The organism is Streptomyces sp. CA-288835 (genome assembly GCF_050936385.1).
GTDB lineage: Bacteria > Actinomycetota > Actinomycetes > Streptomycetales > Streptomycetaceae > Streptomyces.
In genome coordinates this window covers 8,020,030-8,131,632 of record NZ_JBNJMW010000001.1, presented here as the reverse complement: position 1 = coordinate 8,131,632, position 111,603 = coordinate 8,020,030, and the positions used below count along the sequence as shown (strand labels likewise).

The following is a 111,603-nucleotide window of genomic DNA, read 5'->3' as shown; positions in this document are numbered from 1 at the left end:
GGCGGCTCATCGAGTCGGGCGCGCCCTCAGGACTGCCCTTCATTCCACCGGGAGCGCCCGTATGAGCACAGTGCTGTTGTTGTCGACCGCCGATACGGATCTGCTGGCGGCCCGTGCCGCTTCCGGCGCCTCGTACCGGATCGGCAATCCGACCCGGGTGGATGTGGCGGAGGAGTTGCCCGCGCTCGTCGAGGGCGCGGACATCGCCGTCGTACGCCTGCTGGGTGGCAAACGCGCCTGGGAGGACGGGCTCGCGGCGTTGAAGGCATCCGGGATCCCGACGGTCCTGCTCGGCGGAGAAGCCGTCCCCGACGCGGAGTTGATGGCCGAGTCGTCGGTACCGGCCGGTGTTGTGGCGGAGGCGCTGCGGTACCTCGTCGAAGGCGGCCCCGGAAACCTCGCCGAGCTGGCGCGCTTCCTCTCCGACACCGTGCTGCTCACGGGCGAGGGCTTCGAGGAGCCCCGGAAGATGCCCGAGTACGGGGTCCATGGGGAACGTACGCGCGTGGAGGGCCGCCCCACGGTTGGCGTGCTCTTCTACCGGGCACACGAACTCTCCGGCAACACGGCCTTCGTGGACACCCTGTGCGACGCGATCGAGGCGCGGGGCGCCAACGCCCTTCCCGTGTACTGCGGTTCGCTGCGCGGCGCGGATGCCGGGCTGTACGAGATCCTCGGGCGTGCGGATGCCCTGGTCGCGACCGTGCTCGCGGCCGGCGGCACACACGCCTCGCAGGCGTCGGCGGGCGGGGACGAGGAGGCCTGGGACATCGGGGCGCTGGCCGACCTCAACATCCCTGTGCTGCAAGGGCTTTGCCTGACGTCTTCGAAGCAGGCGTGGGATGAGTCCGATGCCGCCCTCTCCCCCATGGACGCGGCGATGCAGGTCGCGATCCCGGAGTTCGACGGACGGATCGTCACGGTCCCGTTCTCGTTCAAGGAGCAGGGGCCGGACGACGTGCCGGTGTACGTTGCCGATCCCGAGCGGGCCGGGCGGGTGGCCGGAATCGCCGTACGGCACGCGCAGTTGAAGCACAAGCCGAATGCAGAGAAGCGGCTCGCGCTCGTCTTCACCGCCTACCCGACGAAGCACTCGCGGGTCGGGAACGCGGTGGGGCTGGACACGCCCGCCTCGGCGGTACGGGTTCTGGATGCCCTGCGGGAGGCCGGGTACGGGGTGAGCGGATACCCGTCGGGCGGCGACGAGTTGATCCACCGGCTCATCGAGGCGGGCGGTCACGACGTCGAGTGGTTGACGGAGGATCAGCTGGCCGCCGCGCCGGCGCGCGTACCTCTCGCCGACTACCAGGCCTGGTTCGACAAGCTCGACCCCGCGCTGCGGGAGGGGATGCTGGAGGCATGGGGCGAGCCGCCGGGGTCGTTGTACGTCGACGGGGACGACATCGTGCTGGCCTCCCTCCAGTTCGGGAACGTCGTGGTCATGATCCAGCCGCCCCGCGGCTTCGGCGAGAACCCGATCGCGATCTACCACGACCCGGACATGCCGCCGTCGCACCACTACATGGCCGCGTACCGCTGGCTGGAACTCTCCTTCGGCGCCGACGCGATCGTGCACATGGGCAAGCACGGCACCATGGAGTGGCTGCCGGGCAAGGGGCTTGGGCTGAGCGGGGGTTGCGCACCGGACGCGGTGCTCGGCGACCTTCCGCTGATCTACCCCTTCATCGTCAACGACCCCGGCGAGGGCACCCAGGCCAAGCGCCGCGGCCACGCCACGGTCGTCGACCACCTGGTCCCGCCGATGGCACGCGCGGACACGTACGGGGACCTGGCGAAACTGGAGCAACTCCTCGACGAGTACGCCCTGGTGTCCGACCTGGACCCGACGAAGGCGCCGGCGGTGCGCGCGCAGATCTGGACGCTGGTCAAGGCCGCCGAGTTGCACCACGACCTGCATGTGGACGATCAGCCGGACGACGACGCGTTCGACGAGTTCGTCATGCACATCGACGGCTATCTGTGCGAGATCAAGGACGTGCAGATCCGCGACGGGCTGCACATCCTGGGCGGCGGTCCGGAGGGCGAGGCGCGCGTCAATCTCGTACTGGCCGTGCTGCGGGCCTCACAGGTGTGGGGCGGCGCGGCGAACGCGCTGCCGGGCCTGCGCGCCTCGTTCGCCTCTCATTTCGGGCTGATCGAGAAGGAGTTGCTCGCGGAGCCGGGAGCGCCGTTGAAGGTGCCGGTCGAGCTGACGGACCTGGTCGAGGGACCGTCGCGTACGGCTTCGGACGCGGTCGACCTCTTGGAGATCCTTTGCCGCCGGGTCGCGGAGGGTATGGAGGAGCGCGGGTGGGACGTCGCGGCGGTTCCCGGGCTTGTGCGCGAGGTTGTCGCTAACGAACTCCCGGATGCTGTGGCGGTGTTGGAGTTCGCGTGTAGGGAGGTCGTGCCGCGTCTCGCCCGTACGACGGACGAGATCGATCACATCCTGCGGGCCCTGGACGGCGGTTACGTCCCGGCGGGACCGTCGGGTTCGCCGACGCGTGGGCTCGTGAATGTCCTGCCGACCGGCCGGAACTTCTATTCCGTCGATCCCAAGGCCATTCCATCCAGGTTGAGTTGGGAGGTCGGGCAGTCGCTCGCGGACTCGCTGGTGCAGAGGTATCTGGCCGACACCGGGGAGTACCCGAAGTCCGTCGGGCTGACGGTGTGGGGCACGTCCGCGATGCGTACACAGGGCGACGACATCGCCGAGATCCTGGCGCTGCTGGGGTGTCGGCCCGTGTGGGACGACGCGTCGCGGCGGGTGACGGGGTTCGAGGTGGTTCCGGTGGAGGAACTGGGGCGGCCGCGGATTGACGTCACGGTTCGTATCTCCGGGTTCTTCCGGGACGCGTTTCCGCATGTGGTGGGGCTGATTGACGATGCGGTTCGGGCGATTGCCGAACTGGACGAGCCTGCCGATCAGAACTACGTACGCGCCCACGCCGACGCGGACACCGCAGAGCACGGTGACCGGCGGCGCGCGACGGCCCGTATCTTCGGCTCGAAGCCGGGCGCGTACGGCGCCGGGCTGCTCCCGCTCATCGACGCCCGCAACTGGCGGTCGGATGCGGACTTGGCCGAGGTGTACGCCGTCTGGGGCGGCTATGCCTACGGTCGCGGGCTCGACGGGCGGGCGGCGCGCGGGGACATGGAGACGGCGTTCAAGCGGATCGCGGTGGCGGCGAAGAACGTCGACACCAGAGAACATGATCTTGTCGACGCGGACGACTATTTCCAGTACCACGGCGGGATGGTCGCGATGGTGCGGCATCTGACGGGGGCCAGTCCTGAGGCGTATGTGGGGGATTCGGCGACTCCGGATCAGGTGAAGACAAGGACTCTCGGCGAGGAGACCCACCGGGTTTTCCGGGCCCGGGTGGTCAATCCGCGCTGGATGGCGGCCATGCGCAGGCACGGCTACAAGGGAGCCTTCGAGATGGCGGCGACCGTCGACTACCTCTTCGGGTACGACGCGACGGCTGGCGTGGTCGACGACTGGATGTACGAGAAGTTGGCGAGTGAATACGTGTTCTCGCCGGACAACCAAGACTTCATGCGGAAGTCCAATCCCTGGGCGCTGAGGGGTATTACCGAGCGCCTGCTGGAGGCTGCGGACCGGGGCCTTTGGGCGGAGCCGGACCAGGAAACCCTGGACCGGCTCCGGCAGACCTACCTCGAGCTCGAGGGCGATCTGGAGGGAGACGAGTGATCTCCCTGGGAACCCCCGCGTCGGCGGGGACAACCTGGCGTTCCCGCAACGCCGTAGGCGTAATCCAGGACCACCCCCGCGTCGGCGGGGACCAGGCCTTCACCCTGACCGGCCAGCGACCGGACCGCGAGCCGCTTTCTCATGAGTCACCCGAAGGAGTGATCACCGCGTGAGCACGCCGTATCCCTTCTCTGCCCTGGTTGGGCAGAACGACCTGCGTTTGGCGCTGCTCCTCAACGCAGTCAGTCCAGCAGTGGGCGGAGTCCTGGTGCGCGGGGAAAAAGGAACCGCCAAGTCCACGGCCGTGCGTGCCCTTTCCGCGCTTATGCCCCAGGTGGCTGTCGTCGCCGGGTGCCGGTTCTCGTGCACGCCCACCGCTCCCGATCCGGCCTGCCCGGACGGGCCGCACGAGGCGGGTCCGGGTACGTCCCGTCCGGCCCGAATGGTCGAGCTGCCGGTCGGCGCGTCCGAGGACCGGCTCGTCGGTGCCCTCGACATTGAGCGGGCGCTCGCGGAGGGTGTGAAGGCTTTTGAGCCCGGGCTGCTCGCCGACGCGCATCGCGGGATTCTGTACGTCGACGAGGTGAATTTGCTGCACGACCACCTCGTCGACCTGCTGCTGGACGCGGCCGCGATGGGTGCCTCGTACGTCGAACGCGAGGGTGTCTCCGTACGACATGCCGCGCGGTTCCTGCTCGTCGGAACCATGAACCCTGAGGAGGGTGAGCTCAGGCCTCAGCTTCTCGATCGTTTTGGGCTGACCGTGGAGGTCGCCGCCTCGCGTGAGCCGGAACAGCGGGTGGAGGTCGTACGGCGGCGGCTCGCCTACGACGACGATCCGGAGGGTTTCGCCGCGCGGTGGGCCGAGGAGGAGGCCTCCGTGCGAGCTCGGATCGTGGCGGCGCGTGAGCTGTTGCCGTCCGTACGGCTCGGCGACGGGGCGTTGCGGCAGATCGCGGCTACGTGCAGCGCTTTCGAAGTGGACGGGATGCGCGCCGACATCGTGATGGCCCGGACGGCGACCGCGCTGGCCGCGTGGGCAGGCCGCACCGACGTACTCGCGGAGGACGTCCGGCAGGCCGCACTGCTCGCCTTGCCTCACCGTCGGCGCCGGTCGCCCTTCGACGCGCCCGGACTCGACGAAGACAAGCTCGACGAAACCCTGGAGGAGTTCGGCGGCGAGGGCGACGGCGGCGACGAGGATCCGGATCCGGACGGGCCCGGCGGTGGCGGGCAGCCGCCGCAGGACGGGCCGGACGGGAATGACTCGCCTGCCGGTGATGTTCCGGCGCAGAGCGAGCCCTCGGAGGGCGAGGGGGAGGCGTCTGCCGCTCCCGGTGGCGGTGAGCAGTCTCCCGTACGAGCTGCCGAGCCTTTTCGTACCAAGATGCTGAGCGTGCCCGGGCTCGGCGAGGGTGCTGCCGGGCGGCGGTCCCGGGCGCGGACCGAGCACGGGCGGACCACCGGGGCCCGGCGGCCCCAAGGGGCGCTGACCAAGCTGCACTTGGCGGCGACCGTGCAGGCCGCGGCCCCGCACCAGCGGGCGCGCGGGCGGTCGGGGCCCGGGCTCGTCGTACGGCGCGACGATCTGCGGCAGGCGACCCGGGAGGGCCGCGAGGGGAACCTCGTTCTGTTCGTCGTCGACGCCTCCGGCTCCATGGCCGCCCAGCAGCGCATGAGCGCCGTGAAGGGGGCGGTGCTGTCGCTGCTGCTCGACGCGTATCAGCGGCGGGACAAGGTGGGGCTGGTGACCTTCCGAGGGAAGGACGCCGAGGTCGCGTTGCCGCCGACTTCGTCGGTGGACGCGGCGGCGGCTCGGCTGGAGTCGTTGCCGACGGGTGGGCGGACGCCGTTGGCCGCGGGGTTGTTGAGGGCCCATGAGGTGCTTCGGGTGGAACGGCTCAGGGATCCCGCGCGGCGTCCGCTCGTCGTCGTGGTGACGGACGGGCGGGCCACGGGTGGGCCGGATCCAGTGGCGCTGGCCGGGCGCGCGGCGCGGCTGTTCGCGGCGGATGGGGTCGCGTCCGTGGTCGTGGACTGCGAGTCGGGGCCGGTACGGCTCGGTCTTGCCGGGCAGCTCGCCGGTGAACTCGGCGCTACCGCAGTGACCTTGGACGAGCTGCGCGCCGACTCGATCGCCGGGCTCGTCAGGGATGTTCAGGGCAGTAGGGGCAACGGCAGGAGGGCCGCGTAATGCCGCAGGGGCAACCGAGTGTCGTACCGGATGACGGGTTGACGACTCGTCAGCGGAGGAATCGTCCGCTCGTCGTCGTGCATACGGGGATCGGCAAGGGCAAGTCCACCGCCGCGTTCGGGCTCGCGTTGCGGGCCTGGAATCAGGGGTGGCCGATCGGGGTGTTCCAGTTCGTGAAGTCGGCGAAGTGGAAGGTCGGCGAGGAGAACGCGCTCAGGGTCCTCGGTGCCTCTGGCGAGGGCGGGTCCGTCGACTGGCACAAGATGGGTGAGGGCTGGTCCTGGGTGCAGCGCGACTCCCAGATGGACAACGAGGAGAAGGCCCGCGAGGGGTGGGAGCAGGTCAAGCGGGACCTGGCCGCCGAAACGTACAAGCTGTATGTCCTCGATGAGTTCGCGTACCTCATGCACTGGGGGTGGGTCGATGTCGACGAGGTCATCGCCGTGCTTCGGGATCGGCCGGGGACGCAGCATGTCGTGATCACCGGGCGGAACGCGCCCGAGAAGCTCGTCGACTTCGCCGATCTCGTCACCGACATGTCCAAGGTCAAGCATCCGATGGACGCCGGTCAGAAGGGCCAGAGGGGCATCGAGTGGTGATGTCCGTTCCTCGGCTGGTCATTGCCGCGCCGTCTTCCGGCAGCGGCAAGACCACTGTTGCTACGGGGCTGATGGCGGCGTTCGCCTCGCGGGGGCTTGCCGTGTCTCCGCACAAGGTGGGGCCCGACTACATCGATCCCGGGTATCACGCGCTTGCCGCCGGGCGGGTGGGGCGGAATCTCGATGCGTATCTGTGTGGGGCGGAGTTGGTGGCTCCGTTGTTCGCGCACGGTGCGCGGGGGTGTGATGTCGCCGTTGTCGAGGGTGTGATGGGGCTGTACGACGGGGCCGCCGGGGAGGGGGAGTTGGCGTCCACCGCTCATGTGGCGAAGTTGTTGCGGGCGCCGGTGGTGTTGGTCGTGGATGCGTCTTCGCAGGCTCGGTCGGTGGCTGCGTTGGTGCATGGGTTTGCTTCCTGGGATCCCGAGGTGCGGGTTGCCGGGGTGATTCTCAACAAGGTCGGGTCCGAGCGGCATGAGGTGATGTTGCGGGAGGCGTTGGACGAGTCCGGGGTTCCTGTACTTGGCGTCTTGCGGCGGGCTGGGGACGTGGGGACTCCTTCTCGGCACCTTGGTCTTGTGCCTGTTGCCGAGCGGCGGGCGGAGGCTGTTGAGGCGGTTGGCGTCATGGCCTCTCGGGTGCGTGACGGGTGCGATCTGGACGCGCTGATTGCGCTGGCGCGGAGTGCGCCTGCGTTGTCGGGTGCGGCGTGGGATCCGGCTGAGGTGGTGGCCTGCGGCGCCATTTCCCCAACCCCGCCCCTTCCCGAAACTGAGGGCTCCGCCCCCAGGCCCCCGTATCGGCCTGAACGGCCTCGTCCTCAAACGCCGGACGGGCTGAGTGGTGCACCCCTTGTCGCCATCGCCGGCGGGCCCGCCTTCACCTTCTCCTACGCCGAGCATGCCGAGCTGCTTGCCGCCGCCGGAGCCGAAGTTGTCACCTTCGACCCGCTCCATGACGAGCAATTGCCGGATGAAACGGCGGGGTTGGTCATCGGAGGCGGGTTCCCGGAGGTGTATGCCTCCGAGTTGTCCGCCAACGAGCCCCTGCGCAAAGCCATCGCCGAACTCGCCTTCAGTGGCGCTCCCGTCGCCGCCGAGTGTGCCGGGCTCCTCTACCTCTCCCGTGAGCTCGACGGTCAGCCGATGTGCGGCGTGCTGGACGCGGCTGCCCGTATGGACGAGCGGTTGACGCTCGGGTATCGGGAGGCCGTGGCTGTGAGCGACAGCGTGCTCGCGGCGGCCGGGACGCGGATGCGTGGGCACGAGTTTCACCGGACCGTCGTCGAGCCGGGCGCGGGGGCGGCTCCCGCCTGGGGGCTCCATGCTCCTCAGCGGCGGGTCGAGGGTTTCGTACAACAAGGTGTGCACGCGAGTTACGTGCACACGCACTGGGCGTCCGCACCCGGCGTCGCCCGTCGGTTCGTGGAGAGGTGCCGGACGTCATGAGCAGCAGGCTGATCGGAGTCGGAGTGGGACCCGGGGACCCGGAGCTCGTGACGGTCAAGGGGGTCAATGCTCTCCGCGCGGCGGACGTGGTCGTCGTTCCCGTGATGGAGACGGGTGAGCGCGGGCGCGCCGAGGCCACCGTGCTGCACTACGTGCCCGAGGACAAGGTCGTACGGGTCGTGTTCGCGCTCAACGAGCGGTCGGACCGTGGGCGGCGGGAGGCCGCCTGGGATGCGGCCGGTGCGCGGGTGGCCGAGTTGCTACGCACCCACCCCTCGGTCGCCTTCGCGACCATCGGCGACCCGAACGTGTACTCCACGTTCACGTATCTCGCGCAGACCATCGAGGAGTTGGTCCCGGGCACGGTCGTGGAAACGGTGCCCGGCATCACCGCGATGCAGGATCTCGCGGCCCGCTCCGGTGCCGTACTGACCGAGGGCACCGAGCCGCTCACGCTGGTCCCCGTCACGGCCGGCGCCGCAGTGCTGAAGGACGCGCTGAGCGGCCCGGGAACGGTGGTGGCGTACAAGTTCGGCCGCCTGGCGGAGGAAGTGGCCGCAGCGCTACGGGAAACCGGGCGGCTCGATGACGCGGTATGGGGTTCGGCACTGGGCCTCCCCGAAGAGTCGATCAGCCCCGCGTCCGACCTGGACGGCACTCCTCTGCCCTACCTCTCCACCCTCATCGCCCCGTCCCAACGCCACGGCAAACGCGGCGGAAAGCTATGACCGGTCAGCCACTCCCAGCCCGCCCGGCGTCGAAGGACGAGCCCACAAGGCCGAAACCCACCGACGCACCCCAGGCACCTTCAGCCTGTCCGGCACTTGAGGACAAGGCCGCAGGGCCGGCTGACGCCCACTCACGCGCACATTCCCACCCGCCCCTGGCACAACCAGCCCGTCCGGCGTCTGGGGACGAGGCCGCAAGGCCGACTGACACCCACCCACCCGCACACACCCACGCACCCCAGCCACAACCAGCCCGTCCGGCGTTTGAGGACAAGGCCGTTCAGGCCGATCGGGGGTCTGGGGGCGGAGCCCCCAGTTTCGGGAAGGGGCGGGGCTGGGGAAAAGGCGCCGCAGGCCACCACCCCGCACCACATCCCCACCCGCACGAGAGGAACCCCATGCCCGACGCCCCCACCCCCAAGGTGACCTTCGTAGGCGCCGGGCCCGGCGCAGCCGACCTGCTCACCTTCCGCGCCGCGAAAGCGATCGCCGAGGCCGACATCGTCATCTGGGCAGCCAGCCTCGTGCAGGAGGAGGTCCTGGAGCACGCACACGAGGGCGCCGAGATCCTCGACTCGGCGACCATGTCCCTCGAGGACGTAGTCGCCGTGTACGAACGAGCCGCAGCGAACGGCCTCAAGGTGGCCCGCATCCACTCCGGCGACCCGGCGCTATGGGGCGGCACCCAGGAACAGCTCGACCGGTGCCAAAGCATCGGCATCGAAACCGAGATCATCCCCGGCGTCTCCGCCTTCTCAGCCGTCGCCGCCCTGGCTGGGCGCGAGCTGACCATCCCCGAGATCGCCCAGTCCGTGATCCTCACCCGCCTCGGCGGCGGCAAGACGCCCATGCCGCCGGGCGAGGAGGTACGCGAGTTCGCCCGCCACGGCACCACCATGGCGCTGTTCCTGTCAGCGGCTCGCAGCGGCCAACTCGTACGGGAACTCCTGGAGGGCGGCTACCCGACGACGACGCCGGTCGTGGTCGCGTACCAGGCGACCTGGCCCGAGGAACTGATCGTGAAGTGCACGATCGGCACGCTGGAGGAAACCGTCAAGGAGCACAAACTGTGGAAGCACACGCTGTTCCTGGTCGGCCCGGCCCTCGACGCGCACGGCACCCGCTCGCACCTCTACCACCCGGGCCACTTCCACGGCTTCCGCAAGGCGGACCCCGAGGCACGTAAGGCATTGCGTACCCGAGGTGCCACACCATGATCAGACCCGTGATCAGAGTCATCGGTACGGGAACGGGGGCGCCCCTTCCTCCGGACGCCGAGGCCGAGTTGGCCGCGGCGACACTCGTCGTGGGCGCCCGTCGCCACCTGGCGGCGGCCCGCCTCCCGGACACGGCGGAACCAATCGTCCTCGGTCCGCTGCCCCCCGCCCTCGACGCGATCGACCAGGCGATGGCGAAGCCGGCGGATCACCAGCGCATCGTCGTACTGGCCTCGGGAGACCCCGGCTTCTTCGGCATCGTACGAGCCCTGGCCGACCGCTTCGGCGCCGAAGCCCTGGACGTACGCCCCGCCGTCTCATCCATCGCCACAGCCTTCGCCCGACTGGGCCTGACCTGGGACGACGCAATCGTGGTGAGCGCCCACGGCCGCGACCCACACACCGCGGTGAACGTCTGCCGAGCCCACCCGAAGGTAGCGATACTGACCGGCCCGGGCGCCGGACCGGCAGAGCTGGGCACAGCCCTGCACTCACACTCGCCCTCAAGCGAACGCATCCTCATCGTGGCCTCGTCCCTAGGCGGCCCCGACGAGCACCTCGAACGAGTCACCCCCGCCGAAGCCGCCACCCGCAACTGGGGCCCCGCAGTCAACGTCGTCCTCTGCCTCGACGAGTCCCGCGCCACCTCCCCCGCACCCACCACCATCGCCGGACCGTCCCCCAGGCCCACCCAATGGGCCCTGGACGAGACCGAGTTCACGTACCGCGACTCGATGATCAGCAAGTTCGAGGTACGGGCCCTCGCCCTGGCCCGGCTCGGGCCGCGGCTCGGCGACCACGTCTGGGACATCGGCGCGGGCTCCGGCTCGGTCGCCGTGGAGTGCGCGCGGCTCGGGGCCGCTGTGACCGCCGTTGAGAAGAGCGCGGACGGAGTGGAGCGCGTACGCGCCAACGCCGCCGCGCACGGCGTAGACGTGGCCGTCGTGCAGGGCGTCGCCCCCGCCGTACTCTCCGAACTCCCCGCCCCCGACGCCGTGTTCATCGGCGGCGGCGGCCGTGAGCTGCCCGCGATCGTGACGGCCTGCGCACACCGCGCACCGCGGGCGATCGTGGTCGCCATGGCCGCGCTGGACCGGGTTCCGGCGGCGCGTGAGGCGCTGCTGGCCGCCGGGTTCACCTGTGACGGCCTGCTCCTGCAGTCGTCCCGGCTCGCGCCGCTGCCCGGGGACGTGACCCGGCTCGCGGCGACCAATCCCGTCTTTCTGCTGTGGGGCGTACGGCCCCCGGCGCGTACCGAGGGAGCTACTCAGTGATCGGCCTGATTTCGGCGACGGCGGCGGGTGCCCGGGCCCGTGAACGGGTGGCCGCGGCCTGGCCGGATCGCACGCGGGTGTACGAGGGTCCGGTGGGCGATGCCATACGGCGGGCCTTCGCGGAGTGCGAGCAGCTGGTCTGCTTCCTCGCGACGGGGGCCGTGGTCCGGCTCGTCGCGCCCCTGTTGGAGGACAAGGCGTCCGATCCCGGGATCGTGTGTGTCGACGAGGGCGCACGGTTCGCGGTGTCCCTCGTCGGCGGGCACGAGGGCGGCGCCAATGAACTCGCCCAAGCCGTGGGCGAGTTGCTCGGCGCGCAGCCCGTCGTGACCACGGCGACGGACGCGGTCGGTCTGCCCGGCCTCGACACGCTCGGCTTCCCGGTCGAGGGGGACGTCGCCGCGGTGACGCGGGCTCTGCTGGACGGCGAGCCCGTCGCCCTCGACCCGGAGGTGCCGTGGCCCCTGCCACCGCTTCCCCTGTCCCCCACGGGCCAGTACACGATCCGCGTCAGCGATCGCCTGGCCGAGCCCTCCGCACACGAAGTCGTCCTCCGACCTCCGTCCCTCGTCATCGGCGTCGGCGCTTCCAAGGGCGCGCCCGTGGACGAGGTGCTGGAGAACATCAAGGGCGCCCTGCGCGACGCCGGCCTCTCCGCGCAGTCCGTCGCCGAACTCGCCACCGTCGACGCCAAGGCCGACGAGCCCGGCCTCGTAGAGGCAGCCGCCCGCCTCGGCGTCCCCCTTCTCACCTACTCCGCCGAGGAGTTGGCGGCCGTAGCCGTCCCGAACCCGTCGGACGCCCCTCTCGCGGCCGTCGGTACGCCCTCCGTGGCCGAGGCCGCCGCCCTCGCACGGGGCGGCGAACTCCTCGTACCCAAGCGGAAGTCGACCGGACGGCCCGAAAAACCGGGACAGCCGCCACTTCCCGCGATGGCGACCTGTGCCGTCGTACGCCATCCGTCCCGCGGCCGACTCGCCGTCGTCGGCCTCGGCCCCGGCGCACGCGACCTCCTCACCCCCCGCGCCAAGGACGAACTGCGCCGCGCCTCCGTCCTCGTCGGCCTCGACCAGTACGTCGACCAGATCCGCGGCCTCCTCCGCCCCGGCACCCGCATCCTGGAATCCGGACTCGGCGCGGAGGAGGAACGAGCTCGAACCGCCGTGGCGGAAGCCCGACTTGGTCACGCCGTCGCGCTCATCGGCAGCGGGGACGCGGGCGTGTACGCGATGGCCTCGCCCGCGCTCGCGGAGGCGTCCGACGACATCGACGTGGTCGGAGTGCCGGGAGTGACCGCCGCGCTCGCGGCCGGAGCCATCCTGGGGGCGCCGCTCGGCCATGACCACGTGTCGATCAGCCTGTCCGACCTGCACACGCCGTGGGAGATCATCGAGCGTCGGGTACGGGCGGCCGCGGAGGCGGACATCGTGGTGACGTTCTACAACCCCCGTAGCCGGGGCCGCGATTGGCAGCTGCCCAAGGCGCTGGCACTCCTCGCCGCGCACCGGAAGCCGACGACGCCCGTCGGTGTCGTACGCAACGCCTCGCGCCCGGACGAGTCCAGCCGCCTCACCACACTCGCCGAACTCGACCCGGCCACCGTCGACATGATGACGGTCGTGACGGTCGGCAACACGGCGACCCGTGAGATCGCGGGCCGGATGGTCACGCCGCGCGGCTACCGCTGGCAGGAGGAACCCCAGTGAACCGAGTGGACCGAGAGGACAGAGTGAGCCGGGTGTTCCCGGAGCCCCGCGTCGTGCACCCCATCGAGGAGGAGTCCTTCCGGCGGCTGCGCGCCCGGCTCGACACCTCGCACTTCCCGCCGCTCACGCGCGCCGTGGTGGAGCGAGTGATCCACTCGGCGGCCGACCTCGCGTACGCGGACGATCTCGTCATGGACGAGGCCGCGCTGGAGAAGGCCCATGCCGCGCTGCACGACGGGGCGCCCGTCGTGGTGGACGTGGAGATGGTCGCGGCGGGCATCACCCGGCGCGAGACCGTGTGCCGGCTGAAGGACGCCAAGTCCGGGCCCGGACTGACCCGTTCGGCGCATGCGATCCGGCTCGCGTACGAGCAGGTCGGACCCGGTGCGCTCTGGGTGATCGGCTGCGCTCCGACCGCGCTGGAGGAGCTGCTGACGCTGGACGCCGCTCCGGCGCTCGTCATCGGTCTGCCCGTCGGCTTCGTCGGCGCGGCCGAGTCCAAGGCCGCGTTGCGCGAGAGCGGGCTGCCCGCCGTCAGCAACGTCTCCGAGAAGGGCGGTTCGGCGGTCGCCGCGGCGGCACTGAACGCCCTGCTGTATCACCCCGTACCCCCATCGCACCCCGTACACCCGACTCACCCTGCACCCCCCGTTTCCAAACACCCCGTATCCGAGGCCTCCGCGCCCCTGAAGGAGAAACCGTGACCACGTCCCAGCCGCCCGCCCTGCTCATCGCCGGACACGGCACCCGGGACGACGTGGGCGCCGAGGCCTTCCGTGACTTCGTGCGGGAGTTGGGCCGCCGCACCCCCGAACTCCCCGTCGCGGGCGGCTTCATCGAACTGTCCCCGCCGCCGCTCGGTGACGCCGTGACGGAGTTGGTCGAGCGAGGGGTACGCCGTTTCGCCGCCGTCCCGCTGATGCTCGTGTCCGCCGGGCACGCCAAGGGCGACATTCCGGCGGCGCTGGCCCGTGAGAAGGAACGGCACCCGGGGATCTCGTACACGTACGGGCGCCCGCTCGGCCCGCACCCCGCGCTGCTCACCGTGCTCGAGCGACGGCTCGACGAAGCGCTCGGGGCCACGGCGCGCACGCCCTTCGACCGGGCGGATGTGACCGTCCTCCTCGTCGGCCGTGGCTCGACCGACCCGGACGCCAACGCGGAGGTCCACAAAGCGGCGCGGCTGTTGTGGGAGGGACGCGGGTACGCGGGTGTGGAGACGGCGTTCGTGTCGCTGGCGGCCCCGGATGTGCCGTCAGGCCTCGATCGCTGCGTGCGGCTGGGCGCCCGCCGGATCGTCGTACTCCCCTACTTCCTGTTCACCGGCATCCTGCCGGACCGGGTGCGGCTGCAGACCGAGGGCTGGGCGGCGGCACACCCGGAGATCGAGGTACGGTCCGCCGAAGTCATCGGCCCGGAGCCGGAGTTGCTGGACCTGGTGATGGAACGCTACCGGGAAGCCGTGGCCGGCGACATCCGGATGAACTGCGACTCCTGCGTCTACCGCATCGCGCTGCCCGGCTTCGAGGACAAGGTGGGCATGCCGCAGCAGCCGCACTTCCACCCGGACGACGACGATCATCACCACGGTGATCACCACCACGGGAACCACGGGCACGCACACTCCCATGCGCACTGAGAGAACCGAGGGACCGGAGAACCGGGCGCACGACCTCCGTCACCACGGTGACGCCGAGGTACGAGACGACGGCTCGGCCCTCGTGGACCTCGCGGTGAACGTCCGCGCCGACACCCCACCGACGTGGCTGCGCGACCGTATCGCCGAGTCGCTGACCGGCTTGGCCGCCTACCCGGACGGCCGGGCCGCGCGTGCGGCGGTGGCCGCCCGGCACGGACTCCCTGTCGAGCACGTACTCCTCACGGCGGGCGCGGCGGAGGCCTTCGTGCTGCTCGCCCGCGCGCTGAAGGTACGCAAGCCGGTGGTGGTGCACCCCCAGTTCACCGAGCCGGAGGCGGCGCTGCGGGACGCCGGCCACACGGTGGACCGGGTCCTGCTGCGCCCGGAGGACGGCTTCCGCCTCGCCCCCTCGGCCGTCCCCGAGGACGCGGACCTGGTGGTGATCGGCAACCCGACCAATCCGACGTCCGTCCTCCACCCGGCGGCGTCGATCGTCGAACTCGCCCGCCCGGGACGGACGTTGGTGGTCGACGAGGCGTTCATGGACGCGGTGCCGGGTGAACGCGAGGCACTTGCCGGTCGGACGGAGGTCCCCGGCCTGGTGGTGCTGCGCAGCCTCACAAAGACGTGGGGGCTGGCAGGTCTCCGTATCGGCTACGTGCTCGCGTCCCCGGAGGTGATCTCCGCCCTGGAACGGGCGCAACCCCTCTGGCCGGTCTCCACGCCGGCCCTCGCCGCGGCCGAGGCCTGCATGTCCCCGCGCGCACTGACGGAGGCGGCCGAAGCGGCCCACCGCGTCACCGCCGACCGAGCCCATCTGGTCGCCGGACTCAAGGAGTTCGCCCCCGACGGCCTGTCCGTGACCGAGCCCGCCGAGGGCCCCTTCGTCCTCGTACGACTCCCCCGCGCGACGGCCGTACGCCACCACCTGCGCACCCTCGGCTACGCAGTGCGCCGCGGGGACACGTTCCCGGGTCTGGGCGAGGACTGGCTACGGCTGGCGGTCCGGGACCGGACGACGGTCAACGGCTTCCTGCAGGCGCTGGACCGGGCGATGACGCTGGCGGGCCACGGGGGCGAAAGCACCCGCTAACCAACCACCTTCCCGTTCAGCACAACCCTCCGCGGAGCGGCCAGCACCCGTACATCCGCCCGAGGATCCCCGTCGTACACCACGAGGTCCGCGGCCGCCCCCTCCTCCAGGCCGGGCCGCCCCAGCCACGCTCGCGCGCCCCACGTCGTGGCCGACAGCGCCTCGACCGGAGGGATCCCGGCGTTCACCAGTTCCGCCACCTCCCCGGCCACCAGCCCGTGCGCGAGTGAACCGCCGGCGTCGGTGCCGACGTACACCGGGATGCCCGCGTCGTATGCGGAGCGCACGGTGTCGTAGCGGCGCTCGTGGAGTCGTCGCATATGGGCGGACCAGCGCGGGTACTTGGACTCGGCGCCGGCGGCGAGGCTCGGGAACGTGGCGATGTTGACGAGGGTGGGGACGATGGCGACGCCGCGTTCAGCGAAGAGGGGGATGAGGTCCTCGGTCAGGCCCGTGGCGTGCTCGATGCAGTCGATGCCGGACTCGACCAGGTCCCGCAGGGAGTCCTTGGCGAAGCAGTGGGCGGTGACGCGCGCACCGAGGCGGTGGGCCTCGGCGATGGCCGCCTCGACCGCGCCGCGCGGCCAGCAGGCGCTCAGGTCGCCCGTTCCGCGGTCGATCCAGTCGCCCACCAGCTTGACCCAGCCGTCACCGCGCCGGGCCTCTTGGGCTACGTATGTGACGAGGTCGTCGGGTTCGATCTCCCATGCGTAGTTGCGGATGTAGCGGCGGGTGCGGGCGATGTGGCGGCCGGCCCGGATGATCTTCGGGAGGTCGTCGCGGTCGTCGATCCAGCGGGTGTCGGAGGGCGAACCGGCGTCCCGGATGAGGAGGGCGCCGGCGTCGCGGTCGGTCAGGGCCTGCTTCTCGGCGACGTCGGCCGGTACGGGGCCGTGGGTGTCGAGCCCGACATGGCAGTGCGCGTCGACGAGGCCGGGGAGGGCCCAGCCCTGGACGGTACGGACATCACGGGCGCCGACGGGACGCTCGTACGAGATCCTGCCGTCGATCACCCAGAGTTCGTCCCGGACGTCGTCGGGGCCGACGAGCACCCGCCCCTTCACGTGCAGCACCGCGCGATCGCTCATGGTGTGCACTGTAATAAACCGGACGCTAGTCTCCTTTACCCACCTGGTCGGAGGTCTCCTCTTCCACGTCCGCCATCGCGGGGTCGAGGAGCCGGGACAGGAAGTGCCTCGTCCGCTCGTGGGCCGGGTTGCCGATGACCTGCTCAGGGGTGCCGTCCTCGACGATCACGCCGTCGTCCATGAAGACGACCCTGTCGGCGACCTCGCGCGCGAAGGTCATCTCGTGGGTGACGACCATCATCGTCATGCCCTCGTTCGCGAGCATGCGCATCACGGCGAGCACGTCACCGACGAGTTCGGGGTCGAGCGCGGAGGTGGGCTCGTCGAAGAGCATCACCTCGGGGCCCATGGCGAGCGCGCGGGCGATCGCCACGCGCTGCTGCTGGCCGCCGGAGAGCGAGGAGGGGTACGCGTCGGCCTTCTCGGAGAGGCCGACGCGCCGCAGGTTGTCGGCGGCCACGCGCGCCGCCTCCGCCTTGTCTCGGCCGAGTACGCGGCGTTGCGGCAGGGCGAGGTTCTCGGTCACCGACAGGTGCGGGAAGAGGTTGAACTGCTGGAACACCATGCCGATCCGGCGGCGTACGGCGTCGATGTCCACGTCGGGGTGGGTGACTTCGGTGCCGCCGACGAAGACCTGGCCCTTGGTGGGCTCCTCCAGGAGGTTCACGCAGCGCAGCAGGGTGGACTTGCCGGAGCCGGACGGGCCGATGACGCACACGACCTCGCCGCGGCCGACCTCCAGGTCGATGCCGCGCAGCACCTCGTTGTCGCCGAACGACTTGTGCAGGTCGCGGACTTGGATCTCCGGAGTACCGCTCGTGGTGCTCACTTGGTGGCCTCCCCGGCCTTCGCCTCAAGACGGCGTACGACAAAACCGAGCGGGACCGTGACCAGCAGATAGCACAGGCCCGCGACCAGGATCGGCGTGGAGTTGGCGCTCTCGCTCGCCAAGTCCCGGCCGAACTTGGCGAGTTCACGCTCTTCGAGGGTGACGCCCAGGAACAGCACCAGCGAGGAGTCCTTGAAGAGGAGGACGAGTTCGTTGGTGAGCGGCGGGATCACGATGCGGAACGCCTGCGGGATGATGATCGAGACCATGGCGCGCGCATGCGAGAAGCCCAGCGAACGGGCCGCCTCCATCTGCCCCTTGGGCACGGCCTGGATGCCCGCGCGGATGGTCTCCGCCATGTACGCGGCGGCCACCAGGCCGAGCGCGAGGGCGACCTTCCCGTACGTACCGCCGGGGATCTCCGTGCCCGGGAAGGCCAGCGGTACGGCGACGCCCACGAAGATGAAGATCAGCAGGGCGGGCAGGCCGCGGAAGATCTCGATGTAGAGACCGGCGAGCCAGCGGTACGGTCCCACCGGCGAGAGCCGCATGAGGGCGATGACCATGCCGAGGGCGAGGCCGAACGCGAAGCCGGACAACGTGTAGAGCACGGTGTTGCGCAGAGCCAGCGTGATGATGTCCGGGAACAGTTCCTTCGCCAGGTCGGTCTGGGCGAACTGGTTCTGCAGCCCGTCCCAGTCGGCTGTGACACCGAGGGCGACCAGGGCGGCGACGAAGATCGCGTACTGGATGCCTCGTGAGACGGCACGCTTCTGGCGCCTGGTCAGGCCTTGCTTGCGTGGCTGGACCTGGGTGTCGACCTTGCTCATGAGGCGGCGGACGGGGAAGCGGAGGCGGCGCCCGCGGCGTTCTCGTCGTAGGGGCCGATCCACTTCTCGTACAGCTTCTTGTACGTGCCGTCGGCCTTCGCGTCCGCCAGCGCCTTGTTGATGGCCTTGACGAGCTCGGTGTTGCCCTTCTTCACCGAGAAGCCGTACTGCTCACCGGTGTTGAGGTTGTCGACGACCTCGAAGGCGTCGGCGTTCGCCTTGTCCTTGAGCCAGCCCTGGACAACCGGGTAGTCGATGATGACCGCCTGGACCTGGCCGGTGCGCAGGCCGTTGAGCACCGCGTCGGAGCTCTCGAAGGAGACCGGGTCGAAGCCCTTGCCCTTCGCGTACTCCTCGCCGGTCGTCTGCGCCTGGGCGCCGAGCTTCTTGCCCTTCAGTGCGTCGAAGGAGCTGATGCCGCTCTTCTTGTCGACGAGTACGGCCTGGGTGGCGTCGAAGTACGGGTCGGAGAAGTCGACGTTCTTCTTGCGCTCGTCGGTGATCGTCATGCCGGCCGCGGCGAGGTCGCATTCCCCGGAGTTGAGGAACGCACCGGTCTTGAAGTTCTCGAACGGCGTGTCCAGGATGTCCTGCTTCACGCCCAGGTCCTTGGCGACCAGGTCTATGAGCGCCACGTCGAAGCCCTGCACCTTGCCGTCGATCTCCGACTGGAAGGGCGGATACGGAAGGTGCGTGCAGGTCGTGAGCTGCCCCGCCTTCACGATCGAGACCCCCTTGACGGTCTCCCCACCCCCATCGCCCGAGGAACAGCCGGCCACGAGCACCAGCCCGGCCGTCGCGGTGGTGGCGGCCAGAATGCGGGCCCGGCGTCCGAGGACCGTGTTCACGGGGGTGACCTCCTGAAGGGATCTACTAGGGAACTTGACCTTCCGATTATAAGGAAGGCTTAGACCCCCTCAAACATTCCCATGGCAGGAGGCAGCTCCGACCTGTGAAGTTTCGGTGCCAACCGGACTTGCAGCGTCAGTCGCCCATGTCGAACCGGGGTTCCTCGGTCCGGGTGCGCTTGACCTCGTAGAAGCCCGGGACGGCGGCCATCAGCAGAAAGCCGTCCCACAGCTGCCCGGCCGTCTCCCCGCTGGGAGCGGGGGAGACGACGGGACCGAAGAAGCCGACCCGTTCGCCACGGGCCCCGGCGACCGACACCACCGGGGTGCCGACGTCGGCGCCGACCAGGGCGACGGCCTGCGCGTGCGAGGACCGAATCGCCTCGTCGTACACCGTGGACATGGCGACCTCGCCGATCTCCTCCGGCAGCCCGGCATCCGCCAGGGCCGCCTCGAGGTTCCCCCAGTCCCCCTGCAGATGGAAGCGGGTACCCAGCGCCGTGAACAGGTCACCGAGCGCCCGCTGCCCGAACCGCTCCTCCACCGCTGCGCACACCCGCACCGGTGCCCACATGTAGTCGCCCCACTCGCCCTCGGGGTTGTCATCCCGGTGCTCGTTGAGCACGGCCAGACTCATCACCCGCCAGCGGATGTCCACGGGCCGCACCTTGGTGACCTCGACCATCCACCTCGAGGTGATCCACGTGTACGGGCAGACGGGGTCGAACCAGAAGTCGACGGTCCGTCGTTCGGTCATCTGATCGGCTCCCCCACCTGGATACGCGCGAACACGAACTCACGTACTGCATCGCTGACTTGAGTACCTGTCAAGCACCCAATATGGGCTCCGCCCCAGTCCGGAACCGCAGCGGAGCCAGGCACGTCCTCCGCGGCATGATCCGAACCCATCGAACCGTCGAGGCCCTGGTGATCAGAACCGCCCTCCCCGCCGAAGCCGCGGACGTGGCCGAACTGCACAGGCGCGCCCGGGCCACCTACTACCCCGATGGCCTGCCGGACGACGGCACCGACTGGGCCGCCGTCTGGCACGCCGCCATCGAACGCCCTGACGGCCACGTGCTGTGCGCGGTACGAGCCACGCGCCTGGTGGGCATCGCCTCCTTCCGTACCGCCGAAGGCGCCCCGGCCGACTCGGTCAAGCTGTTCCAGTTCCACGTCGAACCCGGCCATTGGCGCTCCGGTATCGGCGCCGAACTGCACGCGGCCTGCGTCGAGCAGTGGCGGGCCGATGGCAAGCGGACCGCGACTCTCGATGTGCACGTCGACAACCAACGCGCTCAGGCCTTCTACGCCCACCAGGGCTGGGTCCCCGACCCCGAGCAGCCGGCCGGCGGAAGCGACCACCACCTGTCGCTGATCTATGCCGTGCGCGGGGAATGAACCCAGCCGGTTGAACGTTCACGGACCGAGCGGAGGGAGCCTTCGCGTAGCCGTGCGAGCTGGAGAGACGAAGATATGCGCGTCGAGATCTGGAGCGATATCGCCTGCCCCTGGTGCTATGTGGGCAAGGCCCGCTTCGAGAAGGCGCTCGGCGCCTTTCCGCACGGTGATGAGGTCGAGGTGGTGCACCGGTCTTTCGAGCTCGATCCGGGGCGGAGCAAGGGCGAGACGGAGTCCGTGTCGGCCATGCTGACCAAGAAGTACGGCATGAGCGAGGCCCAGGTCCGCGCGGGTGAGGAGAATCTGCGGGGGCTGGCCGCTGCCGAGGGGCTCGGGTATCGCGCCGAGGGCCGCGATCACGGCAGCACCTTCGATATGCACCGGCTGCTGCACTTCGCCAAGGAGCAGGGCCGGCAGGCCGAGCTGCTCCAGATTCTGTACCGGGCGAACTTCGTCGAGGAGCGTTCCCTCTACGTGGACGCCGACGCGTATCTGATCGAGCTGGCCGCCGAGGCCGGTCTCGACGCGGACGCCGCCCGTAAGGTGCTCGCCGACACGGATGCGTACGCCGATGAAGTCCGGGCCGATGAGCGTGCGGCCGCCGAGCTCGGCGCGAACGGCGTTCCCTTCTTCGTGCTCGACCGGAAGTTCGGCGTCTCCGGCGCCCAGCCCGTCGAGGTCTTCGGCAAGGCGCTGGAGCAGGCCTGGGGAAGCCGGTCACCGCTGAAGCTGATCGAGGAGAGCGACGGCGATGCGGACGCGTGCGGTCCCGATGGGTGTGCGGTGCCGCAGCACTGAGAGTTCGCCTATAAAAATCGCAGGTCAGGGGCGACGTATAAGCGTTCCTTAGCGGGATCACGCACAAATACGCAATGGACCAGAGAGTGCCGAAGGCTCACAGTTGTCCCATGGAGACCTTCGAGAGCCGCGTCCGTGCCGAGTTCGCCCCGAAGAACACCTTTCTGAACACCGCCAGCAACGGGCTGCTGCCCGCCCGTACCGTCACCGCCCTGCAAGAGGCCGTGGCGCTGCGGGCCGACGGCAGTCCGGTGGACTCGTTGTTCGCCGATGTGGAGGCCGCCCGGGCCTCCTTCGCCCGGCTGGCCGGCGTGCCGGTCGGGCGGGTGGCGGCCGGGTCCTCGGTCAGCGCCTACACCGGCCTGGTCGCGGCCTCGCTGCCCGCGGGCGCCGAAGTCCTCACCGCCGAGGACGACTTCGCCTCCGTCGTGAACCCCTTCCATGTCCGCACCGACCTCAAGGTGCGGGCCGTGCCCCTGGAGCGGATCGCCGAGTCCGTCCGGCCGGGCACCGCACTCGTCGCGGTCAGCGCCGCGCAGTCCGCCGACGGCCGGATCGCCGATCTGCCCGCACTGCGCGAGGCGGCCAGGGACCACGGGGCCCGGACGTACATCGACTTCTCCCAGGCGGCCGGCTGGCTGCCGATGGACGCCGGGGCGTACGACTATGTCTCCTCCGTCTGCTACAAGTGGCTGCTCGGCCCGCACGGCGCCGGCTTCCTCGTCGTGCCGGAGGACTTCGGCGAGCTCACGCCGATCCTGGCCGGCTGGGTCGCCGGGGAGCACCCGTGGGACAGCTGCTACGGCCCCGTGGCCGAACTCGCCCACTCCGCCCGGCGGTTCGACCTGCCCCCCGCTCTCTTCAGCTACGCCGGACTGCGCCCCTCCCTCGAGCTCATCGAGGAACTCGGCGTCGACGCCGTGCAGGCCCACGACCTCGCCCTCGCCGACCGCTACCGCGCGGGCCTCACCGCTCTCGGCCACGAGGCCCTGCCCGCGCCCGGCTCGGCGATCGTGTCCGTGCCCGGACTCGGCCACCGCCAGGCGGAGTTGGCCAAGGCGGGGATCTCGGTCTCCAACCGCGCGGGCAACCTGCGTGCCTCCTTCCACCTGTACAACACGTCCGCCGACGTCGACCGCCTGCTGGACGTCCTGTCTTCCTGAACCACTGGCGCGCGCCCGGCCGGGACGCTAGGAAGGGCACCAGGGGGTGGGGCCTTTGGAGACCACGGAGACGTCCGTCGAACGGGCCGCCGACGCGGAGTTGCAGCGGCGGCTGGTGTACGGCGACGAGTCCGCGCTGACCGAGGCGTACGCCGCGTACAGCGGGCTCGTCCGGGGGGTGGCGGTCCGGGTGACGCGCAGCCCGGCCGCCGCCGAGGATGTGGCGCAGGAGGTCTTCGCCCAGCTGTGGAGCAGGCCGTACGGGTTCGACGCGCGCCGTGGCTCGCTGCGTACCTGGCTGTCCGTGCTGGCGCACCGGCGAGCCGTGGACTGGGTGCGCAGCGAGGCCCGGCACCGCAAGGCCGCCGGTGCCGACGACTCGGCGCTGCAGGCGATCCCCGACACGGGGCCCGGGCCGGACGAGACGGTCGTCGACCGCGAGCGCTCGCTCCTGCTGCACTCGGCGCTCGCCGAACTCCCGCAGTCCCAGCGGGAGGTGGTGCACCTCGCCTTTTTCGCGGGCCGCACCTACCGCCAGGCCGCCGTCGAACTCGGCATTCCGGAAGGCACCGCCAAGACCCGGCTGCGCTCTGCGTTACGCAAGCTGGCCGAATCCATGGCCGAGCCACCGGATCCGGCCTTGGAAAGGGGCGGCGCATGATGGATGGATGCGCCCGGGAAGCAGGGCGGACAGCTGCGACGGGAGGTGCGCGGTGACCACTGATCATGACGGTGTACGTGAGTTGCTGGGTGCCTGGGCCTTCGGCGCGTTGCGGCCGGAGGAGGAGCGGGCGGTGCCGGCGCATCTCGCCGAATGCGAGAGCTGCGCGGCGGAGGCGGAGCGGCTGCGGGAGGCCGTACGGCTGCTGGACGGGCCGCGGGGAACGGCCATGAGCAACGGTTCGGGAGAGTCGGGCGGCGTACTCGCCCTCGCTCTGCGCGCCCGGCCCGCCGCGCCGAGGGTCGCCGCGCACGCGGCCCCGTACGCCGCGGCCGTCGCCGGACTCCAGGCGCTGGTGCGGGAGTTGGACGGCCGCTGGAGCACACCGGTCGTACACGACTGGGACGCGCACGCGACGCTCGCGCATCTCCTCGCCGCCGACGAGCCGCTGGCCCTGCGCCTGGGCCTCGACGCACGCGTGCCCGCCTCGACCGTCCCGGAGGGCGCGGGATGGGAGGAGGCCTGGAACGCGCGTACCGCCGAAGTGATCGCGTACGAGCGACAGCGCAGCCCCGAGGAGACAGTGACCGCGTGGGCCGCGCAGGCAGCCGCGCTGCTGGCCACGCCCGAGGCCCGGGCTCCCGAACGCGCCGCGCACGCCACAACGTTGATGGGGATCCGGCTGCCCGTCGCGGACCACTTCCTCGTGCGGGGCTTCGAGGCGTGGATCCACACGGACGACATCGGCCGCGCGCTCGGCCTCGCCGTACCGCCCCCGCCCGAGGAACACCTCTGGCAACTGGTACGCCTCGCCGTCCGCATCCTCGACCTGGCGCTGGGGACCACGGCTCCCCCGGTGCTGTTCTCGGTGACCGGAGGCGAGGACGCCCAGTGGGTGCTCGGCTCCGAGGACGAGCCGGTGCGGGCCGAACTCGTCCTGGAACCCGTCGACTTCTGCCTGCTCGTCGGCGGACGGTACGCACCCGAAGTGGTCCCGAGGGGCACGACGGGCGACGAGGACGCCGTACGGAACGTACTGGAGCGGGCCGCGGCGCTGTCCTGGCTGTAAACGGAGGAGGGCGGCACCCGACCAGGGTGCCGCCCATCATCCGTACATCACTTCAGACGTACGTCACTTGCCCGTACGTCAGTCGTTTCACTTCACCGGCGTGAAGTCCCGCGCCCCAATAAAGTCGGGCCGCGGCACCGGTGCCGCGAACGGCTGCACCGCCGCGTTCTCCACGCTGTTGAACACGATGAAGACGTTCGAGCGCGGGAACGGGGTGATGTTGTCCCCGGAGCCGTGCATGCAGTTGCAGTCGAACCAGGTCGCCGAGCCGGCCCGCCCGGTGAAGAGCTTGATGCCGTGGGCCTCCGCGAACTTGGTGAGCGCCTCGTCGGAGGGCGTGCCCGCGTCCTGCATCTGCAGCGACTTCTTGTAGTTGTCCTTCGGTGTCGCCCCCGCACAACCGAGGAACGTCTTGTGGGACCCCGGCATGATCATGAGGCCGCCGTTGGTGTCGTAGTTCTCGGTCAGCGCGATCGAGACGGACACGGTGCGCATGTTCGGCAGACCGTCCTCGGCGTGCCAGGTCTCGAAGTCCGAGTGCCAGTAGAAGCCGCTCGCTCCGAAGCCGGGCTTGACGTTGATCCGCGACTGGTGGACGTACACGTCTGAGCCGAGGATCTGCCGGGCGCGCCCGACGACGCGCTCATCGCGTACGAGGCGCGCGAAGATCTCGCTGATCTTGTGGACCTCGAAGACCGAACGGATCTCCTGTGACTTCGGCTCGACGATCGAGCGCTCGTCGGCGCGGATCGCCGGGTCGCTCACCAGGCGTTCCAACTCGCCCCGGTAGACGGACACTTCCTCGTCGCCGATGAGCTGCTCGATGGCGAGGAAGCCATCGCGCTCGTACGACTGGAGCTCGGCCGCCGCGATCGGTCCTGGCGTACCCGGCTCGCTCCACACCACGGGGTCCTGGCGGGGTACGGCCACCTCGGCGGCGCCGCGGGTCGGGTACAGGTCGGTGAGCGTGGTCATGGTTCTCAGACCTCCTCGGTCAGCAGGGGGTAGACACCGTTCTCGTCATGGTCCTCCCGTCCGGTCACCGGCGGATTGAAGACGCAGAGGCAGCGGAAGTCCTCCTTGATCTTCATCGTGTGCTTCTCGTGGCCGTCGAGGAGGTACATGGTGCCGGGGGTGATGGTGAACTTCTCCCCGGTCTCGTCGTTGGTGAGCTCGGCCTCGCCCTCCACGCAGACGACGGCCTCGATGTGGTTGGCGTACCACATCGACGTCTCCGTACCGGCGTACAGGATCGTCTCGTGCAGGGAGAAGCCGACCTTCTCCTTGGCGAGGACGATGCGTTTGCTCTCCCAGGTGCCCGACGCGGACTTGACGTGCCGGTCGGTGCCTTCGAGGTCCTTGAACGAGCGGACAATCACGGTGGTGCAGTGCCTCCTTCAGGCTGCGCGCGGTTGCGGTTACGCCGTTTCGCGTACGGCGCGGGCGAGGGTGCGCAGGCCCTCGTCCAGCTCGTCGGGCGTGATGGTGAGCGCCGGGAGGAGCTTGACGACCTCGCTCTCGGGGCCCGACGTCTCGATGAGCAGGCCGAGTTCGAAGGCCCGCTGGGCGATGCGGCCCGCGCGCTCCTTGTCGTGGAACTCGAGGCCCCAGACCAGGCCGCGGCCCCGGTATTCCTTGCTGGTCTCGGGGTGTTCCTCGCGGATCGCCTTCAGCACCTCGTCGATCTGCTCGCCGCGGGCCCTGGTCTGCTTCTCCATGGCCGGCCCGTCGGTCCAGTACGTCTCAAGGGCGGCGGCGGCCGTCACGAAAGCGGGGTTGTTGCCGCGGAACGTGCCGTTGTGCTCGCCCGGCTCCCAGATGTCCAGCTCGGGCTTGAACAGGGTGAGCGCCATGGGCAGTCCGTAGCCGCTGATGGACTTGGAGACGGTCACGATGTCCGGGGTGATGCCCGCCTCCTCGAAGGAGAAGAAGGCGCCGGTACGGCCGCAGCCCATCTGGATGTCGTCGACGATGAGCAGCATGTCCTGACGCTCGCACAGGTCCGCAAGGGCACGCAGCCACTCGGCACGCGCGACGTTGATGCCGCCCTCGCCCTGCACGGTCTCGACGATCACGGCGGCGGGCTGGTTCAGGCCGGAGCCCTGGTCCTCGAGGAGCCGCTCGAACCACAGGAAGTCCGGAATCTGGCCGTCGAAGTAGTTGTCGAACGGCATGGGCGTGCCGTGCACCAGCGGGATGCCCGCTCCGGCCCGCTTGAAGGCGTTTCCGGTCACGGCGAGCGAGCCGAGGGACATCCCGTGGAAGGCGTTCGTGAACGACACGATCGCTTCCCGGCCCTTCACTTTTCGCGCCAGCTTCAGCGCCGACTCGACGGCGTTGGTGCCCGTCGGGCCCGGGAACATGACCTTGTACGGCAGGTCGCGCGGGCGCAGCACGATGTTCTGGAACGACTCGAGGAAGGCGCGTTTGGCGGTCGTCGACATGTCGAGACCGTGGGTGACGCCGTCGCGCTCCAGGTAGTCGATGAGGGCGCGTTTGAGTACGGGGTTGTTGTGGCCGTAGTTGAGGGACCCGGCACCGGCGAAGAAGTCCAGGTACTCGTGGCCGTCCTCGTCGTACATGCGGCTGCCCTGCGCGCGGTCGAACACGGTGGGCCAGCCGCGGCAGTAGCTGCGCACCTCCGACTCGAGGGTCTGGAAGATGCTCAGGTCGGGCTGGGTGATGCTCACAGCGAATCTCCTCCTGGGAGATGAAGTCTTGGTGGGGGTACGGCCGGGTGGTCGGGTCCGGTCGTCTGGATCTGCTGGGTTTGCTGTTCTGCTGGGTCTGCCGGCCGAATCGGCCGTGGCCGCCGGTCGGTTCGCTCAGCCGGCCGGTCGCTCAGGCGGTCTGGCCGGATCTGTGCGCTCGGTCAGCCGGTGGGAAGCTCAGCGGTCCTATGCGGTACAGCACCTCGGGGTCGTGCGGGCCGTCCGGGAAGTGCGCCCCGTCGAAGAGCACTTCACGCGCGACCTCCGCTCCGTGACGTGCGGCGTAGGAGGTGAACAGTCGCTCGGAGGCCGTGTTTCCGGGGGTGATCGTGGTCTCGACGGTTTCGAGGCCGCGTTCGTGGGCTACTCGGGCCGTGAGTCCGTCCAGCAGAGCGGCGGCGAGCCCGCGCCCGCGGTACGCGGTGTCGACGGCCACCTGCCAGACGAGCAGGGTTTCCGGCTGGTCGGGCCGGACGTACCCGGTGATGAAGCCGACCGGCATCCCCTCCTTGTCGCGCGCCACCACCGACGTACCGGCGAAGTCACGGCACCACAGGAGGTAGCTGTACGAGGAGTTGAGGTCGAGGGTTCTGGAGTCCTTGGCGATGCGCCAGAGGGCGGCCCCGTCGGCCACCTCCGGACGGTCGATCCGCAGGCCCTCCGGCATTTCCAAGAATTCCGCTTGCAGGTCTGCTTGTGCGGCGGTCATGCGGATTGAATTTACCGAGAGAAAGCTGAAATTGCATCGCCGGATGGGGTTACGTCAACGCACTGAATATGTTATCGCGCGTGCGCGGGTGCCGCATGTCGAGGCGGCGAGAACAGCCCCTTTGTCCGTAAAATACGGGAGGAAACGGGCAGCTTGTGTGTTGCGTCACATATACGTAACGGACACGAGACCTGCCCGAATTACGAGGTTGGTGTTCGCGAAATCTTAGTGTTTAAGACCGAGGAAAGCGGGCAGAAGAATACGGGAAGCTGCGCTCGAACAGGTATCGAGTGGACCCGCGAAATAGCAGCGGAATGAATTCTTCGATTACGCACCGGTGACCCCGTCGATGCCCTCCCGGACAATGTCCGCGTGGCCGTTGTGCCGTGCGTACTCCTCGATCATGTGGATGAGGACCCAGCGCAAGCTGACCTCAAGCCCGGCCATCGGGCCGTCCGCGATCCGTCCGGTGTCCTCCAGCGAACGCCCCGCGCACAGCTCCTGCCCCCGGGCGACCTCCCGCCGCCAGTTCGCCAGCGCCTCGTCGAGCCCACGCTCCGGTACGAGGCCGTAGCCGCCGGACACGTCCCCGACCTTGTCCTCGTACACGGGTGGCACGTCGAGCCCGGCGAACACCCGCTGGAACCAGTTCCGTTCGACCTCGGCGAGATGCTGGACCAGCCCGAGCAGGGTCAGCTCGGACGGTTCGGCGGAGGCCAGCCGCACCTGACTGTCGTCCAGCCCGCGGCACTTGAGCTCCAGCGTGGCCCGGTGGAAGGCGAGCCAGCTCTCCAGCATGGGCCGCTCCGGCCCGGTCATCAGTGGGATGGGACGGCCGTCGGGCAGGGTCTGGATCTGGTGTGTGTCGGTGACCATGCTCGGCAGCATGGCACGAGGGCCCGGCGATGCGGGAGAGGCGAAATCCCGCCGTCAGGAATCAGCTGCCGTCCCTCAGATCCGCCGGCCAGTCCGGGAGGAACTCGATCCCGTCGTACGTGACCACGCACCCCTCCCCCAGCGGCGACTGCGTCATAAAGCCCACGAGCGCCGCACCGGAGGCCTTCTCGTCGGCCAGCGTGAACAGGCGCACGAAGGTCCAGCGCTTGCCGTCCTTGGAAGCGTGGAAAGCGAAGGCACGACCCGTACGGCTGATCCGCAGCCAGACCGAACTCCCCTCCACGGTCCAGGAGTTGGCGTCGTCGGAATGACCGCGGGTGACCACCGTGCACACGGTCGGCACATCCGGCGAGTTCTCCAGACAGAGCTTGGCCCACTCCCGCTCGGCCACATGCACGTACAGCACGCCCGCGTCAAAGGCCCCCGCAAACCCCACGGTGACACGAGCGATCAGCTGAAAGTCCCCCTCCGGCGCCCCGAGCAGCCGAGGCGCGTCGGCCGCGGGGTCCAGCGCCTCATCAGTGGGCGGCACAAACCGATCCTGCCGCGCCCCCGCCCATCCGGTGAGCACCCCGTCCTCGTACGACCAGTGCCCATCAGGACCGTAGGAGCGGAGCGGGAAAGGCAGTTCGGGTATTTCGAGATCCATGAGCAGAGTCTCCCAGCTCCCCCACCACGCCCTCAAAGAGACATGGCACTGTCAGACATATGACACAGGCAGCGCCCCGTCAGGGGCGCGGCACCGTCAGAACATGCGGCCACAACAGCGCCCCGTCAGGGGCGCGGGGAACTGCGCGACCAGCCACGACGGACCCGCGGTCCGCAATGAACCGCACCGCCTACGGCGCTACCCGCATCCCCCGCCCCCAGCGGAGCGCAACCGCGCCCAGCGGAGCGCTACCGCTCAAGCCGGCCGTTGAAGCGCCGAGGCAGCCCCAACGGGTTGTCATCCCGCAACTCGGCGGGCAGCAGCGCCTCCGGCGCGTTCTGATACGCAACCGGCCGCAGCCACCGCTCAATAGCCGTACCCCCCACAGACGTGGACGTCGACGTCGTCGCAGGGTACGGCCCCCCGTGATGCTGAGCCGGAGCCACAGCAACCCCGGTGGGCCAGCCATTGACGAGCACACGCCCCGCAAGCGGCGTCAGCTCGGCAAGGATCTCCGCGCCGCGGCCCTGCCCCTCCGCCTCCTCGGAGGAGAGGTGCACGGTCGCGGTGAGGTTGCCCGGCAGCCGCGAGAGAACGGCCCCGGCCTCCGAGTCGTCCTCGTACCGAGCGACAACGGTGATCGGCCCGAAGCACTCCTCCAGGAGCAGATCATGCTCCCCCTCGGCCGCCAGCCGACGCGCAGGCACGGTCAGGAACCCGGGGCTCACCGTGTGCTCGCTCCCCGCACCGGGCGTCACCGGAGCGTCCACGTCCGGCAGTTCGGCCCGCTCGGCAACCCCGGCGACGAAGTTGTCCCGCATCCGGTGGTCCAGCAGCACGCCCGCGTCCGTGTTGCTGACCGCGTCGGTGAGGGACTTCACCAGCCGGTCACCTGCCGCACCCGTCGGCGCGAGAACGAGCCCCGGCTTCACACAGAACTGGCCGACACCCATCGTCATGGAGCCCGCGAGCCCCGTACCGATCGTCTCGGCCCGCTCGGCGGCGGCGGCCTCGGTGATCACGACGGGGTTCAGCGAGCCCAGCTCGCCGTGGAACGGGATCGGCACGGGCCGGGCGGCAGCCGCGTCGAAGAGGGCACGGCCGCCCCGTACGGAACCGGTGAAGCCGGCAGCCGTCACGAGCGGGTGCTTGACCAGCTCGACGCCCGCTTCGAAGCCGTGCACGAGCCCGACGACGCCCTTGGGGATGTCGTGCTGCTCGGCGGCCCGCCGCAGCGTCGCCGCCACGAACTCGGACAGTGCCGGGTGGTCGGGGTGCGCCTTGACGACGACCGGGCAGCCCGCGGCGAGCGCACTCGCGGTGTCACCGCCGGCGACCGAGAAGGCGAAGGGGAAGTTCGAGGCCGAGTAGACGGCGACGACACCCAGCGGCACCTTGTAGCGGCGCAGGTCCGGGATCGGCGGCGTCGCGGTGGCGTCGGGGTGGTTGATCACGACGTCGAGGAACGCGCCCTCGTCGACGATGTCCGCGAAGGCCCGCAACTGGTAGCAGGTGCGGGCGAGTTCACCGGTGAGCCGGACCGGGCCGAGCGCGGTCTCCGCGTCGGCGGCCTCCACGAGGTGGTCCTTGGCGCCTTCGAGCAGCTCCGCGGCCGTACGCAGGAAAGCCGAGCGGACCGTGCGGTCTGCCAGGGCGCCCCGGGCGGCGTGGGCCGCGCGGACAGCCGTGTCCACCTCCTGGGCTGTGGCTTCCACCGCAACCTGTTCACGCTGCTTCCCGGTTCGGGGGTCGACACTCCAGACTGGTGCTGCTGCCACCGCGGGTCCCTCCAGATGTGATGCCGCAGTTCTTATGTGATGCCGCAGTTCTTGTGTCACTCACCAGGGCGTTCGATATGCTGAACACTGTCTCTGATGGTGAATATGTCCCGGAGACTATTTCCCGTCGAACGAAGGGGTCAAGGGCGATGTCGGCTGGCGAGACAGGCGGCGGGGCGCAGGTCAAGTCCGCGGTGCGGACCGTGGAACTGCTCGAGTATTTCGCCGGCCGACCCGGGATGCACTCCCTGGCCGCCGTACAGGAGGCCGTAGGTTACCCCAAGTCCAGTTTGTATATGTTGCTCCGTACGCTCGTCGAGCTCGGCTGGGTCGAGACGGACGCGACGGGCACGCGGTACGGCATCGGAGTGCGCGCCCTCCTCGTCGGTACGTCGTACATCGACGGCGACGAGGTGGTGGCCGTGGCCAGACCGACCCTCGACCGCCTCTCCGACGACACTACGGAGACGATCCACCTGGCGCGGCTGGACGGCACGAATGTGGTGTATCTCGCGACCCGCCAGTCCCAGCACTACCTCCGCCCCTTCACGCGCGTGGGCCGTCGGCTGCCCGCCCATTCCACCTCGCTCGGCAAGGCGCTGCTGGCCACACACACGGACGAGCAGGTACGCAAGCTGCTGCCGGAGACCCTCCCCGCGCTGACCGAGCACACGATCACCGACCGGGAGAAGCTCATCGAGGAGTTGCACCAGGTGCGGGAGCAGGGCTTCGCGGTGGACCGCGAGGAGAACACTTTGGGGCTGCGCTGCTTCGGCGTCGCGATTCCGTACCGTACGCCCGCGCGCGACGCCATCAGCTGCTCCGTACCCGTGGCGCGGCTGACACCCGCGCACGAGCAGATGGTGAAGGACGCCCTGTTCGACGCCCGCGACCGACTGACGCTCGCAACTCGGAGGCTCTGACATGGATGTGGTCCTGCGCGAGATCCACGACAGTGATCTGCCGGTGTTCTTCCGGCAGATGAACGACCCGGAAGCCGTCGAGATGGCCGCGTTCACGGCCAAGGACCCGGCCGACTGGGATGCCTTCGACGCCCACTGGAAGCGGATCCGTGCCACGCCGGGCGTGGTCAATCGCACGGTCCTCGTCGACGGCGACGTCGTGGGCAGCGCGGCGGTGTACGGCGACCCGGGCGAGCGCGAGGTGACGTACTGGATCGACCGCGCGTACTGGGGCCGCGGCATCGCCACCCGCGCCCTGCGGGCCCTGCTCGCCGAGGTCCCCGAACGCCCGATGTACGCCCGCGCCGCCGCGGACAACGCCGCTTCGCGCCGCGTCCTGGAGAAGTGCGGCTTCCGCGTGACCGCGCAGGACAGGGGCTACGCGAACGCCCGCGGGGCGGAGATCGACGAGGTCGTCCTCACCCTGGACGGCTGACCCTTCTCCCCCGCGCGGCGGAGGCGGATCGGCGTCCGGCAGGAGGGCTCCGGCGGTCCGTGGCGGGAGTGTGGTCGGTATGACACAGACTTCCACCTCGGTACGGTCCCCGGCCGCGGCCCGGGTGCCCCTCAGCCGGACCCGTCGTGCGCTGCGGGCCATCGCCATCGCGTCCTGTCTGCCGTATCTGAGCCTCAAGGTGGCGTGGATCGCGGGAAGCCGGGTCGGGATTCCCGAGGGCAGTTCCCTGCTGGAGCACCGGGGCACGATGGTCGTCGCCAACAGCGTCACCGTCGTCATGGACGGTGCCGTCATCGTGCTCGCACTGCTGCTCACCCGGCCATGGGGGCAACGGGTGCCCGCCTGGCTGCTGGTGGGGCCGACATGGGTGGCCAGTGGGCTGCTCGCGCCGATCGTGGCGGGGTTTCCCTTGCAGCTCCTGGTCACGGCGTTCGGCGGGGGCGGGGACGTACGAGCGGAGAGCGAGCCCTTTCTCGACGCGTGGGTCTTCGGGGTCGTCTATACGGGGTTCATCGTGCAGGGGCTCGCGCTCGGTGCGCTCTTCGTGCTGTACGCGCGGGATCGGTGGGGCCATGTCTGGCGGGCGTGGCCGGAGGGTCCGGGGCGTACGGCGCCGCGCGTCCTCGCCGTGGCCTCAGCCGTGGTCGCCCTGTTCCCGGCCGGCATGCATCTGGCGTGGGCGTGCCTCGCCACCGCCGGGCTCAGTGATGGCCGGATCTCCGATCGCACGGGCGACTTCCACCTGTTGGAAGCGCTGTACTTCGGCTTCCTCGCCGCAGCCGTCACGGGCGCCTGGCTGCTTGCCTTCCGGCGGGGCCGGGTGCTGTCCGTGAAGGTGGCGTTGGCGCTCGCCTGGATCGGCTCGGGTGCCACGGCCTGCTGGGGTGTGTGGCTGTCGCTGGTCTCACTCGCCGGCGTGGACGGCATCTCCGAGCAGCCGACGGTGCTGATGAACCTCACCTACGCTGGGCAGATGGTCGTGGGCATGCTCGTAGTCACCGTAGGTGTGCACTTCCTGGCGGGGCGGTCCGGCGCCGCGCGACGGCCGGCGTGAGCGACTTCGCCCGGGCCCTGCTCCGGGCCCTGTTCGGACGGCGGACGCGTCGGCGGTGGATCCATCTGATCCTCGGCGGCGCGCTCGCCATGCCGTACGTCTTCGTCGGCGAGGTCCTCGTGACTCTGGCCTTCGGACCGCAGAACGGGCCGGGCTTGCTGTTCCTCCAACTCACCGCCTTCGCCGTCGGGTTGCCCCTCGCCACGATCACCGCTCTCTTCCCGCTGACCCGGCCGATGTCGGTGGCGGCGGTACGGGCGCTGTGCGGCGTCGACGGCGACCGGCTCGCCGACGTACCCGCGCGGACGTGGGCGGCGAAGGGGCGTACGGCCGCGTGGTTCACGCTGCATCTCGCCTTCGGCGGGGTCATCGCCGGGATGTCTCTCGCGGTGCCGCCCTTCGCGGCGGTGCTGATCGTGCTGCCCGTCTTCCCAAAGCTGCGCGACTCCGGACTGCCCGAAGTCTTCGACCACACCTGGGTGTTGGTGCTCTCGCCGGTCGCGGGCGTCGCCTGCCTGCTGGCCCTCGCCGGATGTGCGGCGGGCGCCGGGATGCTGCTCGCCCGCTGGGCGCCCGAGCTGCTCGGGCCCACGCCCGAGGACCGGCTCGCCGCCGCCGAGGCTCGCGCCGCCGATCTCGCCGTACGCAACCGGCTCGCGCGCGAGCTCCACGACTCCGTCGGTCATGCCCTGAGCGCCGTCACGCTCCAGGCGAGCGCGGCCCGCCGGGTGCTGGACAGCGACCCGGAGTTCGTCCGCGAGGCGCTGGCCGCGATCGAGGACACCACGCGCCGTACGGTGGGCGAACTCGACGCCGTACTCGGCGTGTTGAGGGAGAGCGAGGGGGCCGACACGTCCCCGGCACCCACCCTCGCGGACCTCGACGGGCTGCTGCTCCGCACCCGGGCGGGCGGTCTCCGCGTGACGGCCACCGTGGCAGTGGATGCCGGGGCCCTGCCGCCGCTCGTCTCCCGGGAGGCGTACCGCATCGTGCAGGAAGGGCTGAGCAACGCCCTCAAGCACGCGGGCGACCAGGTCACGGTGACCCTGCGGATCGAGGTGACCGGCAAAGAGCTGGAGATCACGTTGGAGAACCCGGTGCCGAGGACCGCCACTTCCCGCCCCGGAGGCGGCCATGGCCTGCGCGGTGTCGCCGACCGGGCCCGGCTGCTGGGCGGCACGACGGAGACGGGGCCGGTGGACGGGGTCTGGCGGCTGCACGTACGACTGCCCGTCGAGAGAGCCACGACAAGCGAGGGACCCGTATGACCAGCCCCACGATCCGCGTCGTCCTCGCCGACGACGAGCGCATGGTCCGTACCGCGCTCCGCGCGATCCTCGCCGCCGAACCGGACCTGGAGGTCGTGGGCGAGGCGGCGACCGGCGCGGAGGCGGTGTCCGTCGTACGGGAGCTCAGGCCCGACGTGGTCCTCATGGACGTACGTATGCCGGAGATCGACGGCATCCGCGCCACCGAGCAGATCCTCGGCACGCTCGACGCACCGCCGCGCGTCGTCGTCGTGACGACCTTCGAGAACGACGCGTACGTGTACGAGGCGCTGCGCGCGGGCGCCTCCGGGTTTCTGCTCAAGCGGGCGGAGGCGGAGGCGCTGGTGCAGGCGGTACGGCTGGTCGCGCGCAGCGACACGTTGTTGTTTCCGGCGGCCGTGCGGGCGCTCGCCGTGGAGCACGCGCGCGCGAAGACGGCGCCGCCGCCTTGGGTTGCCAGGCTCACCGACCGTGAGGGGGAGGTGCTTCGGCTGATGGCCGGCGGGCTCACCAATGCCGAGATCGCCGGGCGTATGGGGGTCGGGGCTGCGACGGTGAAGTCACATGTGGCGGCCGTTCTGGCGAAGACGGGGGCCAGGGATCGTACGCAGGCGGTGATCGCGGCGTACGAGGCCGGCTTTCTCAAGGGCTCGGCGTAGCGCCTCGCCGGGTTGATGAGGGTCCCATGAGAAACCGGGATGGAAGGGAACGTTCCGGTTGCCCTCCGTCGTCCTCTTTAGTGCGATGAACAAGACGATCAGGCGGGCCTCCGTCTTCACGCTGCTGCTCGTGCTCGCCCTGCTGGTCAGGGCGACCTGGGTGCAGTTCTACGACGGGAAGGCGCTCGCGGAGAACAAGGAAAACCGGCGGAACGTCATCGAGCAGTACGCGTACCCGCTCGGGAACATCATCGTGGCCGGCGAGGCGATCACCGGTTCCGCGGAGACGACCGGCAGCGACCTCAAGTACCAGCGGACGTACAAGAACGGCGCGCTGTACTCCGCCGTCACGGGCTACAGCTCGCAGGTGTACGGGGCTACGCAGCTCGAGGGTGTCTACAAGGACCTGCTCGACGGAACCGACAACCGGCTCAAGAACCCGGTGGATACGGTCACCGGCAAGCGGGCCGACCCGGGCGACGTGGTCACGACGATCGACCCGGATGTGCAGCGGGCCGCGTATGAGGCGCTGGGCGACACGAAGGGTGCGGCCGTCGCCATCGACCCGACGAACGGCAAGATCCTCGGTGCCGTGTCGACCCCTTCGTACGACCCGTCCGAGATCAGCGGCTCCGACGACTCCGCCGCCTGGGAGAAGCTGACGAAGGATCCGGACAAGCCGATGACGAACCGGGCGCTGCGCCAGCCGCTGCCACCGGGCTCGACGTTCAAGCTGGTGGTTGCGGCTGCCGCGCTGGAGGACGGGCTGTACTCGTCGGTGGACGAGAAGACGGAGAGCCCGGACCCGTACCCGCTGCCGGGCACGACCCGCGTGCTGGGCAACGAGAACCCGTCGGCGCCCTGTGAGGACGCCACGATCCGGGTGGCCTTGCAGTACTCGTGCAACAACGTCTTCGGGAAGATGGCCGTCGACCTGGGCGAGGACAAGGTCAAGGAGATGGCGGAGAAGTTCGGCTTCAACGACGGCGAGCAGGACGTCCCGGTGCGGGCGTACGAGAGCGTCTATCCGTCCGGCATGGACAAGGCGCAAACGGCGCTGTCGGGCATCGGGCAGTTCGACGTCCAGGCGACGCCGTTGCAGATGGCCATGGTGTCGGCGGCCATCGCGAACGGCGGTGAGCTGGTGTCGCCGCACATGGTGTCGCAGATCAGCGATGCGGGCGGCAACGTCCTGGAGAACTACGACGACAACACGGACACCAAGGAGATCGTCAGCTCGTCCACGGCCGAGCAGTTGCAGTCGGCGATGCAGACGGTCGTCGACGACGGCACGGGTACGAACGCGCAGATCTCCGGCGCGACCGTGGGCGGCAAGACGGGTACGGCCCAGCACGGCGAGAACAACAGCCAGACGCCGTATGCCTGGTTCACGTCGTACGCGAAGGATGACTCGACGGGCAAGGAGGTCGCTGTCGCTGTGATCATCGAGCAGTCGGATGCGGCTCGGTCCGAGGTGAGCGGCAACGGGCTGGCGGCGCCGGTCGCGAAGGCGATGATGGAGGCGGCGGTCCAGGAGTAGGCGCTCCAGAAGCAGCCGAAGGCCCCGGCGGACGCCGGGGCCTTGGCATGTCAGGGCCTTACACGCCCAGCAACTGCTCGATCGGGTCGATCGCGAAGTACACCAGGAACAGTGCCGCCGCGCCCCACAGCAGCCAGTGGACCTCGCGGGCCTTGCCGAGCACGGTCTTGATGAGGACGTACGCGATGAAGCCCGCCCCGATGCCGTTGGTGATCGAGTACGTGAAGGGCATCACGGCGATCGTCAGGAACGCCGGGATGGCTATCTCGTACTTGTCCCAGTCGATGTACTTGACCTGAGTCATCATCAGGAAGCCCACCGCGACGAGAGCCGGGGCCGCCGCCTGAAGCGGGACGATGGTCAGCAGCGGGGTCATGAACAGGGCCAGGGCGAACAGCCCGCCGGTGACCAGGTTGGCGAAGCCCGTGCGGGCGCCCTCGCCGACGCCCGCCGCCGACTCGATGTACGAGGTCGAGGAGGAGGCGGAGGAGGCGCCGCCCGCGACCGCGGCGGCGCCGTCGATCAGCAGCACGCGGCCCAGGTTGGGCACCTTGCCGTCCTCATCCAGCAGCCCGGCCTCGGCGCTGACGCCGACGACCGTGCCCATGGTGTCGAAGAAGTCCGACAGGATCAGCGTGAAGACCAGCAGGACGACGGTGATCGCGCCGGCCTCACCGAAGGCGCCGAACAGGCTGAAGTCGCCGATCAACCCGAAGTCGGGGGTGTCGACCACCTTGTCCGGCCACGCGGGCGTGGTCAGGCCCCAACTCTTGATGTCGGCCGCCGAGTTGATGATGATCGCCAGGAGCGTCATCAGCACGATGCTGATCAGGATGGCGCCCTTGACCTTGCGGGCGAGCAGCCCGATGGTCAGCAGCACCCCGAGGCAGAAGACGAGCATCGGCCAGCCGGTCAGCGAGCCGGTGGCGCCCAACTGCACGGGCACCGTGGAGTTCGCCGCGTCCGGGATGCGGGTGACGAACCCGGCGTCGACAAAGCCGATGAGCGCGATGAACAGGCCGATGCCGACGCTGATCGCCTGCTTCAGAGGCTGAGGTATCGCATGCATGACGGCCTCGCGCAGGCCCGTCACCACCAGCACGCAGATCAGCAGGCCCTCGAGGACGATCAGGCCCATCGCGTCGGCCCAGCTCATCAGCGGGGCTATCTGGAAGGCGACGACGGCGTTGAGGCCGAGTCCGGCGGCGAGCGCGAGCGGCAGATTGCCGCCGACGCCCATGATGACGGTCATGACGGCGGCCACCAGGGCGGTGGCGGTGACGAGTTGGACGCTGTCGAGCCGCTGCCCGAACTTGTCCTCGGCGCTGCCCAGGATGATGGGGTTCAGGACAAGGATGTACGCCATCGTGAAGAACGTGGCGAAACCGCCGCGGATCTCCCGGGCGAAGGTGGATCCCCTGGCAGAGATCTTGAAGAACCGGTCGACGCTGTTCGCCGGGGGTGGTGCGGCACTTGGCCGGTCGGTCACCTTCTGTGCTCCGGACATGCGGATGCTCCTTGTTGCTGCGTGCTGAGTGCGCGGATGCTGGCTGGATTGTTCCCGCCGTACTGCGCTTTCGGGTTTTCGCCGTGTTACGGAATCACGTACGCGATCGAGTTCGGCCTACCGCACGGCCTTCGAAGTCCTGTACGGGCGCCTGCTACTCTCTCGAATCTCACCCACAGGAGCACCATTCCTTCACGGGTGACACACGGGGTCCGTCCGTATACGCACTACGCAGGCACGGCGCGCGCAGGTCAACCGTACTGTCCGGATTCAGCAGGGGAGAGGTCGCCCGTGGGCACTGTCGTCGACGACGCCGCCTCCGGCGAGTTCCATGACTTCTTCGAGCGGCACTATGCCGAACTGGCGCGGCTGGCCCACATGTTGACCGGCGAGTCGGACGCGGCCGACGATCTGGCGGCGGACGCGCTGCTCGCCATGTGGCACCGCTGGGACCGGGTGCGGGAGGCCGACCATCCGGTGGCGTACGCGCGTGGAGTGGTCGCCAATCTGGCGCGCAGCCGGATCCGCAGCGCGGTGCGGGAGCGCAGACGCGTCACGCTGTTCTGGTCGCAGCGCGAGGAGAGCAGCGAGAACCCGGATGTGCCGGCGGTGGTCGATGTGCAGGGGGCGTTGCGCAGTCTGCCGTTCCGCAAGCGGGCATGTGTGGTGCTACGTCACGCTTTCGACCTCTCGGAGAAGGACACCGCGCTCGCTCTAGGCATCTCGGTCGGTACGGTGAAGAGCCAGACGTCTAAGGGGATGGCCGAGTTGCAGCGGTTGCTGGGCAGTGCGGACGGCCCGAGCCAGGTGCACGCGGCCGTGCTGCGGACTGGTGGGGCCGGAGGGAGGAACCCGTGACCGGGCAGCGCGATACGCATGACAGGGTGCGCTCCCGGCTGCGTGAGGCGGCCGGCGCTCATGAGCCCGACCGTGCGCGCATCCTGGCCCGCATCGAACGCGGTATGGCCGAGTCCGAGACCTCCCGGCGCCCCGCGCAGCGGCCCCAGGCGCTCGGCTGGGCACGGGTCGTCGGCGCCACGGCCGCGGTCGCGGGCCTCCTCGCCGTGGGCGGTTATGCGGCGGCGTCCGCGCTGAAGGAGGACGACAAGGCCCAGCAGACCGTCGCGGTCACACCGACTCCCGAGCCGTCGCCCGAGGAGTCGAAGCGCGGCGAGATCCCGCCGGACCCGACGAGTTCCCCGCGTCCCGAGAAGCCATCCGCGCCCCAGTCGCCGCCGGTCAAGCAGCCAGAGCCGCCCCCTGCCGTCAATCCGCCCGTGGACGCCGGCGCCGAGGAGGGCCCGCTGTGGTCGGACGGCTCGGTCGATCCGCACAGCAACGACTTCTGGGCGCAGAGCAACGTGACCATCAAGTCTGAGAAGCAACTCACCTCACTGACCGTCCAGTTGCGCATCAAGCAGACCGGCGGGGTCAACTCAACCGGCGCCTGGCGCTCGTTGCCCGAGGGCGACTTCGAGCTGACGGTCGGCGAGCAGGACGGCTTCCTCGTCTACACATGGGCGCTCAAGGAGGGCCGTACGGTCCCGGCCGGCGAGTTCGTGTTCGCCGGGCAGTACGACCATGACTACGGCGGCCGTGACGCCAGTAACGACCGCTATGCGGCCACCGCGACAGCCGACGGCCAACAGGTGGGCGTACAGGGCGACTTCGAGGGTCAGGACGACGATGACGGCGACTCATGACCGGCTGCTGATGACCGACTGCCGGTGACCGACTGCCGGTGACCGACGGCTCATGACCAGCGGCGCGGAACGCTCATAACGAGCGGCGGCCGTAAAAAAGTTCCGAGGGGCGGCAACCCGCTCCTTCTGGGTGGCAACCAGGGAGACGCAAGGTCTCTCCCCCCACTCAAGGAACGGGACATGAGTTCAGAAACACAGCAGCGCGCACGCCACCGCCGCAAGCTCAGCCGGACACAGGCCATCGTCGGCAGCCTGTCCGCGTTAGGCCTGACCGGAGCCGCCGTCCTCACCACCACGATGATGTCGTCGGCCAATGCCGCGGCCCAGTGGCCGACCCCCGACGGCAGCGAGGCGGTCTCCAAGACGATCCCGGTGGAGGGCGTCCGGGACGGCGGTATGAAGCGCTTCTACGGCAGCGGCGACCTGGCCGGTGACGGCCAGGAGGAGGGCGGAGACCCGATCTTCGAGCTCGCGGACGGCGCGACGCTGAAGAACGTCGTCATCGGCAAGCCCGGCGCCGACGGCGTCCACTGCAAGGGCAGCTGCACGCTGCAGAACGTCTGGTGGGAGGACGTCGGCGAGGACGCCGCCACGTTCCGCGGCGGCGAGTCGGCCACCTTCACCATCAAGGGCGGCGGCGCGAAGCACGCCGAGGACAAGGTCCTCCAGCACAACGGCGGCGGCAAGCTCGTCGTATCGAACTTCGTGGCGGAGGACTTCAAGTCCCTCTACCGCTCCTGCGGCAACTGCTCGACGCAGTACAAGCGCAGCGTGGTCTTCAACGGCCTGGAGGTGACGGCTCCGGGCGGACGTCTGGCCGGCATCAACAGCAACTACGGCGACTCCGCGGCCCTGCGCAAGGTGACCATCACCGGCGACGGCGGCAAGGAGATCGTGCCGTGCCAGAAGTTCAAGGGAAACAACAGCGGTGACGAGCCGGAGGAGGCGGGCTCGGACGCCGACGGAACGCACTGCAACTACAGGCCCTCTGACATCACGTACAAGTAGGTCCTCCGCGGACCGCACAGATCTGCTGGCCCGAGCCCCCCACGACGGCCAGTAGCAAGGAGAACGCCCCCGCCGGACTTGGGAGGTCTCGGCGGGGGCGTTCTCATGGGCCGTGGGGGGATGGGCCCGTGGGGGGGGAGCGGGTGGATCAGTTCATGGTGGAACCGATGGTGGTGGAGCCCGTCGTCAGGAACGTCGTCGCGGGCAGCGAGCCGTCCGCCTTGCGGGCGCCGTAGGCGGTGGACGCGTTCGTGGACTTGAGGGCCGGGCTGGCGAGGCCCTTGTCCCAGTTGTTGCCCGCGGAGACGGTGGACGGGCCGAGCTTGGACGTGCCGCCCTTGTTGCTGACCGCGAGGTTCTTGCCGAGCCGGGCCTTGCCGGTGGCGAAGTAGTAGCCCGAACCGGCGTTGGCGTAGGCGGTGTTGCGGTTCAGGCTCATGGCACCGGTGTTGGAGTTCTCGGTGAAGCCGTGCTTCGTGTTGTTCCAGGCCGCGTTGTGGGTGACGACGTGGGCGACCGAGGCGCCTCCGCCACCGAGCTTGAAGCCGTTGCCGTTGCCCTCGAAGTCCGGGTCCTTCCAGCGGTTCCCGCCGTTTCCGTACGCCCAGGAGTGCTCGATGGTGACCGGGCTGGAGAACTGCCACAGGTCGAGGCCGTCGTCCGAGTTGTTGTAGAGGCGGGCACCGGTGATCTTGTTGCCGGTGCCGGAGCCGAACTTGACCGCGATCCCGTCGGCGTTCTGGCCGTGGCCGGACGGGTCGTAGTTGCCGTAACTGTCCAGGTTCTGCACGAGGTTGTTCGTGGTGCCGTCGCCGCGCAGTGTGAAGCCGGAGTCGCCGTTGTTCGCGGTGACGAGGTTCCTGAACACTCCGCCGACGGAGGAGGTGGCGACGAAGCCATGGGCCGGCGCGTTCTGCCAGGTGAGGTTCTCGACGGTCCAGTGGTCGCCGTAGATCCCGGCCAGCCACGACCCCTCGGGCAGCTTCGAGCCGTCGATCTTCACCTTCGCCCCGGGAGCGGCCTGGAGGGTGATACGGGCCGAACTGGTGCCGTTCGCCGAGGACTTGAGGGTCTTCGCCGGGTAGTACGTGCCGCCGCGCACCTGGATGGTCGTGCCTGCGGTGGCGGCCTTGACGGCGGCTTCCAGCTGAGCGGTGCTGGAGACGGCGACCGTCCTGACGGGGACGGCGTCGGCTCCGTCGTCCGAGAGGCCGAGGTAGACGCCACCCGCCCCCGAGGCGACGGACACCGCGGCGGCAATGGAGAGGGTGCGCGTCCGGCGGTGGCGTCCAGTGCTCTGGAGCACGGGGCGTTCCTTTCCTAGGAGTTGGGGACGGGATGCGGACCGAGGGCCCGCCTCTGCCCCATAGGTCGCCGCCATGGCCGGAAAAGGTTGCCGCGCCGAACCGAAAATGAATCGAAAGTTTCGATCACTCCGGTCCCTGTCGCACCGATTGACGCCCCGGGCCCCACTGGTGAAACTCCACGTCAGTTCGGCCCAACAGAAACCACCAGACTCCCACAGGATGTGTCATGCGCCCCCGCACCGCCCGCACGCTCCTGACCTCCCTGTCAGCGCTGCTCGCCCTGTTCCTGAGCCTCCTGGCAGCCCCACCCAGTCCCGCACAAACCGCAGAGCAGCCCGCCGGCAAGAGCGCGGAGAGAGCCACGCCGAAGTCCAAGTCGAAGTACGCGGGCTATCTCTTCGCGTACTTCACCGGTGAAGGCACCGCCGACGGCGAGCAGATCCGCTACGCCCTCAGCCGCGGCAACGACCCCCTGCACTGGCGGGAGCTGAACGCCGGAAAGCCGGTGCTCACCTCCACCATCGGCGAGAAGGGCCTGCGGGACCCGTTCGTGATCCGCGCCCCCGAGGGCGACAAGTTCTACATGATCGCGACCGATCTGCGCATGTACGAGAACAGCAGCGGCAGTTGGGACGACGTCCAGCGCCACGGCAGCAAGTCCATCATGGTCTGGGAGTCCACGGACCTGGTGAACTGGACCGACCAGCGCCTGGTGAAGGTCTCCCCCGACAACGCGGGCAACACCTGGGCCCCGGAAGCCTATTGGGACGAGAAGCTCGGCGAGTTCGTCGTCTTCTGGGCCTCGAAGCTGTACGCCGCCGACGACCCGGACCACACCGGCTCGACGTACAACAAAATGATGTACGCGACTACGAAAGACTTCCGCACCTTCAGCAAGCCCAAGGTCTGGAACGACCCCGGCTACTCGGTCATCGACTCAACGGTCGTGCAGCACAAGGGCACGTACTACCGCTACACCAAGGACGAGCGCGACCCGAACTCCTCCAGCCCCTGCGCGAAGTTCATCACCGGGGAGAAGTCGCGGACGCTGACCTCCACGAAGTACGACTTCGTCGCGGACTGCATCGGCAACGGGGCGATGGACCGCGGTGAGGGCCCGACGGTCTTCAAGTCCAACACCGAGAACAAGTGGTACCTGTTCATCGACGAGTACGGCGGCCGAGGCTACATCCCCTTCGAGACCACCGACCTCGACTCGGGCAAGTGGACCCCGTCGCAGAACTACCAGCTGCCCACCAGCCCCCGGCACGGCACGGTCATGCCGGTGACGCAGAAGGAGTACGACCGCCTGCTGGCCGCGTACCCCGCGAACCCCACCTCGATCGTCGACGTGACGGCGAAGGACCAGGAGGGCTACGCAATCGTCACCGAGGCCGCGAACAAGGTCGTCCTGCCGATGGAGCCGAACGCCGACCTCAGGCGCCTGGCGCCGAAGCTGGAGGTCGGCGCGGGCGCCAACGTCAGCCCGGCCTCGGGTACGCGCCGCGACTTCCGCAAGCCGCAGACGTACACGGTGACGGCGGCGGACGGGAAGAGCCGCAAGTGGACGGTCGAGGCGGTCCCGACCCGCAGTCCTGTCCTGCCCGGCCTGTACGCGGACCCCGACGTCAAGTACATGAACGGCCGCTACTGGATCTACCCGACGACGGACGGCTTCCCCGGCTGGAGCGGCACCAAGTTCAAGGCCTTCTCATCGAAGGATCTGGTGAACTGGAAGGACCACGGCGAGATCCTCGACCTCGGCCCTGACGTGTCCTGGGCCGACAAGAACGCCTGGGCGCCGGCGATCGCGGAGCGCAACGGCAAGTACTACTTCTACTTCTGCGCCGAGCAGCAGATCGGCGTCGCGGTCGCGGACTCCCCCGCGGGCCCGTTCAAGGACGCGCTGGGCAAGCCGCTGGTCGCCAAGGGCGGCCAGCTCCAGGGCCAGATGATCGACCCCTCGGTCTACACGGACGACGACGGGAAGTCGTACCTCTACTGGGGCAACGGGCGCGGCTACGTCGTCCCGCTGAACGACGACATGGTCTCCTTCGACGCGACCAAGGTGAAGGACATCACCCCGGACAACTTCCGCGAGGGCGCCTTCGTGATCAAGCGCAAGGGCACCTACTACTACATGTGGTCCGAGGACGACACCCGCAGCGAGAACTACCACGTCGCCTACGCCACCGGCCCGACCCCGCTCGGCCCCTGGACCAAGAAGGACACGATCCTCTCCAAGCGCCCCGAGTACGGCATCAAGGCCACCGGCCACCACTCGGTGGTGAACACCCCCGGCACCGACAACTGGTACATGGTCTACCACCGCTTCGCCCTGAACGGCCCCGGCAAGGCAGGCGGCGACGGCACCCACCGGGAGACGACGATCGACCGCATGGAGTTCGCGGCGGACGGCACGATCAAGCCGGTGATTCCGACACTTGAGTCGATCAGGCCGGTACGCAAGTAACGGCGCCGCGCCCCTGAGAGGAGGCCGCAGGCCTTCCTTTCAGGGGCGCGGGTCGGGACGGGTCCCCGTAGGGACGGTCTACCGTGCTCGTCGAACGTCGACGACGGGGGTGGGGACCGGATGGACATGCCTGTACGAGTGATGCGCATCGCGGCGGTGGCAGTCGTGGGCGTACTGGCCGTCGGCGGTTGTGCGTCGGACAAGGACACGGACACATCCGAGGCCAAGCGGTCACCCAGCGCCTCCCAGTCCTCCAAGCCGTCCAAAGCGGCTGAGCCCGCCAAGCCGTCCAAGTCCGCTGAGCCCACGTCCCCGAGCCCGTCCCCGACCGGCCCGCTTCCCAAGGCCAAGGACGGCAAGAACGTCGGAGCGTGCACGGACGGGAACTGCGAAATCCTTGTCACCAAGCCGGTGGACGTCGTGATCGGCAACGGGTTTCTGCACGTAACCGTGGCGGTATCCACCATCACACTCATGCGCTTCGATTCCGGGGACTTCCTGGGCTATGTGACCTTCGGCGAGGGCGGGCAAGCCACATTCCCCACAGCGGGCGACAAGCGGCTCATCGTCGACGCCATCGCGGCCCGCAAGGACAGCGCCGTACTGAAGTTCAGTACGAAGTAGCTCCGCAGGCCTCACAGGACCTCGTCCAGCCAGGCGTACACCTCCTCCTGCATAGGCGAGTTGAAGACGTGGCCCACCTCGGGCCACGTCTTCAACCGCAACCGCTCCTCGGCCCGGCAAGCGCGCCAAACCGAGCACAGCTTGCCGTAAGCAACCCGCACCCCTTCCGGAGGAAACAGCGTGTCGAGGCCGCCGTTGAAGAACAGCAACGGCTTGGGCGCGGCGATGCTCGCCACATCCGGGATGTCGAGATGCCGGGCCAGCCCGGGGTGCAGCATGTGAAACGCGGATTGCCCACGCAACGTGTTGTTGCCGGGCACCATCATTTCCTTCAGCCCGGTCATCCAGCACACGCTCACCCCGGCCGCGATGTCGTCGCTGAGCGCTGCGGTCTGCCAAGCCCGGTACGCCCCATGGAGAACCCGAGGGCCGCGACGCGCCGCCGGTCCACGCGGTCGAGGCCGGCCAGGAACCGGGCGGCACGTACGTCCTCGCGGGCCATGAGCCCGGCGGGCGACGAGCCGAGGTTGTACAAGTTGCTTGCCAGCGCCTGCTGTTGCTCGTAGACGAGAGGCCCGCGGTCGCCCCAGCCGAGGGCGTCCAGGGCGAGTACGACGTACCCGCGCCGGGCCAGCTCGTCCCCGACGAACCGCCCGCTGAAGCACCGGTCCGCCCACTCCAGCGCGGACGGTAACCGGGCCTCACCGTCGTACCAGGGCCTGACCAGCTTCTCCTTCCCGATGTCGAACTTCGAGCCGTGGTCGTGGAGGAGCAGCACGGCGGGGAAGGGGCCGGTGCCGTGCGGGGTGAGCAGGGCGCCGCGGACCCGGCCGTACCGGGTGAGGCCGAAGGTGACGAGTTCCCGCGTATACCCGTCGGCCTCGGCGCGATCGCCGAACTCGGGGGCGTACGGGGTGTCGTCGCGCCCGGTGACGAGCAGTTCTTCCACCTTGGCGCGGGCGACGCGGCGCCAGGTGCGGAAGTCGCGGATCGGGGAGTTGCCCCAGGCGAGGGGGAAGCGGAGCTCGTCCTTGAGGGCCGGGTAGAAGTCGGGGAGGTTCCCTTCGACGATGCCTCCTGCTGTGCCCGCCGCCGCTGTGCCCTTCACCGCCGCCGCGCCGGCCGGTGGCTCGGCGGCGAAGGCAGGCCCCGGCATACCGGACTGCGCGGCCCACAGCGCGGCGCCCGCTCCCGCGACGAAGGCCCGCCTCCCGACGGGAGCCTGTGCCCGGTCACCGCCGCCGCTCATACGGCCTCCAGTCCCCGAGGTACGTCTCACGGGTGCGCAACTGAGCCTGGTCCGCGTCCAGTTGAGGCCGGTTTTCCGGAACCAGGACCTCCGCGCCGGGCCCCGTGTTGCGGTACTCGGCGAACCGCTGGTCCTGCCAGGGGAAGCCGGAGGACATGTTGGTGTAGGGCGCGGCGGCGTCGATGCCTGGGCCCATCCAGGTGTCGCGCACGACGAGGGAAGGCCGCGCCGTGGTGTCGGAACTCGGCACCCAGGGCCGGGCCAGCTTGTACGCCCCGTCCTCCGCGCCGCTGGTGATCCGGCACTTCACGGCCAGGTAGCCGTAGGGGTTCGCACCTGCCGTGGACGGTGCGAACACCATGCCCTTGGGCGTGAAGTCGACGTCCCGGGCCAACGTGTGGAAGCGGCAGTGCTCGTACACGGCGGTGGCCCGACCGAAGACGAAGTCGACGTCACCCTCGGCGTAACAGTGCGCGAAGTACTGCCGGGCGAAGGTGCCGAGCGCCATCGAGTCGGCGTACAGCGTGTCCTGGTGCCCGAGAAACCGGCACCGCCAGAACGCCGAACGGTCGCCCTGCACCTTGATGGCGACGGCCTGGGTGCCGGTGATCTCGGGGTGGTCGGCGCGAAGCCAGTCGTTGGCAAAGGTGACGTCCCGTGCGGTGAACCCGTCGGCCTGCACAGTGGTGGTGGCGGACCCACTGGTGCCGTACGTTCCGCCGCCGGGCTTGGGCGTGCCGGCCGCGTTGTCGTACACGATCACGACATCCCGCGCCTTGCCGGAAGCCCCGATCCAGGTCATCTCCGTACGGGTGCTGTTGACGGCGACGATCTCGCGGTACGTGCCCGGCGCGATGACGAGCGTGTACCCGCTGCCGTTCGCGGCGTTCACGGCGGCCTGGACGGTGGTGTGGTCGCCGAGCCCGCCGGGGTGGACGTACAGGGTCCGCTCGGTCAACCGCGCCGACGGCGAACCGTAGCGCCCGAACGGGGACCGCCCGCCCGCCTGGGCGGTCCCGTCGAGCCCCAGCGCGAGCGCGGCCCCGACACTGGCGACCACGAACGACCGCCTGCTGAGTGCTGTCGGCGTGCTCATCATCAGCGGACCTTTCCGACACCGGCGCCCTGGCCGACGATCCACGGCACCGCCCGCGGCGAGTCGACCTTCTTGCGCAGCGTCGGCGTCCAGCCGGCGCCCCGCTGCAGCGTCTCCTCGGGGATCTCCGTGTTGTGGACGGCGATCAGATCCGTCAGCTTCCCGTTGACGTAGTTGTACTCAGCCGTCAGCGGGGCCTCGCTCCACTTCTTCAGCGCCTTGCCGACGCCGGCGCCGGGCGGCAGCGAGAGGGAGTTGTGGGTGGCGTAGAGCTGCGAGGAGATGCCGACGCCGAAGACGTAGTAGTCGTCCTTCTGCTCCTCGGTGACCACGTAGTGGTTGTTGTAGACGTCGACCTGTCCGAACCGCACCCGGGGAGAGCGCTGGAGGATCCCGTCGAAGCGGTTGTGGTGCATGGTGACCTTGAGCTTGCCGGCGTCGATGGCGGCGAGACCGTCGCCGTTTCCGATCAGCATGTTCTTGTCGTGGTCCTGGTAGCGGTTCCAGGACACGGTCACGTAGTTGGAGCCGCGCACGATGTCCGTCAGCCCGTCGTGCTGCTGGAAGACCTTGCCGAAGTAGACCGGCCGCTCGCTGTCGGGGTAACGCCCGTCGGTGAACGTGTTGTGGTCGAGCCACACGTGGTCGGTGCCGTAGACGACCACGGCGTCGTACTCGGAGTTCCAGTTGCCGGTGTTGTTGTCGTCGGTCGGATCCCACTTAGGGAAGCAGTCGAGCGGGGCCTCGATGGTGAGGTTGCGCATGATGACGTTCGAGACGCCGAAGATCTGGAGGCTGCCGCCGAGGATCCCGGAGTTCTTGCCGACGCCGACGATGGTGGTGTTGCTGGGGACGAAGGCCTTGATCTGCGTGTTCTGGTTGGCGGCGGACGCGACCCGGGCGTCCTCCTGCGGCCCGCTGGTGGGTCTGTCGTTGCCCCAGACGGCCGGGTCGTAGTCCTTGAGGTACTGCTGAAGGTCGTACCCCTGGGCGACGAAGGCCTCGCAGCCTTCGGACACAGCGTCGATCATCCCCTTGACCTTGATGATCTTCGGCGCGTTCCCTCCGTCGGCGAGCGCCTGCTTGAACTCCGCCCAGGTGGTGACGGTGTAGACGTGCTCGGCATCGGCGGCGGCTCCACCGGTGGTGCCGGCGCCTTCCGAACCCCACCCGTCCCCGGCGGAGAGAGTTTCGCGGCCGAGGTCGCGGGGCTTGGCTTGGGCGGTGGGGCCGGTGACGGAGAGGACGAGGGCGGTGCAGCCGACGACGGCGGTGATGGCATGGGCATGCCACTTGCGTGTACGCATGAGTGCGGGGTTCCTTCCAAAAGTGCGGGTACGGGGTGCGCCCCCTTCAGGGGCGCGGGGCTGTGGCTACGCCTCCGGCCAAGTGATCCAAGACTCCGGAATCTCGTCGCCCAAGCGACGCACGTCGCGCGGCGCCAGCACCCGGCGGCGCAGCAACTCCCCCGCCACCAGCCGGGCCACGGCAATGGCCCCCGGAGGGTTGAAGTGCGTGTTGTCCTGCTCGGTCTCGGTCCAGTTGAAGTACTTCTTCGTCTCCTCGACCCCGAGCTTCTGCCACAGCGCCAGCGACAACACCTCGATGTCGAGCAGAGCGACGCCCTCCTGGGCGCCGAGAGCCCGCATGGCCGCCGGGTAGTCGCCGTGACTCGTCACGGCGTTGCCGTCGGCGTCGAACCTCCGACGCTCCACGGATGTGGCAAGCACGGGCCGGGCACCACGCGCCCGCGCCCCGTCGACGTACTGACGCAGATAGTCCTGGTACGTCGTCCAGGGCTCGGTGTACCGCACAGGATCGGCGGTCTTGGAGTCGTTGTGCCCGAACTGCACAAGCAGGAGATCGCCGGGTCGGATCGCCCCGAGGATGACGTCGAGACGCCCCTCGTCGACGAAGCTCTTCGAACTCCGCCCGTTCACGGCGTGGTTGGCGATCTGTAGGTCACGGCGCAGAAAGAACGGGAGGGCCATGCCCCACCCGGTCTCGGGCGCGGCGTCGGCGTACTTCTGAGCGGCGGTGGAATCACCGGCGATGAAGAGGGTCCGCCTCGCCCCACGGGAGGACGTGGCGGCAACGGCGGGCCCGCTCGCAGCAACGGCGAGCGGAACGGCGGCAAGGGCCGCCGTACTGACCTGTCTACGGGTGAGCGACACGACGGTGTGCCTTTCTCAACAGGCGTGCGGGATAAGTGCGTTCAGCGGTGCCTTTCAGTGGGGGGTGCGCCCCGCGCCCGTCACCGGGCGCGGGGCTGCTGCGTCACGACAGCTGCGCTAGCCCTTCTGCTCGTTCCACTCCGCCTGAGCCGTGTTCAACTGCTCAGCCAACGTGTCCAGGAACTCCTTAGCCCCCATAGACCCGTTCATCACCTTCTGGAAGGCCGGCTCATTGTCGGTCTTCGAGATCGTGTTCCAGTCCGGCAGGTAGTACGGCAGCTGAACGATCGTCGTCGACCCGTCACTGAGCGCCTCGGCAGCCAGCTTGGTCGGCTCGGCCTCGGAGACCCAAGGGTCCTTCGCGGCGTCCGTGTTGGCCGGGACCTGCCCTGCGGACTCGTTGAACTTGGAGTTCTCCGCGTGCGAGGTGGCGAACTCGATGAACTTCCAGGCGGCCTCCTTGTTCTTGGAGCTCTTGAACAGGCCGAGCCCGTCGACCGGGTTGGAGACCTGGACCCGCTTGCCGCCGGGCCCGATCGGCTGCGGGATGCCCCGGAACTTGTCGACCCCGAGCGCCTTCACGTGGTCCTGGTAGGAGCCCAGGTTGTGGTTCAGCATGCCGATCTCGCCGGAGTCCCACTGGGCGACCATCTTGGTGAAGTCGTTGTTGAGGTCGGCGGCCGGAGTGACCTTCTTGTAGAGGCCGACGTACTTCTCCAACGCCTCCACGTTCTTCGGGTCGTTGACCGTGGTCTTCTCACCGCTGGAGTCCCAGAAGGACGTGATGCCGGACTGCCCGTACATCGCGTCCAGAGCCTGCGCGATGGAGCCGGGGCCGCCGCGGATGGTGTAGCCGAACTTGTTGTCCTTGGTGTCGGTGAGTTCCTCGGCGGCCTTGTAGAACGCGTCCCAGGTGGTCGGCGCTTCGAGGCCCGCCGCCTTGAACAGGTCGGTGCGGTAGTAGAGGACACCGTTGTTGGCGGAGGTCGGGATCGAGTACAGCTTGTCGTCGTCGCCCCCGGCTGCCTTCAGCGACTTGACCATGTCCTCGTTGAGCTTGCCGTTGAGGGAGGACTTGGCCAGGCGGTCGTCCAGCGGCTCCAGCGCGTTCTGGGCGGCAAAACCGGCGAGCATCGCCGCGCCGGCGCCACCGACGTCCGGCAGGCTTCCGCCCTGGATCGCGGTGTCGACCTTGGACTGGTACTCGGTGGCGGCGATCCCGACGTACTCGACGTCGATGTCCGGGTTGGCCTTCTCGAAGTCGGCGATGATCTCCTTCCAGATGTCGGTGCGGACACCGCCGTTGTTGTCCCAGAAGGTGATCTTTCCCTTGCCGCTGCCCTCGGCACCCTTGTCACCTGCCGCTCCGCTGCCGTCGTCGCCACAGGCGGTGGCGGTCAGCGCGAGCACGACGCTCACGGCGGCGGCCGTGGCGATACGCCGTCCGCCCCTGCTGCTGTTGCGGTTACTGATCTTCATGGTCGGCTCTCTTCTGCTGCTGGATCCGTCGAGCTGTGAAGTTTGTGGGGGTCTGTGGGCACACGGAGTCAGTGACCGTGGGCATCGCGTTCGGTTGCCCGGCTCTCATCGGCCGATCCGGGGCTGTGGACCGGCGAATTGCTTCACCAGCGCGGGTACGGCGGCGGCCGGGTGGAGCTCGTACTCGTAGAAGTCCCGCGGTTCGAAGGCCGCGCCCCACGCGTCATGCCGTCCGCTGGTGTTCTTCAGGATCGATCCGCGCTGCACCAACTCGGCGGTGGTATCGGCCTGGTAAGGGTGCTGGACGTCCCGGTAGTAGCTGTTCTCGATGACCATCTTGGTCTGTCCGCGCGACCAGTTGCCGTACGTCCACACCGGGTCACCGGGGTCGGCCTGTGCGGTGAGGTAGTTGTTGTAGAGGTGCGCGTAGGCGCAGTTGTCGGCGGACGGGTTGCGCTGTTTCGTACCGCTGAACCAGTTGTGGTCGATGGTGATCTGCGTCTTGGCGTTCTCCGTCCAGCCGATGCCGAGGGTCTTGTTGTTGTTCTCGAATCGGTTGTAGGAGACGGTGACGTACTCGCTGTCCTTGCGGACGTCGAGCTGGCCGTCGCAGATCCGCGAGAAGCGGTTGTGGTCGATCCAGACGTGGTGGACGGTGTCCATCTGGATGCCGTCGAAGTCGGTGTCCTTGCAGTCCCAGTTGCCCTCGACGTACGAGTCGCGGATCGTCAGATTGCGGATGATCACGTTGTGCGTGCCGGGCTTGAGGTTCAGCTCGCCTTGGACGAGCTCCCCGGCCGTGCCCACTCCGACGATGGTCTTGTTCGAGGCGACGACGACGTTCGCGCCGAACGGCTCGGCCTTGATCGTCCCGGCGACCCGGATGACGTACGGCTCCTCGGCCGCCGCGTAACGCTCCAGGTCGGCCTGGGTTTTCACGGTGACGACCTTGCCGCCGGCGCCTCCCTTCGTACCGCCCGCGAGGGAGGCGAAACCGTGGGCCTGGTCGGTCCAGCGAGGGGAACCCGAAGCGCCCTCGGGGGCGGCCTCGGCCGGCGTGATGGCTCCCAGACACAGTGAGGCCACCAGTGCGGCGACCGTGACCAGGGCCTTGCCGAGGCCCGGTCTCGACCCCGGCTCCGGTCCCGGCAAGCGCTTGCTACGGAGGTGCGTCATTGCGGCTCCCAACAGGCGTACGCGTGAAGTGAGTTCAGGAAGTCGGTCGTGCGGTGATGCGGAACTGCGTGAACGTGGCCGCGCCGGCATGTCCCCCGCCGGCCGGCGCGAGGGCGAACAGGCCGAGCAGCGCGCCGACCCAGCGCCACGGCGTGGCGGCGAAGACCGGCCCGGAGGAGTGCCACCCCTCCCCCACGTCGCAGAAGAAACGGCAGCGCGCGCCCTCGCCGATCTCGATCCGCAGCCGCGCCCGCCCCTCGGGAGCGACCCGCGGGTGCGCGGCGTCGCGCTCCCGCTCGGCGACGGTCTCGGCGAACCGGTGCACGAGATGCACCGTCCCGTCGGTGCCCCGCTGGAGCCCGATCCAGCTGAACGCGTCGCCGAGCACGGCGAGTCCGGCCCGCGCGCCCACCGCCTCGCCGGACAGGGCGAGTTCGACCTCGACGGTGGCGGGAGTCCCCGGCAGCCGCTGCGTGAGCACGCTCGGCAGCTTGCGCAGATCGTCCGCGTCGGCCGTCCGTACGCAGTTCAGTCGCAGCCCGTCGCCCGCATGCCGAGTCGCCCAGCCGTCCTGGGGGTTGGCAGTCCACTGCCACTGGCGTCCGAAGCGTCCGCCGGGGAAGTCGTCGTCGGTTGCGGGCGCGGACGGCGGCTGCGGCGGCAGATCGGGCTTCTTGTGTACGTCGACGGGGGCGCCCTCGTCACCCAGTACGGGCCAGCCGTCCGTACCCCAGCGCATCGGCTGCAGGTGGACGACCCTCCCGTACGCGCCCTTCTCCTGGAAGTGGACGAACCAGTGCTCACCGGACGGGGTGCGCACCCAGCCGCCCTGGTGGGGGCCGTTGACGTCGGTGTCGCCCTGCTCGAGCACGATCCGCTCCTCGTACGGCCCGAAGAAGCCGCGCGAGCGGAACGCACCCTGCCAGCCGGTCGTCACTCCCCCGGCGGGGGCGAAGATCCAGAACCAGCCGTCGTGCCGGTACAACTTCGGCCCTTCGAGGGTGAACCAGCCGGGGATGCGGTCGCCGTCGACGATCACCTTGCCCTCGTCGAGCAGGCCGGTGGCGTCGGGCCGCATACGGTGACCGGTGAGCCGGTTCTTGATGCCGGAGCGGGACTTGGCCCAGGCGTGCACGAGATACGCCTCGCCGGTCTCCTCGTCCCACAGGGGGCAGGGATCGATGAGTCCCTTGCCCTGCTTGAGCAGGTAGGGGCGGGTCCAGGGGCCGCGTATCTCCGGGGCGTTGACCTGGTAGATGCCGTGGTCGGGGTCGCCCCAGAAGATCCAGAACCGGTCGTCGTGGTGCCGTAACGACGGCGCCCACACTCCGCAGTCGTGCCGCGGAGTCCTGAACTCCTTTGCCGGTTCGAGGAGTTGGAGGGCGTGTCCGACGAGCGTCCAGTTGACCAGGTCGCGGGAGTGCAGCAGCGGCAGGCCGGGAGCGCGGCCGAAGCTGGAGGCGGTCATGTAGTAGTCGTCGCCGACGCGGATGAGGTCGGGGTCGGACCAGTCGGCGTTCAGGACAGGGTTGCGGTAGGTCCCGTCGCCGAGGTCGGCGGTGAAGGCGGGTGTGCTCTGGCTGCTCATGTGTTCACCGCCTTGCGGACGAGGGCGGCTGCCTCGCCCCGGTCGATGCGGCCGTCGGCGACGACGGTGACGATGCGGCGTACGACGGTGTCGCCTGCCGCGATCGGGAGGCGCTCGTCGTGGGCGAGGGACGAGCCGACGCCCGGGTACTCGGCGGTGCGCACGAACCACGGGTCGCGGCGGGTCTGTTCGGTGGCACCGGCGAACACCAGGGTCCAGTTGGCGCCCGCGAGGGCGAGCCAGTCGGCGCGCTCGCCGTGCACCGTTTCCTCGCCCTCGGTGTCGTGGGTGAACACGGCGGGTGCTTCGGCTTCCTTGCGGGCGCGCCAGAAGAAGCCGCCGTAGGCCGCGCCGGGGCGTCCGTTCGTGGCCGGGCTGCCGATCGACAGGGGGCCGTCGGTCGTATTGGTGAGGGAGAAGGTGAAGTCCAACGCCCAGGCGCTGTCGGTGAGTTCGGTGGCCGCGACCGTACGCCGCTCCCGCAGCAGCTCCCCGCCCGCGGCCATCCAGCGCAGTTCCTCCACGAAGCCGTCCGGGTCCTTCAGCTGGAAGCCCGCGTGCCGTTGGGCGCCGTGGTTGTCGAGCTCGGTGGGGCCCTGGTCGCGGACGTAGGTGCGCCCGCCCCAGAAGTTGTGCCCCTCGACGTCGGGAACGGCGACACCGACGCCGAGGTGGTGTGCATGGTCGACCGGGCTCAGCTCGGTGACGGCCGTGCCCGCCAGGGTGGTGACCGGGTGCAGATACGGACGCGGCGAGAGCTTCGGCGGCAGCTCGGGCCGGGTGATGTAACGGCCGACGGGACGGCCCGCGATCCGCAGGACCAGGGAGTCGTACATCATGTGCTCACCTCGTTCGGGAGCGCCCAGGAGGCGCCCAGCTCGGAGTAGAGGGAGAGGGTGTCGGCGGCGGCCCTGACGAGCGCGTCGATACCGCGGACGACCCGGCGGTTCTCTTCGGGCAGCAAGTACCAGTCGTCGTCGGGAAGGGCGACGGGATCGGGCGCCTTCCGAATCGATTCAACGACCCGCATGAAAGCGCCCGTCGACTCGGGCGGCACCAGCAGCTCGGCCCGGCCTTCGAGATGCTCGACCAGGTTCTCCAGCAGGTCGGTCCTGTCGTACTCGAACTCCTCGGGACCGTGCCCGGACCGCTGGAGGAGGACCCGGTCCTGCTTGTACCAGAAGGTGATCCGGCCGCTGGTGCCGTGCACGAGCACGTACGGCTCGTCGGGCCGCTCGGCGCACAGGGTCGCGGCGATGGTGACCCGGCCGCCGGCCGCGGTGGTGACGCGTACGCAGGAGGTGTCGTCGGACTCGATGGCGTTGGCGCGCAGCAGCTCGGCCTCGATGGCCGTGATGTCCTCGGCGCGGGTGGCACCGTCGAGCGCGAGGGCGGTGGCGACGGCGTGCGCGAGGGGGTTGGTCAGCGCACCGTCGACGACGTCGGCGCCGTTCAGCGTGCGCCGCCCGGCCCAGGGTGCGCGCCGGTAGTAGTCCTCGTCGCGCGCCCAGGCCCCGGCCGCCCCGATCCCGGTCACCTCGCCGATCGCGCCCTCCGCGACCAGCTCCCGGATCGCCGGGACGGCACCCGAGCCCAGCGACTGGAACCCGATCTGGCACACCACCCCGGCCGCCGCGACCCCGTCGGCCATCCGGCGGAACTCGGCGTACGACGGCGCGGGCGGCTTCTCAAGGAGCAGGTGTACGCCCTTGCCGGCGGCGACCAGCGCCAGGTCGGCGTGGGTGTGGATGGGCGTGCAGATCACGGCGATCGCGGCACCGGTGGAGTCCAGCAGCGCCCCGAAGTCGGCGGACTGCTCCGGCAGTTGACCGGGGTCGGCAAAGGTCTCCAGCTCCTCCTCGGTGAGCGGCGTCAGCTCACAGATCCCCGCGAGGCGTACGAGGCCCTTGTCCTGGAGGCGGCGGATGTTCACCAGATGCCACCGGCCGTGGCCGCGCGCGCCCGCGAGGACGATCGGCACAGGTGTGGTCATGGGATCCTCCCCCAGGTGAGGGTGACTTGGAGGAGGCGGTGCCCTCTTCTCCTATGGCGCGGCAAGGCGCGTACTCCTCTCATCCCTTCACCGCCCCGGCGCTGAAGCCCGTGATCAGCCACTTCTGGATGAAGGCGAAGACGATCACGACGGGTACGGCCGCGATGATGCCGCCCGCGGCGAGGGCGCCCAGGTCGACGCTGTCGGCGCTCATCAGGCTGTTGAGGCCGACGGGGATCGTCTGCTTGTCCTGGTTGCTGAGGAACATCAGGGCGAACAGGAAGTGGTTCCAGGAGTGCACGAAGGCGAAGGAACCGACGGCGATCAGTCCGGGCCGCAGCAGCGGCAGGACGATGACCCGGAAGCCGGTGAGGCGGGAGCAGCCGTCGACCCAGGCGGCCTCTTCGAGGGAGTACGGGACGTTCCGGATGAAGCCGCTGATCAGGATCATCGACAGCGGGAGCTGGAAGACGGTCTCGGCGATGATGACGCTGCCGAGCGAGTTGATCATCTGGAGCTCGGCGAAGATCTGGAACAGCGGAACCAGCAGCAGGGCGCCCGGCACGAACTGGGAGCAGAGCAGCGCCAGCATGAAGGCACGCTTGATCTTGAAGTTGAAGCGGGCGAGGGCGTAGCCGCCGGCGAGCGCGACCAGCGTGGTCATCACGAGGGTGGCGATGCCGACGTACACGCTGTTCTCGAAGTAGGTGCCGAAGCTGCGCTCCGTCCACACCTTCTCGAAGTGCTGGAAGGTCATGGGCCAGGGCACGAGCGAGGTCGAGCCGGGCTCGCGCAGGGCGAACAGGAGGATCCAGTAGAAGGGGATGAGCGTGAAGAGCAGATAGGCGCCGAGGGGGAAGTAGATCTGCCAGCGCGGGACTTCGTCCCAGGCGCGGCGCCGCTTGGCCGGGCGCTGTGGTGCGGGAGCCTCGTCCTGGGGAGCGGGCGCCGTCATGGTGGCCTGTGTGGTGCTCACTTGTCGTCACCTCCGAACTTGCTCAGCCGCAGATAGACGATCGAGCAGAAGAGCAGAATCACGAACGCGACGGTGGTCAGGGCCGACGCGTAGCCGAAGTTGTGGGCGTCGACGCTGGTGTTGGCGATATAGAGCGGGAGTGTCGTCGTGGCTCCCGCGGGTCCGCCGCCGGTGAGGGTGTAGAGCAGGTCGACGTTGTTGAACTCCCACACCGCGCGCAGCAGCGTGGACAGGATGATGGCGTCCTTCAGGTGCGGCAGCGTGATGTGCCAGAACTGCTTGAAGCGGCTGGCCCCGTCGACCTCGGCGGCCTCGTACAGGTCCTTCGAGACAGACTGGAGGTCGGCGAGGATGAGGATCGCGAAGAAGGGGACGCCGCGCCAGAGATCGGCGACCACCGCTGCCGGGAAGACGGTCGATGTGTCGGACAGCCAGCTCGTACCGTACGAACCGATGCCCATGTCCGCGAGGTAACGCGTGATCCCCGTCTGGGAGTTGTAGAGCAGCACCCAGATCGCGGAGGTCAGCACACCGGACACGGCCCACGGCGAGAACACCATGGCCCGGCCGATCGACCGTCCCACGAAGGTCTGGTTGACGATCAGCGCGAGCGCCAGACCGAACATCAGCTGAAGGCCCACCTCGACGAAGACCCACTTGGCGCTGAAGATCAGCGTGTCCCAGAAGATCGGGTCCTTCGTGAAGGCGTGCACGAAGTTCTCGAAGCCCGCGTAGCCGTTCCGCCACGGCTTGGTGGGGTTGTAGTCCTGCAGGCTGTAGTAGAAGACGCTCAGCACCGGGTAGGCGATGAAGCCGAGCATCAGCAGTCCCGCCGGCGCGATCAGCAGATACGGGAGCCTGCGTGGCGTGGCTGAGCCGCGGCGCCGCCGGGGTGGCGCGGGCTTTTTCGCCACGGCTGCGGCTTGGGCCATGACTGTTCTCCGTTCTCGGGGGTGCGGGTGGTGCTGTGCGCGCTCGCTCGTGCCGTGCGCGTGGTGCCCTGTGCTGGTGCGTCAGGTGCGCTGTGCTGGTGCGCTGTTGCTTCGGTGGTTCGCTCAGCCCGCGTACGGGTCCGGCACCTTGCCCGGCTTGGCCAGGAAGGCGAAGTCGCAGCCGGTGTCGGCCTGGGTGATCTGTTCGTTGTAGAGCGCTCCGTAGCCGCGCTCATAGCGCTCGGGCGGCGGCGTCCAGGTCGCCCTGCGCTGCTCCAACTCCTCGTCAGACACGTTGAGTTGGAGCGTCCGCGCCTCGACGTCGAGGGTGATGCTGTCCCCGGTCCGCACGAGCGCGAGCGGTCCGCCGATATACGACTCCGGCGCCACGTGCAGCACACACGCGCCGTAACTGGTGCCGCTCATCCGGGCGTCGGAGATCCGCACCATGTCCCGTACGCCCTGCTTCAGCAGGTGGTCGGGGATGGGCAGCATGCCGTACTCGGGCATGCCCGGACCGCCCTTGGGACCGGAGTTGCGCAGCACCAGCACGCTGTCCGCGGTGATGTCGAGGGACGGGTCGTTGATGGTGCGCTGCATGGTCTTGTAGTCGTCGAAGACGACCGCGGGACCGGTGTGCTTGAGCAGATGCGGCTCGGCGGCGATGTGCTTGATGACGGCGCCGTCGGGGCACAGGTTGCCGCGCAGCACCGCGACCCCACCCTCGTCCGCGACCGGGTTGTGGCGCGGGCGGATCACGTCGTCGTTGTGCACCTGAGCCGCTGCGAGCTGCTCGCGCATGCTGTCGTGGGACACCGTCGGCCGGTCCAGATGCAGCAGCTCGGTGATCCGCGAAAGGAAGCCGGGCAGCCCGCCCGCGAAGTGGAAGTCCTCCATCAGGTACGTCCGGCCGCCGGGCCGTACGTTCGCCAGCACCGGCACCGTACGGGCGATCCGGTCGAAGTCGTCCAGCGTGAGCCGTACGCCGGCCCGCCCGGCCATGGCGATCAGATGGATGACGGCGTTGGTGGAACCGCCGAGCCCCAGGACGGTCGTCACGGCGTCGTCGAAGGCCTCCTGGGTGAGGAGGTCGGACAACCTCCGGTCCTTGCGGACGAGTTCGACGATCCTCAGGCCGGAGGCCGCGGCCATCCGGTCGTGCCCGGAGTCGACGGCCGGGATGCTGGACGCGCCCGGCACGGTGACACCGAGGGCTTCGGCGGCGGCCGTCAGCGTCGACGCCGTACCCATGGTCATGCAGTGGCCGGGCGAGCGGGCGAGTCCGCTCTCCAGTTCGGTCATCTCGCAGTCGCCGATGAGCCCGGCCCGCTTGTCGTCCCAGTACTTCCACATGTCGGTGCCGGAGCCCAGGACTTCGTTGCGCCAGTGGCCCGGCAGCATCGGCCCGGCGGGCACGAAGACGGCCGGCAGATCGACGGACGCGGCGCCCATGAGCAGGGCGGGCGTGGACTTGTCGCAGCCGCCCATCAGCACGGCCCCGTCCACCGGATACGACCGCAGCAACTCCTCGGTCTCCATCGCGAGCATGTTGCGGTAGAGCATCGGGGTCGGCTTCTGGAAGGTCTCGGAGAGGGTGGAGACCGGGAATTCGAGGGGGAAGCCTCCGGCCTGCCACACTCCGCGCTTGACCGCCTGGGCGCGATCACGCAGATGTACGTGGCAGGGGTTGATGTCGCTCCACGTGTTGAGGATCGCGATGACCGGCTTGCCCAGGTGCTCCTCGGGGAGGTAGCCGAGCTGGCGGGTGCGGGCGCGGTGGCTGAAGGACCTCAGGCCTTCGGTCCCGTACCACTGGTGGCTGCGCAACTTCCTTGCGCTGCCCGCTGGTTCGCCCGATCCGGTCTGTGGTTCGGTGTCGGTCATATGGACCACCCCGCGGCGATGGCGGCGACTTCGGCGCGCTCCGGCTCGGGCAGCAGGTGGCTCGGCGGCCGGACGTCGCGACGGCACAGGCCCAGCGAGGCCAGGGCCTCCTTGACCACGGTCACGTTGTTGGCGGAGCCGTGGGCGGCGCGCAGTTCCTCGAAGCGGCGGATCTGCTCCCACACCTTCATGGCAGCCGCGTAGTCGCCGGATCGAAGCGCTTCGATCATGTTCAGCGAAACGGACGGGGCGACGTTCACAAGACCTGAGGTGAAGCCGGTCGCGCCCGCCGAGAAGTACGAGGGCGCGTACGGCTCGGCGAGACCGGCGACCCAGACGAAGCGCTCCAGTCCCGCGTCCCGTGCGAAGGCGGCGAAGCGGGCCGCGTCCGGGACGGCGTACTTCACGCCGATGACGTTCGGGCAGTGGTCGGCGAGTTCGGCGAGTCGGGCGCCGAGAAGTTGGGCGTTGCGGATGTACGGGACGACGCCCAGCTCGGGGACGGCTTCGGCGATGGCCCGGTGGTAGTCGACCCAGCCGGCCTGCGCGACGTAAGGATGCACCGGCTGATGGACCATCACCATCTGTGCCCCGCGGTCGCGGGCGTGCCGCGCGGAGGCGACGGCGGTCGGCACATCGTGCCCGACGCCCACCACGATGACGGCCCGCTCGCCCGCCTCGTCGATGGTCAACTCCGTGACTAAGCGGCGTTCTTCAGGGCTCAGCGCGTAGAACTCGCCGGTGTTGCCGTTCGGCGTGAGCGTGTGTACGCCGCCCTCGAGCAGGCGGCCGAGCAGGGCGCGGTGGCTGTCCTGGTCGACGGAGCCGTCCTCGGCGAACGGGGTCACCGGGATCGCCACCACATCGGCCAGCGCCGCCCGCTCCGTCTCGAACGTCGCGCTGCTCACTGCTGCTCACCCTCTCCCGGGGCCTCGGGGAAGGCCCGTTGCACGAACGACGCGATGTGCGAGTGCAGGGCGCGGGCCGCGCCGTCCGAGTCGCCCTCGAGGGCGAGCCGCAGGATCTCCCGGTGCTCGCCCGCCTCCCGCTCCCAGGAGGGGTTGGCGGCCCAGGCGACCGCGGAGACCAGGGCGGCCTGGTCGCGCACCTCGTCGAGCATCCGGCCGAGCAGCGGGTTGCCGCAGGGGACGTACAGGGCGCGGTGGAACTCCCGGTTGGCCAGGGAGCGTTGGGCGGTGTCGGTGGCGGCGTCCGCGCGTTCCAGCGCGTCGCGCGCCGTGTCGAGGGAGGCGCCACGCTGCACAGAGCGGCGCAGTGCCTCCGGCTCCAGGAGCAGCCGCACGTCGTACACCTCGCGCGCCATGTCCGCGTCCACCATGCGCACCGTGACGCCCTTGTACTGGTTCATCACGACGAGCCCCGTACCGGCCAGGGTCTTCAGCGCCTCCCGCACCGGGGTCTTGGACACCCCGAACTGTGCGGCCAGCTCCGTCTCGACCAGGGCCTGACCGGGCGTCAACTGCCCGGTGAGGATGCGGTGTTTGATCCCCTCCAGCACGTACTGCGTGCGGGACGGAATCGGGGTGGGCACAGAGGTCATGCGCGCCTCTCGGATCTCATCGATCACTTCACGTGTCGTCGGATCACGGGATCGGACCGCGCGGGTATCTCGCGTATCTGATCTCGCGTATCGCGTCTCATATATGACGTACGAAGTACGACGCGTTGAAGGTAGGAGGGCGCTGATGATTCGTCAACGCTTCTGACAGAAGTTGTTCGCGTCGACGCGCAAGAGATTTCGGGGGCGGGGTCGGGGCAGGCGTGCGGAATCTTTTGTTCCGGAGGGTGCGGGACCCTTCGTTCAGGCGCTTGCGGTGCAGGTCGGAGGCTCAGGCCCTTGCGGTGCAGGTCGGAGGCTCAGGCCCTTGCCGCCCGGCTCGAACGCTCAGGCCTTTGCCGCCCAACTCGGGTCGCGGCCGCTCAGGCCGATCGTTCGGTCCAGCAGAGGGGCCTCATCCGGTACGGGGACGGGCGGGCCGAAGATTTCGGAGCTGTCCGGGTCGCCGGCCGCGGGGGCGAGGAAGTCGTGCGACGTCTGGAGGGCCGCGGGGTCGGGGGCGTACGTCTGGCCGGTGGCGCGGGCCAAGTCCCAGCCATGGATGACGAGTTCGTTGGTGGCGACGAGGCCCGCGATCTCGCCAGGGAGGTCGACGCCGCCCGCGCGGGTCTCGCCGGTCCAGGCGGCCGGGTCGCGCCAGGCCTCGGCGAGTTCAGTGAGGAGGGTGGGGAGTTCGGTGCGCCAGTCGGGCGTGACGTCCGGCAGGGAGGAGCCGGGGTCCGTGTCCGTGGTCGGCCCCAGGTCCTTCCGGCCGGCGTCCCGGAAGGCACGGGCGAGCCCGACCAGGTGGCCCAGGAGATTGCGTACGGCGTACTCCGGACAGGGCGTCGGAGCGTCCAGCTGCTCCTCGCGCACGGCCTCCGCGAGGCGCGCCACGATCAGGGCCTGCGGCCCCAGGTCAAGCGTTGTCGATGTCGTACCAGCCATGCTCGGCTCCTCTTCTGACTCACGGGCTCACGGGGTCACGTGGTTGGTCGCCGGGTTGTGGTCCGACTAGCAGCCCTGTCATGTAGACCGTCGGCCGTACGAAAAGTCATCGCTCCCGCTCCCGAGGTCATGCTCAGGGAGCTGGTCAAGCCTCCGACCTGCCGGGATCCTCGAAATATCCGGGCGCTCGGTGTCCGGGACTGCGAAGGGGAGCCGCGCCATGAAGGCGATCGTTCAGGATGCGTACGGATCAGCGGACCTGCTGCGACTGCGCGACATCGACCGCCCCGTCCCCGGCGCCGACGAAGTACTCGTCTCGGTACGCGCGGCTGGCGTCGGCCCCGAGGTGTGGCACCTCATGACGGGCCGGCCCTATGTAGCGCGGGTCGCCCTGGGGGTCCGTAAGCCCAAGAATCCCGTACGGGGCTGGGACGGCGCCGGACGCGTGGAGGCGGTCGGCGCGAAGGTGACCGACTTCAAGCCGGGCGACGAGGTCTTCGGCAACTGCGAGGGCTCGTACGCCGAGTACGCGCGCGCCAAGGCCGCAAAGCTCGCCCACAAGCCCGCGAACCTCACCTTCGAAGAGGCCGCCGCCCTCCCCGTCTCGGGCATGACCGCCCTCCAGGCCCTCAGCGGCAAGGCCCGCCCGACGCCCGGCCAGCGAGTCCTGGTCATCGGCGCCTCCGGCGGCGTAGGAACGTACGCCGTCCAGCTGGCCACGATGTACGGCGCCGAAGTCACCGGCGTCTGCGGCCCCGGGAGCGCGGACTACGTCCGCTCCCAGGGCGCCGCTCACATCCTCGACTACACCCACGAGGACATCACCGACACCCCCCACCGCTACGACATCATCATCGACAACGCGGGCCTCCGCCCCCTGCCCGTCCTCCGCCGCGCCCTCACCCCCCGCGGCACCCTGGTCATCGTCGGCGGCGAGGGTGGCACCGGCTTCTTCGGCGGCATGAGCCGCGAACTCCGCGCGGTCCTCCTCTCCCCCTTCATCAGCCAGAACCTCCGCAATCTGATCTCCATCGCCCGCCGCGAGGACCTGCTGACCCTCAAGGACCTCGCCGAGAAGGGCCAGATCACTCCGGTTGTCGACCGCACGTATCCGCTTGCCGAGGCGGCGGCTGCCATCCGGCATCTGGAGTCGGGGCATCCTCGGGGGAAGCTGGTGGTCACCGTCTGACGGCCCGATCAGAGTCGCCCCGGACGTCAGTCCTTGACGTCCTTCACCGAGCTGGGCCCCAACTGTTCGGCATCGGCGAACTCCGGCATCGTCATGGGCTTGTCGAACAGGAAGAACGACTGGTTGGTCCCGACCGTGAACTCCATGTACGCGCCGGTCGTGGCGTCGAAGCCGTAATAGGCATGGCACATCGAGCCCTCCGAGTACACGCCGTCCATGCCCGGCTGCTGCACGACCACCTTGCCCTGCCCCGAGGAGTCCACCCGCTCGGTCGGCGTGAGCATCGCGCAGCCCGCGACCGGCAGGCCCTTCATGATGAAGTACCCGTATTCGCCCTTGGCGTTCTGGATGTAGACGTAACTCAGCTTGCCCGGCTTGCCCCAGGTCTTGACCCACTTGTTGATGGCGTCACGGGTCGGCGAGTACTTCATCCGCCCGGCGGGCTGGTTCGCCACGAGGTGGTCGTAGTTCTGCTGCTTGGCCTTGTTCTCTTTGTCCTGACTGGAGTCGTCGCATGCGGCCAGCCCGACCGTCAGAGTGAGCGCCGCCGCGGACACCGCAACGACTCGCGCGATCCTGTTCATCCTGTACTGCCCCTTCCCTGGTTGATGGAGATCAGTAGGCGCAGGTCGTGCTGTCGGCGTCCGCTTCCAGGCGGTACGGCAGATCCTCGTCTCGGAAGGGGGCGCGGTGCTCCTGGGCGGCCTTCGCGTTGTAGTCGTTGATGGACTCGATCCGTGTCACCTTCAAGGCCGTGATGGACTGGTCGATCTGGCTCTTCCGGACATCCGAAGCGCTCTCTCGCTCCTGCTTCAGCGCCTGGATGGATGCCTCCGCGTTCTGTGCCGCCTCACACAGATCGAAGAACTCCTCATACGTCCCCTGGCGGAACTCGCCCGACCCGACGGTGTTCTCGCGTTCCTGAGCCTTGCCACGGAACGGGGCGGTGATCCACCCGGCGCCACCGAAGACGAACGTGCCGATCAGGTACACGACGACAAGAAAGACGATCCAGCCGGTGATCCACGCGCCGGCCCGCGTCCCCTCCCGCACAACCCCCATCACATTCCCTCCGGTCTTCCGCAGAGATCTGACCCACGCGAGCCATGATGTGCGCCCAGCGCCGGGACCGGTCCCGGCGCTGGGCAGCCGCACAGGACTCATCGGCGTCGTGAGGGGTGATCCGACGCGTGCGCTCCCAACAGACGGGCGTCCGGAGCCAGTCGCAATGGCTCCGGACGCCCGTTCCCGCGGCGGCGGCGATCCGTATCGGTCAGCGGTTCAGCAGGTGACGACCTTGCCGTACGAACCCCGGCCCCAGTTCCACTCCCACTGCTCACCGTGCTGGTACGTGAGACAGGGAGAGTCGGAACCCCAGTCGATGACGACCTTCAGGTGCATCGCCCGACCGCAGGTGTTGGTGACCTTCACGTACTTCTCATGCTTGATGACGTCCCGCTTGACGCAGGCCGGAGCCGTGCCGGCCTCGGCCGCCGTGGCCGTGGGAGCCATGGCGAGGCCGCTGCCCACAACCGCGGTGGCGAGGAGGCCGAGTGCGGCGCTCTTGTGGAGCTTCATGATGCGGTTTCCTTTCTGGCGTTCGGAGTGCCGGGGCGACACGGAGTGGAGTACGCCGCCCGACGCGATGCTCCGACTGTGCCGAGGCTCGGACACCGACCGCCACAAAGATCCCCCCGTTTGGTGCCATCTGGGATGTCCCACACTCTGACCTGCTGATACGTGGTAGTGGGTGACGCAATCGTGGGACGGGGCGTCAGGCCCTCGCGAACTTGGCAACGTACTCGTCGAAGGGCTCGATGCCGACTTCTGCACGGAGTTCGTCCATGCGCTCCGGCTCTTCACACGGCCACGGCACCGGTGCCCCGTCCTTCACTCCGGCGATCTGAGTGCCGTAGATCTGCTTGCGGCCCTCGTTGACCAGCGTGCGGTCGCGCAGAAAGGCCAGCTCGCGCGGGCTGCCCGAGCCTGCCGCCACCGCCTGCTCCATCAACTGGAGAGCGCGTCGCTGAACTTCGAGCTGCCGGTCGGCGTGCTGGGCGATCAGCCACGCTGCACGCGCGGCCTCCTCGCCGACCAGTTCCTCCGTCGGCCAGCCATACTCCTCCATGATCTCGCCGAGCCGATCACCGTGCTGCGCGGTCAGCCGCCGCCAGGCCAACTGCTCGGCAGGGTCGTCGCTGTTCGCGAGGACTGCGGACTGGTGATCCGCCGCGGCCATGTCCGCGAGCTCCACGGCCAGCGCGGCAACGTCGTGCACCACTCTCAACTCCCTGATCAGATCAGCGCGTTGTGCTCGTCGCCCGCAACCCTAAAGGCACAATTCAGGCGTAAAGATCATTCCGAAGAACGGTGACAGGCCCCTCCGCGCACCGGGATAATGGATCTACATCGTGCAGCCACGGATGAGGAGCACGGTCGGTGACCAGCGACAACCGCATAGGACCGCCCAAATTTGGCAGCGAACGCGACATGTTGCGGGCCTTCCTCGACTATCACCGCGCGACCCTCGCCATGAAGTGCGAAGGGCTTTGCGACGAGGAGTTGCGGCGGCAGTCGATGCCGCCGTCCACGCTGTCGTTGCTCGGGCTGGTGCGGCACATGGCGGAGGTGGAGCGGGCCTGGTTCCGGCGGGTGTTCGAGGACAACGACGCGCCCATGGTGTGGTCGGACAAGGTCGACTTTCAGGCGGCGTACGACGCGAGTGCTTCGACGAGAGTCGAGGCGTTCGGGGCCTGGCAGGCCGAGGTGGAGAACTCGCGTCGTATCGAGCGGGAGGCCGAGTCCCTGGACCTGGCCGGGTATCAGCCGAGGTGGGGCGAGGAGGTGTCGCTGCGGATGGTGATGGTGCACGTGCTCCTGGAGTACGGCCGTCACAACGGGCACGCGGACTTTCTGCGTGAGGGTGTCGACGGGACGGTGGGCGCCTGAGTCCGCAGGAGCCACCGATCTCGCTGATGCCTTGACCGGGAAGGTTCACCGGGGTGGGCGGCTCAGGCCGCGGTGGTGAGGGTGGGGCGGCCGCCCGAGCGGAGGGCTCTCTCGCTGCGGATGCGGACCCGCTCTACCCACCGTGCGGCTGACTCGCCAGGATTCTGACCACGGAGCGAGCGCGCAGGGTGGTCCGGCGGCGGTTCCGGGCGCGACTGACGCGGGTGCCGGGAGGCGGCGAGCATGGGCAAGTGCATCGTGATCGTTCAGTGGGGTGACTACCAGCACGAGCTCAACCGCGGGGCGGAGATCACGAAGGATCAGGCACTGGAGGAGCTCCGCGTCGCCGCCCAGACGTATCTGCCGAATCCTGGGATCCAGGAGAAGTGGCGCCGGGTGTACCGATTCGCCGACCGCGAGTCGTACTTTGTGGTGATCAAGGGGGCAACGACGAAGTGGCGCTGCACCTTTCGTCTCGCGGAGCTGGTCTCGGACTCGACCGATCCGGCTGTGGCCAGCAAGGCGCAGGCGGAGGACACGGCAGCGGACATGGCTGCCGAGCCGCAGGACCGGGTCCCGCCCGGCTTTGACTAGCCAGGGGTGTCGAATGCGGCGCTTCCCGATCGACGGGAGAGTGAAGGCACCACATCCCAGGACTCCAGGAGCGCCCCATCGTGACCGTGACCGTAACCGCGGATCTGGCCATCTCCCTCGACGGCTACATCGCCGGCCCCAACGTCACTCTCGACAACCCGGGAGGCGACGGCGCCGAGCCGCTCTTCGAGTGGATCCATAACCTGGCGAGCTGGCGGGAGCGCCAGGGCATGACCGGCGGGGAGGAGAACCGCGACTCCGAGCTGATGCGCGAGTGGTTCGATGCCACCGGAGCCGTGGTCATGGGGCGGATGATGTACGACACCGGCGAGGAGTTCTGGGGCGACAACCCACCCTTCCGCACCCCGGTCTTCGTGCTCACCCACCGCCCCCGGCCGACCCTGGTCAAGGAAGGCGGCACCACCTTCACCTTCATCACCGACGGCATCCACAGCGCCCTCGACCAGGCGAAGGCCGCCGCCGGCGACAGGAACGTCGACATCGCGGGCGGGGCGAGCACGGTGCAGCAGAACCTCAGGGAGGGGCTCATCGACGAGCTGCAACTGCACGTGGTGCCGGCGCTACTCGGAGCGGGCCTGCGGCTCTTCGAGGGGCTGGGCGCCGGGCGGCGAACCCTCGAGCCGATCAGGGTGGTCGACACGCCCCTGGCCACCCATCTGAAGTACCGCTTCGTAGAGTGACCCGGCACGAAGTCGAGCGGTGAGGAGTCGCCAGGGTGCTCACGCTGACGGAGGTCGCCGAGGATCCGCATGTCCTGAAGCGCCGTCTGGACCTACGTGACGGTACGGAGGTCGTCTTCCGTACTCTCACGCACACCGATGCCGAGCGCCTGGCCGGTTTCCTCGAGGGCCTGTCACCCGAATCGAGGCGGCTCAGTACATACGCCGGGTATGACCTCGCGGCGGCACGGGAGTTGTGTGACGCGATAGCGCGTTACGACAAGCTCAGGCTGGTACTGGAGGAAGTGCCGTCCGGCAGGATCGTGGGTCTCCTCGAACTCAGCCTTGCTCTCACCCCTGCGGATATCGCGCGCTATCAGGAAGCGGGCATCCGCCTCACCGAGACGACCGACTGCCGTTTCGGTCCCACCCTGGCCGATGACTACCAGGGGCGAGGGGTGGGGACGCTGGCCTTCCCACTCATCGCGGACGTCGCACGGCGGCTCGGCAGAACGAGGATCATCCTGTGGGGCGGCGTCCTCGCCGACAACCCCCGCGCCATTCGCTATTACGAGAAGAACGGCTTCCAGCCAGTCGGTTCCTTCGTCGGAACGGACGGTTCGCTATCGATCGACATGATGCTGGATCTCGAGCAGGTGTCGAGCGCAGGAACATCGCCGACGCAGCGCCGCGGCTCGTAACGCCGGCAGAGGGCACGAGCACACGTCATTGACCTTGTTTCGCCACTTCCACACAGGACTTATCGGAACCATGAGGGGTGATCAGGGCCTGTCGGCCTAAGCCCGAGTCTCCAAAGATGATGGTGAAGCAGCGGTCGACCACGGCGCCGGCCTGGTCGAACTGGTCGACTACCAAGTGCTGTTGGTGGCGCTCGGGCTGACCCGGCTGGTGACCGTCCTGCCGTTCCTCACGCGTCAGCCGAGTCGCGCGAGCCCATCCTCCACCAGCGACAGGTCATCGTCGGACGCCAACCCCGCGTGATACAGCCGTACTTCGGTCGCCCCGTGGTCGGCCGCCCGTGTCACATCCTCCGCGAGCGTGCCCGGGCTGCCGCCCATGCCGCGTACCACGGGGAAGTTGGCGGCCAGGACCGCGCCCTCAACTCGCCTCTCCGCGAAGGGGGTCAGCAGGCCCGGTCCTCCGGCGCAGGGCACGACCACGCCGTCCGCGAGCGACAGGATGTGCTCGGGATCCACGCCGGCGTTCGCGCCGCAGTGGTACGAGGACGGGTCCGCGTGGAGGAGGATCTGGAAGCCGTCGGGGGCGGCTGAGCGTACGGCGGAGACGGCCTCCGTCTGGAGGGAGCGGGCGGTCGAGTCGCGCCACGCGCGCGTGGCCGTCGCCAGCTCGCCGCCGAGCAGCTTCTCCACCGTTTCCCAGGCTCCGGTGGGCGCCTCGCCCCGCCATACGGGTTCGAGGGCTCGGCGGACCGAGGCCGCCAACTCGTCGGGGGCCAGGCCCAGTTGCGTGTAGCCGTCTCGGCAGGAGGGGCAGAAGCACAGCGACATCAAGTACTGGCCGGCGTCCCCGAGTTGCACCCCGGCCGACTTGTCGTGGGCGTGGAGGTGCGCGAGGCCGTACCAGCCGAGGGACTCCAGCTCCGTTCCCCCGGCCCCAGGGCGCACCGCCGCCTCGACGGCCAGGTCGACGAGGTACGCGCGCGTGTCCGGCTGTGCGATGCAGGGAGCCCAGGGGTAGCGGTCGCCGTAGGCGTTCACCACGGAGGTGTCGGGAAACTCGTCCCCCATACGGGAGTTGTGTGCCAGCACCACCCAGGTGTGCACGTCGAGGCCCGCCTCCGCGAGGGACGCGGCGGCCTCCCCGTACGCGTCGCCGGGCGCCCAGTCCCCGGCGGCGTACGGCCTCAGGCGGCGTCCCTCCCAGCGTGGGCCGGGCGGGTAGAGCACGGCCGCGTGCCGGGCCGTGACGATCCGGTGGCGGGGGTGACGGGGGGTCAGCGCGCGCGTGGAGTGGTACGCGGAGGCGAGCGTCGCCTGCCGTACGCCCAGGGCGGCGATGCGCGCGGCGGACTCGGGGTCGCCGTTGACGTCCCACGGGTAGACGAAGGTGGACGCCTTCACAGGCCCCTTCAGAGACGCCTTTAGTGACCCCTTCTTCAGCGCCCCCTTCACAGACCCTGCCGCCTCGCTCACTTGCCCTCCCGGAGAAGCGCCTCGCCCCGCTCGATCAGCTGGGCGAGCTGCTTGACGTGGTCGTCGCTCGGCTCGTGCAGCGGGGGTCGCACCTCGCCCACGTCGAGCCCCCGCAGCCGTACGCCCGCTTTGACGAGGGAGACAGCGTATCCGCGGCCCTGGGCGCGCAGTTCGACGAGGGGACGGTAGAAGCCGTCGAGCAGGCGGTTCGCCGTGGCGTCGTCTCCGGTGTTCAGCGCCTTGTGGAAGGCGAGGGCGAACTCCGGCGCGAAGCAGAAGACGGCGGACGAGTACAGCGTGATGCCGATGCCGCGGTAGGCGAGGCCGGTGAGTTCGGCGGTCGGCAGTCCGTTGAAATAGAGGAATTCGCCGGGGACTTCAGCGCGCACGGCGCTCACGATGCGCTGCATCAGGTCGAGGTCGCCGACGCCGTCCTTGAAGCCGATGATGCCGTCGGTGCGGGCCAGTGAGACGACCGTCTCGGGGGTGAAGACGGCGTTGTCGCGCTGGTAGACGATGACTTCGAGCGAGGTGGCGCGGGCCAGTTCGGTGTAGTGCCGGAGCAGGCCTTCCTGTCCGGCGACGACGAGGTACGGCGGCATGGCGAGCAGCCCGTCGGCCCCGGCCTCTTCGGCGAGCTTCGCGTACCGGACGGCGAGGGCGGTCCCGTACCCGGCGCCCGCGATCACCGGCACGCGCCCCGCCGTCTCCTCGACGGCCGCGCGTACGCAGTCCTGGAACTCCTCGGGGGTGAGCGCGTGGAACTCCCCCGTCCCGCAGCAGGCGAAGACGGCGGCGGCCCCGGCCTCGACGCCCCGCCGGACGTGCGTGCGGTACACGTCGAGGTCGACGGCGCCGTCAGGGCCGTACGCGGTGACGGGGAAGAACAGCGGCCCGCTCGGGACACTGAGGCGAGCGGCAAGGGTCGCTGACGTCACGGGCTCTCCCTAGGCATGCACGCACACGCCGACCGTGCACGTTTCCGATCCAACGCTTCTGATCCAACGCTTCTGATCTACGTGATCCACGTTTCTGATCCATGTCCATATTTCTGAACGCATCCACGCTAAGGCGCCTCCCAGGGGGCGGTCAAGCGGGCGAAGTCCCAAGACAGGGGCGACATAAGCCAATCGCCGCGCGGATTTCCCGGCCCCGCGCGACACTTGACGCGGCCGGACGGCGATCCATAGTTTGTCCACGAATGTGAATGCCGTGCAGGATGACGGCTGTTGGTTCAAGGAGACCCCTCAAGGAGACCCGAGGATGCCCGCTCCCCGCACCGTTCTGCTCACCGGCGCCGCCGGCGGCCTCGGCACCCTGATGCGGGGACTGCTGCCCGCGTACGGGTACGAGTTGCGGCTCCTCGACCTGCGCCCCATCGAGGGCGAGCCGGACGCGATCAGCGCGGACCTCGGCGACAAGGAGGCCCTGCGCGAGGCCGTACGCGGCGTCGACGCGATCATCCACCTCGCGGGCATCTCCCTGGAATCCACCTTCGACAAGATCCTCAAGGCGAACATCGAGGGCACGTACAACCTCTACGAGGCCGCCCGCGAGGAGGGCGTCCGCCGCATCGTCTTCGCCTCCTCCAACCACGCGGTCGGCTTCACCCCGCGCCCCCAGGGAAACGATCCCCTGATCCCCATCGACACCCCGCGCCGCCCGGACACCTTCTACGGCCTTTCGAAGGCGTTCGGCGAGGACCTGGCGCAGTTCTACTGGGACAAGCACGGCATGGAGACCGTGTCCGTACGGATCGGCTCCTGCTTCCTGGAGCCGACCAGCGTGCGCATGCTGTCGGTGTGGATGAGCCCCGGCGACGGCGCCCGCCTCTTCCACGCGGCCCTGACCGCCGAGGGCGCCAAGCACACGGTCGTCTACGGCTCGTCGGCGAACACCCGCCTGTGGTGGGACCTCTCGACCGCCCGGGCGCTGGGTTACGAGCCGCAGGACGACTCGGAGCAGTACGCGGCGAAGCTCATCGCCGAGCAGGGCGAGCTGGACCCGGAGAACCCGGACCATGACTACCTGGGCGGACACTTCGTGACCAAGCCGCCGATCTGGCCGTACTGACGTCACAGGGCGCGACGAAAAAGCGCGTGCACAGGGCGGGCGGGCACCGAACGGGCCCGCCCGTTCGGTATTTCGGGCACGGATACTGCCCGAACTCACGTCACGTTCCGCTTCTTCCCAGGTCCGGAGCGGGCACCGGCAGAGGAAAACGGTCACACACGGGCAGTATCGGGCGCGGAACAGACCTGGTCAGCGCCGCACGCTCGCTGTAGAACTTCCCCCATGGGTCGACAGGGTCCGAACGGGCGCCAGTGAGGCACACCGGCTGGAGCGCCCTGAGGCGAACGAAGAGATACGCAAGCAAGGGAAGGCAGGTGTCGGCCATGACCGCGGAAGAACGCCAGCGAGAGATCGTCCTGGCCGCCCGCCGCACCGGTTCGGTCGATGTGAACGCGCTCGCCGCCGAGCTGGGCGTCGCCAAGGAGACCGTACGGCGCGATCTGCGCGCCCTGGAGGACCACGGCCTGGTACGCCGCACACACGGCGGCGCCTATCCCGTGGAGAGCGCCGGATTCGAGACGACCCTCGCCTTCCGCGCGACCAGCCACGTACCCGAGAAGCGGCGGATCGCGGCCGCCGCGGCCGAGCTGCTCGGGGACGCCGAGACGGTCTTCGTCGACGAGGGCTTCACCCCGCAGCTCATCGCCGAGTCGCTGCCCCGGGACCGGCCGCTGACCGTGGTCACCGCGTCCCTGCCGGCCGCGGGTTCCCTCGCCGAGTCGGAGAACATCTCGGTGCTGCTGCTCGGCGGCCGGGTCCGGCACGGCACGCTGGCGACCGTCGACCACTGGACCACGAAGATGCTCTCCGGTTTCGTCATCGACCTGGCGTTCATCGGCGCCAACGGCATCTCTCGCGAGCACGGCCTCACCACCCCCGACCCGGCCGTCAGCGAGGTCAAGTCGCAGGCGATCCGGGCCGCCCGCCGGACCGTGTTCGCCGGCGTGCACACCAAGTTCGGCGCGGTCAGCTTCTGCCGCTTCGCGGAGATCAGCGCCCTGGAGGCGATCGTCACCAGCACCCTGCTCCCCGCATCCGAGGCACACCGCTACTCACTGCAGGGCCCGCAGGTCATCCGAGTCTGATCCTGAGCCTGCGTCCGAAAATCCAACCGACTCCCCGACCCCCACCGAGTCAGCTCGAAAACCCAACCGACTCCCTGCCCCCCCACCGAGTCAGCACGAAATCCAAACCGACTCCGTCCGGAAGCCCAACCAACTCGGCCAACTCGGTACGAAAACCAAACCGACCCCTACGTAGCATCACACTCCCCAGAGCCATCCCATTTGCACCAAATATCCAGGAGCGATCCATGCGAACCCAGAGCCGACGGAGGCCGCGCGGGCTACTCGCCGCGGCCGCCGCAGGGACGCTGCTCGCCCCGCTGCTCTCCGGCTGCTGGACCGGAGCGGGCGGAGCCGGTTCCGGCGGCGACTCCATCAACGTCCTCATGGTCAACAACCCGCAGATGGTGGAGCTGCAGAAGCTCACCGCCGCACACTTCACCAAGGAGACCGGCATCAAGGTGAACTTCACCGTGCTGCCGGAGAACGACGTCCGCGACAAGATCAGCCAGGACTTCGCCAACCAGGCCGGCCAGTACGACGTCGCCACCCTCAGCAACTACGAGATCCCGATCTACGCCAAGAACGGCTGGCTGCGTGAGATGAACTCGTACGTCGCCAAGGACAGCGCGTACGACGAGAAGGACGTCCTCAAGCCGATGCGGCAATCCCTCACCGCCGAGGACGGCAAGCTCTACGGACAGCCCTTCTACGGCGAATCGTCCTTCCTGATGTACCGCAAGGACGTCTTCGCCAAGGAGGGCCTCACGATGCCCGAGCGCCCGACCTGGACGCAGGTGGCCGACCTCGCCGCCAAGGCCGACGGCGCCGAGTCGGGCATGAAGGGCATCTGTCTGCGCGGACTGCCCGGCTGGGGCGAGATCATGGCGCCGCTCACCACGGTCGTGAACACCTTCGGCGGCACCTGGTTCGACAAGAACTGGAAGGCACAGCTCAACTCCCCCGAGTTCGAAAAGGCGACGAAGTTCTACGTGGACCTCGTACGCGAACACGGTCAGTCCGGCGCCGCCCAGTCCGGCTTCGCCGAGTGCCTCAACAACATGACCCAGGGCAATGTCGCCATGTGGTACGACGCCACATCCGCCGCCGGCTCCCTGGAGTCCGCCAACTCCCCCGTCAAGGGCAAGATCGGCTACGTACCGGCGCCGGTCGAGAAAACGGACTCCTCCGGCTGGCTCTACACCTGGGCCTGGGGCATCCAGGACGCGTCCCGGAACCCGGACAAGGCCTGGAAGTTCGTCTCCTGGGCGTCCAGCAAGGAGTACGAGGAGCTCGTCGGCGAGGAGATCGGCTGGTCCAACGTACCGGCCGGCAAACGGGCGTCGACGTACACGAATCCCGCGTACGCCAAGGAAGCCGCCGCCTTCCAGGAGACGACGAAGAACGCCATCGAGGGCGCCCGGCCGAACGATCCCGGAGTACAGCCGCGGCCGGCCCCCGGCATCCAGTTCGTCGGCATCCCCGAGTTCACCGACCTCGGCACCAAGGTCTCGCAGGAGATCAGCGCGGCCATCGCCGGGCGCCAGTCCGTCGAGTCGGCCCTGAACAAGTCGCAGCAACTCGCTGAGGAGATCTCCGAGGAGTACGAGGGACGATGACCGCCACGACGACAGCTCCGGTAGCCGCCACACCCGTACGCACGGAGAAGCCCCCCTCGGGCCGACTGCGCGCCTGGGCGACCAGGGCCCCGCTCCTGCCCGCCCTGATCTTCATGATCGCCGTGACCCAACTCCCGTTCGTGGCCACGCTGGTGATCTCCTTCTTCGACTGGAACTCGCTCTACCCGGACGCCCGGGAGTTCGCGGGCTTCGCCAACTACTCCGAGGTGCTGACCGACGCGGATCTACGCAAATCGGTCTTCACCACGATCCTGCTGACAGCGGCCGTGGTCCTGGCCAGCCTCGTCGTCGGCCTGGTCCTGGCGCTGCTCCTGGACCGCAAGTTCCGGGGCCGCGGCATCGTCCGTACGCTCATGATCGCGCCGTTCCTGGTGGTCCCGGTGGCCGCGGCCCTCCTGTGGAAGCACGTGCTCTACAACCCGGAGTACGGCCTGTTCAACGGCCTGCTGCACTACGTGGGCGGCCCGCAGCCGGACTGGATCTCCGACAACCCGCTGCTCGCCATCGAGGCCTCACTGATCTGGCAGTGGACGCCCTTCATGATGCTGATCCTGCTGGCGGGCCTGCAGAGCCGCGACCACGCGCAGATCGAGGCGGCGAAGGTGGACGGCGCCAGCGACTGGCAGGTCTTCCGCTACCTGACGCTTCCCCACCTGCGCCGCTACCTCGAACTCGGCGCCCTCCTGGGGTCGATCTACATCGTCCAGAACTTCGACGCGGTCTTCACGATCACATCCGGCGGCCTGGGCACCGCCAACCTCCCCTACACCGTCTACCAGAGCTTCTACCAGGCCCACGAGAACGGCCTCGCCTCCGCGGCCGGCGTCCTCGTCGTCATCGGCTCGATCATCATCGCGACCTTCGCACTGCGCGTGGTCTCGTCCCTGTTCCGTGAGGAGGTGTCCCGCGCATGAGTGCCACCGCGATACGACTGCGTCCCCGCCGTACCAAGGGAGCCGGCCTGGGTGTGCTGGCCTGGCTGCTCGGCCTGCTGTTCTTCCTGCCCATCGCGTGGATGGCCCTGACGTCCTTCCACTCCGAGGAGGACGCCGCCACCAATCCCCCGTCCTTCGCCGCCGCGCTCACGCTGGACGGCTACCGCGAGTTCTTCGGCGCGGGCGGCGGAGCGAGCCCCTGGCCCTCGCTCATCAACTCGACCGTGGCCTCGCTGGCTTCGACACTCTTCGTCCTCGTACTGGCCCTCCCGGCGGCGTACGCGCTCTCCATCCGCCCGGTGAAGAAGTGGACGGACGTCCTGTTCTTCTTCCTCTCCACGAAGATGCTGCCGGTGGTGGCGGGCCTCCTGCCGATCTACCTCTTCGCGCGGAACACCGGCCTGCTGGACAACATCTGGCTCCTGGTCATCCTCTACACGTCGATGAACCTGCCGATCGCGGTGTGGATGATGCAGTCGTTCCTCGCCGAGGTCCCGGTGGCGATCATCGAGGCGGCCCAGATCGACGGCGCGAAGCTGCCCACGATCCTGACCCGCGTAGTGGCGCCGATCGCCCTCCCGGGCATCGCAGCCACGGCCCTGATCTGCTTCATCTTCAGCTGGAACGAGCTGCTGTTCGCGAGGGTGCTGACGGGCGTCGTAGCCGAAACGGCACCCGTCTTCCTCACCGGCTTCATCACCAGCCAGGGCCTGTTCCTGGCGAAGGTGTGCGCCGCCTCGCTCGTCATCTCCCTGCCGGTGCTCGCCGCGGGGTTCGCCGCCCAGGACAAACTGGTCCAGGGCCTGTCCTTGGGAGCCGTGAAATGAAGGCCGCCGTCATCGAGTCCGTGGGCCGCGCCGTCGTCGCCGAGGTCCCGGACCCGACGCCGGGCCCGCGCGAGGTCGTCGTGGAAGTCGCCGCATGCGGCCTATGCGGAACGGATCTCCACATCCTCCAGGGCGAGTTCGCGCCCAAGCTGCCGATCGTGCCGGGGCACGAGTTCGCCGGCGAGGTGGTCGGGGTGGGCACCCAGGTCACCGAACTGTCGGTGGGCGACCGGGTGGCGGTGGACCCGTCCCTGTACTGCTACGAGTGCCGGTACTGCCGTACGGGCCACAACAACCTCTGCGAGCGCTGGGCGGCGATCGGCGTGTCCACGGCGGGCGGCGCCGCCCAGTACGCCGTCGCGCCGGTGGCCAACTGCGTCAAGCTCCCCGAGCACGTACGCACCCAGGACGCGGCCCTCGTCGAGCCGCTGTCCTGCGCGGTGCGCGGCTACGACGTCCTGCAGTCCCGCCTCGGCGCCCATGTGCTGATCTACGGATCCGGAACGATGGGGCTGATGATGCTGGAGCTCGCGAAGCGGACGGGGGCGGCGAGTGTGGACGTCGTCGACCTGAACCCGGCGCGCCTGGCGACGGCCGAGCAGCTCGGCGTCTCGGCGTCGGCCGCGACCCCCGACGAGCTGGACCGCCCGCAAGGCTGGGACCTGGTGATCGACGCCACGGGCAACGCGGCGGCAATCCAGGACGGCCTGGACCGGGTGGCGAAGGCCGGTACGTTCCTGCAATTCGGGGTGGCGGATTACGCGACCCGGGTCACGATCGACCCGTACCGCATCTACAACCAAGAGATCACGATCACCGGCTCCATGGCGGTGCTGCACAGCTTCGAGCGGGCGGCGGAACTCTTCGCAGGCGGCGTCCTGGACCCGGACATCTTCATCAGCGACCGCATCGCCCTGGACAACTACCCGCAGGCGCTGGAGCAGTTCGCGTCGGGGGTGGGCAGGAAGATCGTGGTGGTGCCGTAGGGGTTTGCTCGCCCCCGCCGCCCCTACCCGTCCCATACCAAGGGGCTCCGCCCCTGGACCCCGCTCGGGGCTTCGCCCCGGACCCCACCAAGGGCTGCGCCCCTGGACCCCATCGGCCTGAACGGCCTCGTCCTCAAACGCCGGACGGGCTCAAATCAGCCCCTCCGGCGAGTGCCGCGCAAGATCAGCCCGTCCGGCGTTTGAGGACCGGGGGTCCGGGGGCTGGCCCCCGAACGGGGTCCGGGGCGGAGCCCCGAGCGGGGGCCAGGGGCGCAGCCCCGAGGGGGGTCTGGGGGCGCAGCCCCCAGCGGGGCTCCGGGGCTGGCCCCGGGATGGGACGGGTAAGGGCGGCGGGGGCGAAATCCACTGGGCCAGCCCGGCGCCGAGCCGTAGCATCCGAGCCATGCCCAGCCCTCACGGCTTCCACTACGAAGCCCACCCAGACGGCACCGTGCGGATCACGCACAACGCCCACCCCGCAACAACCCTCCGCGGCCCCCGAGCCACCCAGTTCCTCACGGAGGTGGAATCCGGCGACCCCCAACTCGTCATGGCCCGCTGGACCGGCAACTACAAGCGCGGCAACGAGCGAACCGCCCGCAACCACCCCCGCAACCGCCGCTGACCCAATTGGGCGGCAGGTAAGGGAACGGTAAAGCGGGCCCGGTCGTTACCCCACACATGACAGCTATGACCCCCGGCTCGAACATCCCTCTCCCCGTCGCCCGCGTGACGGTGGACGTCACCGCCCCGGTGCGGCTCGACGTATCGGGCCTGCTGCTCACCGCCGACGGCAAGGTGCGCTCCGACGACGACTTCATCTTCTACAACCAGCCGGCCGGCCCCGGCGTGACGTACCGCTCGGGCGGCGGCGCAGCCCCGGACGCGATCGTGGTCGACACAGCCTCCGTGCCCCCGGGCATCGAGAAGATCGTCGTCACGGCGAGCCCGGACGCGGCAGGCCAGACCTTCCAGGGCATCGAACCCACGGCGACGATTCGCAACGCGGACGACAACTCCGTACTGGCCACGTTCACACCCCCACAACTGGGCGCGGAGACGGCGCTGGTGATCGTGGAGGTCTATCTCCGCAACGGCGCCTGGAAGGCCCGAGCGGTCGGTCAGGGGTACGCGAACGGCCTGGCGGGCATCGCCACGGACTTCGGCGTCACGGTGGAGGAACCGGCTCCGACCCCGACCCCGGCTCCCGCCCAGACACCCGTCGCCCCGCCCGCCGCCCCCGCGATGCAGCCCCCGGTCACCCCTCCGGCCCCGGCCCTGGATCCGCGTGCCGCGACCCCGCCCCCGGCCGCACCCCCGGCACCGCCCGCCGCCCCCGGCGCCGGAAAGATCAACCTCGACAAGGGCCGCGTAAGCCTCCAAAAGAACCAGACCGTCTCCCTGGTCAAGGGCGGCGCCCCGCTCCTCTCACAGGTCAAGATGGGCCTCGGCTGGGAGCCGGCGTACCGCGGCAAGGACATCGACCTGGACGCGTCGGTCATCGCGTACGGCCCGCAGCGCAACCACATCGACAGCTGCTACTTCGGCAAGCTCCAGATCGTGAACGGCGCGATCAGGCACTCCGGCGACAACCTCACGGGCGAGGGCGGCGGAGACGACGAGGTCATCACGGTCGACCTCGGTCGCCTCCCCCAGGAGGTCACCGGCCTGGTCTTCACGGTGAACTCCTTCTCCGGCCAGAAGTTCACCGAGGTCGCCAAGGCCTACTGCCGCCTCCTGGACGCCGCCACCGGCGAGGAACTGGTCCGCTTCGACCTCACCAACGCCGAGGCCCAGACCGGCGTCATGATGGCCAAGCTGATCAAGCAGTTCTCCGGCGAGTGGGACATGACGGCGATGGGCGACTTCGTCAAGTCCCGTACGGTGCGCGGCATGGTCAAGCCCGCGGCGCAGGCGTTGTAGGGACCCGGAATACCGGAATACACGAACAGGGCGGCGTACTCCGACGTGGTGTCGGTGTACGCCGCCCTGTTGCGGGACGAGTTGCGGGAGACGGCCCGCGCTCTCATGGCGGTCACTGCCGGTCGTGGTTGAACCGCGCCGTTGTCACGGCGGCTACTTCGGGTCCCGGTTGAACAGCGCCATCGACCAGCGGTAGCCGAGCACGGTCAGGCCGACGCACCAGGCGATCGCGATCCACCCGTTGTGGCCGATCTCGGTGCCGAGCAGCAGCCCGCGCAGGGTCTCGATGGCTGGCGTGAACGGCTGGTACTCGGCGATCGGCTGGAACCAGCCCGGCATCGTCTCGGCCGGAATGAAGGCGCTGGAGATAAGCGGCAGCAGAATCAGCGGCATCGCCATATTGCTGGCCGCCTCAGCATTCGGGCTGGCCATACCCATCCCGACCGCGATCCAGGTGAGCGCCAGCGCGAACAGGGCGAGCAGTCCGAACGCCGCCAGCCACTCCAAGGCCGTGGCATCCGTAGACCGGAAGCCGATCGCCACACCGACGGCACCGACCAGAACCAGGCTGGCGAGCACCTGCAACACGCTGCCGACGACGTGCCCGATGATCAGCGAACCGCGGTGAATCGCCATCGTACGGAAGCGAGCGATGAGGCCTTCTGCCATATCGGTGGAGACGGACACCGCCGCCCCGATCACCGTGCTGCCGATGGTCATCATCAGGATGCCCGGGACGATGTAGGCGATGTAGTCGGAGCGATCGGCGCCGCCGCCACCGATGCCCGCGCTCATCACGTCGCCGAAGATGTAGACGAAGAGCAGCAGCAACATGACTGGCGTGAGCAGCAGGTTCAGAGTGAGGGAGGGGTAGCGGCGGGCGTGCAGGAGGTTGCGGCGCAGCATCGTGTTCGAGTTGCGTACGGCCAGGGCGAGGGAGCTCATCGGACGGACTCCTTGGGCTGGTTGGGGACGTTGGCGGGGCCGGTGAGGGCGAAGAAGACGTCGTCGAGGTCGGGGGTGTGCACGGTCAGTTCGTCGGCCTCGATGCCGGCCGAGTCCAGCCGGTCGAGGATGGAGCGCAGCTCGCGCTGGCTGCCGTCCGAGGCGATCTGCAGGGCCAGGGCCTCGTCGTCCCGTGTCACCTCGCGCAGCGCGACAGCGGCGGACTGGTACGCGGCAGGGTCGGCGAACCGGAGCCGCACATGCCCGCCCGGGATGAGCCGCTTCAGCTCGTCGGCACTCCCCTCGGCGGCGATCTTCCCGTCGTTCAACACCGCTATGCGGTCCGCGAGTTCGTCGGCCTCCTCCAGGTACTGAGTGGTGAGGAAGACCGTCGTCCCGTCGGAGACCAGCTCGCGGATGATCTGCCACATGTTGTGCCGGGAGCGCGGGTCGAGACCGGTGGTCGGCTCGTCGAGGAAGATGATCCGCGGGTCGCCGACCAGGGTCATGGCGATGTCCAGGCGGCGCTTCATGCCGCCGGAGTAGGTGGAGACGGGCTTGTGGGCGGCCTCCACCAGGTCGAAGCGTTCCAGGAGTTCGGCGGCGGTGCGCCGGCCCTCCTTGCGGGACAGCAGGTGCAGGTCCGCCATCAGGAGCATGTTCTCCTCGCCGGTGATCAGCCCGTCCACGGCCGAGAACTGCCCGGTGACGCCGATCGCGGCGCGCACCGCCTGCGGCTCGACGGCCAGGTCATGGCCGCCGACCCGCAGCTCACCGGCGTCAGAGGTGATCAAGGTCGAGAGGATCTTGACGGCGGTGGTCTTGCCGGCACCGTTCGGACCGAGCAGAGAGAAGATCGTTCCTTCCGGGACGGCCAGGTCGATACCGTCGAGGACCGTCTTGTCCCCGTACGCCTTGCGCAGCCCGTTCGCCGAGATGGCCAGGTTGGTCATGATCACAAGCTCCTTTGGAGGCCGCAGGCGGATTCAGAGGCTGCGGGCGGTGATGTCGCCGTGGGTGGTGGTGGCGCGGATGTCGAGTTCGGTGGTGCCGTCGCTCTTGAGGGCGTTGCTGATGCGGCCGTAGCCGGTGCCGGCGTCCAGGGCGGCGGAGACTCCGGCCGCGGCGCTGACCGATACGTCGCCCATCTGGGTGCGCAGCACGAGGGTGCCGGTGGTGGCCTCGGCGATCGTGATGTTGCCCTTCTGGGTGCTGATCTCCGCGGAGCCGCCCAGGCGGCCGACCGAGATGTCACCGTCGAGGGCCGTGAGGCGGGCGCTCGCGGCCTCGTCGATCTTGACCGAGCGGTAGCCGTCCGCGAAGACGACGTCGCCGAGCCGTCCGACGCCGCGGAACTCGGCGGCCGCCGACTTCGCCTCGACGCGGGAGCCGGCGGGCAGTTGGACGGTCACCTCGACCGAGCCGGACGGGCCCACGATCCGGTTCTTCGCCGGCGCCGTGGCCGTGATCCGCAGGGTGCCGTCGGCGTATTCGACCGTGGTCTGCTCGGCCAGCTTCACATCCCGGCTCTTGGAGGGGTCCGTGGGCCGGACCTCGACCGTGGTGTCGGCCCGGTCGGCGGCGATGATCTGCACCCGCCCGGCCTGGATGTCGATGACTGCGGCGATCGGGGCGGGGGTGTCGAACTTCTGCATGATGCTCTCCTGTGGCTCGTCGTTTCCGATGACAGAAACGCTACGTTGCATTCATAGACCGAGCAACAGACTCGTTGCGAAGTATCGCCATCGATGCAGGTAGAAGCCAGGAAATCGTTGCAACGGTTTTCGAGATTAACGCAACGGCAGCCACAGGCTCGTTGCACTGAACTGAGACTGAACGCTATGCTGGAGCCACCACGCAACACGAAGGAGACCGCGATGCCGGGAGGCAGACTCACCCAGCAGGAACGCCAGCAGATCGCGCTGGGGCTGGCCGACGGCCTCGCCTACGCGGAGATCGCCAGACGTCTCGAGCGCCCGACCTCGACGGTCACACGCGAGGTGATGCGCAACGGCGGCCCCACCGGCTACCGCGCCGACCTGGCCCACCGCACCGCCGAACGCCGCACCCACCGGCGCAAGCGGGCCGCACCGCGGGTGGGCGGGGCGCCCGAGCAGGCCTACGGGCGCGACACCGAGGCGGTGCGCGAGTTCGAGGAGATGTTCACGACCGTCATGATGGCCTCGGGCATGACCGCGATGACGGCCCGCGTGATGGTCTGCCTCACCCTCACCGACTCCGGCAGCCTCACCGCGTCCGAACTCGTCCAGCGCCTCCAGGTCAGCCCGGCGTCCATCTCGAAAGCGATCTCGTTCCTCGAGAGCCAGGCCTTCGTCCGCAGGGAACAGGGCGAAGGCCGCCGCGAGCGCTACGTCGTCGACGACGACATCTGGTACGAGACGATGGTGGCCAGCGCCCGGTCCCTCGCCCAGATCGTCGAGACCGCACGACAGGGCGCCGGCATCCTCGGCCCCGACACCCCGGCCGGCACCCGCCTCGAAAACGTCGCCCGCTTCCTCGACTTCGTCGCCGAAAGCACGGTCCGCGCCGCGGAACAGGCCCGCGAAATCCTCCACACGAAACCTGAAGCGACCTCGAAGCCCGAATCGACCTCGAAGCCTGAATCGACCTCGAAGCCTGAAGCGACCTCTTAACGCCTCTCAGCCGGTGAGGCGAGACAGGTGGTGGTCGACGAGTGCCGCCGCCTCCTCCGGTGTGCGGTGGCCGAGCAGCACCGCGTCGCCCAGGCCGGCGATCAGGGCCAGCAACAGGTCCGCCTCGAGCGTCGGGTCGAGGTCGGCGGACAGGTCGCCGACGGTCTGGGCATCCGCCACCATCGCGGCGAGGGCTTCGCGCAGTTGAGCATGACCGGCGCGGAACCGGTCGGCGATCTCCGGATCCTTGAGCGCTCGCATCAGGAACGCGTTCGCCACGAGGGCCTCGGTGCGACTCGCGTCGTCGACCGGGAGCAGCGCGACGACCGCGGCGCGCAGACTGGGCGCGCCCTGGGTGACCCCGTTCGCGCCCCGAGTGACCCCGTTGGCGAGGCGGCTGTCGACGTGGTCGCGCAGCGTTGTGGTGGCGTAGCGCAGCATCTCGTCCTTCGAGGGGAAGTAGTGCTGCACCAGGCCCTTGGAGATGCCCGCCTCGGCCGCGACCTCGCCGAGGCTCACCGCTTCCAGCCCCCGGTCGGCGGCGATGCGCCGGACGGCCTCGGCGATGAGTCGTCGCCGCTCCTCGTGATCGACGCGCTTGGGCACCGCACCTCCCTTTTGCGATACGACCGGATTGCAAAACACCTCCGGCGGCGTTTACGATCCGATCGTATCGCCAAAACGCGGGAGGTTCCGATGGCGCTTGGCCGGTTCGTGTCGCCGCAGGCCCGCCTCGAGTACGACGCGGCATACGACCGGGCGTTCGCCGCCCTGCCCGAGCCGACCGGACAACACGACATCGTCACGGAGTTCGGCACCGCGCGGGTGTACCGCTTCGGCGAACCAGGCCCCGCCCCAGTGATGTTGCTGCCCGGCCGGGCAGGCACCGCGGTCATGTGGGAGCCCAACCTCGCCGCGTTCGCCGCGCATCGGCCGGTGTACGCCGTCGATCTGATCGGCGAACCGGGCCGCAGCGAGCAGACCGCGCCGATCCGCGGCGCCGCCGACCAGGCCGCCTGGCTCACCACGGTGCTCGACACGCTGCAGCCGCGACAGGTACATCTCGTCGGCTACTCCTTCGGTGGCTGGCTCGCCGCCAACCTGGCCGTGCGGGCGCCGCAGCGACTCGCCTCCGTGACGCTGATCGATCCGGTGCAGACCTTCGCCCGGTTCCCGCTCGCCCTGCTCGCGCGCAGCACGCTCACGCTCATCCCGGGCATCCGCCGGTGGGCGCGCCCCTCGTTCCTGCGCTGGATCTCCGACAACGCCGAGGTGGCCGCGGACGACCCGGTCGCGACACTGATCGACGAGGGCATGCGGACCTTCCGCTTCGCGCTGCCGACCCCGACGGTGTTCACCGGCGCGCAGCTGCGCTCGCTCACCGTCCCCGTGCTCACGCTCATCGCGGGCCGCAGCGTCATGCACGACGCCCGCCGGGCCGCCGCTCGCGCCCGGGCCCTGCTGCCTGACGTACGGGCCGAACTGTGGCCGTCGGCCACCCACGCCATCGCAGGCGAGGCCGCCACCGAGGTCAACACCCGGGTGCTGGAATTCCTGGCCGAGATCGAGCAGCGCGGGCAGGTGCGGCGGTGACACAGCAGAAGCCGGTACGCAGTCCACTGCTCGCTCTGCTGCTGTGGGACGCCGGAGTGCCGCTCGTCGCGTACTACGGCCTGCGACTCGCCGGGCAGAGCGAGCAGAACGCACTGCTGGCCGGTGCGGTCCTGGCCGCGCTGCGGATGGTCTGGGTCGCGGTGCGGCACCGGTCGTTCGACGGGTTCGCGGCACTGCTCGCAACGGTGCTCGCCATCAGCCTCGCACTGTCCTTCGTCACCGGCGACACCAAGTTCCTCCTGGTCAAGGAGTCCTTCGGCACCGCGGCGGCCGCACTGATCCTGCTCGCCAGCTGCGCAAGCCGTACACCACTGGTGCTAGTGGCCGTACGAGCCGGGTCCAACCAGGCCAAGCGTGCCGAAATCGACCAACTGAGCACAGAGATACCGCAGTTCCGACAGGCGTTCGTCCGGATGTCGGCGGCATGGGGAGTCGGTCTGCTGCTGGAGGCGGTGCTGAGGGTGCCGCTCGTGTACCTGCTGCCCGCCGACGTGATGACCGGTCTCAGCCTGGCCCTCCTGCTCACCGTGATCGGCCTGCTGTCCGCGTGGACCGCCTGGTACGCGAACCGCGTCCAGACCCGCTACGCGCACGCGGACGGCAGACATCCGACCACGACCCAGCGTCCTTAACCCTGGACATACATGGGAGTTGGGCGACTTGACGCACTCCTAGAACAGCGCGCTGTACGCGTTCAGCGCGGGCTGTCCGCCGAGGTGCGCGTACAGCACCGTGGCGTCCCGCTCGATCTCGCCCCGCGACACGAGATCGACGAGCCCGGCCATCGACTTCCCCTCGTACACCGGGTCCGTCACCATCCCCTCGGTGCGCGCGGCGAGCCGCATCGCGTCCAGCGTGGCCTCGCCGGGGATGCCGTACGTGCCCGCGTGATACCGCTCGTCGAGTTCGATGTCCGACTCGTCCAACTCCTTCTGTACGCCGATGAGTTGGCCGGTGCGGTGAGCGATCCGCGCGATCTGCTCACGGGTGCGGGCGGGCGCGGCCGACGCGTCGATGCCGATGACGCGACGCGGTCGCCCGCCCGCCTCCTCCAGGGCCGCGAACCCGGCAACCATGCCGGCCTGTGTCGACCCGGTCACGGAGCACACGATCACGGTGTCGAAGAAGACGCCCAACTCCCGTTCCTGCTCGGCGACTTCGTACGCCCACCCGGCGAACCCGAGGCCACCGAGCGGATGGTCGGAGGCCCCGGCGGGAATGGCGTACGGCTTCCCGCCGCCCTCCTCGACCTCCCTGAGCGCCTGCTCCCAGCTCTCCTTGAACCCGATGCCGAACCCGGCCCGTACGAGCCGTACGTCAGCGCCCGCCAGCCGGCTGATCAGGATGTTGCCGACCTTGTCGTAAACGGCGTCGGGCCACTCCACCCAACTTTCCTGAACCAGCACGCACTTGAGCCCGGCACGAGCCGCGACGGCCGCGACCTGCCGGGTGTGGTTGGACTGCACGCCCCCGATGGACACAAGCGTGTCGCACCCCTGCGCGAGCGCGTCCGCGACGAGGTACTCCAGCTTGCGCGTCTTGTTCCCGCCGTACGCGATACCGGAGTTGCAGTCCTCGCGCTTGGCCCAGAGGGCGGCGCCGCCGAGGTGCTTGGTCAGCCGTTCCAGCGGGTGCACGGGCGAGGGCCCGAACAGGAGCGGGTAACGCTCGTACGAGGAAAGGGACATGGATCCTCCCAGGATCAGACGCCGTCGGCGAGGCCTTCGAGCCCCCGCCAGATCTCCGCGGTGACACGGACCGCCTCGTCCACGTCACCGGCCGCGCAAGCCTCGATGAGCTGCTCGTGCAGCCCGGCCGAACGGCAGTTGCCGCCCTCACCGAAGCGCCGTCGCTCCAACCGGCGGATGAGCGGGGTGTAGCGGGCGATGGTGGCAGCGGCCGCGCGGTTGCCACTGACGCGTACGAGCACGTCGTGCAGTTCGTCGTCGGCGCGCAGGGCGCTGTCCACGTCGCCGCTGCGTACGGCGGCCGAGAACCGCTCGTTGGCCGAGCGCATCATCTCGACGTCCGCGGCGAACAGCCGGGGCACGGCAATCCGCGCGGCCAGCTCGTGCATGGCCCCGACGACGGCCGCCGCGTCCCGTACGTCGGAGGCCACGACCGGGGTCACCCGCGTGTAGCTCTGCGGCTTGCTCTCCAGCAGCCCCTCGTCGACGAGCCGCGAGAAGGCTGCACGCACGGGCGCCCTGGACAGCCCGAGCCGCTCGGCGAGATCGGCGTCGCGCACCGCCGCGCCCGGTTCGATGTCCCCGGCCACGATGGCGTCCCTGATCACTTCGTACGCCCGGTCCCTGAGCAGGGTGCGGGACACGGGCTCTATAGCGTCCACAACTGAAATGTTAGATGTCAATCTCGGCCGCGCACAAGGCTGTGGCCCGCACCGAAGTGCGGGCCACTCCGTGGATCTCGGGGCCCGGGGCTCAGGCCTCGCGGGAGGCGTACGCGATGAAGGCGGTCCAGGCGGTGGAGGGGATGGTGAAGTGGGGGCTTTGGGGGCCGAGTTTGGAGTCGCGGAGGTGGATGGTGTGGGGGCAGGCGGCTACTTCGAGACAGGCGCCGCCCGACGAATCGCTGTAGCTGGACTTGCGCCAGTCCAGGGCGACTTCGAGGCATTCGCCACCTTGGTCGTCGCTGTAGCTGGACTTGAACCACGACAGCTCGGCGCTCATTGCTCCTCCGCCACCTTCCTGATGAACCGAGCAGACTCTTCGACGTTAAGCGCCTGCATGCGGATCATGCCATGGCGCTGTGTAAGGGCGTTGAGCTTGTCCGCTTCGACGTACAGCGCCCCCGTCTCCTGCCCTTCAACGTAGCCGTAGTGCTCGTGGTCAGTGGTCTCTACGAGTACCAGCGGGCCGCCGAGCGCAACAGGAGGAGCTACTTCGAACGGTAGGACCTGGATCAACACGTTGCGTTGCTTCCCCACCTGGAGCAGGTGGTCGAGTTGCCTCCGCATCGCATCCCGGCTACCGACCACGGCACGCAGTGCAGCCTCGTGGATAACGTAACTGAAGTGCGCCGGGGGTTTGCTTGTCAGTTTCTCCTGCCGCTTCAGCCGGGCCGCCACGCGCTCCTCGATCGTCTCCTCATCCAGGGGCGGACAGCTATTGCTGATCAGCTCGTGGGCGTACTCCGCAGTCTGCAACAGGCCTGGAATCAGCATCGCCGCGTACGAGTACAGGGTGATCGCCTCGGCCTCCACCAATACGTACTGCTGCGTACGTTGCGGGAACTTCTCCGGCTTCAAGTACTCGTGCGCCGCAAGCAACTTGCCCCGCGCTCCACACATCTGATCCGCAACCTGCAACAACCTCAGCGTCGGCCGACGCCTCCCGCACTCCATCGACTTGACGTACTCGTACTCGTAGCTGGCCTCCTTGGCCAACTCCTGTCTGCTGACCCCCGCTTCCTCCCGCCACAACTTGATCTGCCCACCGCAGTACCGCCAGTTCTGCTGCGCCTGCTGCGACTCCCCGGAAGCCACGCACCCACCCGCCTCGTGCCACCACACCGTGTACAGCCACGCTGTGTACCCACTCCGATACTCCCCGAGGCTACGCACCAACGACCAGCCTGTTCACACCAAATGACGGAGAATCACACGCAAGGAACGGCACACCCATGCCCCAGGACCGCGACGACGCCGAGGCCACCGAAAACGTCGAAGACATCAAAGACGTCGAATGGCACCTCCCCCGCCACGCCCGCAGCGTCGGCCGGGCCCGCACCCTCCTCCGCGACCAGGCCACAGCCTGGAAGCTCCCGGACGACCTGACGGAAACGGCCGTACTCCTGCTCAGCGAGCTGATGACAAACGCGTACCGCCACGCAAAGGTCTCCCCCGGCCGCCAGATCCGTACCCGCTGCGTCCTAAACGCCGGCCACCTCTGCGTCTCCGTAACAGACGCGAACGACACCCTGCCGACCCTCCGCACGGCAACCCCGGACGACGAGTCCGGCCGAGGCCTACCCCTGGTGGCAACACTGGCAGCCGACTGGGGCGCAGAACCCCGCCCCGGCGGCATCGGCAAGACGGTCTGGTTCACACTCCACAGCGATGTACGGCCCTGAACTCTCGGCGCCTCGTGGGCTGTTGGGCTCGCCCTAGGCTCGGCACATGAAGACCACCGTACGGCCGGCATCCGAGGACGACCTCTCGGCTCTGCTGACCCTCTACAGCGAGCTGAACCCGGACGATGCTTTCGGGTCGTGGGCGGTCGGGGGTTTGCTGGTCAGCCGGCCGGGCGGGGTAGTGCCGCGAGGCGCTGGAAGGCCGTGGCCAGTTCGTGTCTCCAGGGCCAGGTGGCCGATATCCGCAAGCGCAGACGCCGACCGCCGCGGGTGAGGCGGGCGGCGACGTGCAGCAGCCGGTAGCGGAGCTTCTTCGGCTCGGCGGTGGCCAGTTCCCCGTCCAGCAGCAGGAAACGGGTCCAGGCCAGCAGGTCGATCGCTGTGAGGCTGAGTTCGAGCCAGAGGGTATTGACGCCGAAGTCGCGGGAGGGGAAGCGGCCGAAACCGGTGCTCTTGCCACAACGGATGCGGTCTTCGACGCATGCGTGCCCGCGGTGGCGGACTTCGAGGAACTGGGCCGAACCACCACCGGAGTAGGAGGTGTCGGTGAGAAACACCTGATGGCGCAGGCCCTCGTCCTGGTCGAACAGGGACAGCTGGGCTCCGGGGTGTGGCCGCTCGCGGCGCACGATGATGCGGGTGCCTGCCGGGTAGCCGTCCAGATCGACCATGCCGGTCAGCTCGGCGACCTCGGCGCCATCACGCAGCGTCCCGTCCTGGTCCAGGGCGGGATGCCAGAGGTCCTCGGGCATGGCCCGGATGGCGCGGCGGACCGGCTCGGTGATGGCGTATCCGACCGAGAAGAAGGTACGGATCCCTCGTTTCCTCATGTCACGGACGTGAGCGAGGAAGGCTTTCGCGGATCCGGCACTGTCGGTGCGGACCAGGATGTCATTGCCGTGCCGGTGAGCGTCGGGGATCTGCGCGAGTGCCTGGTCGAACACTGCGATGTGGTCGGTGGCGGTGTTGGCGCCGGCGTTGCCGGGCCGCAGCCGCCCGGACATGCCTCGCCGGTGTTGGCCAGGAAGCACAGCAGCGGGTGGAACCCGAAACCACCCTTGTAGGTGGGCGCGGCCGCGTCCTTCTCGGAGTGGCAGGTGATCAGCGTGGCGTCGAGGTCCAGGACCAGGCCGGGCAGCACGCGCCCCGCAGCCCGGGCAGCGGGTATGCCCTCGCTGGTCTCGGCCGCCTGCAGCCAGGCGACCTCCCGAGCCGAAGCCCTGGCCGAGCGCACAGAAGCCAGTGCCCGCTCGTCAACGTCGGCGAGCAGCCGCCAGGCCGTCGGTGTCGAGGCGACCGAGCCGAACACGTCGGCTTGGTCCCGCAGCACGGCCAGGTCTGCGATGGCCTCACCGCCGTCGGCGAGCATCACCGCCAGGTCGGTGGCGATCCGTCCCGGATCATGTCCGGTCCCGCGAGGCCGCAGCGGCCTGAGAGCGGTGGAGTACGCGGCGGTCAGACCTGTGGCATCGGCAAGATCCGCCAGCAACCGTGCACCGGCATGCCCGACGACCCCCGAACCATCGGCACTGACATAGACCCTGGGACGCAACCCGATACCCTTCACGCAGAAAGTGCCCTCCGCCTGGACCGACAGAACCCCTCAGCAAGGTTCATCGCCCCAGGTCAGGAAGGCACTTTCGCGTTTCCCGCCTCGCCAGCCGCCAAACCCAAGCGAAACAGCGAGGCTAGAGCATAAGCGGCGATTCGCCCGCACCAAACCCCTCTCAGAGGTGCCCACTCGTGCTCGGTAGTCAGCCTGCGGAGCGCCCGTCCTGCTCGACGTTGCGGAAACGGCCGGGCGAGATGCCGTACTCGCGGCGGAAGCTGGCGCCGAACGCGAATTCCGTCGAATAGCCGACCTCGCGGGCGATCGTCGCCAGGGGGGCGTCGGTTTCGCGAAGCAGGCGGGCCCCGTAGGACAGGCGCCAGCCGGTCAAATAGGCCATCGGTGGCTGGCCCACCAGCTCGGTGAAGCGCTTGGCGAATGCGGTGCGCGACATTCCGGTGGCCTCGCCGAGCTGCTGCACCGTCCACCGGCGGTGCGGGCTAGTGTGAATCTCGCGGAGCGCGGCGGCGATCGCCGCATCGGTGATGCCCGGCCGATCGGCCGCCGGGTTCTGCTCCAGCCATTGCCTCAGCACATGGGTCAGCATGAGGTCGAGCAGAGCCGAGCGGGTCGCCCCGGTCCCGGGGCCGGTATCGGACACGTCCGCGCCGAGCAGGTCGGTCAGCAACCGCAAGTGCGGGCTGCGGTCGTAGTCCGGCGACACGGTGATGACATCCGGAAACGATCGGAGATAGCGGTGAACGTGCCCGTGACTGAGCCAGTACGCGCCGCAGAGGAACTCGACATCGAACGGGTCGAGGGCCGACCGGTCCCGCATCACGGCCGGCCGTAAGTCCTTGAGTGCGGACGGTGCATGGCTGAGCCCGTGTTCGGCACCGAATGGCGTGAGGACGACGTCCCCCGGCGTCAGCGCAAGCGGCGGGCTGTCGGCCGTGACCAGCCAGGCACTGCCCCGCAGAACCATGTGGAAACCACTGACGGCAGCAGGCGGGTACCGCCAGCCCCACGAGCCCGACTCCTTGATTGAGCAAGCCTCCGCACGCCCGACCCGGAGGCTGCCGATCACCGCGCTGAGTTCATCCACCCAGCGGAGCTTACCTCCACGACACCCAACCACTTGTGTACGCATTCGTATGGACCCAAGCCCGCTGAAGCATGGGCAGACCCGACGGAAGCTGATGTGCTCAATGCCGGTGGCCCCGATCGGGGACCTCACCATGACGCGGCACGAAGAAGGGTGCGAAAGCAATGACCGAGACGACATTTGAGAACCATTTCGACACGACGCTTCCCGCCTACGAGAGGTGGGGCCAGCCTTGCTCGGAGCACTTCTCACGGGCAGCACTCCAAGGAGCCGCACTACCTGTCGGCGCAGCGGTTCTGGACGTGTGCGCGGGCATGGGTGCTCTGGCCGTCCCCGCGGCCGAGCGTGGATACAGCGTCCGGGCGATCGACACATCGCCGGGGATGATCCGGCGCGCGACCGAGCGACTGGAGCCGTACTCCGGATGGTCCGCCGAGGTGATGGACGCGCTGGACCTGCAGTACGGCGACAACGAGTTCGACGCGGCATTCTCCGTGTTCGGGGTGCTGTTCTTCGGACCCGGAACAGCGAAGGCGCTCACCGAGATGGTCCGGGTGGTGCGACCGGGCGGCCTCGTCAGCGTGGTGAACTGGGCGACTCCCCTGGGAGCGCCGTTCTTCATCCCCGTAGCCCGGGCCATCGACCGGCTCGACGATCCCGAGGTGGGGAAGTTCCTGGCTCCGCTGACCGAATACTTGGAACGTCCGGAACTTGAGAGCGCCCTGAGCGACGTCGGATGCGTCGACGTGCGCTCGGAAAGCGTCGAGGGAGTATTCGCCATCCCCAACGCCGAGACCTTCATGGACGAGCTCGACCCGATCTTCCGGGTCCTTCCCCAGTACCGCGCCGCAGTCGCCAAGGATGGTGACCGCTTCCGGGCGCTTCTGGTCGAGGAAGTTCTGCGCACGGCGGCAGGAGAGCTCCCTCCGGCACGAGGCAACATCGTGTTTGCCCAGGTCCCCTCCAGCTGAGAGAGCGCCGGACACGCCGTTGACCTCACCGTGTTCGGCGCTGACATGGGACTTGGGAAGCAACCCGATACGCGCACGTAGAAAGTGCCCTCCGCCTGCACCGACAGAACCACTCAGCGTGGTTCATCGCCCCAGGTCAGGAAGGCACCTTCGGGTTTCCGCTGCAACAGACCCCGTATGCAACCGAAACAGCGAGGCTAGAGCCTCACCCGTCATTTCGATGACGATGGCCTCCTCCTGCATTTCAGTGGGGAGATGCGCGCGCTCTTCCTCCCGGCACGCAGCCCTGCCCCAGGTCGGGTCGATGACGACAGCTCCAAGCCGGGAGACGAGTTCGGCGATGATGTCAAAGACGGCGCCTCGATGCGGGCGCAGGACCAAGACACTGTTTTTGTCAGCGATCAGTTCAGCCTCACTGCCGTCCGCGGCCCGGATCCAGAATTGCAGCGCCCCTCCCTCGTCCACCATGGGCTGCTCGCCCTTCACGTCGTGTGGTCCCAGCACAGCCCGGACCACATCTACGTCGAGGGGGCGTGTTCACCATCAACAAACTTGTGAATCCACAGATTGTGGCTCATCAGATGCGGGCCCACACCTCCAAGAATGCTGTCGTGCGGTCGCCAGCGGCCTGATCCGGCTGCCAGAAGGGATCGGATGGGATGAAGGAGAGCAGGGTGTCGCTCAAGGAGGCCGCTCGATTGGTTGGTTGGTTCGTTGGGAGGCTGCGCGTGAGGACAACGGGGCAGGGAATCTGTTGCTGAGAACTCACGAACCCTGGCCGCGTTATGGCTTCGTGAGCCAAGGCGAAAGTATGGCAGAAATTTCTTCGTCAGAAATTGACGTCCTTCCCCAGCCGAACCGCTGCCACGCGTGAGCACGCTGCAGAACGGGCAACGGAACGTGGAAAGCGAGATGGAAGGAAGCAGTAAATGAGATGACGCCGAACGTCTCGCCCAGCTTCTCCCGGGAAAGCAATGCGAGCTCCACTGCATCTTTCCCTTCATCATGAGCCGCCCTCAATTCGCCTGCGATTTTCTCCAGATTGTCCATCTCGCCTTCCTCGTAGGTGCGCAGGTCCCGTCGACGCTGTACGGCTCGGCGCCGACGGGACCTGAAGGATGGAATCAGGGCATGAAGCCCTTTACGTGAACCGCACTCCCGTAGGTGTGCCCATCTGCTTCTTCGACTTGGAACCGCGCCGAGGCGAGGATTCCCAGAAGGGCGGCCCGCATACAGGTATGGACGGTTTCGTAATGGCGAATCGCGTAGGGCAGATTCGAAGGATCAAGTTCGCCCGGCGGAATGTTCAGGGCGGCAGCTGTCAGCTCTGCCCCCGTGTTCCATTCCACCAGCACCCCGCCGTCGGCCAGAGGGTCCAGATGAACCTCCGCCCCGGGCCTGTCTTCGGACTCGCCGCCAAGGACCATCCGGTGAACGGGAATCCCGGCCCGGGCCAGTGCGTGGCAGACTTGATCGGCCAGTGCGTTGCGCTGGGCGATGACATCCGGCGAGGCTTTCGGCGGCAGATCGAGTTCCTGTTTGGTCATGCGTCCTTCACTTCTCTTCCTGCTGTTGCCAAGCTTGTGAAGATTACGGAAACCAACGGGGCAACCTCAACGAGAAGTTGACCGAAAATCCCCGCCGACGGTCTGGTTCACACTCCACAGCGGTGATCGGGACGGGTCCCCATAGGCACGGCCTACCGTGCTCGTCGATGTCGACGACGGAGGTGGGGCGACAGTGAGCTTCTCGGGAGCGGTCAGGCGCGGCCTGACGCAGACAGGGATGGACATGCCTGCATGAGTGAAGCGCGTCGCGGCGATGGTGGTCGTCGGTGTACTGGCCGTCGGCGGTTGTTCCTCGGACAAGGCCAAGGACACGGACACATCCGAGGCCAAGCCGTCACCCAGCGCCTCCGAGCCCGCCAAACCCACCAAACCCTCCGAGCCCGCTGAGCCCTCCAAGTCCGCGTCCCCAAGCCCGTCCCCGACCGGCCCGCTGCCCAAGGCCAAGGACGGCAAGAACACCGGAGCCTGCACGGACGGCAACTGCGAAATCCTGGTCATCAAGCCGGTGGACGTCGTGATCGGCGACGGATACCTGCACGTGAGCGTGGCGGTATCCACAGTCACCCTCATGCGCTTCGATTCCTCGGACTTCCTGGGCTATGTGAGCTTCGGCGGCGGCGGGGAAGCCACGTTCTCCACAGCGGGCGACAAGCGGACCACCGTCGACGCCACCGCGGTCAGCAAGGACAGCGCCGTACTGAAGTTCCGTACGAAATAGCTCAGTAGGAGGAGAGGAGGCTGAAGCTCCCCGGGACTGGACACCAGGCGTACGGGTGAACGCGGCGATCGGTACGATGCCGCAGCTCACCGGAGTTCAACACCGTACGCACCACGGGGGATCGTCGTGTTCGGAATCGTCAGGCCCTGCCGTCACCGGCTCGGAGAGAATCTCAAAACCCAGTGGATGGCGCATTTGTGCGGGCTGTGCCTCGCGCTGCGCAAGGACCACGGGCAATTCGCGAGGGTCGTCACGAACTACGACGGCTTGCTGATATCCGTTCTGACGGAGGCTCAGGCCGAGAAGGGCGGCGGTGGGCGGCGCACGGCGGGACCGTGTCCGCTGCGCGGAATGCGTAGCGCGTCCGTGGCACATGGCGAGGGGGCGCGGCTCGCGGCCGCCGTCTCACTGGTGCTCGCCTCCGCCAAGGTGCGTGACCATGTCGCCGACAAGGACGGGCTGCTGGCCCGTAAACCGGTGGCGCTCGCCGCCCGCCGGGTCGCCGCGAGCTGGGGCCGGGCCGGCGAGCGGACCGGCTCGGACGTCGGCTTCGACACCGCCCTGCTCGTCGACGCCGTGGACCGGCAGGTCGGCATCGAGGCGCTCGCCGGGCCCGGAACGCCTCTTCTCACGGTCACCGAGCCGACCGAGACCGCGACCGCCGCCGCCTTCGCCCACACCGCGGTCCTCGCCGGACGGCCGGGCAACGCGGAACCGCTCGCCGAGGCCGGGCGCCTCTTCGGGCGGCTCGCGCATCTCCTGGACGCCGTGGAGGACAAGGAGGCTGACGCCGCGTCGGGTGCCTGGAACCCCCTCACCGCGACCGGGACGCCGCTCACGGAGGCCCGGCGGCTCGCCGACGACGCCGTGCACGGGATACGGCTCGCGCTGCGGGAGGCCGATTTCACGGACCCGAAGCTCGCGCACCGGCTGCTCGTACACGAGCTGCGCACCTCCGTGGACCGGGCCTTCGGCACCGCCGCCTGCGCGCACGGGCACGCGCCGACGGGAGCGATGCCGGGCGGACCGTACGCCCCGCCCGGCGGACCGGGGGCCCCCGCTGCCCCCGGAGCCGCCCCGCCGCGACCCGCGCGGGCTGCTCGCCGGGTGCGCGGTGTGGATGGGGCTCGCCTGTACCTGCCAGATGTGCTGCGGAGAGTTCGACGACCCGTGGAGCGGAGAACGCCGGGAAGGACAGTGCACCAACGCCGACTGCAGCGGCTGCGGTGACTGCTGCAGCTGCTGTGAGTGCTGCGGGAACTGCTGCGGCGACGACGGCTGCGGCTGCGACGGGTGCGACTGCAGTTGCTGAGCCGCTCCCGGTCGGCCCTTGAGCTCGGCCTCCGGCAATGACCTCCCAGAGCCTTATTGATCAGAAACGCATTGAGTCATTCGTAGAGAAAGAGCTCTTCGATCTTCAGGTCGAAGAGCTTCGCGAGACGGAAGGCCAGAGGAAGGCTTGGGTCGAACTTGCCTGTTTCGATGGAGTTGATCGTCTGCCTGGACACGCCCGCGCGCTGAGCCAGGTCGGCCTGCGTCCAGCCCCGTTCGACGCGAAGGTCCGTAATGCGGTTCTTCATCGGTATCGGATCTTGCCGACGACGAAGGCGACCACAAAGACGACTCCCATGAGCGCGGGGAGGACGGCGATATCGACGTCGCGGGCGACGAGGCTGGCGTCGTCCGTGACGACATAGGCGAATCCGAGGATCCACCCCACGCCGAGGGTGACCGCCAGCGCATCCTGCATGATCTTCCGCTGCAGCTCATCGATCGTGCGGAGAACGTGCGTGAAGGCAACGATCCAGCCGATGCCGACGGCGAGATTGACGGCAACGGCAGCCCAGCTCGCCACCCGCTGCGGCGGATCCCATAGGTGTTGCGGGCCGAACTTGGCCAGGGCAAGGGTCGCCACCCAGGCGAGTGTCCAGAGCGCGAACCGAGCGGTCGCCTTGATCTCGTTATGTGCTTGCACGGGCGCCACCCTCCGGTGCGATGTCAAGGACACTTGACACGCTACGAGTCGCCGCGCCTTGGTGTCAAGTGTGCTTGACACCCGCTTGACACCCGCACAAGCGTGTGGCCCGCACCAAAGTGCGGGCCACACCCCCTACCGCCGCTCAGGCCAGCCAAGGCCAATCGGCATCCCGCGCGCCCTCAAGAAGCGGGACCATCCGGAACGCCGCGTCCGAAAGGCCGCCGAACACGTGGCGGTTGCCCTTTCCGGACGGGCCGTGGCCCGCCTGGTAGCCGGCCAGGTTCCAGGTGTAGACCGGGGTCTGCGCCGGTACCTGCTCGGTCGGGTCGCCGTAGTTGCTGTACGCGGCCTGCTCGTCCGTGACGATCAGTACGCGGTCGTGCTTCTTGTAGTGCGTGCGCACGGCCTCGGTGGTGTTGGTGCCGCCGAGGTCGCCGAAGCGGTCGAGCACCTTCAGTACGGACTCGCCCTTGCGGAAGCCGATCCGGTTGCTGCTCGTACCGAACTCGACGAGATCCGCGTCCGCCGCCCGCAGCGCGAGCGCCGTGCCGAAGATCGCCGCGGCGTCCGCCCGGTTCAGCTCCGAACGGTCGGACAGCCGGGACCAGAACATCGAGCCCGAGCGGTCGACGAGCACCAGCGTGCGGCCCGGCAGCGCGGGCACGTTGGCCAGCGAGTGGCCGAGTGCCTGCTCCAGCGGGTACGACCAGCGCAGCGACGGCGCGTGCTGGTACGCGGCGAGGTAGCGGAACGGGAACTGCCGCGAGCGCGCCACCTCCACCGGGTCGCTGATCTTCGCGGCGACCTGAGCCGCCACCTCGTCCGAGACCCCGGCCTCGTCGAAGTTCCGCAGGTTGCGGACCAGCGCCATCGCGCTCATGGACGGGATCACGGCCTCCCAGGCCGCCTTGTCCATCGGACCCCGGAGCCAGCCGGCCAGCGCCTCCCATGTGATGCCCGCGTCCGCGAGACGCTGCGCGCCACCCGCACCGGTCACGACCCTGCGCCGCTTGGCGGGCCGCAGTGCCATCAGGTCACGGTGGGCCGCCAGTACGGGCAGCGACTTGGGAACCACCGCCGTCTCCGGGTGGTGCCGGCGGTCGAGCGCGTACTGGAACAAGTCGCCCTGCCACGGCTTCTGAGGGTCCGGCGCGGCGTGCACCAGGTTCAGGATGTCGCCGAAGCGGTACCCCTTGGACGCCGTGTCGTACTTCAGGAGCGACTTGGCGCTGTAGAGGCGGCGTACGGCGTCGGCGATGCCGCGCTTCACGGGCTTCGGGATGGCACGGCCGTACCGCGACGTCCAGTACGCGAGCAGCTCGCCGGGCTCGTCGGGCCGGCGCAGCACGGAGTCGATGACCTGCCGATTGGACGGGCCGTCCGTCGCACCCGCGTCGAGCCGCGCCTTCACGTACTCCGCGGCGCCCACGATGGCGGCCGTACGGAGGTTGCCCTCGCCGCGCAGCCAGCCGAGCAGACCCGCGGTCCACTCCGCGTCCTCGACGGCAAGCCGGCGTACGAGCTCCGCGAACCGGTCGTCCCGGGCCTCACCGGTCTCGTAAAAGGTCTGCTGCGCAACGAAGTTGGCGATCGAGAGCAGGAAGAGCTCGGAGCGCGCGTCACGCTCCTGGCCCCGGCCGCCCTGGTGGGTACGCAGAACGCGCCCGGTCGACGTCACGCGAGAAGTGGGCTGCGCCTTGGCAGTCTTGGTGTTGAACCGCGCCATGGTGAATTCCCCCGAATTCGTTTGTGTTCATTGGCGTTTCGGAGGAAGGCGCAGCAAATGAAGCGTGCCCGAGATCAGGGTCGGCGACGGCGTTACGTCGGATGCGTTTTCCAGTTCCGCCACATCGACCAGGGGTCGACGACGGGATTCGAACCCGTAAATGTCCGATCCAGAAGTAGCCGCTGCCTTCGCACCGGGCACTCCCCCGCCATATGCTGCGCCTCCCGAGATCAAGTCGGCGGCGGCGTGGATTCTTTGGAAGAGAAGTAGCCGCAGCCAGCGCACCGGGAGGTGCGTGACATGCATGAAATTGTGGGTGCCCAGAGTTCAAGACCGGCGGAACCGACGTAGGCGCTCTAACCCCTGAGCTACACCGGCGCGTTGTACCGATGGCGGGACTCGAACCCGCGGCCGCCCCATTAGCAGTGGAAGTAGGTCCTGCCTTCGCACCTGGACATGCATCACTGTAGGAGGCGTACCGCGGGCCGGGCCAACGAATTAATCAGCCGCGATCAGCGGCGATCAGCCGCGCTTCTGACGCTTCCAGGGCCCGGTGATCGCGAGCAGAATGCCCGGGTCCTGGATGTTGGCGTACAGGGTCTTTCCGTCGGGCGAGAAGGTGACGCCGGCGAACTCGCTGTATTCCGGCTCCTCTTCGGTGCCGACGTTCAGGTCATTGCGGGCGATGGGGTACGTACGGCCGCTGTCCGTCGCGCCGAAGAGGTGCGAGACACCCTCGCCGTCCTCGGCGAGGATGAGGCCGCCGTAGGGCGAGACGGTGATGTTGTCGGGGCCGTCGAAGGCGCCGTCCTTGGACGGGTCGGGGTTCACGCCGAGGAGGACCTTGAGGGTCAGGGTGCGGCGCCTGGGGTCGTAGAACCAGACCTGGCCGTCGTGGTGGACAGGGCTCTCGTCACGGGCGTACGAGGAGACGATGTACGCGCCGCCGTCGCCCCACCACATGCCCTCGAGCTTGCGGGCGCGGGTGACCTCGCCGTCGTCGAACTGCTTGCGCACCGCGACCGTCTTGGCGTCGCGGTCGGGTACCTCCACCCAGTCGACCCCGTACACGGTCCCGATCTTCGTGGCGCGGGACAGGTCGTCCACGTAACGGCCACCGGAGTCATAGCACTTGGGGGCCTGGAGGACTCCGGCGTCGTCGGCGAGGGTGCGGAACTTGCCGCGGCCGTAGGTGAATCCCTTCGGCGGGACCCAGCGGAAGAAGAGGCCGTTGGGCTCGTCGTCGTCCTCGGTGAGGTAGGCGTGGCCGCGCTTGGGGTCGATGACGACCGCCTCGTGGTCGTAACGGCCGAAGAACTTCAGGGGCTTGGGGTCGCGGTTGGCGCGGCGGTCGGCGGGGTCGACCTCGAAGACGTAACCGTGGTCCTTGGTCATGCCGTTCTCGCCGGCCCGGTCGGAGTTCTCCTCGCAGGTGAGCCAGGTGCCCCAAGGGGTGCTGCCGCCCGCGCAGTTGGTGGAGGTGCCTGCGATGCCGACCCACTCGGCGACCTGGCCGTCGGGGCGCACCTCGACGACCGTGCAGCCGCCGGACGCGGCCGGGTCGTAGACGAGACCCTTGGTGAGGGGCACCGGGTGGTCCCACTTGGAGCGCGGGCCCTTGAGCTCGTGGTTGTTGACGAGGAGGGTCGTACCGCGCGGGCCGCGGAAGGCGGCCGTGCCGTCGTGGTTGGACGGGGTGATCTCGCCGGACTCCAGCTTGGTCTTGCCGCTGTAGGTGAGGACGCGGTACGAGAAACCGGCGGGCAGCGCGAGGATGCCCTTGGGGTCGGGGCGGAGCGGGCCGTAGCCGACGCCGCCGCCTCGGCGTTCCGCGTCGTCCCCGGAATCCGCGTCGTCCCCCATGGTCTCGGTGTCCTGGGTCGCGAGTGCGCCCGGCGCGGTGGCGAAGGCGCCGACGCTGCCGACCAGGGCGACACCGGCACCGGTGATCGCGGATCGTCTGGCGAAGTCCCTACGGGTGAGCGACATGCTGTCTGTTCTCCTGTGACGGTGGAGTGGGACCGTGGAGGGTGGCCGATAGTCGACCTTCGGCCACACATTTCCGCTCGCGCCTGAACACTGGTTGAACGCGGACCGACAACCGAAGGCCAAGGACCCACCCATATGGCCGACCAATCCCGCCGTGCGAACGAATGATCGGAAGAATCTTCGTAAAATAGACAGCAACCATCCGCACGACCCAACAGCAACCATCCATCCATCCGTACGACCCCTGGGAGGCGAGCCGGAGTGGACGCACGTCATGCGCGCCGCCTCCACGAGGACCGGCTGATGAGGCTGGCTCATGTGACCGGGGTCGGCATCGGACAGGACGAGAACTCGGGCGAAGACGTGATCGTCGTCTTCGTCACCCACGAGGTGCCCCGCGACAGCCTCCGGCCCGAGGACGTGATTCCGGACGAGCTGGAGGGCGTACCCGTACGCGTACTGCCGATGGGCGACGGCGAGACGCAGGATCAGGCGGAGAACGAGGCAAAGGGTGAGGCGGAGCAGGACGAGACGGAGCAGGAGCAGCCGCACAAGGGCCCGTAAGCCCGCGTCCCCGAACTCAGCCCCCGACAGCGCTCAGCGCTCAACCCCCTTGCTGCGACCGCGCCTTGAACGCCGCCTTACGGGCCTCCTTGGCGACCTTCTTGTCCGGGTGGAGCCGTCCCATGGCCTCCAGGACGTCCGGCGTGGCCGGGTGGTCGACGCGCCAGGCGGCGTCGAAGAAGTTGCTGTGCTGGGCGGCGAGACCTTGCACCAGGGCCTGGAGTTCCTCGGAGTTGCCCTCCGCCGCCAGCTGTGCGGCGATCGTGTCGACGGTCAGCCAGAAGACCATCTCCTCGGAGGGCGCGGGCACGTCGGGGGCACCCCGTTCGCTGAGCCACACCCGGGCGAGGCCGCCCAGCTCGGGGTCGTCGAGCACTTCGCGCAGGGCCTGCGAGGCCTCCGTCCCGACGAGCGACAGGGCTTGCTGGCAGAGCAGCCTGCGCAGCGGTGCGCCCGGGTCGGAACCGCGGGCCGCGTTCAGCAACTCCCTTGCTGCGGCGAGGGGTTCACGCCGGGCGAGCCACTGCTCGGTCTCGGCCTGCGCTGCCGCGGGCGGGAATTGGGCGGTGCCGTCGAGCAGGGCGTCCGCGCCCTTGTCCGCGAGGTCGCCGACGGCCGGGGCGGTCAGCCCGCCCTCCTGGAGGCGGGTGCGGATGCCGTAGAGGCCGAGCGGGGTGAGCCGGACCATTCCGTACCGTGAGATGTCCGTCTCGTCGGACGGCGCCGCGGGCTCCTCCTCGGGGTCGGTCATCAGCGCCTCGTCGACTGGCTGGAAATCGACGAGACCGGCCGGTTCCAGGAGCCGGAACTGGTCGTCGAGCCGCATCATCACGTCCGACACCTGCTCCAGGACGTCGTTCGTGGGCTCGGCCATGTCGTCCGGCACGATCGCCGAGGCGGCGAGCGCGGGCAGCGGCACGGGGCTGTCGCCGGGGCCGTCCTCGCTGACGGTCAGCAGGTAGAGGTTGCCGAGCACGCCGTCGAGGAAGTCGGCCTCCGCGTCCGGGTCCCAGTCCAGGGCGGAGAAGTCGATCTCGCCGTCCTCGTCCACGGCGGTCATGATGTCGTCGAGGTCGGGCACGCTCGCGTCAGCGAGCACCGTGTCCAGGGCTCCGAGCCACAGGGCCAGCACGTCGGCCGGTGCGCCGGAGGTGACCAGGTCCAGTTCGGCGCCCTTGTCGACCGTCCCCTCCTCCTCGTCCAGAACCGCGACGAGCCCGGTGTCCACGGCCACCCGCCAGGCCTCGCTCGCGAGCGCGGCGGCGTCCTCCCCGTCGAGGCCGAGTTCCGCGGCGGCGTCCGGCAGTTGCTCCTCGACGAGTTCGCCGCCGGCTCCGACCCGGGTGTCCGGGCCGGCCCAGCGGGCGAGGCGGACGGCACGGGAGAGCAGCGGGGTGGCGAGCGCGTCCCGCGCGAGCTCCGCTTCGGACGTCAGCCGCACCGGCGGCAGGGTGGAGCTGTCTGACATCGGCTGGCTCTCTCCTCGGACGTACAGACGTGCACACATGCGTGGGGTCGGGTGACCGTCCGAACGTCGTACTGCGGTCGCCGCCCCTTGACCGCAGCCTAGACGGATTTCAACCCACTCGGCCTAGTTCATGAACCTGTCAGAACCCGTACATGGCTGAAACCTTGACAAGTCACCTTGCCACACACGAGATTGACGCGCGTAGAGCTCAACGGCTCCACAGACTCCACTGGTTCCGCCAGCCCCTTGCACCACTCCCTGCACCACCCTCTGCACCACTTCCTGCACCACCCTCGTCCCGGCGCTCATGTACGTCCCCGGAGGGATTCCGTTGCCGAGCAAGTCTTCCGCGCGCATAGCCGCGCTCACCGTCGCAGCCGTCTGTACCACCGTCTCCGCCGTGGTGTTCACCGGCTCCGCCCAGGCGGAGGCGGTGGCCGTCCACGACATCCAGGGCAGCACCCGGACCTCCCCGCTCGCGGGGCAGCAGGTCACGGATGTGACCGGCATCGTGACGGGCGTACGGACCTACGGTTCGTCCCGTGGCTTCTGGATCCAGGACCCGTCCGCGGACAAGAACCCGGCCACCAGCGAAGGCATCTTCGTCTTCACCAGCTCCACGCCGAAGGTCGCCGTCGGGGACTCGGTGAAGGTGTCGGGCACCGTCACGGAGTTCGTGCCGGGCGGCGCCAACTCGGGCAACCAGTCGCTCACGCAGATCACCAGGCCGACGGTGACGGTGGAGTCGAGCGGCAACGCGCTTCCGGCGGCCACGACCATCGCCGGTCATTCGGTACCGCGCGCGTACGCGCCGACCGGCGACAAGGGCGCGAACGGTTCGGTCAACGGGCTGGCGCTGCAGCCGCGAAAGTACGCCCTCGACTTCTACGAGTCGCTGGAGGGCATGAACGTCAAGATCGGCTCCTCGCGCGTGGTCACCGCCACCGACCCGTTCTCCGAGCTGTGGGTGACGGTGAAGCCGTGGGAGAACCCGACTCGCCGCGGCGGCACCGTCTACGGCTCGTACGACTCGCAGAACACCGGCCGGCTGCAGATCCAGTCGCTGACTCCGACCGCCACGCAGCCGTTCCCGACGGCGAACGTCGGCGACACCCTGAAGGGCACCACCGAGGGCCCGCTCGACTACACGCAGTTCGGCGGCTACACGCTGACCGCCCGCACCCTGGGCACGGTCGCCGACGGTGGCCTTGAGCGCGAGACGACCCGTAAGCAGTCGCGGAGCGAGCTTGCGGTGGCGACGTACAACGTCGAGAACCTCGACCCCACGGACGACTCCTTCGCCGATCACGCCGCCGCGATCGTGAAGAACCTGCAGTCGCCCGACATCGTGTCCCTGGAGGAGATCCAGGACAACAACGGCTCGAAGAACGACGGCACGGTCGCCGCCGATGAGACGATGCGCAAGCTGACCGACGCGATCACCGCGGCGGGCGGCCCGGTCTACGAGTGGCGGGCCATCGACCCGGTGAACCTCGCGGACGGCGGCGAGCCGGGCGGCAACATACGCCAGGTGTTCCTCTTCAACCCGGAGCGCGTGTCCTTCACCGACCGTGCGGGCGGCGACGCGACGACCGCCGTGGGCGTCACGAAGGCGAACGGCAAGGCGCAGCTGACGGCGTCCCCGGGCCGTATCGACCCGGCGGCCGAGGCGTGGAAGAACAGCCGCAAGCCGCTCGCCGGCGAGTTCGTCTTCCGCGGCAAGACCGTGTTCGTGATCGCCAACCACTTCGCGTCGAAGGGCGGTGACCAGGCGCTGCACTCCCAGTTCCAGCCGCCGGTCCGCTCCTCGGAGACCCAGCGCCACCTCCAGGCGAAGTCGGTGAACGCCTTCGTCAAGGACATCCTGGCGAAGCAGAAGAACGCGAACGTCGTCACGCTCGGCGACATCAACGACTTCGAGTTCTCCGAGACGACGAAGCTGCTGGAGGACGACGGTGTCCTCTACTCGGCCATCAAGTCCCTGCCGAAGAGCGAGCGTTACAGCTACGACTTCCAGGGCAACAGCCAGGTCCTCGACCAGATCCTGATCAGCCCGTCGATCCGCAAGTACTGCGACTTCCGCTACGACAGCGTGCACATCAACGCGGAGTTCGCCGACCAGATCAGCGACCACGACCCGCAGGTGCTCCGGTTCAGGCCGTAGTCCCTGTGCGCGAACGAGCCTGGCCCCGTCGTCCGGGGGGCCGGGCTCGTTCGCTTCTTGCGTCGCGTGTACGGGTTACTTCGGGACGAGTCCGAGGGCGTACGAGTACCTGCTGACCGTAGAACCCTTCAGCCCGGGGTACGTCTGTACGCGCTCCCACTGCGGCGTGCGCGATCCGACGCCGTTGCCGGGGCCGGACAGGGCGTCGATGTGGGCCTGCGCGCTCTCCCACTCCGCGTAGTTGAGGACCCTCGTGCCGTCCGTACTCAGGTGGAAGTGGGCGGAGATCCCGCCGGGGTGCTGGTTCGGCTCGCTCTCCAGGGCCTCGAACACGGCGTCCACCCAGGCACGCTGCCGCTCGGGGTCCGGGCCCTCGAACTCGACGTCGACGATCACGATGCAGCCGGGCACCCGCGGCTCGACCTCGGGCCGGGTGCCGCTGCGGTAGTGCCGGTACCGTCCGAGGGCCACCCGCTCGATCCCGGGCACGGCGGTGTCGATCTCGTCGACACGCTCTTGCCGATGCACCTTCGTGAACGCCTCGTACGCCTGCTCGTCGGCCCACTGCGAGTGGTGCAGCAGGGTCGTGCCGTCGTGCCCGGTGTAGACGTAATAGCCGAGCAGGCCCTCGGTCGGCCAGGGCCTGCTCTCCCAGGTGGCGGCGATCGCTTCGACCGTCTCCTTCTGCCGCTCGGGTGTCCCCACCCGCCAGGTGCTGAAGAACCGGGCTTCCGCGTCAGGGCGGGTCAGGTCGGGGTGCGCGTCGGTACGGCGCGTCATCACAGCCTCCAGTGATCGGTGCTTTGGTGCGAGCACCACCCACCCTCTGACCTCAACCAAACTTCAGGTCAAGGCCAGAGGGTGGCTACACAGTGACTGTGCTGTTGTAGCGGCTCCGTCCGGTGTCAGTGACGGCCTACAGCGCGGCGGAGGTCGTCCGTGGCGCGCTCGAGGCCGGACCCGCGGCGGAAGCGGAGACCGCTTGTGCGGTGGATGCCGAGGCGGCGAAGCCCCGTCGTGCGGCGGAAGCCGAGGCGGTCGAGGCCCGTCGTGCCGCGGAGGCCGGTGCGGCGGAAGCCCCCGCTGCCGCGGAGACCGGCACCGCCCAGCCCCCTCGTGCGGCGCGGACCGAGGCCGCCGAGGCCCCGCGTGCGACGGAGACCGCCGAGCCCCTTCGTGCGCTGGAACCCCATGCGGCCCAGGCCCTTGGAGCGGACGAAGGCAACGCGGCCGAGGCCGGGGATCCTGCCCACGGCAAAGCGAGGGCTGGCGATGTAGCGCTGGCTCTGGGCCTGACGCCGCAGAATCGCCGCCGCGATCGCGGCTCCTGCTCCGCCGATCAGCAGCGATTTGGGGTGTCGCTTCCCGGCTTGGCCGACCGCCGTGGCGGCGTTGCGTACGGGCTGCGGCACGTTCGCCTGTACGGCATGCCCGGCGTGAGCGGCCTTGTCCTGTACCGCGTGCCCGGCGTGCGCCGCCTTGTCCTGCACGGCGTGCCCCGCACCCGAGGCCTTGCTCCTGAGCTTGGCTCCACCCGCACGCGCGCGGCCCTTCACATCCGCCTTGGCTGCCAACTCCTCTACAGTGTCTCCCAGTTGGGCACGGGTCTGCGCGATCTGCTGTCGCAGTTCGTCCGGGCCCTTGGCCCCACGGGCCGCCTTCGCGGCACCCTCGGGCGCGGCGGACTCCGCGGACTCTCCGGCCCCGGCGGCACCGGCCGCCCCAGCGGCCTCGGCGGCGTCGGAGCCGCTCTTGTTCTTCCTCTCCTTCATCGCTGCGCCCTTTCCTTGATTTCATCGACGTCGGCCCGGACGCTTTCAAGGGTCTCCGCAGGCAGGGGTGGCGTGGCGCGGCGCAGTTGCGCGCGGCCGGTGAGGCCCAGGATGGCCGCGATCACGAAGAGCACGGCCGCGATGATGAGCGCCGACGCCCACACGGGCAGCTCCAGAGCCAGTGCGGCGGTGCCCGTGCCGGCAAGCGCCATCAGACCGACGTACGCGACGGCGCCCGCCGCGCCGAGGAGCCCGCCGCCACGTCCCGCGCGCTTGCCCTTCTGCGCCAACTCCTCTTTCGCGAGCTGTACTTCCTGCCGTACGAGTGCGGAGAGCTGTTCGGTGGCCTGTCCGACAAGGTCACCCACCGAGTGGTGTTCCTCCGGCCGCCGCTGCAGGGTCTCGGTCACGGCGCCCCGCCTCCTCTCGTCTCGGGACGCCCGAGTACCCCGCCGAGCCGCGGCTACCCCTGTCCGGACCCGCGCTCGCCCGGTTCAAGCCGCGCCAGCTGCGTCTGGAACCAGTCGAGCCGCGCCTGCAGCAGCGCGGCCTCGGCGACCAGCTCGGACACGCCGAGCCCCTCGGGCAGGTCACCGCCGGACGCTGCGGCACCGGCCCGCACGCGCAGCCCCTCGCCGCCCAGCCGCGCGAAGGTCGCCAGCGATACGGACGGCCGGCCGCGTACGCATCCGGCGCAGCTCGCCGCGAGGGCCCGCCAGCCAGGCCTGCCCCATCCGGCGTCGGCCAGCGCCACGGCCACGGAGCCGCAGCTACAGGGGCCGACCGTGGCGGTACGGACCCGCTGCCGGGCGTAGCGGAACCCGAGCTCGAAGCGGAGGTACGCGCCGAGGACGGAAACCTCAAGGAGCACGGCGGTCCGGTGCTCGGCGGTGCACAGCATGGCCTCGGCCGCCGTACGGTCGTGCACACAGTGGAAGCCGCAGTCGCAGCGGCGATGGGGTGCCCGGTGCCGCAGCCCGTACACACAGTGGGCCTCGTCGAGCACCCCGTACGGCAGCGCGCCGCCCAGCGACACACCGGTGAACCCGGCCCGGCTGCCGTCCTGCGACAGCATCGGGTGGGCGATCTTGAATCCGGTGGGCGGCTCCGCCGGACGTTCCTCGGGGAGCCGCCATCTCATCGCGCGACCGGAACCTCTTCGACGGCGGACTCCAACTCCTCGATCTCCTCAGCGAGTTGAAGCTCCACGTCTTCCTCTTCCACGCGCGGCCGCTCCTCGGCGACTCCGGTGGCGAGCGCCTTACCCAGCCTCATAACGCCTCCCGTGACCGATCACCAACTACCGTCCTCGCCATGGTGACCCAAACGCCGCCGAGTTCCTAGACCACGCCCGCCCGCCCCCGTTCGCTCACCGCACAGCGTTCCTTACGGATATCTCGTAGAAGAATTAAGTGGAGCTTCAGCATCGGGATACCGAAACTACGGACATGACCACACCCTCCGCCCCACCCTTCGGCCGCACCCTCTGCGCGATGATCACGCCCTTCACCGAGGAAGGGCTCCTCGATCTGGACGGTGCGCAGGCGCTGGCCGAGCGGCTGGTCGCGGACGGGTGCGAGGGTCTTGTGCTGTCGGGGACGACCGGGGAGTCACCGACCACGACGGACGCCGAGAAGTCCGCGCTCGTACGGGCCGTGGCCGAGGCGGTCGAGGGCCGGGCCGCGGTGGTGGCGGGCGTCGGGACGTACGACACACGGCATACGATCGAGCTCGCCCAGGAGGCCGAAAAGGCGGGCGCGGACGGCCTGTTGGTGGTCTCGCCCTACTACAGCAAGCCGCCCCAGGACGCCCTCGAGGCCCACTTCCGGGAGATCGCGGACGCGTCCGGACTGCCGCTCGCGCTGTACGACATCCCGGGCCGCACCGCCACCCGCATCGAGCCGGAGACCATGCTGCGCCTCGCCGCACATCCACGGATCGTGGCGGTCAAGGACTGCGCGTACGACCTCCTCGGCACCCAGAAGGTACTGGCCGCCACGGACCTGGCGTACTACACGGGCTGCGAGGAGTTCATCCTCCCCCTGTACGCGGTGGGCGGCGCCGGCTACATCAGCACCGTCGCCAACGCCGCGCCCCGCCAACTCCGCGGAATCCTGGACGCGTTCGACGCCGGAAACACCACGGAGGCCGCCCGCCTGCAGCGCCGGGCCATCCCTCTCATCGAGCTGATGATGGCCTCCGGCCAGCCCGGCACGGTCACGGCGAAGGCCCTGCTCGGTGCGCTCGGCCTGCCCGCCGGTCCGGTACGCGGACCGCTGCGGCCCGCCGACCGGGAGACGGTCGACGGGCTGCTGGCTGCGTACGAGGAACTGATCAGCACTGGTCAGCGCGAGCTGAACAACGGCTCCCACCGGCCTGGGTAGTCGGCGCTCGCCTTGCGGAAGTCGCTCAGTGGGACGACCTTGTTCGTGCCGATGGTCACCAACAGAAGCTGGTTGCGGAACTCCCCCGTGCCGCCGCACTTCTCGGGGTCGCAGCCCCAGGCGATGAGCCGCTTGTTGTCGGCCCAGGCGAGGAGTTGCTGGACCGGCACCGTGGTGACCCGCTTGCCGGTCTTCGCGTCGTTGATCGCGGCGGCGATCTTCTTCCCGTCGCCGGCGAACTCCCCCGCCGCGAGCTTGCCGTCCGGCGAGAGACCCGCTTCGGCGTAGCCCAGGGACTTCTCGTTCGCGGGCCAGTCCGCCTCGTCGCCGTTCACGTCGTAGTACTCACGGTACGGCTCCATCGCCCTGTGCGCCCAGACGAGCTTGCCGTCATGGTTCCAGGCGAAGTCCTCGCGGGAGTTCCCGAACCAGCCGGTTTCATCCGGCTTGGCCGGCGCCTTGTGCCACTGCGACTTGCCCGAGTCCACATCCACGACGGCGAATCCGGTCCGGCTCGACACGGGTCCCGGAACCTCCTTGCCGTCCACGTTCTGGGGGTGGTCGGTGAAGTTGCGGTCGGGGTTCTTGCCGTAGGTCGTCGCGACCAGCTTCTCGCCGTCCGGAGAGAAGTCGACACCACCGACACCGCGGTCCACCGGAATCCAGCGCTCCACCTTGCCGCTGATCAGATCGAGCAGCCCGATGCGCCGGGCGGGCAGCTCGCCTTCCAGCACGGCGGCCGTCCGTGAGCCCGGTGCGATGTCCAGGAAGGCCCACTTCTTGGTCTTCTCGTACTTGCCGGTCTTCTGGTTCAGCAGGCCGTACGTACGGGTGTGGATGGTGTCGCCGTTGGGCTGTTTGACGTTCTTGTAGACCCAGAAGGCGGACAGCACCGTGTCCCCGGCTGCGATCAGATCGCGCGGCGGCGACTGGTTGGGGTGCCCGATGATGTCGCTCTTGTTCATCTGGCTCGCGGGCCGTACGTCCTCCTCGCCCCCGGTCGCCAGCGGCACGGCCACCGCGACGGCGACCACGGCGGTGGTGGCCGCGGCGAGGGACGCGAGCGTACGGGTGCGGCGGCGGCGCCGGGCGGTCAGGACGCGGTCGGCGAAGCCCGCGCCCAGAGGCGGCTGCTCGGTGGCCTGCTCCCGCAGGGATTCACGCACCAGTTCGTCGACGTTCACGGGCGTACCTCCACTGGGGAGTAGTCACGGGAGGGGGGCTGCTCGGCGTCGGCGAGGCCGAGTGCGGCCAGTTCGGGTGCGAGGGTGCGCAGCCGGGCGAGCGAGCGGTGCGTGGTGGAGCGCACGGTTCCGACGGAGCAGCCGAGGATGCGGGCGACGTCGGCCTCCGGCAGATCCTCGAAGTACCGCAGCACCAGCACGGTCCGCTGCCGCGGGGTCAGCCGTGCCAGCGCCTCGCGCATGAGGATGCGCAGCTCGGCGGCGGAGGCGGCGTCACCTTCACCCGTCCCCTCGGGTGGCTCGGCGACGGTCAGCTCTCGTCTTCGCCACTTCAGCCGCCACCGGCTCACCTGCTGCCGGTACAGGATCCGCCGTACGTACGCTTCCGGCTCGTCGATCCGCTGCCACCGGCCCGCCGCCTTGATCAGCGCGCTCTGCAGCAGATCCTCGGCGGCATGCCGGTCTCCGCCGCTGAGCAGGACGGCGGTCTTCAGCAAGGCCGACGAACGGTTCTCCACGAACTCCCGGAAGCGCTCCTGCCCTTGGGCATCCATCGTCACCTTCTCTTCCCCGGCGGGCCTCCCCCGCTTCACATTCCTTGTGACGCGCGCGGCCTTCTCCGGCTATGCCTGCGCGGCAAAGAAAAGTTCCCCGCGGCCCCTTGGGGCGCGGGGAACTCCGTACGAGCTGATGCGGAACTAGTTGTGACTGTGCAGGATGTCGTTCAGCCCGCCCCACGCCGCGTTGTTCGGCCGCGCCTCAACCGTGCCGCTGACCGAGTTGCGGCGGAAGAGGATGTTCGAGGCGCCGGAGAGTTCGCGGGCCTTGACGATCTGGCCGTCCGGCATCGTGACGCGGGTGCCGGCGGTGACGTACAGACCCGCCTCGACTACGCACTCGTCGCCGAGCGCGATGCCGACGCCCGCCTCCGCGCCGACGAGGCAGCGCTCGCCGATGGTGATGCGGACGTTGCCGCCGCCGGAGAGGGTGCCCATGGTGGAGGCGCCGCCGCCGATGTCCGAACCGTTGCCGACCACGACACCGGCGGAGATACGACCCTCGACCATGGACGTGCCGAGCGTGCCCGCGTTGAAGTTCACGAAGCCCTCGTGCATGACCGTGGTGCCCTCGGCGAGGTGCGCGCCGAGCCGGACCCGGTCGGCGTCGGCGATGCGTACGCCCTTGGGGGCCACGTAGTCCGTCATGCGCGGGAACTTGTCGACCGACGTCACCGCCAGGTGGAGGCCCTCGGCGCGGGCGTTCAGCCGGACCTTCTCGAGGTCGTCGACGGCGACCGGGCCGAGCGAGGTCCAGGCGACGTTGGCGAGGTGCGCGAACATGCCGTCCAGGCTCTGGCCGTGCGGCTGAACCAGGCGGTGCGAGAGCAGGTGGAGGCGCAGGTACACGTCATGCGCGTCGATCGGCTTCTCGTCGAGCGAGGCGATGACCGTACGGACCGCGACCA

General features: G+C 69.1%; 109 protein-coding genes, 1 tRNA gene and 3 pseudogenes (2 of these 113 cut by a window edge). 51 read left to right on the top strand and 62 right to left on the bottom strand.

Translation table 11 applies throughout. The annotated features are described in order from the left end of the window. From ACQEVY_RS36750 to cobC, 12 genes are all read left to right on the top strand, one after another. Positions 1-65 carry the end of a cobyric acid synthase gene (locus tag ACQEVY_RS36750; RefSeq protein WP_432953869.1) on the top strand. It extends 1,447 nt beyond the left edge of the window, so the window shows 65 of its 1,512 coding nt (coding positions 1,448-1,512); its start codon lies off the left edge, out of view; its stop codon occupies positions 63-65. Further along, the gene (cobN, locus tag ACQEVY_RS36745; protein ID WP_432953868.1) at positions 62-3,715 is read left to right on the top strand and encodes a cobaltochelatase subunit CobN; all 3,654 of its coding nucleotides are present in this window, start codon (positions 62-64) and stop codon (positions 3,713-3,715) included. The genes ACQEVY_RS36750 and cobN overlap by 4 nt, the downstream gene beginning before the upstream one ends. A gap of 169 nt (positions 3,716-3,884) precedes the next feature. Continuing rightward, a complete protein-coding gene (locus ACQEVY_RS36740; RefSeq protein WP_432953867.1) occupies positions 3,885-5,909 on the top strand; it encodes a putative cobaltochelatase in 2,025 nt (674 codons plus the stop codon). Next, positions 5,909-6,508, top strand: a complete 600-nt coding sequence (gene cobO / locus ACQEVY_RS36735; protein ID WP_432953866.1) for a cob(I)yrinic acid a,c-diamide adenosyltransferase — start codon at positions 5,909-5,911, stop codon at positions 6,506-6,508. Before ACQEVY_RS36740 ends, cobO begins: the two co-directional genes overlap by 1 nt. After that, entirely contained in the window at positions 6,508-7,956 is a 1,449-nt protein-coding gene (locus ACQEVY_RS36730) for a cobyrinate a,c-diamide synthase (protein WP_432953865.1), read from the top strand. Before cobO ends, ACQEVY_RS36730 begins: the two co-directional genes overlap by 1 nt. Continuing rightward, positions 7,953-8,684, top strand: a complete 732-nt coding sequence (gene cobI, locus ACQEVY_RS36725; protein WP_432953863.1) for a precorrin-2 C(20)-methyltransferase — start codon at positions 7,953-7,955, stop codon at positions 8,682-8,684. The genes ACQEVY_RS36730 and cobI overlap by 4 nt, the downstream gene beginning before the upstream one ends. Before the next feature lie 398 nt (positions 8,685-9,082). After that, a complete protein-coding gene (cobM, locus tag ACQEVY_RS36720; RefSeq protein WP_432953861.1) occupies positions 9,083-9,901 on the top strand; it encodes a precorrin-4 C(11)-methyltransferase in 819 nt (272 codons plus the stop codon). 8 nt (positions 9,902-9,909) lie between these two features. Then, a complete protein-coding gene (cbiE, locus tag ACQEVY_RS36715) occupies positions 9,910-11,175 on the top strand; it encodes a precorrin-6y C5,15-methyltransferase (decarboxylating) subunit CbiE (RefSeq protein WP_432955595.1) in 1,266 nt (421 codons plus the stop codon). Continuing rightward, positions 11,172-12,881: a precorrin-3B C(17)-methyltransferase gene (gene cobJ, locus ACQEVY_RS36710; protein ID WP_432953859.1), complete on the top strand. Its 1,710-nt coding sequence runs from the start codon at positions 11,172-11,174 to the stop codon at positions 12,879-12,881. Before cbiE ends, cobJ begins: the two co-directional genes overlap by 4 nt. Before the next feature lie 23 nt (positions 12,882-12,904). Next, positions 12,905-13,585 (top strand): precorrin-8X methylmutase, encoded by a 681-nt coding sequence (locus tag ACQEVY_RS36705; protein ID WP_432955593.1) that lies wholly within the window; start codon positions 12,905-12,907, stop codon positions 13,583-13,585. Further along, on the top strand, positions 13,582-14,520 hold the full coding sequence (locus ACQEVY_RS36700; RefSeq protein ID WP_432953857.1) for a sirohydrochlorin chelatase: 939 nt from the start codon (positions 13,582-13,584) through the stop codon (positions 14,518-14,520). The genes ACQEVY_RS36705 and ACQEVY_RS36700 overlap by 4 nt, the downstream gene beginning before the upstream one ends. After that, on the top strand, positions 14,510-15,613 hold the full coding sequence (gene cobC, locus ACQEVY_RS36695) for an Rv2231c family pyridoxal phosphate-dependent protein CobC (protein WP_432953855.1): 1,104 nt from the start codon (positions 14,510-14,512) through the stop codon (positions 15,611-15,613). Before ACQEVY_RS36700 ends, cobC begins: the two co-directional genes overlap by 11 nt. Here the strand turns inward: cobC and ACQEVY_RS36690 are convergent. The 5 genes from ACQEVY_RS36690 to ACQEVY_RS36670 form a co-directional block, all read right to left on the bottom strand. After that, on the bottom strand, positions 15,610-16,701 hold the full coding sequence (locus ACQEVY_RS36690; RefSeq protein ID WP_432953854.1) for an amidohydrolase family protein: 1,092 nt from the start codon (positions 16,699-16,701) through the stop codon (positions 15,610-15,612). The two genes, cobC and ACQEVY_RS36690, sit on opposite strands and share 4 nt — an antisense overlap. Positions 16,702-16,726: 25 nt before the next feature. Then, entirely contained in the window at positions 16,727-17,530 is an 804-nt protein-coding gene (locus ACQEVY_RS36685) for an amino acid ABC transporter ATP-binding protein (protein WP_432953852.1), read from the bottom strand. After that, on the bottom strand, positions 17,527-18,360 hold the full coding sequence (locus ACQEVY_RS36680) for an amino acid ABC transporter permease (protein ID WP_432953851.1): 834 nt from the start codon (positions 18,358-18,360) through the stop codon (positions 17,527-17,529). Before ACQEVY_RS36680 ends, ACQEVY_RS36685 begins: the two co-directional genes overlap by 4 nt. Then, on the bottom strand, positions 18,357-19,208 hold the full coding sequence (locus ACQEVY_RS36675) for a transporter substrate-binding domain-containing protein (protein WP_432953849.1): 852 nt from the start codon (positions 19,206-19,208) through the stop codon (positions 18,357-18,359). The genes ACQEVY_RS36680 and ACQEVY_RS36675 overlap by 4 nt, the downstream gene beginning before the upstream one ends. A 136-nt stretch (positions 19,209-19,344) precedes the next feature. After that, on the bottom strand, positions 19,345-19,965 hold the full coding sequence (locus tag ACQEVY_RS36670) for a mycothiol-dependent nitroreductase Rv2466c family protein (protein WP_432953847.1): 621 nt from the start codon (positions 19,963-19,965) through the stop codon (positions 19,345-19,347). 137 nt (positions 19,966-20,102) lie between these two features. Between ACQEVY_RS36670 and ACQEVY_RS36665 the strand changes: the two genes are divergently transcribed. From ACQEVY_RS36665 to ACQEVY_RS36645, 5 genes are all read left to right on the top strand, one after another. Beyond that, a complete protein-coding gene (locus tag ACQEVY_RS36665) occupies positions 20,103-20,609 on the top strand; it encodes an N-acetyltransferase family protein (RefSeq protein ID WP_432953846.1) in 507 nt (168 codons plus the stop codon). 75 nt (positions 20,610-20,684) lie between these two features. Next, positions 20,685-21,407 carry a DsbA family oxidoreductase gene (locus ACQEVY_RS36660; protein WP_432953844.1) on the top strand — a complete coding sequence of 241 codons (723 nt, stop codon included), beginning with the start codon at positions 20,685-20,687 and terminating at the stop codon, positions 21,405-21,407. Positions 21,408-21,517: 110 nt separating this feature from the next. Next, the gene (locus tag ACQEVY_RS36655) at positions 21,518-22,570 is read left to right on the top strand and encodes an aminotransferase class V-fold PLP-dependent enzyme (protein ID WP_432953842.1); all 1,053 of its coding nucleotides are present in this window, start codon (positions 21,518-21,520) and stop codon (positions 22,568-22,570) included. A 55-nt stretch (positions 22,571-22,625) separates the two neighbouring features. Beyond that, on the top strand, positions 22,626-23,231 hold the full coding sequence (locus ACQEVY_RS36650) for an RNA polymerase sigma factor (RefSeq protein WP_432953841.1): 606 nt from the start codon (positions 22,626-22,628) through the stop codon (positions 23,229-23,231). A gap of 52 nt (positions 23,232-23,283) precedes the next feature. Further along, positions 23,284-24,300: a maleylpyruvate isomerase family mycothiol-dependent enzyme gene (locus ACQEVY_RS36645; RefSeq protein ID WP_432953840.1), complete on the top strand. Its 1,017-nt coding sequence runs from the start codon at positions 23,284-23,286 to the stop codon at positions 24,298-24,300. Between the two features lie 87 nt (positions 24,301-24,387). Here the strand turns inward: ACQEVY_RS36645 and thpD are convergent, their stop codons facing one another. The 7 genes from thpD to ACQEVY_RS36610 all read right to left on the bottom strand — a co-directional run bounded on the left by thpD (position 24,388) and on the right by ACQEVY_RS36610 (position 31,044). Then, entirely contained in the window at positions 24,388-25,275 is an 888-nt protein-coding gene (gene thpD, locus ACQEVY_RS36640) for an ectoine hydroxylase (RefSeq protein WP_432953839.1), read from the bottom strand. Positions 25,276-25,280: 5 nt separating this feature from the next. Next, complete coding sequence (locus tag ACQEVY_RS36635; RefSeq protein WP_033317823.1) at positions 25,281-25,679, bottom strand: ectoine synthase; 399 nt, start codon at positions 25,677-25,679, stop codon at positions 25,281-25,283. Positions 25,680-25,718: 39 nt separating this feature from the next. After that, entirely contained in the window at positions 25,719-26,990 is a 1,272-nt protein-coding gene (gene ectB, locus ACQEVY_RS36630) for a diaminobutyrate--2-oxoglutarate transaminase (protein WP_432953837.1), read from the bottom strand. 151 nt (positions 26,991-27,141) lie between these two features. Next, complete coding sequence (ectA, locus tag ACQEVY_RS36625; RefSeq protein WP_432953835.1) at positions 27,142-27,720, bottom strand: diaminobutyrate acetyltransferase; 579 nt, start codon at positions 27,718-27,720, stop codon at positions 27,142-27,144. A 327-nt stretch (positions 27,721-28,047) separates the two neighbouring features. Beyond that, the gene (locus tag ACQEVY_RS36620; RefSeq protein WP_432953833.1) at positions 28,048-28,596 is read right to left on the bottom strand and encodes a DinB family protein; all 549 of its coding nucleotides are present in this window, start codon (positions 28,594-28,596) and stop codon (positions 28,048-28,050) included. Positions 28,597-28,657: 61 nt separating this feature from the next. Continuing rightward, on the bottom strand, positions 28,658-29,266 hold the full coding sequence (locus ACQEVY_RS36615) for a DUF1349 domain-containing protein (protein ID WP_432953831.1): 609 nt from the start codon (positions 29,264-29,266) through the stop codon (positions 28,658-28,660). Between the two features lie 248 nt (positions 29,267-29,514). Further along, positions 29,515-31,044 (bottom strand): aldehyde dehydrogenase (NADP(+)), encoded by a 1,530-nt coding sequence (locus tag ACQEVY_RS36610; protein WP_432953830.1) that lies wholly within the window; start codon positions 31,042-31,044, stop codon positions 29,515-29,517. A gap of 149 nt (positions 31,045-31,193) precedes the next feature. Between ACQEVY_RS36610 and ACQEVY_RS36605 the strand changes: the two genes are divergently transcribed. The 6 genes from ACQEVY_RS36605 to ACQEVY_RS36580 all read left to right on the top strand — a co-directional run bounded on the left by ACQEVY_RS36605 (position 31,194) and on the right by ACQEVY_RS36580 (position 36,984). Continuing rightward, positions 31,194-31,967 (top strand): IclR family transcriptional regulator, encoded by a 774-nt coding sequence (locus tag ACQEVY_RS36605; RefSeq protein ID WP_328772538.1) that lies wholly within the window; start codon positions 31,194-31,196, stop codon positions 31,965-31,967. A 1-nt stretch (position 31,968) separates the two neighbouring features. Then, entirely contained in the window at positions 31,969-32,442 is a 474-nt protein-coding gene (locus ACQEVY_RS36600) for a GNAT family N-acetyltransferase (RefSeq protein WP_432953829.1), read from the top strand. A 79-nt stretch (positions 32,443-32,521) separates the two neighbouring features. Continuing rightward, entirely contained in the window at positions 32,522-33,517 is a 996-nt protein-coding gene (locus ACQEVY_RS36595; RefSeq protein WP_432953827.1) for a hypothetical protein, read from the top strand. Further along, positions 33,514-34,785, top strand: coding sequence for a sensor histidine kinase (locus ACQEVY_RS36590; protein WP_432953826.1), 1,272 nt, complete (start codon positions 33,514-33,516; stop codon positions 34,783-34,785). Before ACQEVY_RS36595 ends, ACQEVY_RS36590 begins: the two co-directional genes overlap by 4 nt. Further along, positions 34,782-35,444, top strand: a complete 663-nt coding sequence (locus ACQEVY_RS36585) for a response regulator (RefSeq protein ID WP_432953824.1) — start codon at positions 34,782-34,784, stop codon at positions 35,442-35,444. The genes ACQEVY_RS36590 and ACQEVY_RS36585 overlap by 4 nt, the downstream gene beginning before the upstream one ends. Before the next feature lie 85 nt (positions 35,445-35,529). Continuing rightward, a complete protein-coding gene (locus tag ACQEVY_RS36580) occupies positions 35,530-36,984 on the top strand; it encodes a peptidoglycan D,D-transpeptidase FtsI family protein (protein WP_432953822.1) in 1,455 nt (484 codons plus the stop codon). Between the two features lie 58 nt (positions 36,985-37,042). Here ACQEVY_RS36580 and ACQEVY_RS36575 read toward each other — a convergent pair whose 3' ends face one another. Further along, complete coding sequence (locus tag ACQEVY_RS36575; RefSeq protein ID WP_432953820.1) at positions 37,043-38,491, bottom strand: NCS2 family permease; 1,449 nt, start codon at positions 38,489-38,491, stop codon at positions 37,043-37,045. Between the two features lie 291 nt (positions 38,492-38,782). Here ACQEVY_RS36575 and ACQEVY_RS36570 point away from each other — a divergent pair, with 291 nt between their 5' ends. The 3 genes from ACQEVY_RS36570 to ACQEVY_RS36560 all read left to right on the top strand — a co-directional run bounded on the left by ACQEVY_RS36570 (position 38,783) and on the right by ACQEVY_RS36560 (position 41,202). Then, positions 38,783-39,349, top strand: a complete 567-nt coding sequence (locus ACQEVY_RS36570; RefSeq protein ID WP_432953819.1) for a SigE family RNA polymerase sigma factor — start codon at positions 38,783-38,785, stop codon at positions 39,347-39,349. Next, entirely contained in the window at positions 39,346-40,194 is an 849-nt protein-coding gene (locus tag ACQEVY_RS36565; RefSeq protein WP_432953818.1) for a hypothetical protein, read from the top strand. The genes ACQEVY_RS36570 and ACQEVY_RS36565 overlap by 4 nt, the downstream gene beginning before the upstream one ends. A gap of 180 nt (positions 40,195-40,374) precedes the next feature. Then, positions 40,375-41,202: a pectate lyase gene (locus tag ACQEVY_RS36560; protein ID WP_432953817.1), complete on the top strand. Its 828-nt coding sequence runs from the start codon at positions 40,375-40,377 to the stop codon at positions 41,200-41,202. Between the two features lie 148 nt (positions 41,203-41,350). On the opposite strand, the gene ACQEVY_RS36555 is transcribed toward ACQEVY_RS36560, so the two are convergent. Then, positions 41,351-42,508 (bottom strand): right-handed parallel beta-helix repeat-containing protein, encoded by a 1,158-nt coding sequence (locus ACQEVY_RS36555; RefSeq protein WP_432953816.1) that lies wholly within the window; start codon positions 42,506-42,508, stop codon positions 41,351-41,353. 227 nt (positions 42,509-42,735) lie between these two features. On the opposite strand from ACQEVY_RS36555, the gene ACQEVY_RS36550 reads away from it, so the two are divergent. After that, positions 42,736-44,982 (top strand): family 43 glycosylhydrolase, encoded by a 2,247-nt coding sequence (locus ACQEVY_RS36550; RefSeq protein ID WP_432953814.1) that lies wholly within the window; start codon positions 42,736-42,738, stop codon positions 44,980-44,982. A gap of 126 nt (positions 44,983-45,108) precedes the next feature. Continuing rightward, positions 45,109-45,606 carry a hypothetical protein gene (locus ACQEVY_RS36545; protein WP_432953812.1) on the top strand — a complete coding sequence of 166 codons (498 nt, stop codon included), beginning with the start codon at positions 45,109-45,111 and terminating at the stop codon, positions 45,604-45,606. 11 nt (positions 45,607-45,617) lie between these two features. On the opposite strand, the pseudogene ACQEVY_RS36540 reads toward ACQEVY_RS36545, so the two are convergent. From ACQEVY_RS36540 to ACQEVY_RS36470, 15 genes and pseudogenes are all read right to left on the bottom strand, one after another. Continuing rightward, positions 45,618-46,855: pseudogene (locus ACQEVY_RS36540) on the bottom strand (dienelactone hydrolase family protein). Beyond that, positions 46,839-47,954 (bottom strand): pectinesterase family protein, encoded by a 1,116-nt coding sequence (locus ACQEVY_RS36535; RefSeq protein WP_432953811.1) that lies wholly within the window; start codon positions 47,952-47,954, stop codon positions 46,839-46,841. Before ACQEVY_RS36535 ends, ACQEVY_RS36540 begins: the two are co-directional and overlap by 17 nt. Then, on the bottom strand, positions 47,954-49,258 hold the full coding sequence (locus ACQEVY_RS36530) for a pectate lyase family protein (protein WP_432953809.1): 1,305 nt from the start codon (positions 49,256-49,258) through the stop codon (positions 47,954-47,956). Before ACQEVY_RS36530 ends, ACQEVY_RS36535 begins: the two co-directional genes overlap by 1 nt. 66 nt (positions 49,259-49,324) lie before the next feature. Beyond that, positions 49,325-50,125 (bottom strand): rhamnogalacturonan acetylesterase, encoded by an 801-nt coding sequence (locus tag ACQEVY_RS36525; protein ID WP_432953808.1) that lies wholly within the window; start codon positions 50,123-50,125, stop codon positions 49,325-49,327. Between the two features lie 117 nt (positions 50,126-50,242). Further along, complete coding sequence (locus ACQEVY_RS36520; RefSeq protein ID WP_432953807.1) at positions 50,243-51,604, bottom strand: ABC transporter substrate-binding protein; 1,362 nt, start codon at positions 51,602-51,604, stop codon at positions 50,243-50,245. A gap of 105 nt (positions 51,605-51,709) precedes the next feature. Then, complete coding sequence (locus ACQEVY_RS36515; RefSeq protein WP_432953805.1) at positions 51,710-52,780, bottom strand: pectate lyase family protein; 1,071 nt, start codon at positions 52,778-52,780, stop codon at positions 51,710-51,712. Between the two features lie 34 nt (positions 52,781-52,814). Next, positions 52,815-54,368 carry a family 43 glycosylhydrolase gene (locus tag ACQEVY_RS36510; RefSeq protein WP_432953803.1) on the bottom strand — a complete coding sequence of 518 codons (1,554 nt, stop codon included), beginning with the start codon at positions 54,366-54,368 and terminating at the stop codon, positions 52,815-52,817. Beyond that, positions 54,365-55,207: a PmoA family protein gene (locus tag ACQEVY_RS36505; RefSeq protein ID WP_432953802.1), complete on the bottom strand. Its 843-nt coding sequence runs from the start codon at positions 55,205-55,207 to the stop codon at positions 54,365-54,367. The genes ACQEVY_RS36510 and ACQEVY_RS36505 overlap by 4 nt, the downstream gene beginning before the upstream one ends. After that, on the bottom strand, positions 55,204-56,361 hold the full coding sequence (locus ACQEVY_RS36500) for a Gfo/Idh/MocA family protein (protein WP_432953801.1): 1,158 nt from the start codon (positions 56,359-56,361) through the stop codon (positions 55,204-55,206). The genes ACQEVY_RS36505 and ACQEVY_RS36500 overlap by 4 nt, the downstream gene beginning before the upstream one ends. A gap of 79 nt (positions 56,362-56,440) precedes the next feature. Continuing rightward, positions 56,441-57,316 (bottom strand): carbohydrate ABC transporter permease, encoded by an 876-nt coding sequence (locus ACQEVY_RS36495; RefSeq protein WP_328774355.1) that lies wholly within the window; start codon positions 57,314-57,316, stop codon positions 56,441-56,443. A 17-nt stretch (positions 57,317-57,333) separates the two neighbouring features. Then, entirely contained in the window at positions 57,334-58,269 is a 936-nt protein-coding gene (locus ACQEVY_RS36490; RefSeq protein ID WP_432953800.1) for a carbohydrate ABC transporter permease, read from the bottom strand. Between the two features lie 123 nt (positions 58,270-58,392). Further along, entirely contained in the window at positions 58,393-60,153 is a 1,761-nt protein-coding gene (gene araD, locus ACQEVY_RS36485; protein ID WP_432953798.1) for an L-arabinonate dehydratase, read from the bottom strand. Further along, complete coding sequence (locus tag ACQEVY_RS36480) at positions 60,150-61,061, bottom strand: dihydrodipicolinate synthase family protein (protein WP_432953796.1); 912 nt, start codon at positions 61,059-61,061, stop codon at positions 60,150-60,152. Before ACQEVY_RS36480 ends, araD begins: the two co-directional genes overlap by 4 nt. After that, entirely contained in the window at positions 61,058-61,714 is a 657-nt protein-coding gene (locus ACQEVY_RS36475) for a GntR family transcriptional regulator (RefSeq protein ID WP_328772513.1), read from the bottom strand. Before ACQEVY_RS36475 ends, ACQEVY_RS36480 begins: the two co-directional genes overlap by 4 nt. Before the next feature lie 345 nt (positions 61,715-62,059). Then, positions 62,060-62,659, bottom strand: coding sequence for a TIGR03086 family metal-binding protein (locus ACQEVY_RS36470; protein ID WP_432953795.1), 600 nt, complete (start codon positions 62,657-62,659; stop codon positions 62,060-62,062). Between the two features lie 220 nt (positions 62,660-62,879). Here ACQEVY_RS36470 and ACQEVY_RS36465 point away from each other — a divergent pair, with 220 nt between their 5' ends. Beyond that, positions 62,880-63,848, top strand: coding sequence for an NAD(P)-dependent alcohol dehydrogenase (locus ACQEVY_RS36465; protein WP_432953794.1), 969 nt, complete (start codon positions 62,880-62,882; stop codon positions 63,846-63,848). Between the two features lie 26 nt (positions 63,849-63,874). On the opposite strand, the gene ACQEVY_RS36460 is transcribed toward ACQEVY_RS36465, so the two are convergent. From ACQEVY_RS36460 to ACQEVY_RS36445, 4 genes are all read right to left on the bottom strand, one after another. Beyond that, the gene (locus tag ACQEVY_RS36460) at positions 63,875-64,432 is read right to left on the bottom strand and encodes a hypothetical protein (RefSeq protein WP_432953792.1); all 558 of its coding nucleotides are present in this window, start codon (positions 64,430-64,432) and stop codon (positions 63,875-63,877) included. Between the two features lie 31 nt (positions 64,433-64,463). Beyond that, the gene (locus tag ACQEVY_RS36455; protein ID WP_432953791.1) at positions 64,464-64,910 is read right to left on the bottom strand and encodes a hypothetical protein; all 447 of its coding nucleotides are present in this window, start codon (positions 64,908-64,910) and stop codon (positions 64,464-64,466) included. 219 nt (positions 64,911-65,129) lie between these two features. After that, the gene (locus ACQEVY_RS36450) at positions 65,130-65,426 is read right to left on the bottom strand and encodes a hypothetical protein (RefSeq protein WP_432953789.1); all 297 of its coding nucleotides are present in this window, start codon (positions 65,424-65,426) and stop codon (positions 65,130-65,132) included. A gap of 196 nt (positions 65,427-65,622) precedes the next feature. Continuing rightward, positions 65,623-66,129, bottom strand: a complete 507-nt coding sequence (locus ACQEVY_RS36445; RefSeq protein WP_432953788.1) for a DUF6624 domain-containing protein — start codon at positions 66,127-66,129, stop codon at positions 65,623-65,625. Between the two features lie 158 nt (positions 66,130-66,287). On the opposite strand from ACQEVY_RS36445, the gene ACQEVY_RS36440 reads away from it, so the two are divergent. From ACQEVY_RS36440 to ACQEVY_RS36425, 4 genes are all read left to right on the top strand, one after another. Then, positions 66,288-66,797 (top strand): DinB family protein, encoded by a 510-nt coding sequence (locus tag ACQEVY_RS36440; protein ID WP_432953786.1) that lies wholly within the window; start codon positions 66,288-66,290, stop codon positions 66,795-66,797. 243 nt (positions 66,798-67,040) lie between these two features. Beyond that, entirely contained in the window at positions 67,041-67,391 is a 351-nt protein-coding gene (locus ACQEVY_RS36435) for a hypothetical protein (RefSeq protein WP_432953785.1), read from the top strand. Positions 67,392-67,477: 86 nt separating this feature from the next. Then, a complete protein-coding gene (locus tag ACQEVY_RS36430) occupies positions 67,478-68,092 on the top strand; it encodes a dihydrofolate reductase family protein (RefSeq protein ID WP_432955591.1) in 615 nt (204 codons plus the stop codon). A 35-nt stretch (positions 68,093-68,127) separates the two neighbouring features. Continuing rightward, the gene (locus ACQEVY_RS36425; protein WP_432953783.1) at positions 68,128-68,772 is read left to right on the top strand and encodes a GNAT family N-acetyltransferase; all 645 of its coding nucleotides are present in this window, start codon (positions 68,128-68,130) and stop codon (positions 68,770-68,772) included. 234 nt (positions 68,773-69,006) lie between these two features. On the opposite strand, the gene ACQEVY_RS36420 is transcribed toward ACQEVY_RS36425, so the two are convergent. Together ACQEVY_RS36420 and ACQEVY_RS36415 are read right to left on the bottom strand one after the other, a co-directional pair. Further along, a complete protein-coding gene (locus ACQEVY_RS36420) occupies positions 69,007-70,173 on the bottom strand; it encodes a hypothetical protein (protein WP_432953782.1) in 1,167 nt (388 codons plus the stop codon). Between the two features lie 68 nt (positions 70,174-70,241). Further along, positions 70,242-71,183, bottom strand: a complete 942-nt coding sequence (locus ACQEVY_RS36415) for a 5-dehydro-4-deoxyglucarate dehydratase (protein ID WP_432953780.1) — start codon at positions 71,181-71,183, stop codon at positions 70,242-70,244. 325 nt (positions 71,184-71,508) lie between these two features. Between ACQEVY_RS36415 and ACQEVY_RS36410 the strand changes: the two genes are divergently transcribed. The 8 genes from ACQEVY_RS36410 to ACQEVY_RS36375 all read left to right on the top strand — a co-directional run bounded on the left by ACQEVY_RS36410 (position 71,509) and on the right by ACQEVY_RS36375 (position 79,693). Then, positions 71,509-72,318 (top strand): NAD-dependent epimerase/dehydratase family protein, encoded by an 810-nt coding sequence (locus ACQEVY_RS36410; RefSeq protein WP_432953778.1) that lies wholly within the window; start codon positions 71,509-71,511, stop codon positions 72,316-72,318. Positions 72,319-72,641: 323 nt separating this feature from the next. Beyond that, on the top strand, positions 72,642-73,403 hold the full coding sequence (locus tag ACQEVY_RS36405; protein WP_328772494.1) for a DeoR/GlpR family DNA-binding transcription regulator: 762 nt from the start codon (positions 72,642-72,644) through the stop codon (positions 73,401-73,403). 227 nt (positions 73,404-73,630) lie between these two features. After that, positions 73,631-75,001, top strand: a complete 1,371-nt coding sequence (locus ACQEVY_RS36400) for an ABC transporter substrate-binding protein (protein WP_432953777.1) — start codon at positions 73,631-73,633, stop codon at positions 74,999-75,001. Further along, entirely contained in the window at positions 74,998-75,936 is a 939-nt protein-coding gene (locus ACQEVY_RS36395) for a carbohydrate ABC transporter permease (RefSeq protein WP_432953776.1), read from the top strand. Before ACQEVY_RS36400 ends, ACQEVY_RS36395 begins: the two co-directional genes overlap by 4 nt. Next, a complete protein-coding gene (locus ACQEVY_RS36390; protein ID WP_432953774.1) occupies positions 75,933-76,784 on the top strand; it encodes a carbohydrate ABC transporter permease in 852 nt (283 codons plus the stop codon). Before ACQEVY_RS36395 ends, ACQEVY_RS36390 begins: the two co-directional genes overlap by 4 nt. Further along, the gene (locus ACQEVY_RS36385) at positions 76,781-77,770 is read left to right on the top strand and encodes a zinc-dependent alcohol dehydrogenase family protein (protein ID WP_432953772.1); all 990 of its coding nucleotides are present in this window, start codon (positions 76,781-76,783) and stop codon (positions 77,768-77,770) included. The genes ACQEVY_RS36390 and ACQEVY_RS36385 overlap by 4 nt, the downstream gene beginning before the upstream one ends. A 403-nt stretch (positions 77,771-78,173) precedes the next feature. Continuing rightward, positions 78,174-78,395 carry a hypothetical protein gene (locus tag ACQEVY_RS36380; protein ID WP_432953771.1) on the top strand — a complete coding sequence of 74 codons (222 nt, stop codon included), beginning with the start codon at positions 78,174-78,176 and terminating at the stop codon, positions 78,393-78,395. 65 nt (positions 78,396-78,460) lie between these two features. Beyond that, entirely contained in the window at positions 78,461-79,693 is a 1,233-nt protein-coding gene (locus ACQEVY_RS36375) for a TerD family protein (RefSeq protein WP_432955590.1), read from the top strand. 153 nt (positions 79,694-79,846) lie between these two features. On the opposite strand, the gene ACQEVY_RS36370 is transcribed toward ACQEVY_RS36375, so the two are convergent. From ACQEVY_RS36370 to ACQEVY_RS36360, 3 genes are read right to left on the bottom strand one after another with little or no spacing between them, the layout of a single operon-like run. Next, entirely contained in the window at positions 79,847-80,638 is a 792-nt protein-coding gene (locus tag ACQEVY_RS36370) for an ABC transporter permease (RefSeq protein WP_432953769.1), read from the bottom strand. After that, positions 80,635-81,591, bottom strand: a complete 957-nt coding sequence (locus ACQEVY_RS36365; protein WP_432953767.1) for an ATP-binding cassette domain-containing protein — start codon at positions 81,589-81,591, stop codon at positions 80,635-80,637. The genes ACQEVY_RS36370 and ACQEVY_RS36365 overlap by 4 nt, the downstream gene beginning before the upstream one ends. Before the next feature lie 33 nt (positions 81,592-81,624). After that, on the bottom strand, positions 81,625-82,293 hold the full coding sequence (locus tag ACQEVY_RS36360) for a DUF4097 family beta strand repeat-containing protein (RefSeq protein WP_432953766.1): 669 nt from the start codon (positions 82,291-82,293) through the stop codon (positions 81,625-81,627). A 222-nt stretch (positions 82,294-82,515) separates the two neighbouring features. Between ACQEVY_RS36360 and ACQEVY_RS36355 the strand changes: the two genes are divergently transcribed. Further along, a complete protein-coding gene (locus ACQEVY_RS36355) occupies positions 82,516-83,292 on the top strand; it encodes a helix-turn-helix domain-containing protein (RefSeq protein ID WP_432955588.1) in 777 nt (258 codons plus the stop codon). 6 nt (positions 83,293-83,298) lie between these two features. Here ACQEVY_RS36355 and ACQEVY_RS36350 read toward each other — a convergent pair whose 3' ends face one another. Continuing rightward, positions 83,299-83,898, bottom strand: a complete 600-nt coding sequence (locus ACQEVY_RS36350; protein WP_432953765.1) for a TetR/AcrR family transcriptional regulator — start codon at positions 83,896-83,898, stop codon at positions 83,299-83,301. A 90-nt stretch (positions 83,899-83,988) separates the two neighbouring features. On the opposite strand from ACQEVY_RS36350, the gene ACQEVY_RS36345 reads away from it, so the two are divergent. Beyond that, on the top strand, positions 83,989-84,885 hold the full coding sequence (locus ACQEVY_RS36345; RefSeq protein ID WP_432953763.1) for an alpha/beta fold hydrolase: 897 nt from the start codon (positions 83,989-83,991) through the stop codon (positions 84,883-84,885). Further along, entirely contained in the window at positions 84,882-85,538 is a 657-nt protein-coding gene (locus ACQEVY_RS36340; protein WP_432953761.1) for a VC0807 family protein, read from the top strand. Before ACQEVY_RS36345 ends, ACQEVY_RS36340 begins: the two co-directional genes overlap by 4 nt. A 39-nt stretch (positions 85,539-85,577) precedes the next feature. On the opposite strand, the gene ACQEVY_RS36335 is transcribed toward ACQEVY_RS36340, so the two are convergent. The 4 genes from ACQEVY_RS36335 to ACQEVY_RS36320 all read right to left on the bottom strand — a co-directional run bounded on the left by ACQEVY_RS36335 (position 85,578) and on the right by ACQEVY_RS36320 (position 88,411). Then, entirely contained in the window at positions 85,578-86,594 is a 1,017-nt protein-coding gene (locus tag ACQEVY_RS36335; RefSeq protein WP_432953759.1) for a 1-aminocyclopropane-1-carboxylate deaminase, read from the bottom strand. Positions 86,595-86,608: 14 nt separating this feature from the next. Then, the gene (locus ACQEVY_RS36330) at positions 86,609-87,256 is read right to left on the bottom strand and encodes a GntR family transcriptional regulator (RefSeq protein WP_432953757.1); all 648 of its coding nucleotides are present in this window, start codon (positions 87,254-87,256) and stop codon (positions 86,609-86,611) included. A 91-nt stretch (positions 87,257-87,347) separates the two neighbouring features. Further along, the gene (locus tag ACQEVY_RS36325) at positions 87,348-87,596 is read right to left on the bottom strand and encodes a DUF397 domain-containing protein (RefSeq protein ID WP_432953755.1); all 249 of its coding nucleotides are present in this window, start codon (positions 87,594-87,596) and stop codon (positions 87,348-87,350) included. After that, positions 87,593-88,411: a helix-turn-helix domain-containing protein gene (locus ACQEVY_RS36320; protein ID WP_432953753.1), complete on the bottom strand. Its 819-nt coding sequence runs from the start codon at positions 88,409-88,411 to the stop codon at positions 87,593-87,595. The genes ACQEVY_RS36325 and ACQEVY_RS36320 overlap by 4 nt, the downstream gene beginning before the upstream one ends. Before the next feature lie 137 nt (positions 88,412-88,548). On the opposite strand from ACQEVY_RS36320, the gene ACQEVY_RS36315 reads away from it, so the two are divergent. Further along, the gene (locus tag ACQEVY_RS36315) at positions 88,549-88,998 is read left to right on the top strand and encodes an ATP-binding protein (RefSeq protein ID WP_432953751.1); all 450 of its coding nucleotides are present in this window, start codon (positions 88,549-88,551) and stop codon (positions 88,996-88,998) included. 161 nt (positions 88,999-89,159) lie between these two features. Here ACQEVY_RS36315 and ACQEVY_RS36310 read toward each other — a convergent pair. Together ACQEVY_RS36310 and ACQEVY_RS36305 are read right to left on the bottom strand one after the other, a co-directional pair. Continuing rightward, a pseudogene (locus tag ACQEVY_RS36310) lies at positions 89,160-90,595 on the bottom strand (IS1380 family transposase). A gap of 157 nt (positions 90,596-90,752) precedes the next feature. After that, positions 90,753-91,652, bottom strand: coding sequence for a cupin domain-containing protein (locus tag ACQEVY_RS36305; RefSeq protein ID WP_165263836.1), 900 nt, complete (start codon positions 91,650-91,652; stop codon positions 90,753-90,755). 164 nt (positions 91,653-91,816) lie between these two features. Between ACQEVY_RS36305 and ACQEVY_RS36300 the strand changes: the two genes are divergently transcribed. Beyond that, a complete protein-coding gene (locus tag ACQEVY_RS36300) occupies positions 91,817-92,623 on the top strand; it encodes a methyltransferase domain-containing protein (RefSeq protein WP_432953748.1) in 807 nt (268 codons plus the stop codon). Between the two features lie 123 nt (positions 92,624-92,746). On the opposite strand, the gene ACQEVY_RS36295 is transcribed toward ACQEVY_RS36300, so the two are convergent. The 3 genes from ACQEVY_RS36295 to ACQEVY_RS36285 all read right to left on the bottom strand — a co-directional run bounded on the left by ACQEVY_RS36295 (position 92,747) and on the right by ACQEVY_RS36285 (position 94,170). Next, on the bottom strand, positions 92,747-93,109 hold the full coding sequence (locus tag ACQEVY_RS36295) for a hypothetical protein (RefSeq protein WP_432953747.1): 363 nt from the start codon (positions 93,107-93,109) through the stop codon (positions 92,747-92,749). A 297-nt stretch (positions 93,110-93,406) separates the two neighbouring features. Next, positions 93,407-93,673 (bottom strand): hypothetical protein, encoded by a 267-nt coding sequence (locus tag ACQEVY_RS36290; RefSeq protein ID WP_432953745.1) that lies wholly within the window; start codon positions 93,671-93,673, stop codon positions 93,407-93,409. Positions 93,674-93,747: 74 nt separating this feature from the next. Beyond that, the gene (locus ACQEVY_RS36285) at positions 93,748-94,170 is read right to left on the bottom strand and encodes a hypothetical protein (protein WP_432953743.1); all 423 of its coding nucleotides are present in this window, start codon (positions 94,168-94,170) and stop codon (positions 93,748-93,750) included. Positions 94,171-94,426: 256 nt separating this feature from the next. Here ACQEVY_RS36285 and ACQEVY_RS36280 point away from each other — a divergent pair, with 256 nt between their 5' ends. After that, complete coding sequence (locus tag ACQEVY_RS36280; protein ID WP_432953741.1) at positions 94,427-94,909, top strand: hypothetical protein; 483 nt, start codon at positions 94,427-94,429, stop codon at positions 94,907-94,909. A 186-nt stretch (positions 94,910-95,095) separates the two neighbouring features. Further along, positions 95,096-96,221 (top strand): annotated as a pseudogene (locus tag ACQEVY_RS36275) (DUF5685 family protein). A gap of 76 nt (positions 96,222-96,297) precedes the next feature. Here ACQEVY_RS36275 and ACQEVY_RS36270 read toward each other — a convergent pair. The 5 genes from ACQEVY_RS36270 to ACQEVY_RS36250 form a co-directional block, all read right to left on the bottom strand. Next, a complete protein-coding gene (locus tag ACQEVY_RS36270) occupies positions 96,298-96,489 on the bottom strand; it encodes a helix-turn-helix transcriptional regulator (RefSeq protein ID WP_328772480.1) in 192 nt (63 codons plus the stop codon). Then, a complete protein-coding gene (locus ACQEVY_RS36265; RefSeq protein WP_432953739.1) occupies positions 96,486-96,884 on the bottom strand; it encodes a hypothetical protein in 399 nt (132 codons plus the stop codon). Before ACQEVY_RS36265 ends, ACQEVY_RS36270 begins: the two co-directional genes overlap by 4 nt. Before the next feature lie 145 nt (positions 96,885-97,029). Then, positions 97,030-98,613 carry a TROVE domain-containing protein gene (locus ACQEVY_RS36260; RefSeq protein ID WP_432953738.1) on the bottom strand — a complete coding sequence of 528 codons (1,584 nt, stop codon included), beginning with the start codon at positions 98,611-98,613 and terminating at the stop codon, positions 97,030-97,032. A 387-nt stretch (positions 98,614-99,000) separates the two neighbouring features. Beyond that, positions 99,001-99,070, bottom strand: a tRNA-Ser gene (locus ACQEVY_RS36255). A gap of 65 nt (positions 99,071-99,135) precedes the next feature. Continuing rightward, the gene (locus tag ACQEVY_RS36250) at positions 99,136-100,602 is read right to left on the bottom strand and encodes an alkaline phosphatase PhoX (protein ID WP_432953736.1); all 1,467 of its coding nucleotides are present in this window, start codon (positions 100,600-100,602) and stop codon (positions 99,136-99,138) included. Positions 100,603-100,863: 261 nt separating this feature from the next. On the opposite strand from ACQEVY_RS36250, the gene ACQEVY_RS36245 reads away from it, so the two are divergent. Then, on the top strand, positions 100,864-101,166 hold the full coding sequence (locus ACQEVY_RS36245; protein WP_432953734.1) for a hypothetical protein: 303 nt from the start codon (positions 100,864-100,866) through the stop codon (positions 101,164-101,166). A gap of 40 nt (positions 101,167-101,206) precedes the next feature. Here the strand turns inward: ACQEVY_RS36245 and ACQEVY_RS36240 are convergent, their stop codons facing one another. After that, on the bottom strand, positions 101,207-102,634 hold the full coding sequence (locus tag ACQEVY_RS36240; protein WP_432953733.1) for a hypothetical protein: 1,428 nt from the start codon (positions 102,632-102,634) through the stop codon (positions 101,207-101,209). Between the two features lie 331 nt (positions 102,635-102,965). Here ACQEVY_RS36240 and ACQEVY_RS36235 point away from each other — a divergent pair, with 331 nt between their 5' ends. After that, positions 102,966-104,798: an endonuclease/exonuclease/phosphatase family protein gene (locus tag ACQEVY_RS36235; RefSeq protein WP_432953731.1), complete on the top strand. Its 1,833-nt coding sequence runs from the start codon at positions 102,966-102,968 to the stop codon at positions 104,796-104,798. 75 nt (positions 104,799-104,873) lie between these two features. Here ACQEVY_RS36235 and ACQEVY_RS36230 read toward each other — a convergent pair whose 3' ends face one another. The 5 genes from ACQEVY_RS36230 to ACQEVY_RS36210 all read right to left on the bottom strand — a co-directional run bounded on the left by ACQEVY_RS36230 (position 104,874) and on the right by ACQEVY_RS36210 (position 107,845). Beyond that, positions 104,874-105,578 carry an antibiotic biosynthesis monooxygenase family protein gene (locus ACQEVY_RS36230; protein WP_432953730.1) on the bottom strand — a complete coding sequence of 235 codons (705 nt, stop codon included), beginning with the start codon at positions 105,576-105,578 and terminating at the stop codon, positions 104,874-104,876. Between the two features lie 125 nt (positions 105,579-105,703). After that, positions 105,704-106,570, bottom strand: a complete 867-nt coding sequence (locus ACQEVY_RS36225) for a DUF3618 domain-containing protein (protein ID WP_432953728.1) — start codon at positions 106,568-106,570, stop codon at positions 105,704-105,706. Then, positions 106,567-106,980, bottom strand: coding sequence for a phage holin family protein (locus tag ACQEVY_RS36220; protein ID WP_432953726.1), 414 nt, complete (start codon positions 106,978-106,980; stop codon positions 106,567-106,569). The genes ACQEVY_RS36225 and ACQEVY_RS36220 overlap by 4 nt, the downstream gene beginning before the upstream one ends. 53 nt (positions 106,981-107,033) lie before the next feature. Then, entirely contained in the window at positions 107,034-107,711 is a 678-nt protein-coding gene (locus ACQEVY_RS36215; protein ID WP_432953725.1) for a hypothetical protein, read from the bottom strand. Continuing rightward, entirely contained in the window at positions 107,708-107,845 is a 138-nt protein-coding gene (locus tag ACQEVY_RS36210) for a hypothetical protein (RefSeq protein WP_432953724.1), read from the bottom strand. The genes ACQEVY_RS36215 and ACQEVY_RS36210 overlap by 4 nt, the downstream gene beginning before the upstream one ends. A gap of 173 nt (positions 107,846-108,018) precedes the next feature. On the opposite strand from ACQEVY_RS36210, the gene dapA reads away from it, so the two are divergent. Beyond that, positions 108,019-108,954 (top strand): 4-hydroxy-tetrahydrodipicolinate synthase, encoded by a 936-nt coding sequence (gene dapA / locus ACQEVY_RS36205; RefSeq protein WP_432953722.1) that lies wholly within the window; start codon positions 108,019-108,021, stop codon positions 108,952-108,954. On the opposite strand, the gene ACQEVY_RS36200 is transcribed toward dapA, so the two are convergent. The 3 genes from ACQEVY_RS36200 to dapD form a co-directional block, all read right to left on the bottom strand. Beyond that, the gene (locus ACQEVY_RS36200; RefSeq protein WP_432953720.1) at positions 108,915-110,138 is read right to left on the bottom strand and encodes a WD40 repeat domain-containing protein; all 1,224 of its coding nucleotides are present in this window, start codon (positions 110,136-110,138) and stop codon (positions 108,915-108,917) included. The two genes, dapA and ACQEVY_RS36200, sit on opposite strands and share 40 nt — an antisense overlap. Beyond that, positions 110,135-110,692: a SigE family RNA polymerase sigma factor gene (locus tag ACQEVY_RS36195; protein ID WP_328772465.1), complete on the bottom strand. Its 558-nt coding sequence runs from the start codon at positions 110,690-110,692 to the stop codon at positions 110,135-110,137. The genes ACQEVY_RS36200 and ACQEVY_RS36195 overlap by 4 nt, the downstream gene beginning before the upstream one ends. A 144-nt stretch (positions 110,693-110,836) precedes the next feature. Next, a protein-coding gene (gene dapD / locus ACQEVY_RS36190) for a 2,3,4,5-tetrahydropyridine-2,6-dicarboxylate N-succinyltransferase (RefSeq protein ID WP_328772464.1) crosses the window boundary here: on the bottom strand, positions 110,837-111,603 show its 3' portion. The gene runs 223 nt beyond the window's last position; only the last 767 of its 990 coding nucleotides appear in the window; its start codon lies beyond the right edge, outside the window; its stop codon occupies positions 110,837-110,839.

Bases quoted from the DNA above. Each gene is read 5' to 3' on its own strand.
- ACQEVY_RS36520 (WP_432953807.1), bottom strand. From the start codon at position 51,604: ATGAAGATCAGTAACCGCAACAGCAGCAGGGGCGGACGGCGTATCGCC.
- ACQEVY_RS36270 (WP_328772480.1), bottom strand. From the start codon at position 96,489: ATGAAGAACCGCATTACGGACCTTCGCGTCGAACGGGGCTGGACGCAG.
- ACQEVY_RS36370 (WP_432953769.1), bottom strand. From the start codon at position 80,638: ATGAGCTCCCTCGCCCTGGCCGTACGCAACTCGAACACGATGCTGCGC.
- ACQEVY_RS36655 (WP_432953842.1), top strand. From the start codon at position 21,518: ATGGAGACCTTCGAGAGCCGCGTCCGTGCCGAGTTCGCCCCGAAGAAC.
- ACQEVY_RS36225 (WP_432953728.1), bottom strand. From the start codon at position 106,570: ATGAAGGAGAGGAAGAACAAGAGCGGCTCCGACGCCGCCGAGGCCGCT.
- ACQEVY_RS36670 (WP_432953847.1), bottom strand. From the start codon at position 19,965: ATGACCGAACGACGGACCGTCGACTTCTGGTTCGACCCCGTCTGCCCG.
- ACQEVY_RS36680 (WP_432953851.1), bottom strand. From the start codon at position 18,360: ATGAGCAAGGTCGACACCCAGGTCCAGCCACGCAAGCAAGGCCTGACC.
- ACQEVY_RS36535 (WP_432953811.1), bottom strand. From the start codon at position 47,954: ATGATGAGCACGCCGACAGCACTCAGCAGGCGGTCGTTCGTGGTCGCC.
- ACQEVY_RS36450 (WP_432953789.1), bottom strand. From the start codon at position 65,426: ATGAAGCTCCACAAGAGCGCCGCACTCGGCCTCCTCGCCACCGCGGTT.
- ectA (WP_432953835.1), bottom strand. From the start codon at position 27,720: ATGACCGCCGCACAAGCAGACCTGCAAGCGGAATTCTTGGAAATGCCG.
- ACQEVY_RS36510 (WP_432953803.1), bottom strand. From the start codon at position 54,368: ATGAGCAGCCAGAGCACACCCGCCTTCACCGCCGACCTCGGCGACGGG.
- ACQEVY_RS36585 (WP_432953824.1), top strand. From the start codon at position 34,782: ATGACCAGCCCCACGATCCGCGTCGTCCTCGCCGACGACGAGCGCATG.
- ACQEVY_RS36465 (WP_432953794.1), top strand. From the start codon at position 62,880: ATGAAGGCGATCGTTCAGGATGCGTACGGATCAGCGGACCTGCTGCGA.
- ACQEVY_RS36335 (WP_432953759.1), bottom strand. From the start codon at position 86,594: ATGTCCCTTTCCTCGTACGAGCGTTACCCGCTCCTGTTCGGGCCCTCG.
- ACQEVY_RS36315 (WP_432953751.1), top strand. From the start codon at position 88,549: ATGCCCCAGGACCGCGACGACGCCGAGGCCACCGAAAACGTCGAAGAC.
- ACQEVY_RS36385 (WP_432953772.1), top strand. From the start codon at position 76,781: ATGAAGGCCGCCGTCATCGAGTCCGTGGGCCGCGCCGTCGTCGCCGAG.
- ACQEVY_RS36380 (WP_432953771.1), top strand. From the start codon at position 78,174: ATGCCCAGCCCTCACGGCTTCCACTACGAAGCCCACCCAGACGGCACC.
- ACQEVY_RS36665 (WP_432953846.1), top strand. From the start codon at position 20,103: ATGATCCGAACCCATCGAACCGTCGAGGCCCTGGTGATCAGAACCGCC.
- ACQEVY_RS36730 (WP_432953865.1), top strand. From the start codon at position 6,508: ATGTCCGTTCCTCGGCTGGTCATTGCCGCGCCGTCTTCCGGCAGCGGC.
- ACQEVY_RS36620 (WP_432953833.1), bottom strand. From the start codon at position 28,596: ATGGTCACCGACACACACCAGATCCAGACCCTGCCCGACGGCCGTCCC.
- ACQEVY_RS36595 (WP_432953827.1), top strand. From the start codon at position 32,522: ATGACACAGACTTCCACCTCGGTACGGTCCCCGGCCGCGGCCCGGGTG.
- cobI (WP_432953863.1), top strand. From the start codon at position 7,953: ATGAGCAGCAGGCTGATCGGAGTCGGAGTGGGACCCGGGGACCCGGAG.
- ACQEVY_RS36395 (WP_432953776.1), top strand. From the start codon at position 74,998: ATGACCGCCACGACGACAGCTCCGGTAGCCGCCACACCCGTACGCACG.
- ACQEVY_RS36215 (WP_432953725.1), bottom strand. From the start codon at position 107,711: ATGAGATGGCGGCTCCCCGAGGAACGTCCGGCGGAGCCGCCCACCGGA.
- cobO (WP_432953866.1), top strand. From the start codon at position 5,909: ATGCCGCAGGGGCAACCGAGTGTCGTACCGGATGACGGGTTGACGACT.
- ACQEVY_RS36470 (WP_432953795.1), bottom strand. From the start codon at position 62,659: ATGGCTGGTACGACATCGACAACGCTTGACCTGGGGCCGCAGGCCCTG.
- ACQEVY_RS36300 (WP_432953748.1), top strand. From the start codon at position 91,817: ATGACCGAGACGACATTTGAGAACCATTTCGACACGACGCTTCCCGCC.
- ACQEVY_RS36490 (WP_432953800.1), bottom strand. From the start codon at position 58,269: ATGGCCCAAGCCGCAGCCGTGGCGAAAAAGCCCGCGCCACCCCGGCGG.
- araD (WP_432953798.1), bottom strand. From the start codon at position 60,153: ATGACCGACACCGAACCACAGACCGGATCGGGCGAACCAGCGGGCAGC.
- ACQEVY_RS36325 (WP_432953755.1), bottom strand. From the start codon at position 87,596: ATGAGCGCCGAGCTGTCGTGGTTCAAGTCCAGCTACAGCGACGACCAA.
- ACQEVY_RS36600 (WP_432953829.1), top strand. From the start codon at position 31,969: ATGGATGTGGTCCTGCGCGAGATCCACGACAGTGATCTGCCGGTGTTC.
- ACQEVY_RS36660 (WP_432953844.1), top strand. From the start codon at position 20,685: ATGCGCGTCGAGATCTGGAGCGATATCGCCTGCCCCTGGTGCTATGTG.
- ACQEVY_RS36355 (WP_432955588.1), top strand. From the start codon at position 82,516: ATGCCGGGAGGCAGACTCACCCAGCAGGAACGCCAGCAGATCGCGCTG.
- ACQEVY_RS36515 (WP_432953805.1), bottom strand. From the start codon at position 52,780: ATGACGCACCTCCGTAGCAAGCGCTTGCCGGGACCGGAGCCGGGGTCG.
- ACQEVY_RS36230 (WP_432953730.1), bottom strand. From the start codon at position 105,578: ATGACGCGCCGTACCGACGCGCACCCCGACCTGACCCGCCCTGACGCG.
- ACQEVY_RS36345 (WP_432953763.1), top strand. From the start codon at position 83,989: ATGGCGCTTGGCCGGTTCGTGTCGCCGCAGGCCCGCCTCGAGTACGAC.
- ACQEVY_RS36475 (WP_328772513.1), bottom strand. From the start codon at position 61,714: ATGACCTCTGTGCCCACCCCGATTCCGTCCCGCACGCAGTACGTGCTG.
- cobN (WP_432953868.1), top strand. From the start codon at position 62: ATGAGCACAGTGCTGTTGTTGTCGACCGCCGATACGGATCTGCTGGCG.
- ACQEVY_RS36545 (WP_432953812.1), top strand. From the start codon at position 45,109: ATGCCTGTACGAGTGATGCGCATCGCGGCGGTGGCAGTCGTGGGCGTA.
- ACQEVY_RS36500 (WP_432953801.1), bottom strand. From the start codon at position 56,361: ATGACCACACCTGTGCCGATCGTCCTCGCGGGCGCGCGCGGCCACGGC.
- ACQEVY_RS36195 (WP_328772465.1), bottom strand. From the start codon at position 110,692: ATGGATGCCCAAGGGCAGGAGCGCTTCCGGGAGTTCGTGGAGAACCGT.
- ACQEVY_RS36375 (WP_432955590.1), top strand. From the start codon at position 78,461: ATGACCCCCGGCTCGAACATCCCTCTCCCCGTCGCCCGCGTGACGGTG.
- ACQEVY_RS36290 (WP_432953745.1), bottom strand. From the start codon at position 93,673: ATGGACAATCTGGAGAAAATCGCAGGCGAATTGAGGGCGGCTCATGAT.
- cobC (WP_432953855.1), top strand. From the start codon at position 14,510: ATGCGCACTGAGAGAACCGAGGGACCGGAGAACCGGGCGCACGACCTC.
- ACQEVY_RS36505 (WP_432953802.1), bottom strand. From the start codon at position 55,207: ATGATGTACGACTCCCTGGTCCTGCGGATCGCGGGCCGTCCCGTCGGC.
- ACQEVY_RS36390 (WP_432953774.1), top strand. From the start codon at position 75,933: ATGAGTGCCACCGCGATACGACTGCGTCCCCGCCGTACCAAGGGAGCC.
- ACQEVY_RS36550 (WP_432953814.1), top strand. From the start codon at position 42,736: ATGCGCCCCCGCACCGCCCGCACGCTCCTGACCTCCCTGTCAGCGCTG.
- cobM (WP_432953861.1), top strand. From the start codon at position 9,083: ATGCCCGACGCCCCCACCCCCAAGGTGACCTTCGTAGGCGCCGGGCCC.
- ACQEVY_RS36210 (WP_432953724.1), bottom strand. From the start codon at position 107,845: ATGAGGCTGGGTAAGGCGCTCGCCACCGGAGTCGCCGAGGAGCGGCCG.
- ACQEVY_RS36560 (WP_432953817.1), top strand. From the start codon at position 40,375: ATGAGTTCAGAAACACAGCAGCGCGCACGCCACCGCCGCAAGCTCAGC.
- ACQEVY_RS36690 (WP_432953854.1), bottom strand. From the start codon at position 16,701: ATGAGCGATCGCGCGGTGCTGCACGTGAAGGGGCGGGTGCTCGTCGGC.
- ACQEVY_RS36575 (WP_432953820.1), bottom strand. From the start codon at position 38,491: ATGTCCGGAGCACAGAAGGTGACCGACCGGCCAAGTGCCGCACCACCC.
- ACQEVY_RS36530 (WP_432953809.1), bottom strand. From the start codon at position 49,258: ATGCGTACACGCAAGTGGCATGCCCATGCCATCACCGCCGTCGTCGGC.
- ACQEVY_RS36605 (WP_328772538.1), top strand. From the start codon at position 31,194: ATGTCGGCTGGCGAGACAGGCGGCGGGGCGCAGGTCAAGTCCGCGGTG.
- ACQEVY_RS36615 (WP_432953831.1), bottom strand. From the start codon at position 29,266: ATGGATCTCGAAATACCCGAACTGCCTTTCCCGCTCCGCTCCTACGGT.
- ACQEVY_RS36435 (WP_432953785.1), top strand. From the start codon at position 67,041: ATGGGCAAGTGCATCGTGATCGTTCAGTGGGGTGACTACCAGCACGAG.
- ACQEVY_RS36240 (WP_432953733.1), bottom strand. From the start codon at position 102,634: ATGTCAGACAGCTCCACCCTGCCGCCGGTGCGGCTGACGTCCGAAGCG.
- ACQEVY_RS36410 (WP_432953778.1), top strand. From the start codon at position 71,509: ATGCCCGCTCCCCGCACCGTTCTGCTCACCGGCGCCGCCGGCGGCCTC.
- ACQEVY_RS36365 (WP_432953767.1), bottom strand. From the start codon at position 81,591: ATGACCAACCTGGCCATCTCGGCGAACGGGCTGCGCAAGGCGTACGGG.
- dapA (WP_432953722.1), top strand. From the start codon at position 108,019: ATGACCACACCCTCCGCCCCACCCTTCGGCCGCACCCTCTGCGCGATG.
- ACQEVY_RS36250 (WP_432953736.1), bottom strand. From the start codon at position 100,602: ATGTCGCTCACCCGTAGGGACTTCGCCAGACGATCCGCGATCACCGGT.
- ACQEVY_RS36405 (WP_328772494.1), top strand. From the start codon at position 72,642: ATGACCGCGGAAGAACGCCAGCGAGAGATCGTCCTGGCCGCCCGCCGC.
- ACQEVY_RS36260 (WP_432953738.1), bottom strand. From the start codon at position 98,613: ATGGCGCGGTTCAACACCAAGACTGCCAAGGCGCAGCCCACTTCTCGC.
- ACQEVY_RS36400 (WP_432953777.1), top strand. From the start codon at position 73,631: ATGCGAACCCAGAGCCGACGGAGGCCGCGCGGGCTACTCGCCGCGGCC.
- thpD (WP_432953839.1), bottom strand. From the start codon at position 25,275: ATGACCACGCTCACCGACCTGTACCCGACCCGCGGCGCCGCCGAGGTG.
- ACQEVY_RS36360 (WP_432953766.1), bottom strand. From the start codon at position 82,293: ATGCAGAAGTTCGACACCCCCGCCCCGATCGCCGCAGTCATCGACATC.
- ACQEVY_RS36460 (WP_432953792.1), bottom strand. From the start codon at position 64,432: ATGAACAGGATCGCGCGAGTCGTTGCGGTGTCCGCGGCGGCGCTCACT.
- ACQEVY_RS36455 (WP_432953791.1), bottom strand. From the start codon at position 64,910: ATGGGGGTTGTGCGGGAGGGGACGCGGGCCGGCGCGTGGATCACCGGC.
- ACQEVY_RS36285 (WP_432953743.1), bottom strand. From the start codon at position 94,170: ATGACCAAACAGGAACTCGATCTGCCGCCGAAAGCCTCGCCGGATGTC.
- ACQEVY_RS36580 (WP_432953822.1), top strand. From the start codon at position 35,530: ATGAACAAGACGATCAGGCGGGCCTCCGTCTTCACGCTGCTGCTCGTG.
- ACQEVY_RS36495 (WP_328774355.1), bottom strand. From the start codon at position 57,316: ATGACGGCGCCCGCTCCCCAGGACGAGGCTCCCGCACCACAGCGCCCG.